General features: G+C 45.3%; 93 protein-coding genes (1 of these 93 running past the window's edge). 18 read left to right on the top strand and 75 right to left on the bottom strand.

Annotation, left to right across the window (positions count from 1 at the left end; genetic code table 11):
* The 5 genes from menC to WR49_RS13790 all read right to left on the bottom strand — a co-directional run.
* Nucleotides 1–23 carry the beginning of an o-succinylbenzoate synthase gene (gene menC, locus WR49_RS13810; RefSeq protein WP_017056953.1) on the bottom strand. 985 nt of this gene lie to the left of the window's left edge, so the window shows 23 of its 1008 coding nt (coding positions 1–23); its start codon is at nt 21–23; the stop codon falls past the left edge of the window.
* 75 nt (nt 24–98) lie between these two features.
* Complete coding sequence (gene menB / locus WR49_RS13805) at nt 99–965, bottom strand: 1,4-dihydroxy-2-naphthoyl-CoA synthase (RefSeq protein ID WP_017064079.1); 867 nt, start codon at nt 963–965, stop codon at nt 99–101.
* Between the two features lie 102 nt (nt 966–1067).
* Nucleotides 1068–1868: a 2-succinyl-6-hydroxy-2,4-cyclohexadiene-1-carboxylate synthase gene (gene menH, locus WR49_RS13800; protein ID WP_046224404.1), complete on the bottom strand. Its 801-nt coding sequence runs from the start codon at nt 1866–1868 to the stop codon at nt 1068–1070.
* Between the two features lie 9 nt (nt 1869–1877).
* Entirely contained in the window at nt 1878–3602 is a 1725-nt protein-coding gene (gene menD / locus WR49_RS13795; RefSeq protein ID WP_046224403.1) for a 2-succinyl-5-enolpyruvyl-6-hydroxy-3-cyclohexene-1-carboxylic-acid synthase, read from the bottom strand.
* A complete protein-coding gene (locus tag WR49_RS13790; protein WP_082082782.1) occupies nt 3599–4906 on the bottom strand; it encodes an isochorismate synthase in 1308 nt (435 codons plus the stop codon). The genes menD and WR49_RS13790 overlap by 4 nt, the downstream gene beginning before the upstream one ends.
* Nucleotides 4907–5201: 295 nt before the next feature.
* Here WR49_RS13790 and WR49_RS13785 point away from each other — a divergent pair, with 295 nt between their 5' ends.
* The 3 genes from WR49_RS13785 (at nt 5202) to WR49_RS13775 (ending at nt 8598) form a co-directional block, all read left to right on the top strand.
* A complete protein-coding gene (locus WR49_RS13785) occupies nt 5202–6419 on the top strand; it encodes a pyridoxal phosphate-dependent aminotransferase (RefSeq protein ID WP_017056948.1) in 1218 nt (405 codons plus the stop codon).
* A gap of 196 nt (nt 6420–6615) precedes the next feature.
* Complete coding sequence (gene yfbR, locus WR49_RS13780; RefSeq protein WP_017056947.1) at nt 6616–7200, top strand: 5'-deoxynucleotidase; 585 nt, start codon at nt 6616–6618, stop codon at nt 7198–7200.
* Between the two features lie 54 nt (nt 7201–7254).
* The gene (locus tag WR49_RS13775) at nt 7255–8598 is read left to right on the top strand and encodes an anti-phage deoxyguanosine triphosphatase (protein ID WP_046224401.1); all 1344 of its coding nucleotides are present in this window, start codon (nt 7255–7257) and stop codon (nt 8596–8598) included.
* A 31-nt stretch (nt 8599–8629) separates the two neighbouring features.
* On the opposite strand, the gene WR49_RS13770 is transcribed toward WR49_RS13775, so the two are convergent.
* Nucleotides 8630–9229, bottom strand: a complete 600-nt coding sequence (locus tag WR49_RS13770; protein ID WP_046224400.1) for a tRNA-uridine aminocarboxypropyltransferase — start codon at nt 9227–9229, stop codon at nt 8630–8632.
* Nucleotides 9230–9238: 9 nt separating this feature from the next.
* On the opposite strand from WR49_RS13770, the gene rrtA reads away from it, so the two are divergent.
* On the top strand, nt 9239–9787 hold the full coding sequence (gene rrtA, locus WR49_RS13765; RefSeq protein ID WP_046224399.1) for a rhombosortase: 549 nt from the start codon (nt 9239–9241) through the stop codon (nt 9785–9787).
* Here rrtA and WR49_RS13760 read toward each other — a convergent pair.
* The 7 genes from WR49_RS13760 to tig all read right to left on the bottom strand — a co-directional run bounded on the left by WR49_RS13760 (nt 9778) and on the right by tig (nt 18710).
* A complete protein-coding gene (locus WR49_RS13760) occupies nt 9778–10077 on the bottom strand; it encodes a ComEA family DNA-binding protein (protein ID WP_017056943.1) in 300 nt (99 codons plus the stop codon). The two genes, rrtA and WR49_RS13760, sit on opposite strands and share 10 nt — an antisense overlap.
* Nucleotides 10078–10285: 208 nt before the next feature.
* Nucleotides 10286–12151, bottom strand: a complete 1866-nt coding sequence (gene ppiD, locus WR49_RS13755) for a peptidylprolyl isomerase (RefSeq protein WP_046224398.1) — start codon at nt 12149–12151, stop codon at nt 10286–10288.
* A 218-nt stretch (nt 12152–12369) separates the two neighbouring features.
* Nucleotides 12370–12663 carry an HU family DNA-binding protein gene (locus WR49_RS13750; protein ID WP_012604504.1) on the bottom strand — a complete coding sequence of 98 codons (294 nt, stop codon included), beginning with the start codon at nt 12661–12663 and terminating at the stop codon, nt 12370–12372.
* A gap of 169 nt (nt 12664–12832) precedes the next feature.
* Nucleotides 12833–15184, bottom strand: coding sequence for an endopeptidase La (gene lon, locus WR49_RS13745; protein WP_046224397.1), 2352 nt, complete (start codon nt 15182–15184; stop codon nt 12833–12835).
* Nucleotides 15185–15317: 133 nt separating this feature from the next.
* Nucleotides 15318–16598 (bottom strand): ATP-dependent protease ATP-binding subunit ClpX, encoded by a 1281-nt coding sequence (clpX, locus tag WR49_RS13740; RefSeq protein ID WP_017056940.1) that lies wholly within the window; start codon nt 16596–16598, stop codon nt 15318–15320.
* Between the two features lie 81 nt (nt 16599–16679).
* Nucleotides 16680–17306 carry an ATP-dependent Clp endopeptidase proteolytic subunit ClpP gene (gene clpP, locus WR49_RS13735; RefSeq protein ID WP_017056939.1) on the bottom strand — a complete coding sequence of 209 codons (627 nt, stop codon included), beginning with the start codon at nt 17304–17306 and terminating at the stop codon, nt 16680–16682.
* Nucleotides 17307–17411: 105 nt separating this feature from the next.
* Nucleotides 17412–18710, bottom strand: coding sequence for a trigger factor (gene tig / locus WR49_RS13730; protein ID WP_017056938.1), 1299 nt, complete (start codon nt 18708–18710; stop codon nt 17412–17414).
* Between the two features lie 640 nt (nt 18711–19350).
* On the opposite strand from tig, the gene WR49_RS13725 reads away from it, so the two are divergent.
* From WR49_RS13725 to WR49_RS21500, 3 genes are all read left to right on the top strand, one after another.
* The gene (locus WR49_RS13725) at nt 19351–21177 is read left to right on the top strand and encodes a sensor histidine kinase (protein ID WP_046224396.1); all 1827 of its coding nucleotides are present in this window, start codon (nt 19351–19353) and stop codon (nt 21175–21177) included.
* 52 nt (nt 21178–21229) lie between these two features.
* On the top strand, nt 21230–22579 hold the full coding sequence (locus tag WR49_RS13720; protein ID WP_046224395.1) for a sigma-54-dependent transcriptional regulator: 1350 nt from the start codon (nt 21230–21232) through the stop codon (nt 22577–22579).
* Between the two features lie 78 nt (nt 22580–22657).
* The gene (locus WR49_RS21500) at nt 22658–22831 is read left to right on the top strand and encodes a hypothetical protein (RefSeq protein WP_019824791.1); all 174 of its coding nucleotides are present in this window, start codon (nt 22658–22660) and stop codon (nt 22829–22831) included.
* Nucleotides 22832–22876: 45 nt separating this feature from the next.
* Here WR49_RS21500 and WR49_RS13715 read toward each other — a convergent pair whose 3' ends face one another.
* From WR49_RS13715 to WR49_RS13705, 3 genes are all read right to left on the bottom strand, one after another.
* On the bottom strand, nt 22877–24238 hold the full coding sequence (locus WR49_RS13715; protein ID WP_017056934.1) for a TRAP transporter large permease: 1362 nt from the start codon (nt 24236–24238) through the stop codon (nt 22877–22879).
* Between the two features lie 2 nt (nt 24239–24240).
* The gene (locus tag WR49_RS13710; RefSeq protein ID WP_046224394.1) at nt 24241–24996 is read right to left on the bottom strand and encodes a TRAP transporter small permease; all 756 of its coding nucleotides are present in this window, start codon (nt 24994–24996) and stop codon (nt 24241–24243) included.
* Nucleotides 24997–25062: 66 nt separating this feature from the next.
* Nucleotides 25063–26058, bottom strand: coding sequence for a TRAP transporter substrate-binding protein (locus WR49_RS13705; protein ID WP_017056932.1), 996 nt, complete (start codon nt 26056–26058; stop codon nt 25063–25065).
* 337 nt (nt 26059–26395) lie between these two features.
* Between WR49_RS13705 and WR49_RS13700 the strand changes: the two genes are divergently transcribed.
* Nucleotides 26396–26803, top strand: a complete 408-nt coding sequence (locus WR49_RS13700; RefSeq protein ID WP_004736070.1) for a thioesterase family protein — start codon at nt 26396–26398, stop codon at nt 26801–26803.
* A gap of 91 nt (nt 26804–26894) precedes the next feature.
* On the opposite strand, the gene WR49_RS13695 is transcribed toward WR49_RS13700, so the two are convergent.
* Complete coding sequence (locus tag WR49_RS13695; RefSeq protein WP_046224393.1) at nt 26895–27713, bottom strand: 4'-phosphopantetheinyl transferase family protein; 819 nt, start codon at nt 27711–27713, stop codon at nt 26895–26897.
* A 721-nt stretch (nt 27714–28434) separates the two neighbouring features.
* On the opposite strand from WR49_RS13695, the gene WR49_RS13685 reads away from it, so the two are divergent.
* Genes WR49_RS13685 through pfaD form a run of 4 tightly spaced genes read left to right on the top strand, consistent with a single transcriptional unit; the run spans nt 28435 to nt 45690 of the window.
* Nucleotides 28435–35994 (top strand): type I polyketide synthase, encoded by a 7560-nt coding sequence (locus WR49_RS13685; protein WP_046224391.1) that lies wholly within the window; start codon nt 28435–28437, stop codon nt 35992–35994.
* Nucleotides 35994–38042, top strand: coding sequence for a PfaB family protein (locus WR49_RS13680; protein WP_046224390.1), 2049 nt, complete (start codon nt 35994–35996; stop codon nt 38040–38042). The genes WR49_RS13685 and WR49_RS13680 overlap by 1 nt, the downstream gene beginning before the upstream one ends.
* A complete protein-coding gene (locus WR49_RS13675; RefSeq protein WP_046224389.1) occupies nt 38039–44014 on the top strand; it encodes a hotdog fold thioesterase in 5976 nt (1991 codons plus the stop codon). The genes WR49_RS13680 and WR49_RS13675 overlap by 4 nt, the downstream gene beginning before the upstream one ends.
* 38 nt (nt 44015–44052) lie before the next feature.
* Nucleotides 44053–45690 (top strand): eicosapentaenoate synthase subunit PfaD, encoded by a 1638-nt coding sequence (pfaD, locus tag WR49_RS13670; protein ID WP_046224388.1) that lies wholly within the window; start codon nt 44053–44055, stop codon nt 45688–45690.
* Between the two features lie 96 nt (nt 45691–45786).
* Here pfaD and hflX read toward each other — a convergent pair whose 3' ends face one another.
* The 10 genes from hflX to prmB all read right to left on the bottom strand — a co-directional run bounded on the left by hflX (nt 45787) and on the right by prmB (nt 58022).
* A complete protein-coding gene (gene hflX / locus WR49_RS13665; protein WP_017056924.1) occupies nt 45787–47154 on the bottom strand; it encodes a GTPase HflX in 1368 nt (455 codons plus the stop codon).
* Between the two features lie 279 nt (nt 47155–47433).
* Nucleotides 47434–48546, bottom strand: coding sequence for an ABC transporter ATP-binding protein (locus WR49_RS13660; RefSeq protein WP_046224387.1), 1113 nt, complete (start codon nt 48544–48546; stop codon nt 47434–47436).
* 6 nt (nt 48547–48552) lie between these two features.
* The gene (locus WR49_RS13655) at nt 48553–49410 is read right to left on the bottom strand and encodes a carbohydrate ABC transporter permease (protein ID WP_046224386.1); all 858 of its coding nucleotides are present in this window, start codon (nt 49408–49410) and stop codon (nt 48553–48555) included.
* Complete coding sequence (locus tag WR49_RS13650) at nt 49407–50345, bottom strand: carbohydrate ABC transporter permease (protein WP_009848503.1); 939 nt, start codon at nt 50343–50345, stop codon at nt 49407–49409. Before WR49_RS13650 ends, WR49_RS13655 begins: the two co-directional genes overlap by 4 nt.
* 181 nt (nt 50346–50526) lie before the next feature.
* Nucleotides 50527–51774 (bottom strand): ABC transporter substrate-binding protein, encoded by a 1248-nt coding sequence (locus WR49_RS13645; RefSeq protein ID WP_046224385.1) that lies wholly within the window; start codon nt 51772–51774, stop codon nt 50527–50529.
* Between the two features lie 110 nt (nt 51775–51884).
* A complete protein-coding gene (locus WR49_RS13640) occupies nt 51885–53330 on the bottom strand; it encodes an ATP-binding protein (protein ID WP_046224384.1) in 1446 nt (481 codons plus the stop codon).
* A 45-nt stretch (nt 53331–53375) separates the two neighbouring features.
* Nucleotides 53376–54104, bottom strand: a complete 729-nt coding sequence (locus WR49_RS13635) for a response regulator (protein ID WP_046224383.1) — start codon at nt 54102–54104, stop codon at nt 53376–53378.
* A 159-nt stretch (nt 54105–54263) separates the two neighbouring features.
* The gene (locus WR49_RS13630; protein ID WP_046224382.1) at nt 54264–55721 is read right to left on the bottom strand and encodes a protein adenylyltransferase SelO; all 1458 of its coding nucleotides are present in this window, start codon (nt 55719–55721) and stop codon (nt 54264–54266) included.
* A 487-nt stretch (nt 55722–56208) separates the two neighbouring features.
* Nucleotides 56209–56850, bottom strand: coding sequence for a LysE family translocator (locus WR49_RS13625; RefSeq protein ID WP_046224381.1), 642 nt, complete (start codon nt 56848–56850; stop codon nt 56209–56211).
* A 239-nt stretch (nt 56851–57089) separates the two neighbouring features.
* Nucleotides 57090–58022 (bottom strand): 50S ribosomal protein L3 N(5)-glutamine methyltransferase, encoded by a 933-nt coding sequence (prmB, locus tag WR49_RS13620; RefSeq protein ID WP_017056915.1) that lies wholly within the window; start codon nt 58020–58022, stop codon nt 57090–57092.
* 62 nt (nt 58023–58084) lie between these two features.
* Here prmB and smrB point away from each other — a divergent pair, with 62 nt between their 5' ends.
* Nucleotides 58085–58615, top strand: coding sequence for an endonuclease SmrB (gene smrB, locus WR49_RS13615; RefSeq protein WP_017056914.1), 531 nt, complete (start codon nt 58085–58087; stop codon nt 58613–58615).
* A gap of 111 nt (nt 58616–58726) precedes the next feature.
* Here the strand turns inward: smrB and sixA are convergent, their stop codons facing one another.
* Entirely contained in the window at nt 58727–59191 is a 465-nt protein-coding gene (gene sixA, locus WR49_RS13610; RefSeq protein ID WP_046224380.1) for a phosphohistidine phosphatase SixA, read from the bottom strand.
* A 305-nt stretch (nt 59192–59496) separates the two neighbouring features.
* Here sixA and WR49_RS13605 point away from each other — a divergent pair, with 305 nt between their 5' ends.
* Entirely contained in the window at nt 59497–62274 is a 2778-nt protein-coding gene (locus WR49_RS13605) for an insulinase family protein (protein WP_046224379.1), read from the top strand.
* 100 nt (nt 62275–62374) lie between these two features.
* Here WR49_RS13605 and fadJ read toward each other — a convergent pair whose 3' ends face one another.
* Together fadJ and fadI are read right to left on the bottom strand one after the other, a co-directional pair.
* Nucleotides 62375–64591, bottom strand: coding sequence for a fatty acid oxidation complex subunit alpha FadJ (gene fadJ, locus WR49_RS13600; protein ID WP_046224378.1), 2217 nt, complete (start codon nt 64589–64591; stop codon nt 62375–62377).
* Nucleotides 64591–65898, bottom strand: coding sequence for an acetyl-CoA C-acyltransferase FadI (gene fadI, locus WR49_RS13595; protein ID WP_046224377.1), 1308 nt, complete (start codon nt 65896–65898; stop codon nt 64591–64593). Before fadI ends, fadJ begins: the two co-directional genes overlap by 1 nt.
* Before the next feature lie 559 nt (nt 65899–66457).
* Here fadI and WR49_RS13590 point away from each other — a divergent pair.
* The 4 genes from WR49_RS13590 (at nt 66458) to WR49_RS13575 (ending at nt 70894) form a co-directional block, all read left to right on the top strand.
* Complete coding sequence (locus WR49_RS13590) at nt 66458–67006, top strand: sigma-70 family RNA polymerase sigma factor (protein ID WP_046224376.1); 549 nt, start codon at nt 66458–66460, stop codon at nt 67004–67006.
* Nucleotides 66999–67727, top strand: coding sequence for a DUF3379 domain-containing protein (locus tag WR49_RS13585; RefSeq protein WP_046224375.1), 729 nt, complete (start codon nt 66999–67001; stop codon nt 67725–67727). Before WR49_RS13590 ends, WR49_RS13585 begins: the two co-directional genes overlap by 8 nt.
* A 296-nt stretch (nt 67728–68023) precedes the next feature.
* On the top strand, nt 68024–69292 hold the full coding sequence (locus WR49_RS13580; RefSeq protein ID WP_046224374.1) for an outer membrane protein transport protein: 1269 nt from the start codon (nt 68024–68026) through the stop codon (nt 69290–69292).
* 297 nt (nt 69293–69589) lie between these two features.
* On the top strand, nt 69590–70894 hold the full coding sequence (locus WR49_RS13575) for an outer membrane protein transport protein (RefSeq protein WP_046224412.1): 1305 nt from the start codon (nt 69590–69592) through the stop codon (nt 70892–70894).
* Nucleotides 70895–70989: 95 nt separating this feature from the next.
* Here the strand turns inward: WR49_RS13575 and WR49_RS13570 are convergent, their stop codons facing one another.
* From WR49_RS13570 to WR49_RS13350, 45 genes are all read right to left on the bottom strand, one after another.
* Nucleotides 70990–71775 carry an MlaA family lipoprotein gene (locus tag WR49_RS13570; RefSeq protein WP_046224373.1) on the bottom strand — a complete coding sequence of 262 codons (786 nt, stop codon included), beginning with the start codon at nt 71773–71775 and terminating at the stop codon, nt 70990–70992.
* A gap of 125 nt (nt 71776–71900) precedes the next feature.
* Nucleotides 71901–73121: a c-type cytochrome biogenesis protein CcmI gene (gene ccmI / locus WR49_RS13565; protein ID WP_046224372.1), complete on the bottom strand. Its 1221-nt coding sequence runs from the start codon at nt 73119–73121 to the stop codon at nt 71901–71903.
* On the bottom strand, nt 73121–73612 hold the full coding sequence (locus WR49_RS13560) for a cytochrome c-type biogenesis protein (protein ID WP_017056904.1): 492 nt from the start codon (nt 73610–73612) through the stop codon (nt 73121–73123). The genes ccmI and WR49_RS13560 overlap by 1 nt, the downstream gene beginning before the upstream one ends.
* Entirely contained in the window at nt 73609–74160 is a 552-nt protein-coding gene (locus WR49_RS13555) for a DsbE family thiol:disulfide interchange protein (RefSeq protein ID WP_046224371.1), read from the bottom strand. The genes WR49_RS13560 and WR49_RS13555 overlap by 4 nt, the downstream gene beginning before the upstream one ends.
* A gap of 5 nt (nt 74161–74165) precedes the next feature.
* Nucleotides 74166–76136, bottom strand: coding sequence for a heme lyase CcmF/NrfE family subunit (locus WR49_RS13550; protein WP_046224370.1), 1971 nt, complete (start codon nt 76134–76136; stop codon nt 74166–74168).
* Complete coding sequence (gene ccmE / locus WR49_RS13545; protein WP_046224369.1) at nt 76133–76615, bottom strand: cytochrome c maturation protein CcmE; 483 nt, start codon at nt 76613–76615, stop codon at nt 76133–76135. Before ccmE ends, WR49_RS13550 begins: the two co-directional genes overlap by 4 nt.
* Nucleotides 76612–76818, bottom strand: a complete 207-nt coding sequence (gene ccmD / locus WR49_RS13540; RefSeq protein WP_017056900.1) for a heme exporter protein CcmD — start codon at nt 76816–76818, stop codon at nt 76612–76614. Before ccmD ends, ccmE begins: the two co-directional genes overlap by 4 nt.
* Nucleotides 76819–76832: 14 nt before the next feature.
* Nucleotides 76833–77573 carry a heme ABC transporter permease gene (locus tag WR49_RS13535; protein WP_017056899.1) on the bottom strand — a complete coding sequence of 247 codons (741 nt, stop codon included), beginning with the start codon at nt 77571–77573 and terminating at the stop codon, nt 76833–76835.
* Between the two features lie 147 nt (nt 77574–77720).
* Nucleotides 77721–78389, bottom strand: coding sequence for a heme exporter protein CcmB (gene ccmB, locus WR49_RS13530; RefSeq protein ID WP_017056898.1), 669 nt, complete (start codon nt 78387–78389; stop codon nt 77721–77723).
* Between the two features lies 1 nt (nt 78390).
* A complete protein-coding gene (gene ccmA / locus WR49_RS13525) occupies nt 78391–79008 on the bottom strand; it encodes a cytochrome c biogenesis heme-transporting ATPase CcmA (protein WP_017056897.1) in 618 nt (205 codons plus the stop codon).
* Nucleotides 79009–79287: 279 nt separating this feature from the next.
* Nucleotides 79288–79800, bottom strand: a complete 513-nt coding sequence (locus WR49_RS13520) for a DUF2802 domain-containing protein (protein WP_046224368.1) — start codon at nt 79798–79800, stop codon at nt 79288–79290.
* Nucleotides 79800–80294, bottom strand: a complete 495-nt coding sequence (locus WR49_RS13515) for a chemotaxis protein CheW (protein WP_017056895.1) — start codon at nt 80292–80294, stop codon at nt 79800–79802. The genes WR49_RS13520 and WR49_RS13515 overlap by 1 nt, the downstream gene beginning before the upstream one ends.
* Before the next feature lie 70 nt (nt 80295–80364).
* A complete protein-coding gene (locus tag WR49_RS13510; RefSeq protein ID WP_029627054.1) occupies nt 80365–81462 on the bottom strand; it encodes a chemotaxis protein CheW in 1098 nt (365 codons plus the stop codon).
* The gene (locus WR49_RS13505; protein WP_017056893.1) at nt 81449–82231 is read right to left on the bottom strand and encodes a ParA family protein; all 783 of its coding nucleotides are present in this window, start codon (nt 82229–82231) and stop codon (nt 81449–81451) included. The genes WR49_RS13510 and WR49_RS13505 overlap by 14 nt, the downstream gene beginning before the upstream one ends.
* A gap of 10 nt (nt 82232–82241) precedes the next feature.
* Nucleotides 82242–83348, bottom strand: a complete 1107-nt coding sequence (locus WR49_RS13500; protein ID WP_046224367.1) for a protein-glutamate methylesterase/protein-glutamine glutaminase — start codon at nt 83346–83348, stop codon at nt 82242–82244.
* Between the two features lie 13 nt (nt 83349–83361).
* Nucleotides 83362–85563 carry a chemotaxis protein CheA gene (locus tag WR49_RS13495; RefSeq protein ID WP_046224366.1) on the bottom strand — a complete coding sequence of 734 codons (2202 nt, stop codon included), beginning with the start codon at nt 85561–85563 and terminating at the stop codon, nt 83362–83364.
* A gap of 9 nt (nt 85564–85572) precedes the next feature.
* Nucleotides 85573–86304, bottom strand: a complete 732-nt coding sequence (locus WR49_RS13490) for a protein phosphatase CheZ (protein WP_046224365.1) — start codon at nt 86302–86304, stop codon at nt 85573–85575.
* Nucleotides 86305–86409: 105 nt separating this feature from the next.
* Complete coding sequence (cheY, locus tag WR49_RS13485; RefSeq protein WP_016767062.1) at nt 86410–86778, bottom strand: chemotaxis response regulator CheY; 369 nt, start codon at nt 86776–86778, stop codon at nt 86410–86412.
* Nucleotides 86779–86820: 42 nt separating this feature from the next.
* On the bottom strand, nt 86821–87555 hold the full coding sequence (locus WR49_RS13480; RefSeq protein ID WP_017060667.1) for an RNA polymerase sigma factor FliA: 735 nt from the start codon (nt 87553–87555) through the stop codon (nt 86821–86823).
* Nucleotides 87548–88435: a MinD/ParA family protein gene (locus tag WR49_RS13475; protein WP_017056888.1), complete on the bottom strand. Its 888-nt coding sequence runs from the start codon at nt 88433–88435 to the stop codon at nt 87548–87550. Before WR49_RS13475 ends, WR49_RS13480 begins: the two co-directional genes overlap by 8 nt.
* 13 nt (nt 88436–88448) lie before the next feature.
* On the bottom strand, nt 88449–89996 hold the full coding sequence (gene flhF / locus WR49_RS13470) for a flagellar biosynthesis protein FlhF (protein WP_046224364.1): 1548 nt from the start codon (nt 89994–89996) through the stop codon (nt 88449–88451).
* Between the two features lie 27 nt (nt 89997–90023).
* Nucleotides 90024–92126 carry a flagellar biosynthesis protein FlhA gene (gene flhA / locus WR49_RS13465; RefSeq protein WP_046224363.1) on the bottom strand — a complete coding sequence of 701 codons (2103 nt, stop codon included), beginning with the start codon at nt 92124–92126 and terminating at the stop codon, nt 90024–90026.
* Nucleotides 92127–92336: 210 nt separating this feature from the next.
* Nucleotides 92337–93467, bottom strand: a complete 1131-nt coding sequence (flhB, locus tag WR49_RS13460) for a flagellar biosynthesis protein FlhB (protein WP_017060671.1) — start codon at nt 93465–93467, stop codon at nt 92337–92339.
* Between the two features lie 9 nt (nt 93468–93476).
* Nucleotides 93477–94259, bottom strand: a complete 783-nt coding sequence (fliR, locus tag WR49_RS13455) for a flagellar biosynthetic protein FliR (RefSeq protein ID WP_017056884.1) — start codon at nt 94257–94259, stop codon at nt 93477–93479.
* A 5-nt stretch (nt 94260–94264) separates the two neighbouring features.
* Nucleotides 94265–94534 (bottom strand): flagellar biosynthesis protein FliQ, encoded by a 270-nt coding sequence (fliQ, locus tag WR49_RS13450; protein WP_017056883.1) that lies wholly within the window; start codon nt 94532–94534, stop codon nt 94265–94267.
* A gap of 12 nt (nt 94535–94546) precedes the next feature.
* A complete protein-coding gene (fliP, locus tag WR49_RS13445) occupies nt 94547–95476 on the bottom strand; it encodes a flagellar type III secretion system pore protein FliP (protein ID WP_197078535.1) in 930 nt (309 codons plus the stop codon).
* Nucleotides 95463–95903 (bottom strand): flagellar biosynthetic protein FliO, encoded by a 441-nt coding sequence (gene fliO, locus WR49_RS13440; protein WP_017056881.1) that lies wholly within the window; start codon nt 95901–95903, stop codon nt 95463–95465. The genes fliP and fliO overlap by 14 nt, the downstream gene beginning before the upstream one ends.
* Entirely contained in the window at nt 95903–96313 is a 411-nt protein-coding gene (gene fliN / locus WR49_RS13435) for a flagellar motor switch protein FliN (RefSeq protein WP_017056880.1), read from the bottom strand. The genes fliO and fliN overlap by 1 nt, the downstream gene beginning before the upstream one ends.
* Nucleotides 96314–96342: 29 nt before the next feature.
* On the bottom strand, nt 96343–97386 hold the full coding sequence (gene fliM / locus WR49_RS13430) for a flagellar motor switch protein FliM (RefSeq protein WP_017056879.1): 1044 nt from the start codon (nt 97384–97386) through the stop codon (nt 96343–96345).
* A gap of 7 nt (nt 97387–97393) precedes the next feature.
* Entirely contained in the window at nt 97394–97882 is a 489-nt protein-coding gene (gene fliL / locus WR49_RS13425) for a flagellar basal body-associated protein FliL (RefSeq protein WP_017056878.1), read from the bottom strand.
* Between the two features lie 53 nt (nt 97883–97935).
* Nucleotides 97936–100047, bottom strand: coding sequence for a flagellar hook-length control protein FliK (locus tag WR49_RS13420; RefSeq protein ID WP_046224362.1), 2112 nt, complete (start codon nt 100045–100047; stop codon nt 97936–97938).
* Between the two features lie 182 nt (nt 100048–100229).
* Nucleotides 100230–100667, bottom strand: coding sequence for a flagellar export protein FliJ (fliJ, locus tag WR49_RS13415; RefSeq protein ID WP_017056876.1), 438 nt, complete (start codon nt 100665–100667; stop codon nt 100230–100232).
* 19 nt (nt 100668–100686) lie between these two features.
* Nucleotides 100687–102006, bottom strand: a complete 1320-nt coding sequence (gene fliI, locus WR49_RS13410) for a flagellar protein export ATPase FliI (protein ID WP_017056875.1) — start codon at nt 102004–102006, stop codon at nt 100687–100689.
* Complete coding sequence (gene fliH, locus WR49_RS13405) at nt 102006–102806, bottom strand: flagellar assembly protein FliH (RefSeq protein ID WP_046224361.1); 801 nt, start codon at nt 102804–102806, stop codon at nt 102006–102008. The genes fliI and fliH overlap by 1 nt, the downstream gene beginning before the upstream one ends.
* A gap of 123 nt (nt 102807–102929) precedes the next feature.
* On the bottom strand, nt 102930–103991 hold the full coding sequence (fliG, locus tag WR49_RS13400; RefSeq protein WP_046224360.1) for a flagellar motor switch protein FliG: 1062 nt from the start codon (nt 103989–103991) through the stop codon (nt 102930–102932).
* Nucleotides 103984–105726, bottom strand: coding sequence for a flagellar basal-body MS-ring/collar protein FliF (gene fliF, locus WR49_RS13395; protein WP_046224359.1), 1743 nt, complete (start codon nt 105724–105726; stop codon nt 103984–103986). Before fliF ends, fliG begins: the two co-directional genes overlap by 8 nt.
* A gap of 16 nt (nt 105727–105742) precedes the next feature.
* Complete coding sequence (gene fliE, locus WR49_RS13390; protein ID WP_017056871.1) at nt 105743–106054, bottom strand: flagellar hook-basal body complex protein FliE; 312 nt, start codon at nt 106052–106054, stop codon at nt 105743–105745.
* Between the two features lie 132 nt (nt 106055–106186).
* Nucleotides 106187–107596, bottom strand: a complete 1410-nt coding sequence (locus tag WR49_RS13385; RefSeq protein WP_046224358.1) for a sigma-54-dependent transcriptional regulator — start codon at nt 107594–107596, stop codon at nt 106187–106189.
* 32 nt (nt 107597–107628) lie between these two features.
* Complete coding sequence (locus WR49_RS13380; RefSeq protein ID WP_046224357.1) at nt 107629–108669, bottom strand: sensor histidine kinase; 1041 nt, start codon at nt 108667–108669, stop codon at nt 107629–107631.
* Nucleotides 108670–108853: 184 nt separating this feature from the next.
* Nucleotides 108854–110320: a sigma-54 dependent transcriptional regulator gene (locus WR49_RS13375; protein ID WP_046224356.1), complete on the bottom strand. Its 1467-nt coding sequence runs from the start codon at nt 110318–110320 to the stop codon at nt 108854–108856.
* A gap of 227 nt (nt 110321–110547) precedes the next feature.
* Nucleotides 110548–110958, bottom strand: coding sequence for a flagellar export chaperone FliS (gene fliS, locus WR49_RS13370; protein WP_017056867.1), 411 nt, complete (start codon nt 110956–110958; stop codon nt 110548–110550).
* Nucleotides 110959–110970: 12 nt separating this feature from the next.
* Entirely contained in the window at nt 110971–111276 is a 306-nt protein-coding gene (locus tag WR49_RS13365) for a flagellar protein FliT (protein ID WP_046224355.1), read from the bottom strand.
* A gap of 3 nt (nt 111277–111279) precedes the next feature.
* Nucleotides 111280–113289, bottom strand: coding sequence for a flagellar filament capping protein FliD (gene fliD / locus WR49_RS13360; RefSeq protein WP_046224354.1), 2010 nt, complete (start codon nt 113287–113289; stop codon nt 111280–111282).
* A gap of 22 nt (nt 113290–113311) precedes the next feature.
* The gene (gene flaG, locus WR49_RS13355; RefSeq protein WP_017056864.1) at nt 113312–113737 is read right to left on the bottom strand and encodes a flagellar protein FlaG; all 426 of its coding nucleotides are present in this window, start codon (nt 113735–113737) and stop codon (nt 113312–113314) included.
* An 80-nt stretch (nt 113738–113817) separates the two neighbouring features.
* The gene (locus WR49_RS13350) at nt 113818–114948 is read right to left on the bottom strand and encodes a flagellin (protein WP_017056863.1); all 1131 of its coding nucleotides are present in this window, start codon (nt 114946–114948) and stop codon (nt 113818–113820) included.
* Nucleotides 114949–115343 lie beyond the last annotated feature (395 nt).

Raw genomic sequence — 115343 nt, 5'->3', positions numbered from 1 at the left:
CGCTGAGAATTCGCTGAGTTCATAAAGTTTCCTAAAAAACGGGGAACATCAAAAGAAAATGAGCCGCAATTTAGCGACTCATTCTGAAGAGGATAAAGCTATGGATTACGCGGGAACTTGTCGAAGTCAGGTCGACGTTTCTCGTTGAATGCGTTGCGGCCTTCTTGGCCTTCCTCTGTCATGTAGAACATCATGGTTGCGTTACCAGCGAGCTCTTGCAGACCGGCTTGACCATCACAGTCAGCATTAAGGGCTGCTTTCAAGCAACGCAGAGCCATTGGGCTGTGCTGCAGCACTTCACGACACCAACGAACGGTTTCTTTTTCTAGGTCAGCGACAGGAACAACGGTGTTTACAAGGCCCATGTCCAGTGCTTCTTGTGCATCGTAGAAGCGGCACAGGAACCAGATTTCACGCGCTTTCTTTTGACCAACGATACGAGCCATGTAAGAAGCACCCCAACCGCCATCAAATGAACCCACTTTAGGACCCGTCTGACCGAACTGCGCGTTTTCAGCGGCAATGGTAAGGTCAGCCATCATGTGAAGTACATGACCGCCGCCTACTGCCCAACCCGATACCGCTGCGATAACTGGTTTTGGACAAGTACGAATTTGACGCTGGAAATCAAGTACGTTCAGGTGGTGTGTACCTGAATCATCTTGGTAGCCGCCGTAGTCGCCACGAATACTTTGGTCACCACCAGAACAGAACGCCTTCTCACCAAGACCCGTCAAAATGATCACGCCTACTTTCTCGTCGTAACGAGCGTCAGCCAGTGCATTGATCATCTCTTTTACGGTTTGTGGACGAAACGCATTGTGGACTTGAGGACGCGCAATCGTGATTTTTGCAATACCATCATCAGACTTGTGGTACTGAATATCTTCATATTGACTGCTTTCATCGCGCCAGTTAACGGCTGCGTAAAGTTCTTCTTCTGTGATGCCTACTGTTTTAGCCATGGTGATTCCCATTGTTCTATTAGATACCACGACTAACGAATAGTCGTGACGGTGTTGCTCTGCTTTTGATAGTGCTTGAGACTAGAGATCCGCTCAGTCAGATTAGCGACGACTGGCGATACATTGGATTATCAAGTTTGAAAACAACTCTGGTTGCTCAAAATGAACATTATGACCAGCGTAGTCGACCTGACTATATTCAAAGCCACTATTCTCAGCTAGCTCCATGAATTTACGATCTTTTTCTCCACACACATAATGCAATAAATGCTCATGAGATTTCAATGTGGCACGTAAATCCGGTTGCTTAGCTAACGAAGTAGATAACAACATATTTGCTACGGATACTCCAAGGTTACCACTACGCTTTATGACCAAAGTTTGTCTTTGCTCATGATTTAGTGAAGAAAAGACGCTTTGTTGATACCAATCGTCTAAAACATCTTCAATCGACTGCTGCGCAAAGCGAACCGCCCACTGCGTATCATGTACTAACCTTTGTGCTCGTTCTTCATCACACTCTAAGCCAAAGTTGCCGCCTTCAATAATCACTTTCTCTAGGTTAAGAGTCTCAAAACAAGGGCTTGTCACCCCATACATCGCAAGCCTTCCGCCCATCGAGTAACCAATAATCACGATAGGATAGTCTGCTGGCAGATTGTTGCGCGCCAATTGAGAAGTAATGCACTGGACAATTTTATTGCAGCAATGCTCAAACCCTACCGGATCGATAAAGCGACTTTGTCCGTGTCCGGGTAAATCGATGCAAAGAAGAGGAAAATTCTCGAGAAATGGATGACATGCACTCCAATCATCCCCGCTTCCGAGTAAACCATGTAAAAAAACAAGCAAAGGTTTGTCGGAAGGTTCTTGTACAGCTGGGTAATAATTGGAGTAAAGCATGTAAAGTCCTTAGGCTAATGCCTCGGTGAGCATTGAACTGAATTGTTTCAGTAAAGTAGACGCTTGTTCGGGAGGCGTCTTAACTTCAACGAGCAAGGTACCCTGACCCTGTTCGAAATGTTGTTCGATAATGTTTTGATAGCAATTCAAAGTTTCTGGCGCCGCATAACCAAGCTGGAATTGCGCAGCAGCGTGTTCAAAACTGAAACCATGAGGCATTTGATAAAGTGACTGTTTTTGCTGCTCTGGTACCGGCAACAAGTCAAAGATCGCACCACCGTCATTGTTGGTCACAACAATAACCATCGGCGTTAAATTATGAGTCAGCAGAGCCAGTGAATTGAGGTCGTACAACAAAGAGGTATCACCAATCAACATCAACAAAGGATTCTGGTTGGCTTGCACTACACCCGCAGCCGTCGCCACCAAGCCATCAATGCCCGATGCACCACGATTGCTGTAAACTCGATTCGCCGATATTGACGACAGCATATCCACCAGCCTTACCATCAAGCTGTTTCCCACAAACAACTCTCTGTCTTTAAGTCTAGACGACAAGTCAACCGCAACACTCAACTCGGTCAGTTGGTCATTATTGGATATTTGTGCGAGTGCCAGTTGCTGAACGGTATTAGCCACCTCGATTAAAGGCGCCGCCCAACCCGAGTGTTTGCCCAACAACGTTGGCAGGTGTTGATCGGTTATCCAAGACTCAATATTGGCAACAATATGAGTTTGAGGCAGATGGTCTTGATTTATACGGTGCGCATCAGGTGAAACCACGACATATTGCGTGCAATCGAACCAAGCCGCTTGTGACTTAACCCATTGGTTTAATCGCTTAGAAACAATGCGCTCACCAAACTGAAGAATGAAATCACACTGGTTGAGTTGCTCTTTGACTGAGTCACTCTGTAACCACAGATCATAATGCTTCCAATCACTGCTCACGCCCGATTGAGGATCACAGAAAATTGGCCAGCCCAAAGCCGAAGCAAACTGCTGCGCTTTTGTTGCCGCTTCTTTATCAATAGAACCAATAATCACCGCACCTTTACGCGCTAGGTAATCGCCCGGCGCTATCGGCTGTACAGTCAAATGGTTGGGTAAACAGGTATTAGAATACGGGGTTGTTGACGAGCTCCACCCAGCGATACTGTTAGTGTAGTCAGCATACATGTCAGCACTGTTCTTAGAATAGAGCGGCTCTGGGAACGGACAATTGATGTGAATCGCACCGCCCAGATTGCGTTGTTTCGCAAGCGCGCTATCAACCGATGTCAAAAGCCAATTCAAAGAAATCTGTGTGGTTGGGCTTGGCAGGTTTAGCGCCGTTTCAACATGGGACGAAAAGATACCCTGCTGCTGAATTGCTTGGTTAGCACCACAGTCGACTAAATAAATAGGTCGATCTGAGGTCAGTAAAATCAGTTTCTCTCGTGTCAGCCCAGATTCAGCCGTGGCAGGTAGAAGATTCGCAACAGCAGTTCCAGAGGTTACAATCACTGCAACGGGTTTGTCGCTCGCCTTCGCCAAACCTAAAGCAAGAAAGCCAAGACCACGCTCATCAAAATGCGTGTGTAAGGTTAACTTGGGGTTAGCTTCAGCTTCGAGCGTTAATGGCGTTGAGCGAGAGCCCGGAGCAACACAAACATGTTCAACACCGTTGCGTGTTAGCTCTTCAAGTAACGTTTGACACCAAACTCGATTTAATACGGCTTGGTCGTGGTTCATGACGCCACACCCAACGGCGGGTGATCCGAAATCAAGCTGAGTAAGGTCGACATTTTCTTGTTCAACTCTTGCCACTCATGTTCGGCAACCGATCCTGGCACGATCCCCGCCCCCGCAAACAGCTGCACTTGATCGTTTACAACTAAAGCACTGCGAATCGCTACACAGAGCTCAGCGCGTTGGTGGCTAATATAGCCAACAGAGCCTGCATACCAACCTCGAGCAAATGGTTCATGTTCAAGTATGAAATCCATCGCTTCTTTACGAGGTAATCCTGCAACTGCAGCAGTCGGCTGCAACGCGGCAAGTAACTGCACACCGTTAATGCCTGCATTAAGCTGAGCATGGATATTACGTTTCAAATGCTGCACTTTACGCAAACGTACAAGGCGCGCATCCTTTTCAACATGAACCATTTGTGAGTGAGGAGTGAGTCGCTCAATGATATCGTCGACCACATACTGGTTCTCATTGAGGTTTTTGCTGTCTTGAGAAAGCCAGTTTGCTAACTCCATATCCTCGGTTGCGTTCTCCCCGCGACCAATCGTTCCAGCAAGCGCTTCGGTATCAAGCTCTATACCATGTCGGCTATACAAGCGCTCTGGCGTCGAGCCAATAAAGCTGTGTTTAGAATCCAACACCAACATAAAGTGAAAGCTATGATGATTTTGTTGATAGCTTGCCTTAAGTAATTGTGCTGCACAGATAGGCGCATCGAGCTGTAGCGTGGTTTTACGAGCCAAAACCACTTTCTTATACTCTTCGTCACTGATTCCCTGAAGCACTTTATTCACCAAATTACCCCACTGCTCCTTTTCCGGCACGTGGGTTATTTGTTCAATATGAGCAGACAACGGCGCTAAAATCGCCGCTTCAACAGATAGCTTATTTAAGGCATTAATCGAAGCAACGCGATCAGGAGATAAATTAACCGCTAGCGACCAAGTATTATCAAAGCGAATCAATTCAACCTGAGGAAGGAAGAAAAACGATTCCATGCAACGACGGTTCTTAGCGGTGTGCCCGTCAAATGAACGTCCACCCCAAATTCGCTGGTCTTCCCCAAGAATTGCATATGCGGGTGCTGGGTCTGAAAAAGTATGTAACTGACCGAGTGCAACGACCTCTTCACGAGTGTCGCGTGACTGCCAGTAAAATTTGGGAAAGAGAGGTTGAGCATGAAGCCATTCTATAAATGCAAACGATGGTTTTTGCGTTAGAACTTCAACACAACGAACTTCGCATGCTTGGGCATTGTGTACTCTCTCAATCAAAGCGGAGAGAGTTTGCTGGAAATGTGACAAATCGACCTCGTCCACACCTAAATTATTATTATATTAGGTTGATACTTTATGGGTAGCACCCACTGAGATCAAGAATGTACTATATCTTTTCAACATTCCTGTGATTTTAAGCAATCTCGCCCCCTTTCTTCCCTTCGCTAAAATCAACAACGCTAAGAATTAAAACTCATAAAATAGTGATAGTAAAAAGACCAGACGTTACACGGAAATGCGACATTCAGCAGATTTTTATTCTATCAAACCCCATTTTGCGGTACTTTAATAAAGTATTTAAATTAATTCCAGGAAACCGGCAATGCAAAATATCGGGATGTCGTCAAAACTCAACAATGTATGCTACGAAATCAGGGGGCCTGTACTCAAACATGCTAAGCGCATGGAAGAAGAAGGGCATAAAATACTAAAGCTAAATATTGGTAACCCCGCCCCCTTTGGTTTTGACGCCCCTGATGAGATCCTCGTTGACGTAATCCGCAATCTACCAACATCTCAAGGGTACTGTGACTCAAAAGGTATTTATTCAGCCCGAAAAGCGGTTGTCCAGCACTATCAGAAAAAAGGTCTTCGCAACCTTGATGTAGAAGACGTTTACATTGGAAATGGTGCATCAGAGCTTATCGTGATGTCTATGCAGGCACTGTTGGATAATGGTGATGAAATCTTAGTGCCCGCACCAGACTACCCACTTTGGACAGCATCTGTAGCGCTTTCTGGAGGCACACCGGTTCACTACATGTGTGATGAAGACGCCGATTGGTATCCAGATCTCGATGACATACTCGCGAAGATTTCACCAAAGACTCGCGGGATCGTTTTGATTAATCCAAACAACCCAACGGGTGCTGTATATAGTCGTGATTTCCTGTTGAAAGTTGTGGACATTGCTCGTGAGCATGGTTTGATCATCTTCGCTGATGAAATATACGACAAAGTACTTTACGACGGCGCAGTGCACACTTCCGTATCAACCTTGGCTGAAGACGTTTTAATGGTAACCTTCAATGGCTTATCGAAAGCTTATCGTGTATGTGGCTTTCGTGGTGGTTGGATGTTCTTGACTGGTCCAAAACACTTAGCGAAAGGCTATGTGGAAGGCCTAGAAATGCTCGCTTCTATGCGCCTGTGTGCCAACGTGCCAATGCAGCACGCAATACAAACCGCACTCGGTGGCTATCAGAGTATTAATGAACTAATACTACCTGGTGGTAGACTGCTTGAACAACGTGACCGAGCATGGGAATTGATCAACAAGATCCCGGGAGTGTCTTGTGTGAAACCAAAAGGCGCGATGTACCTGTTCCCTAAAATCGATACTAAAATGTACAACATCAAAGATGATCAAAAATTTGTACTCGATTTCCTTAAACAAGAAAAAGTATTATTGGTTCAAGGTACTGGCTTTAATTGGCCAAAACCCGATCACTTCCGCATCGTAACTTTGCCACATATCGAAGATCTAGAAATAGCAATTGGTCGTCTTGAGCGCTTCTTGTCAACTTACAGCCAAGAGTAGTTCGCCAACAATCAACCTGCTAACAACTAGTCCACTAACGATGGCTATAATTTACTGTTTTAAAATACTTTAACTTGTATTCATTCACTTATATGCTTAAAAGGCTCCTGTTTAGGGGCCTTTTTTATATCTCCTATCTCGTACTACTTGTATTGTTTACAAGACACAAGTAGAGCATTGTTAAGCAAGGACACTTATGAAACAAAGCCATTTCTTTGCCCATCTAGCACGCATGAAACTGATCCAACGTTGGCCACTGATGCGCTCAGTCTCAAGCGAGAATATTTCAGAGCATAGTTTACAAGTTGCCTTCGTCGCGCACGCTTTGGCGCTTATCAAAAACAAGAAATTTGATGGTCAACTCAACCCTGAGCACATCGCATTGTTAGGTATGTACCATGACACTAGTGAGGTGCTTACCGGTGATTTACCAACTCCAGTCAAATACTACAACCCAGACATTGCACAAGAGTACAAAAAGATAGAAGCAGCAGCCGAGAAAAGGCTACTGTCCATGTTGCCGGAAGAGTTTCAAGAAGACTTCGCACCATTTTTAATTTCAGGGACAGCAAGTAAAGAAGAGCAAGGCATTGTTAAACAAGCAGACACTATCTGTGCTTATTTAAAATGTTTGGAAGAACTCAGCGCTGGAAATCATGAGTACGAGCAAGCAAAACGTAGACTTGAAGAAACACTCGAACAGCGTAAAAGTCCAGAAATGGATTACTTTCTCACTACCTTTGCACCGAGTTTTGAATTATCACTAGACGAGATAAGCTAACTGGGTATACCTTGAATATAATTAGTTAAATAAATCAATTTGATAGGCGCTATTTTGACAGTCCAACTCGAACCGACATTTGCACTCGAACAAGAATGGCAACATCGAAATGACGATGAACATAAAATAAGACGTGATGACCACCGTAGCCCGTATCAACGTGATCGTGCACGTGTACTTCACTCTGCGGCCTTCCGCCGCCTTCAAGCTAAAACTCAAGTGCATGGCACCACTGTTAACGATTTTCACCGAACCCGATTAACACACTCTCTAGAAGCCGCGCAGCTAGGTACAGGTATCGTCGCTCAATTGAAAAAGAAGCAGCCCGAATTCCGCGACCTATTGCCTTCAGACAGCTTGATAGATTCACTATGTTTGGCTCACGACATTGGTCACCCAGCTTATGGGCATGGCGGTGAAGTCGCCCTGAATTACATGATGCGCGATTATGGCGGCTTTGAAGGCAACGCTCAAACGTTTCGCATTGTCACACAGCTAGAACCTTACACTGAGCATCACGGGATGAACCTATCTCGACGCACTTTGTTAGGTCTGATTAAGTACCCTTCTCTGCTTAGTGAAGTTCAAGCTAAATTGCAGTCTGAGCCAGTTAAGCATCAACGACAACTCCGTGCCAAAGATTGGATGCCAGCAAAAGGCATCTACGATCACGATAAAGAGCTGTTTAACTGGGTACTGGAGCCGCTTTCAAGCAGCGACCAACAACGGCTAAAAAAGAAAAGAAAGTCGCACACCGAACCACTTGAACACAACAAGACCAAATACAAGTCACTTGACTGTTCTATTATGGAGCTGGCTGATGACATCGCGTATGGCGTACACGATTTGGAAGATGCGATTGTGCTGGGCTCCGTGACTAAGACACAATGGGTAGAATCGGCTTACCCGCAGCTACAAGAAATGGCGGACCCATGGATTTGTGAACACCTTGACTCAATAACTGAAATGCTGTTTTCCGGCGAGCAGTATCGCCGCAAGGACGCAATTGGCGGAATAGTCAACGCACTATTGACCAGTATTTCGATTAAGCGCGTTGATGAGAACTTTGAGAATGTGTTGCTCTCCTACAATGCCGTACTTGAGCCGAGCATGGATGGCACACTCGATAAGCTGAAGCACTTCGTGAGTGAGTCTGTTATCCAAGTCCCTCAAGTTCAGGTTATTGAATACAAAGGACAGCAAATAATCATGGATATGTTTGAGGCATTCAGTGCTGACCCTGAACGCTTATTGCCACTGCCAATCAAGAAGCAATGGCTACAACATCAAGACGATTCAAGAAAGATGCGAGTGATTGCAGATTACATTTCATCAATGACTGATGATCTTGCACAGAAAATGCATCAGCAATTGTTCTCAGCTCATACAGAGTTTTAAGCGCTCAATAGCTTAAATATCGTGTAACGGCTTAATCTAAATAGTTTTTCTCGAAGACACCTGGTGGCATTTGATTGATTTGAAACTGAATCATTTGGTCAAATGCCGTTAACAGTGGGCGAAAATCACCGTCAATCTCTAGTAAGCTCAATAAATGATAACCCGCTTCTACTGTGGATAGACTGTTGTCACTAGGTGCTTTGCGAATTCGATAGTTACCCTTGAGGTCTTTCGGCAAGTAAACCGTTTTTAACGCATGCAAGTTACTCGATACCTGCCACATTTTAAACGCCTTCTTCCACGTCCCATCCAATAAAATCACACGTAGCTTTTTATTTGAACAGGTTACCGACTCAACAGGAACAGAGTTTTCGCTTGGGTATAAAATCACATGTTGGTACTGTTCATCGGCCAGCAATGCGTTCAGTTGTTCATTGTCTGAAAAGTCTTCGCCGACAAGCGTCACGCTATTATTTAGAGATAACGAGAGGATGCGCGCCGTTCCCATTGGGCGATGCTCTTCTGATAGGTGCTGAAGAATGATAAGCTCAACATTCGATTCGAGTGGTGTAATCCACTGACAAATACAAGCTTTCAAAGCCTTGCTGCATTGGGGGCAATAACGAGACATGGATTTAATGTGTACCCTGTTTTAATTTTCACTTCACTTTTATGCGTCTTATTCCAATTTGAACCAATACAAGCTTGGGTCGTTTGGGATAGCAATGCGATTGCCGATGGGCAATGGTGGCGAATCCTAACAGGAAATTTTTCACATACCAACTACTCGCATCTTCTGATGAATCTAGCAGGCTTGTGGATCATCAGCTATCTGTTTCAACCGAGTAAAAAACAGCTTGTTCTTGCTTTGCTTGTGATTAGTTTAGTGACTGGGGTCGCTCTGTTATTTTCAAGTATTCAGATCTACGTTGGCCTATCGGGCACTTTGCATGGGTTGTTTGGTTTATGCGCGCTCAGAGAGACTATAAACGGCAGGAAATCTAGTTGGCTGTTAGTGTTTGGATTAATCGCTAAGATCGTTTGGGAGCAGCTTATTGGCCCTTCTAGTACGACTGGCGAACTAATTAACGCTCGTGTCGCAATTGAAGCCCACCTAGCAGGGTCAATAGCAGGAGGCTTCATGGCTGTAATATTTTTGCTAGCGGATAAAAAAGCGGATCAAAGCTGAATTCTTTCGCGGTTCTTTTCTACCGTCACTTCACCGATTCCTTTCACACTCACCAAATCATCAGCAGTCGCAAACGCACCATTTTGATCTCTGTAATCGACGATATCTTGGGCTTTCTTGTCCCCGACACCAACTAATAGCGCTGAGAGTTCTTCTGCTGTCGCTGTGTTGATGTTTACCGTTATCTCAATACCTTCGTAAAGCTCAGCCTTAGTTGGGCTGTCTGCAAACGCTGCGGAGCTAAGGGTAATAAGAAATGAAAGAAGTAGTGTTGAATATATTGTGCGCATAAACCGTTCCTTTGTATAAAAAACGTAACTTATGCATTTACCATTATAAATGACACAGTAACTAAATAAAAATAAAGCGGGCCACCTTAGTGACCCGCTTTGTTATACATCTCGTTTTCATCAGCTTGTTTGTTCGCTCACAAATTTGATTTATAGAGCAACAGTCATACTTTGATTAACAATACTAAATCATCGAGTGAATCAAAGTTTACTGATCTTGGCCAACTACGTAATATTCAACATCCGCGTTTTTGCGAAGTACGTTTAATACATTAGTCAGATCTTGCTGGTTGCCAACTCGTTCCAGTTGAGCGCCAATTTGAGTACTGTAAGCCGGGTTGATTTCAGCCGTTACTTTTGAAAGCTCAACAACAACAATATTACCGTCTTGGTCTTTAGACTGACCGAATACAGATTGACCGTCTTCTGGTTTCGCGAAAGCGAATACAGAAGATGCTAATGGAGAGTTACGGTCTATCGTTTCAAGTTCAGTGAACTCAAGATTATTATCCGCCAGTACTGCTTCATTGCCTTGCTTAAGTTCGTTCACTAGAGAAACACCTAGTTCAATCGCTTGTTGCTCAGCTTGAACAGCAGACAATGCAGCCACAACTTGCTCTTTCACTTCAGCTAGCGGAAGAACGGTTTCATCACGAGTTTCTTCTACACGAACAACAATCACATGCTCAGGTGCAACTTCGATAACTTCAGAGTTTAAACCATCTTCTTTCACTTCAGGACTCAAGATCGCTTGCATAACTGCAGGTGTCATGAGGAGTTCTGGAGCATCAACTTGCGAAATGAAACCCGTTGTTGTGATCTTAGCGTTAATAGCTTCAGCTGAATCGTCCAAAGAATCTGGGAATTCAAATGCCACTTTCTCTAGTTCAGTTTGCTTCTCGTAGAACTGGTCGACAGCATGCTGGTCTATAAGCTCTTGCTTAATCTCAGCCGCTACTTCTTGGTAAGACTGAGCTTGAGACGCTTTTAGCTCGTCTAACTTGATGATGTGGTAGCCAAAATCAGACTTAACTAAACCAGTTATGTCGCCAATAGTTTCAAGAGCAAAAGCTGCATCTTCAAACGCTGGGTCCATAACGTCGCGTTCAATCCAACCTAGGTCACCGCCAACGTCTGCACTACCGAAGTCGTCAGATTTCTCTTCCGCTAGCGTAGCAAAATCAGCGCCTGCACTTAGCTCGTCTAGGATTGACTGAGCTTTCGCTTCGTCATCGCCTTGAACTAGGATGTGGCTAACTTTACGTTGCTCTTCAGTTGAGTACTTGTCTAGGTGCTCTTGGTAGTATTTCTGTGCTTCTTCATCGCTTACTTCAAGCTGAGACTTAAGCGTTTCAGCAGAAAGCTCAATGTAAGTTACCTTAGCTTGCTCTGGACGGGTGTAAGCAGCTGGGTTCTCTTGGTAGTACTGTTCGATTTGCTCGTCAGTTAACTCGATGTCTTTTGCTAGGTCAGCAACAGACAGTGTCACTGTGCGAATATCACGAGTTTGTGCGATAAGCTTGCTCTGAGTATCGATTTCGCCTTGAAGAACGAATTCACTGCCTTGAAGTGCAGTCACAAGCTGGTTGCGCATTAGGTCACGACGCATGTATTCAGCGAAGCTTTCTGCGCTGAAACCTGCACGACGTAGTGCTGCTTGGTAAACTTCTTGGTCGAATTGACCCGCCGTTTGAAACTGAGGCATTTCTAGAATCATGGTACGGATTTGAGAATCACTGATTCGTAGGCCTAGAGACTCAGCTTGCTGCTCAAGCAGTACGTCATTGATCATGCGATCAAGTACTGATTTACGGAAAGATTCTACGTAAGCAGGGTCTGCAAGCATTTGAGAGAAGTAATCGCCAAGTTGAGACTGCATACGGTTACGTTCGTTTTGGTAAGCCTGTTCGAACTCACCACGAGCAATTTCTGTGCTTCCAACTTTAGCTGCTGCGTTGTTACCGCCACCGGTGATGTAGCTGCCGACACCTGCGAATACGAATGACAGGATAATCAACCCAAGGATAATTTTTACCGCGATGCTATTCACGCCTTCGCGTAATCGATCCATCATAATTTAAGTGCTCTCCGGATATGAAGCATTGGCTTCAAAATAAAAATCTATTCACGCGATATTATCAGAAAAAGAAATGCGCATCAGTAGGATGCGCATAATTTAAATAAGTTCAATGTTCTTTGTACACATACTGTTTAAGAATGAAACATCATTTTTCAAACAGTAAACGCATTTTACTGCCTTCCCCTCTTAAATGGAGGTTTCAGCAGTGAAAATTAGTTACATGCGTCTTTAAGTGCTTTACCCGCTTTGAAGCCAGGTACTTTAGCTTCTGCGATTTGGATCTCTTCACCAGTTTTTGGGTTACGACCTGTACGAGCAGCACGAGTACGAACACTGAAAGTACCAAAGCCAACAAGTGCAACTTGGTCGCCTGATTGTAGCGTTGTGCCAACTGCTTCGATGAATGCGTCTAGAGCGCGGCCAGCTGAAGCTTTAGAGATGTCTGCGTTTTCTGCGATTGATTCTACTAGTTGTGTTTTATTCACTGTTTTTCCCCTATGTGTCATCTGTGACTACTTCTTGATGACTGTACGTTCCATTTTGGTTTTAATTTAGCCGCAAGCCTTATTGCAAAAGGGCTGCCGCTTTGAGCAATAACTTAGCGTCCAAAAAAAACGCTGACAAGCCTTTTCGGGCCTATCAGCGTAATTCTTTACTTATTTTTGCTATGCATCACTATTTTTTCACGTCAAACTCGACCCCTGACGGATCTCGTTCTAGCGCTACTTTGAGTACTTCATCAATCCACTGAACCGGGATCACCTTCAAGTCAGCGATTACGTTGTCTGGAATCTCTTCCAAATCACGCTCGTTGTCTTTAGGAATCAGTACAGTTTTGATGCCGCCACGGTGTGCTGCAAGCAGTTTTTCTTTCAAGCCACCGATAGGTAAAACTTCACCACGAAGGGTAATTTCACCTGTCATACCGACCTCTGCTTTAACAGGGTTACCCGTCAAGCTAGATACTAATGCAGTACACATTGCGATACCCGCACTCGGGCCATCTTTCGGTGTAGCACCTTCCGGTACGTGAACGTGAATATCGCGCTTTTCGTAGAAATCTGAGTTAATACCAAGCTTTTCAGCACGAGAACGAACCACGGTCATTGCCGCTTGAATCGATTCTTTCATCACATCGCCAAGTGAACCCGTTTGCGTTAGCTTGCCTTTACCCGGCATTGCTTCAGTTTCGATAGTCAGTAGATCGCCACCAACTTGAGTCCAAGCTAGACCAGTTACCTGACCAATACGGTTACTTTCATCCGCTTTACCGAAGTCATGACGTTGAACGCCTAAGTACTCTTTCAGGTTATCAATATTAACCGTTACAGACTTAAGGTCGCTGTCTAGCAAGATGTTCTTCACTGCTTTACGACAGATCTTAGAGATTTCACGCTCTAGGCTACGTACACCCGCTTCACGTGTGTAGTAACGAATGATGCCGATGATTGCAGAGTCTTCAATCTCAATTTCATGAGGCTTAAGACCGTTGCGCTGAACTTGCTTGTCCAGTAAGTGACTCTTAGCAATGTTCAGCTTTTCGTCTTCTGTGTAACCAGATAGGCGAATCACTTCCATACGGTCTAGTAACGGGCCAGGAATATCCATCGAGTTAGACGTTGCAACAAACATTACATCTGACAGATCGTAATCTACTTCTAAGTAGTGATCGTTGAATGAAACGTTTTGTTCAGGGTCAAGAACTTCCAATAGCGCCGAGGATGGGTCTCCGCGCATATCAGATGACATCTTATCGATCTCATCTAATAAGAATAGAGGGTTTTTAACACCAACTTTAGACATCTTCTGGATTAGCTTACCTGGAAGAGAGCCAATATACGTACGACGGTGACCACGAATCTCAGCTTCATCACGGACGCCGCCTAGTGCCATACGAGTGTACTTACGGCCCGTTGCCGCTGCAATCGAACGGCCTAGCGAGGTTTTACCTACACCAGGAGGACCAACAAGACAAAGGATTGGACCTTTTAGCTTGTTAATTCGATTTTGTACTGCCAAGTATTCAAGGATACGTTCTTTAACACGCTCTAAGCCGTAGTGGTCTTCGTTTAAAACCTCTTCCGCTTTCGCTAAATTCTTTTTAACTTTTGAACGCTTGGTCCAAGGAACACCCACCATCCAATCAATGTAGCTACGTACTACTGTCGCTTCAGCCGACATTGGCGACATCATTTTCAATTTTTGCAGTTCTTGCTCGGTTTTCTCGCGAGCTTCTTTAGGCATTTTTGAATCTTCGATCTTCTTCTTCAGAGTTTCGAATTCATCAGGTGCGTCATCCATCTCGCCCAGTTCTTTCTGAATCGCTTTCATTTGCTCATTCAGATAATACTCGCGCTGAGATTTTTCCATCTGTTTCTTAACGCGGCCACGAATACGTTTTTCAACTTGCAGGATGTCAATCTCTGACTCCATTTGGCCCATCAAGAATTCCAAACGTTCAGTTACATCTGAAATTTCTAGAACGTGCTGCTTGTCTACCAATTTAAGGGGCATGTGTGCTGCAATGGTATCGGCTAGGCGTGCTGCCTCGTCAATACCATTTAGCGACGTTAGAACTTCTGGTGGAATCTTTTTGTTTAGCTTAATAAAGCCTTCGAATTGATTGATCGCACTACGAACAACCACTTCTTGTTCTTTTTCGTCAAGCTCGGAAGTTACAACGTATTCTGCATCTGCTAAGAAAAATTCACTTTCTTTAAATTGATTAATTTTTGCACGCTGCTGACCTTCAACAAGTACTTTTACAGTACCGTCGGGAAGCTTGAGCAATTGAAGAATGGTAGCAACGGTACCTACATCAAATAGGTCTTCTATTGAAGGTTCATCAGTGTCCGCTTCTTTCTGTGCTACAAGTAGTACTTGTTTGTTAGCTTCCATTGCCGATTCAAGGCAAGTAATCGATTTTTCACGACCAACAAACAATGGAATAACCATATGTGGGTAGACCACTACATCACGTAGAGGTAGCACGGGGATTTCGATACGCTCGGAACGTTCCAAGTTCATATATTTCTCTCTTCCGCTTTAAACTTATAAAGCAGTATATGGGGCTTAAACGACTGGATTCAATGGAAGAATAAAAAAAAGGAGGTAATTGCTTACCTCCTTTTTCAATTTGAGCGTGTAGTCTAAAAAAGACTTACTCTGCAACAGCTGCTTGGTTATCTGAGTTACTGTAAATTAATAGTGGTTCTGACTCACCATTAATTACCGACTCATCAATCACAACCTTGCTTACGTCTGTAGAAGATGGCAGTTCATACATAGTTTCTAGTAGAACCCCTTCCAAAATAGAGCGTAGACCACGAGCACCTGTTTTACGGTTCATTGCTTTCTTAGCAATAGCGCGTAAAGCGTCTTCGCGGAATTCTAGCTCTGTATCCTCAAGTTCAAATAATGCAGCATACTGTTTTGTCAGTGCATTCTTTGGCTCACAAAGGATTTGGATTAACGCTTCTTCATCAAGCTCTGTCAGTGTTGTTGTAACAGGTAGACGACCGATGAATTCTGGAATTAAACCATACTTCACTAGATCTTCAGGTTCTACTTGAGTGAACAATTCACCGATAGTTTTGGTTTCGTCTTTTGAACGCACTTCTGCGCCGAAGCCGATACTTGAACCTGTTTCTACACGTTGCTCAATCACTTTATCTAGGCCTGCAAACGCACCACCACAGATAAATAGGATCTTAGACGTGTCCACTTGCAAGAATTCTTGCTGTGGATGTTTACGACCACCTTGAGGTGGAACTGAAGCCACTGTACCTTCAACAAGTTTTAGTAGAGCTTGCTGTACACCTTCACCAGACACATCACGAGTGATTGATGGGTTTTCAGCTTTACGAGAAATCTTGTCGATTTCATCGATGTAAACAATGCCGCGTTCCGCTTTCGCTACGTCGTAATCGCATTTCTGAAGCAACTTCTGGATGATGTTTTCAACATCTTCGCCCACGTAACCCGCTTCGGTTAGTGTTGTTGCGTCTGCCATTGTGAATGGAACGTCTAGGAAACGAGCCAGTGTTTCAGCAAGTAGTGTTTTGCCACTACCAGTAGGACCGATAAGAAGAATGTTACTCTTACCTAACTCTACGCCTTCAGCCGTTGTATCACCATTACGTAAACGCTTGTAGTGGTTATATACCGCAACTGCTAGCACTTTTTTCGCGTATTCCTGACCGATTACATAGTCGTCAAGATGCTCACGAATCTCACGCGGCGTAGGCAGCGATTCAGATTCTTTCTTAGGAAGAACATCTTTAATTTCTTCACGAATAATGTCGTTACAAAGATCGACACATTCATCACAAATGTAAACAGAAGGACCTGCGATTAACTTGCGAACTTCGTGTTGGCTTTTGCCACAGAAAGAGCAGTAAAGCAGTTTACTGCTACCACCCTCTTTGCTTTTGTCTGTCATTCGCTAACCTCTTAGCCTGTACTCTCTATGTTTGAGTGTATATCAATTTGAATCACTTTGCGTTAAACAATTGCCTTGCAATTATTGGCCGCGATGATTAAGAACTGAATCCACCAAACCGTATTCTACTGATTGCTCAGCAGACATGAAATTGTCACGATCTGTATGTTGCTCAATAACTTCTAGAGGCTGACCGGTGTGCTCCGCCAATAGCTTATTTAGCTTTTGTTTGATCGTTAGGATCTCTTGCGCATGAATTTGAATATCAGACGCTTGACCTTGGAAGCCGCCAAGTGGCTGGTGAATCATCACACGTGAATTTGGAAGCGCGTGACGCTTACCAGGAGCACCACCGGCTAGTAAGAATGCTCCCATAGAGCACGCTTGACCCATACATACTGTACTCACGTTTGGCTTGATGAACTGCATTGTGTCGTAAATAGACATACCTGCAGTTACGCTACCGCCTGGTGAGTTGATGTAAAGATAGATATCTTTGTCTGGGTTTTCTGATTCCAAGAAAAGCATTTGAGCCACGACAAGGTTTGCCATGTGGTCTTCAACTTGACCGGTTAAGAAAATGATACGTTCTTTTAACAGACGAGAATAGATATCGTAAGAGCGTTCACCACGGGAAGTTTGTTCAACCACCATAGGAACTAACGCGTCCATAATCGATGGCATTGTATTTTTTTCTTGGTAGCTCATATTCTTATGTCCCTAAAATAAATGGCCCGAATGATTAAATCATACGGACCATTGTTAGCAGAATTGTTGACCGTACGTCAACCTTCTACATCAGATATTACTATATTATGCAGGTTGCTGATTCATTAGCTCGCTGAAGCTAACTTCTTTATCAGAAACTTGAGCTTTAGCGATGATTGCATCAACTGCTTGCTCTTCTAAAGCAACGTTACGCATGTTGTTCATCATTTGCTCGTTTTGCTCGTAGTAAGCAATAACTTCTGTTGGATCTTCGTATGCTGTAGCCATCTCTTCGATGATAGCTTTAACTTTCTCGTCGTCAGCTTCTAGCTCTTCAGTCTTGATTACTTCACCAAGAAGAAGACCTACAACTACGCGACGTTTCGCTTGCTCTTCGAACAGCTCACGTGGAAGTTGGTCAGCAGCTTCAGTGTTGCCACCGAAACGTTGAGCAGCTTGTTGACGTAGAACACCGATCTCTTGATCGATAAGAGCAGAAGGTACGTCGATGTTGTTTTCGTTAACTAGGCCATCGATAGCTTGCTCTTTGATGCGGTTCTTAACAGCTTGCTTAAGCTCACGCTCCATGTTCTTACGAACTTCAGCTTTAAGACCTTCAACGCCGTCAGCAGCGCCGAACTTAGAAACGAACTCTTCGTTTAGTTCTGGAAGTTCACGAGCTTCAACTTTGTTCAACTTGATAGAGAACTTAGCTGATTTACCTTTTAGGTTTTCAGCGTGGTAATCTTCTGGGAAGTTTACGTCAATTTCGAATTCCATGCCTGCTGTTTTACCAACGATACCGTCTTCAAAACCAGGGATCATGCGACCAGCACCCATCTCTAGTGGGAAGTTCTCAGCTTTACCGCCTTCGAACTCTTCACCGTCGATAGAACCAACGAAGTCGATAGTTGCACGAGAGCTAGCGTCAGCTGCAGTGTCAACTTCAGTCCAAGTTGCTTGTTGCTTACGTAGAGTTTCGATCATCTCTTCAACGTCAGCTTCTTTAACTTCTACTGCAGGTTTCTCAACAGTGATGTTTTCTAGACCTTTCAGTTCAACTTCTGGGTAAACTTCAAAAGTTGCGTTGAATACTAGGTCTGCGCCTTCGCTGTTTTCAACTGGTGCGAAAGTAGGTGCGCCAGCTGGGTTGATTTTCTCTTTCACGATCGCTTCGATGAAGTGACGTTGCATTACTTCGCCCATCACGTCTTGACGTACTGCTTTGCCGTACATTTTAGCAACCATCTTCATTGGCACTTTGCCTTTACGGAAACCATCGAAACGACGATTTTTCGCGATGTTGCGTAGTTCAGCTGTAACTGCATCTTCGATGTTAGCAGCAGGAACAGTAATATTAAGACGGCGCTCTAGGCCTTCTAGCGTTTCAACAGTAACTTGCATTATATAAACCTCAAAACTGGCTCAGTAATCTGAGCATATGAGCCGTAACTTAGCTTTAATTCAAAAGCCGACGTTGTTGGCTGCATCCTTGTGTAGTGCTCTATCCGAACACCTAATTTAAAATTGAGCATTGATGTTTGAATTGATTATTCAACTAAACACCAGACTAATCAGCGATATCTTCGTTCTTCACGCGCCGATTAAAACGCAACAAAGCTTGTTTTCAGAAACAAGAAAGGTATCTCCGATTAGCCTCAGGACAGAGATTTTAGACGCGACATTCTAGCGATCTGTTTAATCTCTGTCGAGCCGTTCACCTCTGCTTAATGATGAATGCTCTAAATTCGTTCAACTAAATGATACAAAAACGATCAAAACATCACTTAGCACAACAGAAATGGGGACAATAGCGACTTTTTCAAGGGAATCGAGGCCTTTTTTTGCTAAAAACCTTAAAAAGAGATCTTGCTCTTGTTTTACCCCTCAGAGTCGATAAGTTTTTCAACAATCTCCGTTACAAAGCCTTAACCTACAACCATCTGTTCACTCTCTGCTTCCAGCAAAAACTACCGCTATTTGCTACCATAAACGAGAGGAGACAGGCTTGATTGTTTACCAAAGAAATTAGCGGAGAGCCTTCATGTTTCAAGCTTTTAGAATCCCAATACTGTTAATGGTCACATACAGTTTACTGATGGTGTTTGGCGGTCATTGGGTGTGGAGCACAAGCCATGAAAGTTTGTTAAATGATCATCAATCTAAGCTGGACCGTTTTTCGGTTCACATTTCCAGTCAATTGGACAAGTTCGCGCACATTCCAGAGCTGCTTTCAAAGGATATAGAACTGGTCGATGCCTTACATTCACCAGATAACTCCGCACAAATTGAACTGACCAATCGCTATCTAGAACACGTCAACACTGTGATTCAAGCCTCTGACACCTACTTATTGGACAGCATTGGCACTACCATCGCGGCTAGTAACTGGAACCTTAAACACTCGTTTGTTGGACGTAATTTTGCGTTTCGTCCTTACTATCAACAAGCGATTCTCGGCAATGAAAATCAGTACTTTGCTTTAGGTTCTACTTCGGGGAAGCGGGGCTATTATTATTCCTTTCCTGTCTCCTACGCAGCCGAAATCATTGGCGTGATTGTCGTAAAAATGGATTTATCACTGATTGAAACAAGTTGGAAAGGTAAACAGAGTTATTTTGTTGCTGACGATAAAGACCTGATTGTTTTTATGTCAAGTAATCCAGAATGGTTACTCAAAAGCCTCCAACCACTCAGTAAGGCCCAACAGGCTCGAATTCAAGAAAGTAGACAGTATCTAGATACAAAAATCGAGAGTCTGCATTTTTCAGGTGATTTGGAGAGCTCTACCAGCAGTATTAAGTCAACGCATAAACTCGTTCAAGAGCACTTTTTCACTTCCTCACGTTTTTTGGATGACCCCAAATTAACCGTTCGGGTATTCTCTCCGACACACTTAGTTTGGTGGGATTTGATCGCCTATATGGTGGTGTTGAGCTTAGTATTTGCGATTATTTATCTCACCATACAACTCAACAACCATCGCCAACAAAGACGTGCCCAGATCGATAGGCTGCAATCTGAAGCCAAACAAAAGCTGGAATTTCAAGTTCTTGAGCGCACATCAGAACTGCACGTTGAGATCAAGCACCGTATCGAAACAGAACAGATACTCAGACAGACACAAGACGAGCTAATACAAGCAGCAAAGCTGGCAGTATTAGGTCAGATGTCAGCAAGCATCAGCCATGAACTGAATAACCCATTGGCGGCTATTCGCAGTTATGCAGACAATGGCCGACTCTTTCTTGAAAAAGAGAAGACAGACCGAGTCGATGACAACCTCTCTCGGATTTCAGCACTGACGGATCGTATGGCAAAAATAAGCCATCAACTCCGTTCCTTCGCTAAGAAATCCACGGCGGAAGAACTACAAACATTACAGATACTGCCTATTCTTCATTCCTCAAAAGAACTGATGAAACCGCAGTTAAAGACTGAGCGAGTCAAAGTAAATGAGTTCCCTGAAGTCTTCGACGCCTGCGTGCTCGCCAATGCGATTCAATTGGAACAGGTCATCATTAACCTACTGACCAATGCTGTTCAAGCTATGGAAAATCAAGAAGATAAACAATTGGCTATCCTGTTAGAGATTAGCGAATCAGATAACGCACAATCAAAAACTCTGTTGATTCATGTCGATGACAATGGCCCCGGTTTTGTCTCGCCTACGACGGGACACTTTTTTGAACCCTTTCATACCACTAAAAAAAATGGACTTGGACTCGGGCTGTCGATTTCTCAACAAATAATCAGCGGAATTAACGGCAAACTAGTGACAGGAGTCAGTCCGCAAAGCGGTGCTCGTTTTACTATTGAACTCCCGATAATGTCTGACGAACAACGTTCCAAAAAGAACAAAATGGACTGAAGCAAAACAAAAATTTCAGCGATATTCAGTATAAAAGAGTAAAGGAATAACTATGTGTGACGTCTATTTCATTGATGATGAATCCGATTTAAGGATGGCAATTGAGCAGAGCTTTGAGCTCGCTGACATTAATGCTGAATTCTTTCATGATGCAGAATCAGCACTACTTGCGATCAAAAAAAATGGTCTTCCCCATGTGATCATCACAGATATTTGTTTACCGGGTATTTCTGGACATGATCTACTCAACACTGCCATGCACAAAGATAAAGAGATTCCTGTCATCATGATCACCGGGCATGGTGATATATCAATGGCCGTGCAAGCTATCCATGATGGTGCCTATGATTTCATTGAAAAACCATTTGCCAATGAGCGTTTGATCGAAACCACCAAACGGGCGATCGAAAAACGCCGATTGACCCTCGAAAACCAAGAACTAAAGCGTTCGTTGAAAGCGAGTAAAGCACTGGGTCCAAGAATCATTGGTGACACGCCATCGATGACTGAGCTTCGTTCGATCATCACTCACGTCGCCGATACCAACGCCGATATTTTATTGTTTGGCGAAACGGGAACAGGTAAAGAACTAGTCGCACGTTCCCTACATGAACAAAGCAGCCGTCGAGAGCAAAATTTTGTCGCAGTCAATTGTGGTGCCGTTCCTGAGAACCTGATTGAAAGTGAGCTCTATGGCCATGAAAAAGGCGCTTTCACGGGTGCTGATAGCAAACGCGTAGGTAAGTTTGAGTTTGCACAAGGCGGCACCCTGTTCTTAGATGAAATAGAATCCATGCCAATGCAAGCGCAGATACGTCTGTTACGCGTATTACAAGAACGTGTCATTGAAAGGGTTGGCTCAAACGGTTTGGTTCCTCTCGATATTCGAGTGATTGCAGCAACTAAAGTAGACCTAAAGAAAGCCGCTGAAGAAGGCACTTTTCGCCAAGACCTTTATTACCGACTCAATGTCGTGACCTTAGATTTACCTCCACTAAGAAGTAGACAGGAAGACATCCCAGCACTCTTTCACCATTTCTTGCTCGTCGCAGCAGCGCGTTATGGTAAAACAGCCCCTGCACTGCCACAAACAGAACTGCACGCGCTTTTGGCTCATGATTGGCCAGGAAATGTTCGAGAATTACGTAATACTGCAGAGCGTTTTGTACTTTTAGGTAAGCTTTCTCACTTATCAGACAGCGCCACTGAAACTACTCAAGAACTGTCTTTGGCAGAATTGGTATCTGACTTTGAAAAAAACACGTTGAAGCAGGCACTTATTGAATGCAATGGCAGCATAAAAGAGACCATGGAGAGGCTGCAATTACCGAGGAAAACCCTCTACGATAAGATGCAAAAACACCAGCTCACGAAAGAATCTTATAAGGTAGAACCAAACTAAATTAGATTTGGGAGCAAGATCACCTATACTTATTTCACTAACAGGATGTTATGCAATAAATATAATAAGGAAGTCGTTATGGGTGAGAAAACAAAAGTGCCATCGATTACCGATACTTTCGAGATAGATGGTATTTTTTATACTGATAATCATGTCGATCTACACACGCCAGAATTAGAGGCAAAACGCGCTCTGTATGAGCAAATAAACCCTCATTCAAATCGTGGCAGAAATATAGATGAGGAGGTCTAGTGACCTCCTCATTTTTTATGGGTTAAATTCCGTGTCACCAAATAACTACTTGGTTATGATTTCCGGTCCCATCAATGTGGTTGGTAACCATGTAGAAACCCAAGGCACGTAAGTTACGATAATCAAGAACAGGAACATTACTCCTACCCAAGGCAGTGCCGCTTTCACTACGTTCATCATCGACATCTTCGCAACCCCTGCGGTCACAAACAAGTTGAGTCCAACAGGCGGCGTGATCATCCCTATCTCCATGTTCACTACCATCATGATACCGAGGTGAATCGGGTCGATACCCAAAGCTATTGCGATTGGGAATACCAACGGCGCAACGATGATCAGTAAGCCTGATGGCTCCATGAACTGCCCACCAATCAAGAGTAGAACGTTCACTACAATCAAGAAGGTAATAGGACCTAACCCAGCAGAAAGCATCGACTCAGTGATCATTTGAGGGATACGTTCTTCTGTCAGTACGTGCTTAAGAATCAGAGCATTAGCAATGATAAACAGCAACATAATCGTCAGCTTGCCTGCATCGTAAAGCGTGTCTTTAGTGTCTTTGTGAAATAAAGTTTGGAACGCTTTAACCAGAGCCGGTTTAGTGTTGTTCCTGTCAGCAAATGGACCCATATCTTTATAGATAAAGTTGGCAATAAAGAACGCATACACCGCTGCGACTGCCGCCGCTTCTGTCGGAGTGAAGATACCGCCGTAGATCCCCCCCAAAATGATGACAATCAATAGCAGGCCCCAACTCGCGTCTTTTGCTGCCGCGAACATTTCGCCCCAACCCACAAATGGCTGTGCTGGAATCTTTTTAATACGTGCAGCAATGTAGATAGCAATCATCAACATCACACCCGCTAGCAGGCCAGGAATAACGCCACCAAGGAACATACGACCTACCGACACATCGGTCGCCGCTGCGTAAACCACCATCACGATTGACGGTGGAATCAAGATACCCAAAGTGCCCGCATTACAGATAACCCCTGCTGCGAATTCTTTTGTGTAGCCGTTTTTGATCATACCTGCGATAACAATGCTACCGATTGCCACTACCGTTGCTGGAGACGATCCAGATAACGCTGCGAACATCATACATGCCACAACCGAAGCCATCGCTAACCCGCCACGGAACCAGCCGACCATTGCGATAGCAAAACGAATAATACGTTTCGCCACACCGCCTGTGGACATGAAACTAGAGGCCAAAATAAAGAAAGGTATCGCTAAGAGTGTGTAGTGGCCTGCAAAAGCATTAAACAACGTTTGTGCAACGGATGCCAAAGAAGCATCAGAGTGCATTAACAAGAATATGATGCTCGATAAACCTAGGGAAATCGCAATTGGTACACCGACCAACATGAAAGCAATTACCATTAAGAATAGAAATAACATTGCCATGATTAGTCTTCCTTTCCGTTAAATTTTGTACCCGACTCATTCGCCTTGTTCTGCTTAGTCGAATCCAATACCGCTGTCGCGTCTTCATCAGAACCCGCTAACACATCAGCTTTCAATGCATCCAGCTCTTCTTCGGCTTCATGACCTGCAATCATACGGTCAAGCTTGCCTGTGACTACTTGGTAAGCGACTTGGGCAAAACGGAACGTCAGCATTGCCATACCAATCGGCAGTGCCATGTAAGGAATAAAACGTGGCAGTTTCTCGTATCGCTCGCCTTCATTCATCCAATCAGAAAGAAACTGAAGCATCTCGGGCATTGGAATATCATCGGTTTCATACCATGCGCGCTCAGTCGCGAACGGGTACCAGTAATTCCAAGAACCGATAAGAAGTAAGATTGAGAATGCTAGGCAGCTTGTAACGGCTATTAACGCATACACTTTACGTAGCTTTTCTGGGGCAAGGTTGATGATCACATCAACGCCAATGTGGAAGTGTTTTTTAACGCCATAAGATGCGCCCACTAACACCATCCAAGCAAACATGAACACCGTCAGTTCTAGTGCCCACAAGATATTGCCATTGAATGCGTATCGAAATACCACATTGGCAAAAGTAAGTAGCGTCATTGCGCCAAGGAAAAATGCGATTAATGACTCTTCAATCGCATCCGTAACTCTTCCAACTTTGGAAAAAAGAGAGGGTTCCAGTGCTGATTCGCTAGAATTTGGTTGTTCCATTTGAGGCTTTTCCATAATTGACTCCGCTTATAATTGTTTTAATAAGAAGTGGCGAAAACGCTCGCCACTTCTCTAGCGGTGTTATTGGTTTGAAGCTAATGCTGCATCGATAAGATCTGAACCGATGTCTTTTTCAAACTTCTTCCATACTGGTTGAAGTGCAGTTACCCATGCTTGACGCTGTTCAGGCGTAAGTGTACGAACCTCACCACCGGCTTCGATGATGTTATTTTTGTTCGCTAGGTTAACTTTTGAAGATTCAGCATTACGCGTCTCAGACACTTCTTTAACGATAGTGCCAAGCTGTGTGCGTACATCTTCAGGTAGGTCCTTCCAGAAGTCGTTTGACGTTACCACTAGGTAATCCAAGATACCGTGATTGGTTTCAGTCACGCCGTCTTGTACTTCAAAGAACTTTTTACCGTAGATGTTTGACCATGTGTTCTCTTGGCCATCGATAACCTTAGTTTGCAAGCCACCGTACACTTCTTTGAAAGACATCTTCTGTGGGTTAGCGCCTAGTTGTTCAAACTGAGCCACCAATACATCCGATGCTTGAACACGGAATTTCAAACCTTTTGCATCTTCAGGGCTGATAAGAGGTTTGTTCGCCGACATCTGTTTCATGCCATTGTGCCAAAACGCAAGACCTTGCAGGCCACGACGCTTCATCGCGTTCTTCAGCTTTTCACCAGATTCTGAGTTTTGGAAACGGTCAACGGCTTCTACGTCTTCAAATAGGAAAGGAAGGTCAAAAATGCGGTATTTCTTAGTGAACTTCTCAAATTTAGACAGCGATGGCGCCGCCATTTGAACATCACCATTTAACAGGGCTTCCAGTACCTTATTATCATCATATAGCGTCGAGTTAGGGAAAACTTGCATACAAGCTTTGCCATTCATTTCCGTGTTTACTCGCTCTTCCAGTAAAGAAGCGGCAATGCCTTTCGGGTGCTTATCAGTATTGGTTACGTGACTGAATTTAATCACGATTTCACCTGGATCACAGTTTGCAGCAGCATTAAAACTGGTGAGCGCCAGAGCAGAGACAGACAGCAGGGTAAGAGGCTTAAACATTATTATTCTCCTTAGTAAACAAAGCAGCCCTTCAATGGGAACTGCGTGCATTAACTAAGGCAATTTGCGCGCCATATTGACACAATCCATTAACAACCCTTTAACCATAAGGCTTCGTCAGATCTGCCAGTAATCGTCGCCAACTCGCTGCATAAATTAATGGGTGGAAAATGACACATAGAATATTTGTAAATGGGTGGGAGTTGACCAACGTATTAGTAATGAATGAGGTCTGACCAAAAGCCACATTACCGATGATGCCTTGAAGTAATTTCGATCTATCCTGTAGAGTGCAGCACAACTTAGTCAGATTTACACTTAATAAGAGTTGCTACCCATGAGTCAGATCTACCATCACCCAGTACAGATTTACTATGAAGATACCGATCACTCTGGTGTGGTTTATCACCCTAACTTTCTTAAATACTTTGAGCGTGCTCGCGAGCATGTCTTGGGTAGCGATAAACTGGCGGAATTGTGGAATGAACACGGACTAGGTTTTGCGGTCTATAAAGCCAACATGACTTTTCAAGATGGGGTTGAGTTCGCTGAGATCTGCGACATCCGAACCTCTTTTGAACTCGATGGAAAATACAAAACCTTATGGCGACAAGAGGTATGGCGTAAAGATGCTACTAAGCCTGCTGTGATTGGTGATATTGAAATGGTCTGCCTTGATAAAGACAAGCAACTGCAGCCTGTACCCGCTGAAGTATTAAAAGCGATGCTTGGCGAGACGAGTTAACCAATATTACGAGTGGCTGAAAGTGCGAGTGGCTGAGAGTGTGCTTTTTTCAAGATTAGAGGTTTAAGTTTCTAGTATAACAAGCGCACACTCAGCCAAGTAGCTTAGCTACTGGGAAACATTTCATCTCTAAGTGCATCGGAAGCGTTGCACCGCCAAGCGTCACGGCAAATCGGAACTGGTCATCCAGCCGTCCTAAACGACATTGCCAGCTTGTAGAAGCATCGTCAATTTCAGCAGCGTCCAACTCCAACCCAATTCCACTGTACAACCGAATCTCTCCATTCAACACCGATTGGAAATCAGAAGAACTAAATGGCAGCGTTTGCTTAGTCAGATTGGAGAAATTGAACGAAAAACTTTTCAACGATGTGGCTAGCCCCTTGCCTGTCGCTTTTATATACGACTCTTTCAGCGCCCACAAATCGAAAAAACGTTCTCTTTGGGATGCGTCATCCAGCTCGAGAAAGTCGCTAATCTCGGATTCCGAAAAGTAATGCTTCATGATCGCAGCAATATTGGTCGAGATTCTTGCATGTTCAATATCCACCCCAAGCTGAAGTGGTTGCCCTTTCGTTTGGCATACCGCGATTAACAAATATTCTTTGCTATGACTGATATTAAAATTCAGGCCAGTTTCTATCTGTTGCTTCTCAACTAAACTTGGTTTGCCTTTTTCACCATATTCAAAGCGCCACTCTTCAGGCTGAAAACAAGAGTAACGAGATAAGATCGCTCTCAAACAGCTTCGCACATACAGAGCTTGAGTCTGAGATGAAGGCATTCGATAGCGCTCAACTTTGGCTACTTCATCGACAGTAAGTTTCTGTTTTAGGTGCGACACATGATCACTATCTTCATCCAAATCACTTAGAGAACAAAACCACAAATCAATGACTGACGTTTCCATCTTTCTAGCACTCATTTCTTAAAAATCAACCACCATAAAGCCATCAGTAAAACATCAAAACGAACAAATTTAACCCACCTATGTTTTGAGGTAAACATAGAGAGTTTGGCCAGGAAACTCCCTTCATATGCGGATTTAAAACTCATTTTTCAAATAATAACAAATTGAAACATAGATCACACTGAGCCTTACTGAACAATTACCTATTAAATATTACTTACAAAAACCTGACGTAGATCTCACCAACCCATAAAATAGAGTATAAACACTAAAAAACCACCTATACCCCTTAAATATCAACAGGTTAAATTTAATTAAAACACAAAAAACAAAAACACACTCAATTCATCTGGTCTGAACAGATCGTGGCGGCCTTTAGGAGCATTGTATCGGTTACGTACCTCGGGTAGCCTGCTCAACCATTAAACAAATTCACATGTTTTTATTGCGGATATCTGCTTTAACAAAAGCAGTACTTTGGACAGGATTTTAATGGACACTACCCTCACATTCGAATGCCTCTCCCGCGCATGAAACACGTTCTCAATTTCCGTAAGTCAACGCACTTTGAAGGCCTAACTTCTATCTGGTTGCTGCCACTCAGCAACCTGAATTTTCAGCTGCGCTTCCCTAAATCTGCTTCAGATTTTCTTCCTATAGCTTTAAAAGCGCAGCATCAAAACACGACATCACTTTCTGTGATTTCTAGTGGAGACTCATAATGAGCCAACCCGAAAAAAATACACCGGAATCAGTCGACGACACTCGACTTAATAAACGTCTTAAAGACATGCCTATTGCTATCGTTGGTATGGCAAGCATGTTTGCGAACTCTCGTTACTTAAACAAGTTCTGGGATTTGATCAGTGAAAAGATCGATGCCATTACCGAAGTACCTGATACGCACTGGCGTCCAGAAGATTACTACGATTCAGATCGTACTGCGCCAGACAAGTCTTACTGCAAGCGTGGTGGTTTCATCCCTGAAGTAGACTTCAATCCTATGGAGTTCGGCCTTCCGCCAAATATCCTAGAACTGACTGATACCTCACAGCTACTTTCTCTGATCGTGGCAAAGGAAGTACTCGAAGACGCCAAGCTGCCTGAAGGCTACGATCGCGACAAGATCGGTATTACGTTGGGTGTGGGTGGTGGTCAGAAGATTGCTCAAAGCCTGAATGCTCGTCTTCAATACCCTGTTTTGAAAAAAGTCTTCAAGAGCAGTGGCATCAACGACGAAGACAGCGAAATGCTGATCAAAAAGTTCCAAGACCAATACATCCACTGGGAAGAAAACTCATTCCCTGGTTCATTGGGTAACGTAATTTCAGGTCGTATTGCTAACCGCTTTGACCTTGGTGGCATCAACTGTGTGGTAGATGCTGCGTGTGCAGGTTCTCTAGCCGCAATGCGCATGGCACTGAGCGAGCTGGTTGAAGGCCGCAGCGAAATGATGATCACAGGTGGTGTGTGTACTGATAACTCGCCAACCATGTACATGAGTTTCTCTAAAACACCTGCATTTACCACCAATGAAACCATTCAACCTTTCGACATCGACTCAAAAGGCATGATGATTGGTGAAGGCATCGGTATGGTTGCTCTGAAGCGCTTAGAAGATGCAGAACGCGATGGCGACAGAATCTACTCAGTGATTAAAGGTGTCGGTTCTTCTTCGGATGGTAAATTCAAGAGTATTTACGCACCTCGCCCTGAAGGACAAGCAAAAGCACTGAAACGTGCTTACGACGATGCTGGTTTCGCACCGCACACGCTTGGCCTATTAGAAGCGCACGGTACAGGTACAGCAGCGGGTGATGTTGCTGAATTTGGAGGCTTAAACTCGGTATTCAGTGAGAACAATGAAGAGAAGCAACACATTGCGTTAGGCTCTGTGAAATCTCAAATTGGTCACACCAAATCAACCGCGGGTACTGCAGGTTTAATCAAAGCTGCATTAGCACTGCACCACAAAGTACTGCCGCCAACGATCAACGTATCGGCTCCGAATCCTAAACTGGATATCGAGAACTCGCCGTTCTACCTAAACACACAAACGCGTCCTTGGATGAAACGTGTCGACGGCACACCACGCCGTGCAGGTATCAGCTCATTCGGTTTTGGTGGCACTAACTTCCACGTTGTATTGGAAGAGTACACACCAGAGCACGCTCGCGGTGACAAATACCGTCAGCGCCAAGTGCCGCAAACGCTGTTATTCAGCGCAGAATCTCGTCAAGCACTGATCAATGAGCTCAAGCAGGTTTCAACTCAAGCTGCAGACGCTGCGTTCAAACTGGAAGCGCTTGCTGAACAACACGCTCTACGCGAAGTTGATGCTAAGCATGCTCGTATTGGTTTAGTTGTCACTGACCAAGCAGACCTTCAAGCGCAACTGACTCAAGCGGTTTCTATGCTTGAGAGCCAAACCAAAACACATTGGCAGATGCCAAACGGTACTAGCTACCGTGAATCAGCACTGATTGCTGAAAACGGTGCTGGTAAAGTGGCTGCATTATTTGCAGGTCAAGGTTCGCAATACCTAAACATGGGTCGCGAGCTTGCTTGTCATTACCCTGAGATGCGTCAACAGCTTGCTCAAGCGGATCAGGTATTTGGTCAACACAAGAAAACGGCTCTGTCGCAAATTCTGTTCCCAATTCCAACCTTCACACCAGAAGCAACCAAAGCTCAAGAAGCGGTGCTAACCAACACGGCCAATGCGCAAAGTGCGATTGGTACTGTGTCTATGGGTCAGTTCGACATCATGACTCAAGCTGGCTTCAAAGCCGACATGGTCGCAGGCCACAGCTTTGGTGAGCTAAGCGCACTATGTGCATCGGGTGTTATCTCGCAAGACGATTACTACCAGCTAGCTTTCGCTCGTGGCGATGCGATGGCGGCGACACCAGAACAAGGCGACAGCGGTACTATGTTTGCAGTCATCCTAGACGCAGACAAGCTTCCAGCCGTTGAAAGCTGCATCAGCCAATTCGAAGGTGTGAGCATTGCCAACTACAACGCTCCGACTCAATTGGTTATTGCAGGTCCAACGGCGACGGTTCAACAAGCAGCACAAGCGCTAACTGAACAAGGCTTCAAAGCGATTGCTCTGCCTGTGTCTGGTGCTTTCCACACACCGCTTGTTGCTCACGCTCAAAAACCATTTGCTGCTGCAATTGATAAAGCTTCATTCAGCGCTCCAACGCTACCGCTTTACTCAAACGCAACGGGCAAACTGCACAGCAAAGACGCGAAAGCGATCAAGAAAGCGTTCAAGCAACACATGCTGCAATCGGTTCGTTTCAGCGAGCAAATTGAAGCAATGTATGAAGCCGGTGCGCGTGTATTCGTTGAGTTCGGTCCTAAGAACATTCTTCAAAAGCTGGTTGAGAAAACATTGGCTGATAAGAACGAAGAGCTTTACGCAATCAGTATCAACCCAAGCCCTAAAGGCGACAGTGACCAACAGCTTCGTTTAGCTGCGGTTCAACTGTGCGTGGCAGGTGTTTCATTAGACAACATTGACCCTTACCAAGCTGACATTGCTGAACCTGCAAAGGCATCACCAATGAACATCAAGCTGAATGCAACCAACTACATCAGCCCTGCTACTCGTAAGAAAATGGATCAATCATTGGCTTCGGGCAACGTCACCGAAAAGACTGAGATTGTTGAAGTGAAAGTTGAAGTCGAGAAAATCGTGGAAAAAGAAGTGATTAAAACAGAAATTGTTGAAGTACCTGTGGCTGCTCCTCAAGCTTCAAATGTACAACAGTCAGTTGCTCCAGCACCAAGTGCACAAGTCGTAACAGCAGCTCAACAGCCACAAGTGGTTCAAACAGCCCCGGCGACTAGTCAACCAACAGCTCAAGTAGCGGTTGATGAATCTTCACTGCAGTCGTTCTTCAATGCTCAACAACAAGCAGCTGAAGTACATCAGCAATTCTTGGCAATTCCTCAGCAATACGGTGACACGTTCAACACCCTAATGTCTGAGCAAGCGAAAATGGCAACAGCAGGCGTAGCAATTCCTGGGAACCTACAGCGTTCTATGGAGATGTTCCACCAGCACCAAGCTGAAACGCTAAAAGCTCACGCTCGTTACCTAGAAATGCAAGCGCACAGCAACAACTCAGCACTTAATATGCTGACGCAAGGTTCAGTACAAACGGCACAACCAACCTTCGTTGCGCCAGCAAATGCTCAACCAACGATTCAAGATCCAGCTCCAGCTCCAGCTACTCCAACTACTACTCCAGCAGCTATCGTTCAACAGCCTCTAGCTCAAGTACAAGCGACTGCTGTACAAGCCGCGCCAGTTCAAGCTCAGTCTGTTCAAGTTACGCCAGTACAGAAAGCAGCTCCTGCACCACAAGTAGCGGCTCAAGCGGCAGCGCCTGTTGCTGCTCAACCTGTGCCAGTTAAAGCGCAACCGGCTCCTGTAGCTGCACCAGTAGCAGTACAATCAGCCGATGCTGAAAAAGTGATGCTAGAAGTGGTCGCTGAGAAAACGGGTTACCCAACGGAGATGCTTGATCTAGAAATGGACATGGAAGCAGACCTTGGTATCGACTCGATCAAGCGCGTAGAGATCCTTGGTACCGTTCAAGACGAAATGCCAAACCTACCTGAGCTGAACCCTGAAGATTTAGCTGAGTGTCGTACTCTTGGTGAAATCGTCGAGTACATGAACAGTAAAAGCATGAACAGCAAGATGCCAGCATCAGCGCCTGTGGCAGCACAGCCAAGCGCAACTGCTACTGTTCAAGCCGCTAACGGTCTTGATGCGAAAGTCGTTCAACAAACCATGCTAGAAGTGGTTGCTGAGAAGACAGGTTACCCAACGGAAATGCTTGATCTAGAAATGGATATGGAAGCAGACCTTGGTATCGACTCAATCAAACGTGTTGAGATTCTTGGTACGGTTCAAGATGAACTGCCTACTCTTCCAGAGCTAAATCCTGAAGACTTAGCAGAGTGTCGTACTCTTGGCGAAATCGTTGCTTACATGAACAGCAAGCTTCCAGCTTCTGCTCCCGTGTCTTCACAAGCAGCAGTAGTTGCTCCAGCAACAGCTAGCAATGGCCTAGATGCAGCTGTCGTTCAGAAAACCATGTTAGAAGTAGTCGCAGAGAAGACGGGCTACCCGACTGAAATGCTAGACCTTGCAATGGACATGGAAGCTGACCTTGGTATCGACTCAATCAAGCGTGTTGAAATTCTAGGTACGGTTCAAGACGAACTACCGACTCTTCCAGAGCTAAACCCTGAAGACTTGGCTGAATGTCGCACTCTAGGCGAAATCGTAGCCTACATGAACAGCAAGCTTCCGGCTTCTGCTCCAGCAGCAGCTCAAGTATCTGCACCAGCGCAAGCAGTCTCAAACGGTTTAAACGCCGAGCAAGTTCAAGGCACAATGCTGAGCGTAGTAGCGGATAAAACTGGCTACCCAACAGAAATGCTAGACCTAGCAATGGATATGGAAGCTGACCTTGGCATCGACTCAATCAAACGTGTTGAGATCCTAGGTACAGTTCAAGACCAGCTACCAACATTGCCAGAGCTAAACCCTGAAGATCTAGCTGAGTGTCGTACGCTTGGTGAAATCGTTACTTACATGCAAAGCAAGCTATCCGCTGCTGCACCTGTAGCGACTGCTAAAGCTGAATCAGTAACGCCTATCGCAGAAACAGCGACAGCGGAACTTCCTCCACACAATGAGGTGGCGCTAAAAAAGCTACCAGCGGCAGATAAACTCGTCGATTGTTTCTCAAAAGACGCTTGTGTCGTGATCACAGATGATGGTCACAACGCCGGTGTTCTAGCAGAAAAGTTGACCGCTAACGGCATTCAAGTTGCTGTAGTGCGTAGTGCTCTTTCTGCCGCGTCACCTTTAAACAGTGAAATCGCAAGCTACACACTCAACAGCGTCGATGATGCGGGTGTGACTGCGGTTATTAACGACATCGAAGCAGACCTTAAAACGTCGAACAAAGTGATTGCTGGCTTCATTCATTTACAAGCTATCGTTGATACGAAACAAAGCAACGAGCAAGCGGTTAACTTGAATGCAGACTCAAGAGCTTCACTAACCACAGCGTTCTTATTCGCCAAGCACCTAAATGGTCAGCTGAATGCCGTTTCTGGTCGTAGCGTGTTCTTCACACTGAGCCGTATTGATGGTGGCTTTGGTTACCTAGATACTAAGCAATTAGCGAATGCAGAACTTAACCAAGCGGCTCTATCTGGTCTAACTAAGACACTGAGCCATGAATGGTCAAACGTGTTCTGCCGCGCATTGGATGCTGACGCTTCGATTGATGCTCGTCACCTAGCTGAAGCAATCACAGGCGAACTATTCGATATCGATACCAACACGGTTGAAATCGGCCTTAGCCATGCGGAAAACAGTGAATCTGGTCGTGCAACATTAATTGCGGCAACACCAGGTACTGCACAAACCAAAAACACAGGCGCTCAACTCACCAAGAGCGACAAAGTTCTCGTAACTGGTGGCGCTAAAGGCGTGACGTTTGAATGTGCACTGACGCTTGCTAAACAATGTAAGTCTCACTTCATTCTTGCAGGTCGTAGTAAGCATATTACTTCAGCTGAGCTACCTCAGTGGGCACAAGGCAAGCAAGAGAAAGAGCTAAAACCAGCGGCTATCGCTCACCTACAAGCAACAGGTGACAAACCAACGCCGAAGAAAGTTGATTCCTTGCTAAAGCCTGTATTGAGCAGCCTTGAAATCAACGCAGCACTTGCCGCTTTCAACGAGATTGGCGCGAGCGCTGAATACCTAAGCTTAGATGTTTCGAACCATGAGTCAGTAGCGAAAACACTGGCAAATTTCGACGACATTACAGGTCTTATCCACGGCGCAGGTGTACTGGCTGACAAACACATTCAAGACAAAACGCTTGATGAACTAAACATGGTTTACGGCACGAAAGTAGGCGGATTAGAAGCCGTTCTTGGTGGTCTTGATAGCAGCAAGCTAAAACTGATTGCGATGTTCTCTTCGGCGGCGGGTTTCTACGGAAACACAGGCCAAAGCGACTACTCGATGTCTAACGAGATCCTAAACAAAGCGGCTCTACAACTATCTGCGCGCAACCCTCAAGCGAAAGTGATGAGCTTCAACTGGGGACCGTGGGACGGTGGCATGGTCAACGCAGCACTGAAACGTATGTTCACCGAGCGCGGCGTGTACGTTATTCCTCTTCAAGCAGGTGCAGAACTATTTAGTTCTCAACTGCTGAACGAAACTGGCATTCAACTGCTGGTTGGTACGAGCATGCAAGGTTCTGAGAACAAGGAAGCAGCTGTAAAAAAGCTTAATGCGGAGTCTGTGCATCTTGCAAAGAGTCCGCTGAATACAAGCATCACTGTGACACGTCATCTTGATCCAAAGGCATTGCCTTTCATTCAAGATCACTGCATTGCCGGTAACCCAGTGTTACCGACAGTGTGTGCCATCCAATGGATGCGTGAAGTGGCAGAGCAACTGTTAGGGGTGAACGTTAACGTTCACAACTACAAACTGCTGAAAGGTGTGATTTTTGATACTGATGAAGTGCAAGAGCTGAAACTGGTTCTTTCCTCTGATGCTAAATCAAAAGGTCAGCTAAAAGCAGCGATCAGTTGCCAAGGACGACCACAGTATCAAGCTCAGTTGCAAGTTGCCTCTGTGCAAGTGTCTGAAGATGTTCAACAAGCGTCGACAAAGCGCTTTGAAGCCAACACTTCAGCACCTGTAACAACGGCACAAGCTCTATACAGCGATGGCACTCTGTTTCACGGACCAAGACTGCAAGGTATTACCTCAGTTGAACGCTTTGACGACTTAGGCTTACTGGCTCAGTGCCAGTTGCCTCAGATTGAAAACAGCGACTGCGGATCATTTATTCCTAAGCAAGGTTTTGGCGATAGTCAGCCATTTGCTGAAGATTATCTGTTGCAAGCAATGCTGGTATGGGCTCGATTGAAATACGGCGCGGCAAGCCTACCGTCTGCAATCGGTGAGTTTATTTGTTACGCACCAATGCGCAATGGTGACCAAGGTTGGCTAGAGCTGAACGTGATAAAAAGCTCAGCTCGTTCTCTGCAAGCTGATATCTCGCTTTACCACCAAGATGGTCGTTTAAGTGCGGTAATGAAAGGTGCAAAAGTCACCATCAGCAAGAGCTTAAACGACGCATTTTTGCCGAAGTCTAGCTCTGCAGTATCAAAGAAAGAGGCGACTAAGAACGCAGAAAAGGAGCAATTGCCATAGTGACTGTTCCTAATAATAAAGCGATGCCATTGCGCATCGCTCTTTTAGCTCAGCCAGCAAACGCGGCTGAGCTTTCTGCCGACTTATTACCTTCGCTTCCAGAGATAGTAACGGTTGTGGTTGATGACAATTTTAATCAAGCACTTGCTCACGCCATCGAGACAGTCAATCAAGGTAATGTTGTTAAGCTTTGTTTGGATTCTCACTCACCATCATTGTTGATGCTGAGTGCGCTGAATGCTGCACAGAATAAGATTCATCCACACGCGAATTGGGCGGGCTTTGTAGATACAGCTACCGGAGATAGCATTCAGCTATCTCTGGATATGTCACGCCGCCCCGCGACAGATTTAAGCCATCAACAACAATATTCTGCACTCTCTGCTTCGCAGCAGTTTAATGAATTGTTGAATATGGTTAATGCGATATCGAGCCGTTCATTGCCGAGCTATTCATTACCTAACCATTACTGGTTCACTGAGCCGAACAAAGCACGTGTTGCTGCGTTAACTTTCAGTGACGATAGCCAAAAAGCCACCAGCCTGATATTGACTCAAGCGACCGGTTTGCAAGAACCAAAACCCTTGCTATCCAGCGAGCGTTTGATGTTTGTGGTTTCAGGCAACGAACAAGCTGAATTGGTTTCTCAGCTAGCTTCACTAAGAGCTGAGCTTAAATACGTTAGCGAATCGGCAGACCGTGAACTTGCTATCGCCAGCTTGATGCATTCAAACCTAAGCCATTTCCAAAACGTTCAACACAATGTTGATCTTGCCGCGAACATCGTGATTCAGGCAGCTTCAATTGATGCTGTATTGCAAGAGATCACAGCGGTAGAAAATGCGTTGCCAAAAGTAATGGCTGACAATAGCCAGTACAAAACGCCAGCAGGCAGTTGTTTCTCACCGATGCCTCAAAGCAAAGGTGGCGTTGCATTTGTTTACCCTGGTGTTGGCACGGTTTATCCCGGCATGTTGCGCGAGTTTCACCACCATTTCCCACAGTTATTTGCTCGTTTAGAACGCGAAGGTAACTTGAAAGAGATGCTGCAGGCTGACAAAACCTACGCTGAAGACGCGCAAGAAATGTCGCTCAGTGAGCTGGCAATTGCAGGTGTGGGCAGTAGTTATCTGTTAACACAACTGCTATGTGATGAATTCAAAGTGCAGCCAGATTTCGCTTTGGGTTACTCCAAGGGTGAAGCTTCCATGTGGGCCAGCTTAAATGTTTGGAAAAAACCACATGCGCTGATCGAGATGACTCAAACCAGTCCTATCTTCACCACGGCTATTTCTGGCGAACTCACCGCAGTGCGTCAAGATTGGCAGCTGAACGGCGACGGAAGCATCCAATGGAATAGCTTTGTGGTTCGCAGTGATGCGCAAGCGATTGAGGCTCTGTTACCAGAGTTCCCACGCGCTTATCTCGCTATCATACAAGGTGACACCTGCGTACTGGCCGGTTGTGAAAGCACCTGTCGTGCACTACTCAAAAAACTAGGTAAACGTGGCATTGCCGCGAATCGTGTTACCGCAATGCACACTACACCAGCATTGAGCCAACATAGCCAAGTGCGTGAGTTTTACACGCAACCACTGTTCGACGAATTGCCAAAGCATATCCGCTTTATCAGCGCAGCAGGTCTACCGACTGGCGCACCAATCAATATCGACAGCGACAGCATCGCCCTTTCGATTGCCGACACTTTTTGTTCGACGCTGGATTTCACCGCGTTGATCCAAAGTGCACGTCAACAAGGTGCGCGTCTGTTTGTCGAAGTAGGTGCCGATCGTCAAACCAGCACATTGATCGACAAGATCAATCGTAGCGACGACGTAGCCGACCAGTACTGCACAATCGCTTCCAATGCCAAGGGTGGTGACGATGTTGTTACGCTCATCAAGTGCATTGGTCAGCTCATTACTCATCAAATCCCACTGTCTGTCGAGCCACTTCTTCAAGGGCTAGAACAACAGATCACCGCCGCTAAGCAATTCAGTGGTGTGTCTCAAGGCAGCGCAGTGAATCATCAAGGAGAGCTAGTATGAGTTCTCAATCGAAGCCATCTCAATATCAAGCTCAAGATCAGAACAAACAGCAAGTGAAGTGCAATAAGATCGCGATTGTCGGTATTGCTAACCAATATCCTGAAGCTGATACGCCGAAAGATTTTTGGCAAAACTTGCTAAACAAAAAAGATTCTCGAACCACATTAAGCGCTGAAAAGTTAGGTGCAAAACCTGAAAGCTATCAGGGCGTGCAAGGCGAATCGGACCGCTTTTACTGTGATAAAGGCGGCTACATCGAAAATTTCAATTTCGATAGCAATGGCTACCGCTTAACAACCGAGTCATTCAACGGTGTTGACCAGAGTTTCCTTTGGGCTTTGGATACCAGTCGCAAGGCGTTAGTCGACGCCGGTATTGATCTGAATGCCGATATTTTAGAGCGTACAGGTGTGATCATGGGTGCCCTTTCGTTCCCAACTACACGTTCGAACGATCTGTTTCTGCCGATGTATCACTCGGTGGTCGAGAAAGCACTTAAAGATAAATTGGCTAATGATCAGTTTTCACTGCTACCAACTAATGAAACCGCGCAAAACCTCAACCCTATCAATGGTGCAGCTGCACACAACGCCTCTAAATTAGTGGCTGATGCATTGGGTTTAGGCAACGTACAACTGAGCCTAGACGCGGCATGTGCAAGTTCAGTATATTCATTGAAGTTAGCGTGTGATTACTTGAACACGGGCAAAGCCGACATGATGTTGGCAGGCGCGGTATCAGGTGCCGACCCATTCTTTATCAACATGGGGTTCTCCATATTCCATGCTTACCCAGATCATGGTGTCTCCGCTCCGTTTGATTGCAACAGTAAAGGTCTGTTTGCTGGCGAAGGCGCCGGTGTTTTAGTGCTAAAACGCTTAGCTGATGCAGAGCGTGATGGCGATAACATTTACGCAGTCGTCAGCGGTATTGGCTTGTCGAACGATGGCCGTGGCCAGTTCGTATTAAGCCCAAATAGCAAAGGACAAGTACAAGCCTTTGAACGCGCTTACGAGGCATCAAACCTAACACCAGACAGCATTGAAGTGATTGAGTGTCACGCAACCGGCACGCCATTAGGTGACAAGGTTGAGTTAACCTCAATGGAGCGTTTCTTTACTGACAAATTGAATGGTTCTAACCCGCCATTGATTGGCTCTGCGAAGTCCAACCTCGGTCACTTACTGACTGCTGCGGGTATGCCGGGGATCATGAAAATGATCTTTGCGATGAAAGAAGGAGTGCTTCCACCAAGTATTAACTTGGATAAGCCACTATCGTCGCCAGAAGGTTTATTTGGCTCACAGACTCTGCCAACGCAGGTACAACCTTGGCCAAGTAAAGCGGGTAACTCAGAGCACTGCGCGGGTGTTTCTGTATTTGGTTTCGGTGGTTGTAACGCTCACTTATTGCTTGAAGCGTATTCAGACACCAATCATGTAACCCAGACTTTAGAGTCGGCATCTCCAAGCCTACAACCGTCTAATTTAAGCATTACTGGTCTAGCGTCTCACTTCGGTTCTCTGCAAAGCATCAATGCGCTAAGCACTGCGATTGAGACCAACAACGATGCTTTCATTGCTTTGCCTAAGAAACGCTGGAAAGGCTTAGACCAACATCCAGAACTACTGAATCAGTTTGGTTTACGCGGCATTCCAAACGGCGCGTACATCGACCAATTCGATCTCGATTTCCTACGCTTCAAAGTGCCGCCAAATGAAGATGACCGTTTGATCTCTCAGCAGTTACTACTGATGAAAGTTGCAGACGAAGCGATCAAAGATGCCAAGCTTGTAGCAGGCCAAAAGGTTGCAGTACTCGTTGCGATGGAAACTGAGCTTGAGATGCACCAATTCCGTGGGCGCGTAAACCTGCATAGCCAACTGGCTGACAGCTTTGCCAACATGGGTATTGAGCTAACACAAGATGAATACCAATCGCTAGAAACCATCACGATGGACAGTGTGATGGACGCAGCCAAGCTGAACCAATACACCAGTTTCATCGGCAATATCATGGCTTCGCGTATCTCTTCATTGTGGGACTTTAACGGCCCTGCCTTTACGATTTCAGCCGCTGAACAGTCAGTTGCTCGTTGTATCGATGTCGCACAAAACCTCATGTCGCAAGAATCCATGGATGCTGTTGTGATTGCAGCCGTTGACCTTAGCGGCAGTGCAGAACATGTGATTCTGAAGAACAGCGTGAGCCCAGTGTCACTTGCACCAAAATTCGGACAACCGCAAGACGGCAGTTGGAATGTCGGCGAAGGCGCAGGTGCAATTGTTCTTGTGGAAGAAGGTCGAGTAGCGAGCAACCAAGAGACAGCTTACGGCAGTATCAACGTCTTAGCCTTTGGTTCAAGCGAGCGTAACAACGCCGTTACCGATGAATTACTGACTCAGGTAGGTATGAGCTCGAACGATGTTTCTCTGCTTGAGCTTAACCATGCACCTGAATCTTCATTACATCAGTCTTCGTCTCTAAGTTTCACGAACACAAAAACGACTCAAGCGAGTCAACGTGTGGGTCACTGCTCTGCAGCCTCTGGTATGGCAAGCCTGCTACACGGTCTACTCAACTTGAACCTTGAGTCTCTGAATCCAAATGTCCGCTCTAAGAACGCGATTGTTGCCAACATCAGCGAAGGCCAATGTTCGCAGCTGTTACTGAGCCAATCGAGTATTGAATCTCAATCACTTTCCGTTCGTTTAGGCAATGAACTGGCGAGCGATACTAAACGTCAATTAGTTAAGCAAGTGACTCTTGGTGGTCGCGATATCTATCAACATATTGCCGAAACCCCAGTAACCAACTTAGCAACGATTCAACAGAAAGCTTCTGGTAAACAAGCAGCAAGAGTGGCGTCGGTTCCAACGACAGCAAGCATTCAAGCAGCCCTTGCGCAAAAAGAGTTAGAGAAGAAAGCACTAGCGCAAAACGCGGCAGAGCCAGTAATCGAAGCTCCTACATCAGTATCCCCTACTCTGGCGCCAACTCGCCACAGTCAGCTAACAGGTAACCACAGCAATATGACTCATGTCTTATCCGCTAAAAATGGCGCGTCTCAAATCGACGCAGCTTCACAGCAGCTACAAAATCTAAACCAAGATCAGGTAAGCCAAAACCAAGCTTTTGCTCAAAACCAGCAAGCGGCGCAGCAAGTACACAAAGCATTCCTGCACACACGTGCCCAAGGTATGCAAATGGCTGATGCGCTATTAAAAGCACAGCTAAACGCAGTCACGTCTGGTTTAGATAGCAATGCCCTTTCTCAACAAACGAATGGTCAACAAACGCCAGCTCAGCCTGTTCAAGCTCAACCAACTCAGGTTCAGTCAACGCCAGTCAACGTACTTGCGACGCCAGCACCAGTAAAACCTATCCGTAAGCCATGTATCTGGGATTACGATGATCTGGTTGAATACGCGGAAGGTGATATTGCGAATGTATTTGGCCCTGACTACGCGATCATCGATAGCTACTCGCGCCGCGTTCGTTTACCAACCACTGACTACCTATTGGTATCTCGTGTGACTAAGCTCAACGCGACAGTCAACGAGTACAAGCCAAGCACCATGACCACCGAATACGACATCCCAGTTGATGCGCCGTATCTTGTTGATGGTCAGATCCCTTGGGCAGTGGCGGTAGAATCTGGTCAATGCGATCTAATGCTGATCAGCTACCTAGGCATTGATTTCGAAAACAAAGGCGAGCGTGTTTACCGCTTGCTTGACTGTACGCTGACCTTCCTTGGCGACTTGCCTCGTGGTGGCGATACGCTGCGTTACGATATCTCAATCAATAACTTTGCTCGCAATGGCGACACGCTGCTGTTCTTCTTCTCGTACGAGTGTTTCGTTGGCGACAAGATGATCCTGAAAATGGATAACGGCTGTGCGGGCTTCTTCACTGATGAAGAGCTAGCAGACGGCAAAGGTGTGATTCACACTGAAGATGAAATCAAGGCTCGTAAACTTGCAACTAAGCAACGCTTCGACCCTATGCTGCACTGCCCTAAAACGCAGTTTAACCACCAAGAATTACGTCATCTACTGACTGCTAACATTACAGAGTGTTTTGGCCCAACTCACCAATCCAATAGCCACCAGTCTTCTCTATGCTTCAGCTCAGAGAAGTTCATGATGATCGAAAAGGTTAGCCGTGTTGAACCGCAAGGCGGCACATGGGGACTTGGTCTGATTGAAGGTCACAAGCAGTTAGAGCCTGAGCACTGGTACTTCCCGTGTCACTTCAAAGATGACTCAGTAATGGCTGGCTCTTTGATGGCAGAAGGTTGTGGTCAACTGCTGCAATTCTTCATGATGCACCTTGGCATGCACACACTTGTTCAAAATGGTCGTTTCCAACCGCTTGAAAATGCCCCTCAACAAGTACGTTGTCGTGGCCAAGTTCTCCCGCAATCGGCAGAACTGACTTACCGCATGGAAGTGACCGAGATTGGTCTAAGCCCTCGCCCATACGCGAAAGCCAACATCGATATTTTGCTGGACGGTAAAGTGATTGTTGATTTCCAGAACTTAGGTGTGATGATCAAAGAAGATGACGAATGTACTCGTTACCTGCCTTCTTTAGAAACAGCTGTTGCGACCCCTGTTATCGAAAAATTGGGCCATACACCAGCCGTTAGTCAACAGGCTTCAGCAAATGCGCCGTTGATGGCACAAATTGAAGACCTAGAAACAGCTCCAAACAAAGGCGTGATTCCTCTTCAACACGTTGAAGCACCGGTGACTCCAGATTACCCGAACCGCACACCCGATACAGTTCCATTCACGCCATATCACATGTTCGAATTCGCAACCGGCGATATCGAGAAATGTTTCGGTCCTGATTTCTCTATCTACCGTGGCATGATTCCACCACGTACTCCGTGTGGCGACTTGCAGCTAACCACTCGTGTCGTTGAGATCGACGGTAAGCGTGGAGACTTCAAGAAGCCTTCATCGTGTATCGCAGAGTACGAAGTGCCAGAAAACGCATGGTACTTTGATGAAAACAGCCACCAGACCCTAATGCCTTACTCGGTATTGATGGAGATTTCACTGCAGCCAAACGGCTTTATCTCTGGCTACATGGGAACAACATTGGGCTTCCCAGGTGAAGAACTGTTTTTCCGTAACCTAGATGGCAGCGGCGAAATGCTACGTAACGTCGACTTGCGTGGCAAAACAATTACCAACGATTCTCGTCTACTTTCAACGGTAATGATGGGCACTAACATCGTACAGAGCTTCAGCTTCGAACTGAGTACTGACGGCGTGCCTTTCTACCAAGGTACGGCGGTATTTGGTTACTTCAAGGGCGCAGCACTGAAAGATCAACTTGGTTTGGACAACGGTAAAGTGACTCACCCTTGGCACGTTGATAACAACCGCACGCCGGATGTAAACATCAACCTACTAGACAAAACGACTCGTTACTTCAATGCACCTGTTTCTGTTACTGGTGAAGTGCAAGAGCACTACAAATTGGCTGGCGGTCGTTTGAACTTTATCGATACCGTGCAGATCACAAGCGATGGTGGTAAAGACGGCCTTGGTTACCTATACGCTGAGCGTACGATCGACCCTAGTGATTGGTTCTTCCAATTCCACTTCCATCAAGATCCAGTAATGCCAGGTTCTCTAGGTGTCGAAGCGATCATCGAACTGATGCAAACCTACGCGCTAAACAAAGATCTTGGCGCTGGCTTCCGCAATCCGAAATTTGGTCAAATCCAATCGGAAGTGAAATGGAAATACCGTGGTCAGATTAACCCTCTGAACAAACAGATGTCTCTGGATGTACACATCACTGCGATTAAAGACGAAGACGGCAAACGCATCATCGTTGGCGACGCAAACCTGAGCAAAGATGGTCTGCGTATTTACGAAGTGAAAGACATCGCGATTTGTATCGAAGAAGCCCCTGCTATCGATAAAGCTCCTGGTATCAAGAAAGCATAAGTCGCCATTAGAGACAGAGAATTAGGAAAGAATTTAGTATGACAACTCAAACTACAATCAATAACGAAAAACTATCTCCGTGGCCTTGGCAGATCGAAGAGAACACAACGCGTTTCGATAACACAGCAATGTCGACAATCTTGAAAGATTTAAGCCTTGCTTGTTACGTAGTGAACCACCCAGAAAAAGGCCTAGGCGTAAGCCAACAAGCTGAGATTGCATCAGGCGATTCAGCAAGCTCTGCGAACAGCCAACCTGTTAGCGCATTTGCTCCCGCTCTTGGTACACAAAGCCTAGGCGACGAAGATTTTCGTCGCTGCCACGGCGTAAAATACGCTTACTACGCAGGAGCAATGGCAAACGGCATTTCATCTGAAGAGTTAGTGATTGCGCTTGGTCAGGCTGGCATTCTTTGTTCATTTGGCGCGGCGGGTTTAATCCCGTCTCGTGTTGAGCAAGCGATTAACCGCATTCAAGCTGCACTGCCAAACGGTCCTTACGCGTTTAACCTGATTCACAGCCCAAGCGAACCCGCACTAGAGCGCGGCAGTGTTGAGCTGTTTTTGAAACATAAAGTAAAAACGGTTGAGGCTTCTGCCTTCTTAGGTCTAACACCGCAAATCGTTCACTACCGTGCAGCTGGCCTTAGCCGCGATGCACAAGGTGATATTCAGATTGGCAACAAGGTTATTGCTAAGGTAAGCCGTACTGAAGTCGCAAGTAAGTTCATGCAGCCTGCTCCTGTGAAAATGCTGCAAGCTTTGGTTGATGAAGGCCGAATCACAGCAGAACAGATGGAGCTAGCACAGCTTGTTCCTATGGCGGACGACATTACTGCAGAAGCCGATTCTGGTGGTCACACCGATAATCGTCCGCTAGTAACTCTACTACCAACGATTCTTGCCCTGAAAGAGCAAATCCAAGCTCAGTACCAATTCAAAACACCGCTACGTGTCGGTTGTGGTGGTGGCGTAGGTACGCCTGACGCTGCTCTAGCGACGTTTAACATGGGTGCGGCATACATTGTTACTGGTTCAATCAACCAAGCGTGTGTTGAGGCTGGCGCGAGCGAACACACTCGTAAGCTGCTTTCGACAACTGAAATGGCTGACGTGACTATGGCTCCGGCGGCAGACATGTTCGAAATGGGCGTGAAACTGCAAGTGGTTAAGCGTGGCACCTTGTTCCCAATGCGAGCCAACAAACTGTATGAGCTATACACACGTTATGACTCGATTGAAGCGATTCCAGTAGAAGAACGTCAAAAGCTAGAGAAGCAAGTATTCCGTTCAACACTGGATGATATTTGGGCAGGGACTGTGGCGCACTTTAACGAGCGTGACCCTAAACAGATCGAACGAGCGGAAGGCAACCCGAAGCGTAAGATGGCGTTGATTTTCCGTTGGTACTTGGGTCTTTCTAGCCGTTGGTCAAACACCGGCGAACAAGGTCGTGAAATGGATTACCAAGTATGGGCAGGTCCTGCACTTGGCGCATTCAACGCATGGGCAAAAGACAGCTACTTAGACGATTACCAACAGCGTAATGCGGTCGACCTTGCTAAGCACCTGATGCACGGTGCGGCTTACTTGGCTCGTGTTAACTTGCTTACCTCACAAGGTATCAAGCTTGATCCAGAGCTAGCACGTTGGAAACCGACTCAAAGAATGGCATAGTCATTTCAATACAGACTTAATTAACTCAACGAATAAAAAAAGCGACCTTATCAGGTCGCTTTTCTTTTGGTCATTCTTCTTAAGCTAGCTAAAAGATTAAGACTTCTGCATACGCTTTTTCAGTCGAGCTAAGTCAATTTCACTAGAGCGAACGGTCAACTTAATACACTCGTAATCGTATTCTTCTTTAACCACACTCATGTTTGAGCGAATCTCACCAATGATGCCTTGTCCAGAATAAGGAATCGTGATCTCTTCTTCGATCATGCCTTCTTCAGCAACACCAACGATGTACTTGTGCAGTTTCGTGATATCCAGAGGATCTCGAGTCGACGTTAGCATCGCATCTGGGAATTCTTCGATCAGCTCTAATTGCTGTTCTTCCGTCAATCTATCGCACTTATTCAGCACTAATAGTTTTTCGCTGCCTTCAACACCCACTTGTGCCAATACGTCGTGTACCACATCAAGTTGTGCGCGGAATGAAACGTCAGAAGCATCAACGACATAAAGCAGCAATGAAGCATCATGCGCTTCTGCTAGTGTTGAGTGGAACGAAGCAACCAGATCGTGTGGCAATTTCTTGATGAAACCAACGGTGTCTGAAACCAAGATACGTGGCTGAGTAATCGGCTGAAGTGCACGAACCGTAGTATCTAGCGTTGCGAACAGTTTATCTTCACCCACCACTTCGGTTGCGGTCATTGCACGCATCATCGAAGACTTACCGGCATTGGTGTAGCCAACTAAAGCAACAGTGAAAAGCTCCGCGCGCCTTGTGCGTCGGGTCTTCATTTCATCTTGTACGCTTACTAGCTCACGCTTAAGCGCAGCAATTTGGTCACGTACGTTACGACGGTCTAGCTCTAGTGAAGTTTCACCGGCGCCCTGACCCATTTGACGCTCTTTATCACCCTCAGCCGTTTCACGAAGTCGCGGCACTAAGTAGTTTAGACGAGCGATATCAACTTGCAGGCGAGCAGTACGAGTACGAGCGTGACGGCTGAAGATTTCGATGATGATGCCAGTACGGTCAAATACTTCCACACCCAAACTAGCCTCAACAGTACGCAGTTGAGATGGGCTTAAATCACAGTCAAAGACCACAACATCAGCGGCGCCGTATTGGAAATTGCCCGTTGGAAGATCATCAAAATCTAGCTCGTCGATTTCTGAATCAAATAGACCTGATTCATCAAGGAAGTCTTCATCTTCTGCTTCTTCAATCGAGCCTTGGTAACCGGTTAGATGAGCAATTTCCGCAAGCTTACCAGCACCCAACACGTTTTGTCGTTGAGCTGAACTGTGGTGCTGCGATTGAGTACCAACCACTTTAAACCCTAGGGTTGTTACTAAGCGAGCAAGTTCGGCAAGAGACTCTTTTGCTTCGTCACCTTTGAAGTCCGGTGTCGTAATAGAAATAAGTAAAGCGTTACTAGCTGAGGGTTTTGCTGTTAGTTTCATGTATTCTTCTGTTTATGCACCAAAGTGCAACCTAGTATTTGGTCTAAAGTTGAGTCGATCCTACGCTGTTCTACGTCAGCTTTATAGGGCTAAGAGATACTAAATCGCGATATTATTGCTGTTAAAGCATTTAACTTGGTTATCCCTCTGTTTTTGTGAGGAATAAAAAGCAGCTAAAACAACGAAAAAGGCAGCATCACCTTACTTATTACTCGTTGGTGATACTGCCTTTGGTTTTCACATGAACTTTGATTGTTAAACTAACTCAGCAACTAGAAGTTAGAAATCGATTCTCGCTTCGGTTTGAGCATCGAAGAATACGGCTTTGGATAGGTCAAAATGCAGTGGGGCCATTTGCCCCACCGACACCTCAAATTCCGGCGATAATCGACACGCGACTTCTTGGTCATTCACTTTGACCATCGCGATGGTATCTGGCCCTGTCGGTTCCAATACCTCCAGCTGTAAGTCTAGCTTTGTGGAGGAAGAAACATCATCGCCTTCCTGTTCAGTAATGTGTTCTGGACGCAGCCCAATCACCAACTCTTTGCCGTCTTGGTCACGCATACTTTGTGGCAAACGAATATGGTGTTCTTGATCTGCAGTACCGACCACTTTAATAATCGGATTCTGTTCCTCATCCAAGTCCACCATGGTTTTAATGAAGTTCATTGACGGTGAACCCATAAAGCCAGCCACAAACATATTGTTGGGTTTGGTGTAGATCTCTTGCGGTGTGCCGAGCTGCTGTAGCTCACCATCTTTCATTACTGCGATGCGATCAGCCAGTGTCATTGCCTCGATCTGATCATGGGTTACATAAACGATCGTGGTGTTGAGCTTCTGGTGCAAGCGCTTAATCTGATGACGCATCTCAACACGTAACTTGGCATCCAAGTTCGAAAGCGGCTCATCAAACAGATACAGCTTAGGGCGACGAGCTAGAGCACGGCCCATCGCGACACGTTGACGCTGACCACCAGAAAGCTGCGATGGCTTACGATCAAGCAACTGTTCTATTTGCAGCATTTCTGCCACTCGATTCACTTCAGCATCGATCTCGTCCTGAGGCATCTTGCGAATCTTCAGACCGAAAGCGATATTGCCACGTACCGTCATGTTTGGGTAAAGCGCGTAGGATTGGAATACCATCGCAATGTCGCGATCTTTAGGTTCAACCTGCGCAACGTCTATACCATCAATCACGATTTCACCCGAGCTAATGTTTTCTAACCCAGCAATGGTGTTCATTAAAGTGGATTTTCCACACCCCGAAGGGCCGACAAGTATCAAAAATTCCCCCGAATCGATACTAATGTCGATGCCCTTTAACGTTTCGTTGTCCGCGTTGCGATAGGTTTTACGGATCTGTTTTAAATCTAATGTTGCCATGGGTAATTATCCTTTTACTGATCCTGCCGTTAGGCCACGAACAAAATATTTTCCTGCGAAGACATACACCAACAGCGTTGGCAGTGCGGCGATGATCGCGGCAGCCATGTCGACGTTGTATTCTTTAACGCCTGTACTGGTGTTGACTAAGTTGTTTAATGCCACGGTGATCGGCTGAGTTTCTGAGCCGGAGTAAACCACCCCGAACAAGAAATCATTCCAGATGGCGGTGAACTGCCAGATCACCGTCACCATGATGATCGGCGTTGAGATCGGTAATAAGATCTTGAAGAAGATGGTAAAGAAGCCAGCACCATCGAGCTTTGCCGCCTTGATCAATTCATCGGGAATCGAAATGTAGAAATTACGGAAAAACAGTGTGGTAAACGCCATGCCGTAGATAACGTGGACAATCACCAAGCCAATCGTGGTGTTCGCTAAACCCATCTTGCCAAGCATGGTTGCCATTGGTAGTAGCACCACTTGGAATGGAATAAAGCAGCCAAAAAGCAACAAACTAAAGAACAGGTTTGAACCTCTAAATTGCCATTTCGTCACCACATAACCATTGAATGCACCGAGCAATGTTGAAATCGCAACCGCAGGAATCACCATTTGGAATGAGTTCCAGAAGTAGCCTTTGATTCCTTCACATTTCACGCCCGTACAAGCCGTATCCCACGCTTTATACCAAGCATCGTACACCCACTCTTTCGGCAAGCTCATCAAATTACCCGCCTTGATATCAGGCAGAGTTTTGAATGAGGTCAGCACCATCACGAACAATGGCATTAGATACACTAAACAGAAGAAAAGCAGTGCTGAATAGATAAAGATTCGAGCAAAGTTGACGTTATTCATCATGACTTTTTCTCCCTAAGTTCAGAGTAAAGATAAGGCACGAGAATCGCTAAAATACCAGCAAGCATCATCATGGCACTGGCAGCACCAAGGCCGATTTGACCACGAGTAAAAGAGTGGGCGTACATGAATAGTGCAGGTAGATCCGATGAATAGCCCGGGCCACCCGCCGTCATTGCGGTCACAAGGTCGAAGCTCTTAATCGCAATGTGTGACGTGATGATCACCGCGCTGAAAACCACAGGGCGCAAGCAAGGCAGAATGATTTTGAGATAGATAGTGGGTAAGCTTGCTCCATCAATTTGTGCCGCTTTGATGATTGATGAATCGATGCCACGCAGACCGGCTAAGAACATCGCCATCACAAACCCTGAAGACTGCCAAAGTGCCGCGATAACCAAGGTATACACCGACATTTCAGAGTCGACTAGCCAATCAAATTTGAAGTCAGTGAATCCCCAATCTTGCATCAGCTTTTCAATACCAAGACCTGGATTAAGAATCCATTTCCACGCCGTACCTGTCACAATGAATGACAACGCCATTGGGTAGAGATAGATAGTACGAATCGCCCCTTCTTGGCGGATGTTCTGGTCAAGCAATACCGCTAAACCAACACCAAGTAAGATGGCAATCGCCATAAATAGAAAACCAAACACACCGAGGTTGGTGATTGAGGTGATCCAGCGATCGTTATCCATCAGCTTTTCATATTGGGTTAAACCAACGAAGTTAAAACTTGGCAGAAATCGAGAGTTAGTGAACGACAGCGCTGCCGTCCAAAATATATAGCCGTAGATACACACCACGGTCACTAACGCGGTCGGCGCCAGTACTATTTTAGGTAACCAATGTTGCAACCTGTCAGCAAAACTCGGTTTCGGTGCAGGCTGGCTCCTTGTGGGTTTTGGAGTCGACTCAGTCAAAACATGCTCCATAACTTATCCTTGTTGCACAATCGAGCCGATGGCTTACCTTTCGGCACCACATCAGCATCACGCATATCAGAATTGGGAGTGAAGAGTAGATAGGCTCCCTACGAGCCTACCTACCCTGGGGGTTTGGTAAAGCAACACAACCCGTCACTGACGTGCGTTGTGTGTCGCTTATCAAGTTAGATTAGATAGCCGCCTTCACTGCTTTCGCTAACTTAGCCGCCGCTTCTTTTGGATCGGCATCTTTTTCGTTGAAGAAGTTGGTTACCACGTCATAGATAGCGCCTTGAGCGTAGCTTGTTGTCGCTAGGCCATGAGCCATACTTGGAACAAGGTCGCCAGATTCCGCACTCGCTTTGAAGGTAGCCATTGAATCCAACGCACATTGGTCGAACTTAGACATGTCCATATCTAGACGTACAGGGATAGAACCCTTGTTAAGGTTGAAGACTTCTTGGAAATCTTTAGTAAGAATGGTTTTCGCTAAATCTTGCTGCGCTTCTTGGTTCTCTTTGTCACTCAGCTCAAAGAACGCAAAGCTATCGATGTTGAAAGTGAATTGACCATCAGTACCTGGAGCCGGAGCACAGATGTAGTCTTTACCCGGTACTTTGCCTGCCGCAGTAAATTCGCCTTTCGCCCAGTCACCCATGATCTGCATCGCGGCTTCGCCATTGATAACCATTGAAGTTGCTACGTTCCAATCACGACCTGGAGAGTTGCTGTCGATGTAGTCACGCATCTTTTTGAACTTGGTGAACACTTCCACCATTTTGTCGCCAGATAACACGTCCATATCCAGATCAACGAACGCTTTGTTGTAATCTTCACTGCCTAGAACATCAAGAGCCACCGCTTCGAATACGGTCGCGTCTTGCCAAGGTTGACCACCGTGAGCCAATGGAATGAAGCCAGCCGCTTTAATCTTGTCCGCGGCAACAAAGAACTCATCTAATGTCGTTGGAACCGTCACACCTGATTTTTCTAAAACAACAGGGTTAGCCCAAAGCCAGTTAACACGGTGAACGTTGACAGGAACTGCAACATATTCGCCATCCCACTTCATCACTTTAGTGACAACTTCTGGCAGTAGCTCATCCCATTTTTCTTGTTTCGCCGTTGCATCGAGAGACGTTAGAAAACCTAAACCACCCCACTCTTGAATATCATGACCTTTGATCTGCGCGGCAGATGGAGGATTGCCCGACACTGCTCGAGTTTTCAAAACAGTCATCGCACTTTCACCGCCGCCACCAGCAACAGCGAAATCTTTCCAAGTATGACCTTGTTCTTCAATCATCTCTTTCAGTACCGCAGCGGATTTCGCTTCGCCACCGGCAGTCCACCAGTGAAGCACTTCCACTTCACCAGCTTGAGAAAATGTTGAGGCAGCAAGAAGAGATAGAGTAAGTAGGGTTTTATTGATTTTCATTATAATCTTCCATGTTTAGCGGACTCGACGTCCGGTTCAATAAAGAGTCTACTTATTTTGATTTTTAGGATTGAAACAAAAGGTAAGCCAAATGTAACACAATTGTTACATTACACTTCTAAGCCTCTTGGTATATAGACTTTGGCTTCTAGGCCACCTTGAGAGGAGTTGCGAATAATGAGATCTCCGCCATGTCCATGCAGAATGTTTCGACAGATCCCGAGCCCTAAACCGTGTCCTTGGTCGTCGGTTGCAAGCCTAAAGTAGGGTTCGAAAACCAACTCTAATTTGTCTTCAGGAATACCTTTGCCGTGATCCTGAATCGTCACAATGACCCACACCGAATCACTGCTGATATCGACCTCAGCTGATGTCCCATATTTGACTGCATTATCGATAAGATTGGTCAGCACACGTTTAATGGCTAATGGTTTGGCGACTAGCGGTTCAACCACAGTGGGCTCAAACTCAACCAAGGTTTGATGTTGGTTGTGCAATTCAATCACGGAGAGCAACATCTCGTTGAGATCAATAACGGCATTATTTTCGTGCAAGTCGGTGTCTCTTACCGCCTGCAAAGCGCCCTTCACCATCATCTCAAGCTCATCGAGATCTTTATTGAACTTATCTTTCTTTACTTCACTCTCCAATAACTCAGCACGTAACCTAAGACGGGTTATCGGAGTCTTTAAGTCATGGGAGATAGCTGAAAAAAGGTGTTCTCGGTCAGCAACATAGCGGCGAATACGTTGCTGCATACGATTAAAGGCCCGAGTCGCGGTGACCAGTTCCGTTGCCCCTTCTTCATTAAGTGGCGGCTGCTGAATATCCATACTCATCTCATTGGCCGCTCTTGCTAATTTTTTAAGAGGGCGCACTTGGCGACGAATCATCAAGTAAGTCAAAACCAAAAGAATGAGTGTCGAGGAAACTAAGAAGATCACCTGTTCACGACCGAGAATCGTATCGTCGAGCTTTACGTAAGGCGCAGGCAACAACGCGGCGATATACACCCATTCATGACTGGCTAGTTCTATCTGAACAACCAGAATAGGAGGATTAAGAGGCTCTAAGGTTAATGTGTGATGTGCCCACGATCGCGGGAGATCGCTCAAGTAAATGTCATTTTTAAGCAAACGAAGATGTTCAGGGCGAGAGAAATCAACACGAACTGATTCCACTTTATTGAGCTTGCTACTCAAAACACTTTCTATCGCTTCAATCGAAGCGGTTTTTAACCGGGTATCAGGGATCGGTTCGACAATCAACGCCTCTTTATTGAAAGAGACGAAAAAGCGCGTACCGCCCATATTGCGGATCTGATCTAATACGATATGACGATATTTGACGGGTAGAGACTGAAAGAAAGTCACCGTCGAGGCAAACATGTTCGCCATACTCGACGACGCCGAACGAATCCCTTCCAACTCTTTGTGTTTGGATTCGCTATACCAAATAGACGTTGCGATCCCCTGAGCAATCACCACGGCTAACAAGGTCAGTAGCAATGTTCTTGCGACCAAGGAGTTTGGTTTTAATCGACTCATCCAGTTCATAGGAAATACTTCATTGGCAAGGTGTTCATTAACAGCACTTGATTATCAGTGTTCATACTGAACAGGCACAGCGAGAATATAGCCATTGCCGCGCATAGTTTTGATGTAGTGAGGATATTTACCGCTGTCGCCCAATCGGCTTCTCAGGCGACTAAGCTGCACGTCGATGCCACGTTCAAAAGGCAACGCTTCGCGCCCTCTAGTCGCAAATGAGATGGTGTCTCGGTCTAGCACTTCGTTCGGGCGAGTTAGGAACAGCATTAACAGTGAGAAATCACTGCCCGACAAATCCATCTCTTCAGCGCTTTCGTTGTGTGAAATTCTATGAGCGAGTGTATCAAGCGTCCAATCACCAAAGGTGATCTGTTTAGGCAATGCATCACTCGGTTTGTCATCAACCACTTGAACACGGCGTAACAGGGCTTTGATGCGAGCCATTAATTGGCGCGGACTAAATGGTTTGGCAATGTAATCATCTGCACCAATTTCTAAGCCAATGATCTGATCGGTTTCGTCCGATACCGCAGTCAGCATTATGATAGGCACATTGGAATTTTTACGAACGCGCTGACACAAGGTAAAACCATCGTCACCGGGTAGCATCACATCCAGCAGAATTAGATCTGGATAACCTTGGTTTTGCAGATGAGCTTCTAGTTCAATACCATCTCCCACAGAAGATACATCGAAACCAGATTTTGTGAGGTACTCTTCCAGCAGCTCGCGGATTTCTTGATCATCATCCACCACGAGAATTCGAGTATTTGTTGGCATCGCCCAAACCTATTAAATTTACAACTTATTCACATAGTGTATAGGCTGGTCGATTGTTTGATTATTGACATGTTTGTAAAGTTAGAAGAACAAACAGATAAAGATCACAACTTAGTGACCTCTATCTGAATCTTAACGGCTTAATCCGCTATTGGTTGATTATGACGAGCAGCTGATCTCCATGGCTTTGCCCCACTCAGGAGGTAGAGCCGCTAGATGTTCATAGTCCGGATGTTCCGCATAAGGGTTTGCAAGCACCACCATCAAAGCGTCAATGTCGCTGCTATCACCGCGCTCTGCTTTGTCGATAGCTAGCTGAGCTAGGTAGTTTCTGAGGATGAATTTCGGGTTTACCTGCCTCATCTTTTCGCAGCGCTCGGCGACTGAGATCTCTTCCAGTTCACAGCGTTGTAAGTAGTTATCTACCCACAGCTTTGCTGCCTCTCGGTCAATAACTAAGTCAATCACTTCTTGCGGCTGCAAGGTATCCAAATTCGACAACGTTCTAAAAAATCTTGGGTAATCGACTTTGTTTTGCGACATCAGCTCGAACATAGATTCGAACAAACGACTGTCACCTTCTTGTTTCGAAAGCAGCCCCAATTTACGACGCATCATCTGACTGAAATAACCGTTCATTTGTGGTTCGTACTGCTCTAAAGCCGCCTCTAAGTCGGCCTTATCCACCAGCGGAGAAAGTGAGTGAGCCAGTGCCGACAGGTTCCATAAACCTATTCTTGGCTGTTGGTTAAAAGCATAACGACCTTGGTAATCCGAGTGATTACAGATCAAGCGAGGGTCGTATTCGTCAAGAAATGCGAACGGACCGTAATCGAAAGTTTGCCCGATGATCGACATGTTATCGGTGTTCATCACGCCATGAGCAAAACCATTCGCTTGCCACAACGCGACCATTTCCGCAGTGCGATCAACAATCTCATTAAACATGGCAGCGTAGGGCTTCTCTTCATCAAGGCATTCCGGGAAGTGCCATTCGATGACTTTATCAGCCAGTAATTTATGTTCTGCCAACTGATTGGTATAAAACAGATGTTCAAAGTGACCAAAACGAATGTGGGATTCAGCAGCACGCACCAACAATGCGCCCCACTCTTGCTTCTCACGATAAACTGGCGTGTCACTGGTCATCATGGCTAATGCACGTGTGGTTGGGATATTAAGCCCCGCCATTGCTTCGCTACATAAGTACTCGCGAACCGTTGATCGAATAACAGCGCGTCCATCCCCCATACGAGAATAAGGCGTTTTACCTGCACCTTTGAGGTGTAAATCGAACGTTTCGCCACTTTTAGCGACAACTTGAGCTAATAACAGCCCTCTTCCATCACCTAAGTCCGGGTTATAAGAACCAAACTGGTGACCTGCGTATTTCATTGCTACAGGCGAAAACTGCTCAGGTTCAACCTTGCCCGACAACGTCTCAAGCAATTCCTCTGAAGCACCATCAAATGACGGAAAGCCGAGTTCATCCGCAAGGTTATGGTTCCATGCGAGCCATTGGACATTGCTGAGCGGTGTAGGTTGAATTGGGGTATAGAACAGTCGAGGTAATGCAGTAAATCGATTGTTAAATGAAATAGAATCCCAGACAGACATGAGAGATACACTGTAGATAAAAGATAACTTAAGATTATCACAGTTTAATAACAACTTCAGATCAGGTTATGCAGTGAGTATTTTCAGGTAAGGGGTTAATCAGACAAAGAGATTATTCAGAGAAAAAGGTTAAGTGGCTAGCCTGATGAGAAGAGCCACATTTAAGAAAGGAAGAGTTCTAACTTTGAAGACTTTTTAACAAGTGTGTTCATAATAAAAACTAAAAATATAGAGCCATAAAGCTGACTACATTAGAGCAAGAATACCCACTAGAGACAGGGTAGAGAAAAGCCAAGTGCGGCTGATAACGCCAAAGTTACTGTGTTGAATCATTTCTTGATGCTGCATATGTCTCTCCTTGAGAACGTGATGGTGTAACTACAATATATCGGCTTTTCGATAAAATCAGCAAGCATATTAATATTAACCTTTTATGACAGCATTAAGAATTTTCTGTAACTATTCAGCCCTTTGATAAATCGAAAAGTTATGCTCGGCTTGTCGTCGAAAGTAGCGCTCCTGCACCAATAAACACGCCCCCTGTAACACGGTTAAATACCTTGGCTCGACCCTTGGCAAATAACCAAGTTGATGATTTTGCACCTAGGTAGGCGTAGACCAATAACCAAGACAATTCCATGACAACGAAGGTCAAAGCGAACACCACAAATTGAGGAAATAGCGCTATCGAAGGGTCAATAAACTGAGGGAAAAGTGCGGTAAAAAATAGGATAGCTTTGGGATTGCTCGCACCAACAATGAAACCACTTAAGTAATGCTGCGCAGCACTTTCTTTAACAGATTTAGAATCGGATTGTTGAGTCGACAGGTTGTCATAATCTTGCTGACTTGACCGTAGCGACTTCCAACCGAGATAAATAAGATAAGCCGCACCAGTCCATTTTATGACATTAAATACCATTTCAGACGAAGCAATAATCACCCCTAGCCCGGTAAACGATAAGGTTAGAATTCCAGTAATCGCAGTTAAGCTACCCAGCGCGGTAAATATCGATAATTTAAAGCCAGATTGCACACCTTTGGTCATGCATAATAAAGAGCTTGGCCCGGGCGAAGCCGTTAAGATCAGCACCGCTAATAAATAATAAATCCATGTATCAAAGCTCATCGCGAATTCTCCTTAACTCACTAAAACGACTAAACATTGACCGTTAATATGTGATAGTTATTCATATTAAGCAACTAAATAATATGCAACGAATCCTCAACGCTAAGCCCCGATATCCAAAATGTAGGCAATAAAAAACGCCATGCATTGCTGCATGGCGTTTAAATTAATACAGAGCGGGTTTCTCTAATAACGAAGGTAACCCGAATCTAATCAAAAAAGCTTTTTCGATACAAAGCTTAGTCTTTGTAGATAGAGAACTCATCTGCGCAAGCCACTAACTGCTCGCGAGTGATCATGAATACACCGTGACCACCGTTTGAGAATTCAATCCAAGTGAATGGAAGCTCTGGGTACTGATCCATCATATGAACCATTGAGTTGCCAACTTCACAGATCAGAATACCATCATCAGTTAGGTAGTCTGGTGCGTTTGCTAAGATGCGGCGAACCAATTTAAGTCCGTCTGTACCTGCAGCTAGGCCAAGTTCTGGTTCGTGTGTGAACTCATCTGGCAGGCTGTTCATATCTTCTTCGTCCACGTAAGGTGGATTCGATACGATCAGGTTGTATTTTTCTTTTGGCAAATCACGGAAAAGATCTGAACGGATTGGGAACACTTGTTGCTCCATGCCGTGATCTTGAACGTTCTGCTCTGCAACTTGAAGTGCGTCAGTAGAGATATCAATCGCATCCACTTCTGCATCAGGGAAAGCATGAGCACATGCAATCGCAATACAGCCACTACCCGTACACATATCCATGATACGAACAGGTTCTTCAGTTAACCAAGGTTGAAATTGAGCTTCGATCAGCTCACCAATTGGAGAACGAGGCACAAGAACACGCTCGTCAACAAAGAACTCAAGGCCACAGAACCAAGCTTTGTTGGTTAGGTAAGCCGTTGGTGTACGATCATTGATACGCTTGATCACGCGCTCAACAATACGCAGACGTTCGCTGCTTGTTAAACGAGAGTTCATCACATGCGAAGGAACATCAATCGGCAGATAAAGAGTAGGTAAAATAAGTTGTACCGCCTCATCCCACGCGTTATCAGTGCCGTGACCATAAAATAGGCCCGCTGCATTAAAGCGGCTAACAGTCCAACGAATCACATCTTGAAGCGTGTGTAGTTCTGATACCGCTTCTTCTACAAAAATCTTATCCAAAATTGTCTCCGAAAAGCGCTACAATACCGCTAATTACGTTTCTAATTAGAATTCATAACCTGATGAGCAAAAAAGACACCGACTTCGATGACGATTTCGCCCTATTCAATGATGCAGTAAAGGGCGTTAAAAAGTTGCGACAGGATACCATAGTCCAGCAGCCAAAAAGAAATGCCAAGCAAAAAGAAATTACGCGAACGGCAAGACAAGCCAGTGACAGCGAGTTTTATTTCTCGGATGAATTTATTCCGCACCTTAGCGAAGACGGCCCAACACGTTATGCGCGTGATGATGTCTCTAAATATGAGGTGAAGCGCCTGCGTCGTGGTGTCTACGTACCAGATGTGTATCTCGATATGCACGGTATGACTCAACAAGAAGCGAAACGCGAATTAGGTGCAATGATTGCCCACTGCGTAAAAGAGAGCGTGGCGTGTGCCTGCGTTCAACATGGTATTGGTAAACACATCCTTAAACAAAAGGTGCCTTTGTGGTTAGCGCAGCACCCGGACATAATGGCTTTTCATCAAGCGCCATTAGAGTTTGGTGGCCATGGTGCACTGTTGGTTTTAATTTCGATCCCTGAGAAATGATCTGTTGGCCTGTTAAGAATTCCAACGTCAAATACAGCAAAGGGTATCTCAAATAATTGGGATACCCTTTTCTTTGTTACCTTTCAGCATGCAGCTTCTCTAAAGCCTCGCCTATGGATTAATATTCCAAAGTAACTCGCCTCTTTGTGTCTCTAGCTCAAAGTCGATACAGGCCAAACCTGAAGTCGGAAACATAGGTGGCGCCATACCTGTTGCGAACTCCGCAGTTAAGTAGCCCACTAAAGGTAAATGAGACACAAATAAAACAGTCTCTAGCTTTTCCACTTCCGTCATCGCTAAGGTCAAATCAAACACGTCGTCAGACATTCCATAAGGAGTAATATCATCACAGGTTTCAACTTTCTTTGCAGAAAACACCTGAGAGATCTCTAACCACGTTTCTTGTGCTCTTAAGTAGGGGCTTACCAGTACTTTATCAAATTGACTTATGCCTTGCTCATTTGCCGCTTGCGCGACCGCAAGAGACGCCATTTTACCGCGCTGAGTTAACGCACGCTCTGCATCAGAGTTTGCAAAATTTTCTGCTTCACCGTGGCGCATTATGAATACTTTCATGCTCAATCCTGTCTACGTAACATTTCGAGAGTTGATATATCCCATATCAACGATACGCTACTTAGCGTTTGGCTCTCAGTCCAGAGAAAACGCAGTCTATATAAATAATTATATCAAGTCACTTGCTAAAGAGTTCGACTTTCTTAACAATCTTATTAAAAGAAAATAAATTACTGATAAAAATCGATAAAAGATGATTTTTAAGCCGCTAAAAATCTCTTCATATCCCAAAAAATGATCACAACGTTTGCACGCCGAATCATCGGGTACATAATTTAAAAACCACCTTCTCTGGAGATGCTCCTGTGCACTTAAGCCCCAATGATGAACATCAATACCGTTACATAACCTTAAATAACGGGTTACGCGTACTGTTAGTTCAGGACCCAAATGCTCAAAAAGCCGCAGCCGCACTCGCCGTTAATGTGGGGCACTTTGATGACCCTACAGACCGAGAGGGTTTAGCTCACTACTTAGAGCATATGCTATTTTTGGGAACTGAAAAGTACCCAAAGGTCGGAGAGTTCCAAAGCTTTATCAGCCAACATGGCGGTAGCAACAATGCATGGACGGGCACAGAGCACACCTGCTTCTTTTTTGATGTTGAATTGAATGCATTTGAAACCGCACTCGATCGCTTCAGCCAATTTTTTACTGCTCCCCTGTTCAATGAAGAAGCATTAGATAAAGAACGTCAAGCGGTTGATTCAGAATATAAAATGAAACTCAACGACGATTCACGACGCTTGTACCAAGTGACCAAAGAGCTGGTGAATCACAATCATCCATTCTCGAAGTTTTCTGTCGGTAATATCGATACGTTAGGAGACAGAGACGGTGAGACGATTCGCCAAGAGATCTTATCGTTCCACCAGCAACAATATTCTGCAGACCTAATGACGCTGACACTGTCTGGCGATCAATCATTAGATAAAATGCAAGGCTGGGTTGAGGAACGCTTTAGCTCAATTACCAATCACAACCTGCAAGGTAAAAAAGTTCAAGAACCAATTATTGGCGAGTTAAGCACAGGCGTTCAAGTACACGTCGAACCAATAAAAGAAGTACGCAAACTCATACTCACCTTTCCTATGCCAAGCATGGACGAACACTACGGCGTTAAGCCCTTGTCGTTCTTTGCTCACCTTTTAGGTTACGAAGGTGAAGGCAGTTTAATGATGCAGTTGAAAGAGAAAGGTTGGATCACTTCTCTCTCAGCCGGTGGTGGCGCAAGTGGCAGTAACTATCGTGATTTCACCGTCAGTTGCTCGTTGACCATCGAAGGTTTAACCAAAACCGATAACATCATCCAAGCAGTGTTTCAATACATCAAGTTGATTAAACAGCAGGGCATTGAAGAGTGGCGTTATCTAGAAAAACGCGCTGTGTTAGAATCAGCGTTCCGCTTTCAAGAGCCAGCAAGGCCACTTGATTTAGTCAGCCATCTGGTGCTCAACATGCAACACTATCAAAAACAAGATGTGGTGTATGGCGACTATAAAATGTCACATTTCGATGACGAATTACAGCGTTCTTTACTCCCCTACTTAACCGCCGACAACATGCGCGCGACCATTGTGGCTCAAGGCTTCGAGTATGATAGAAAAGCAAAATGGTACTACACGCCCTACTCAGTGACACCTTTTAGCCCAGAGCAAACTCAAAGCTTTATGTGCATTAATCCTGGTTGGCAGTTTGAGCTTCCAAGCAAAAACCCATTTATTTGCTACGACTTGGATCCGGCAGAGCTCGAAGGTGACGCTAAGTATCCTCTACTATTAGAAAAGTTGGATGGATTTAAACTGTGGCACCTGCAAGACCATCAATTTCGAGTACCAAAAGGTGTCGTTTATATCGCTATCGATAGCCCACATTCAGTAGCCAGTCCTAGAAACATCGTCAAAACACGCTTATGTGTAGAGATGTTTTTGGATTCTCTAGAGAAAGATACCTATCAAGCTGAAATCGCGGGTATGGGTTACAATATGTATACCCATCAAGGAGGGGTAACCCTGACTCTTTCTGGATTTAGCGAAAAGCAACCGCAATTGCTAAATATGATCCTTGAACGCTTTCAAGCTCGTGAATTTAGTCCAGCCCGCTTCCAAACCATTAAGCACCAACTGCTTAGGGGTTGGAGCAATGCGTCGCAAGATCGCCCTCTTTCACAACTGTTTAATGCCATGACTGGGATACTGCAACCAAATAACCCTCCTTATTCGGTTCTAATTGAAGCGCTAGATACTATTGAAGTCGATGAGTTGTCCTCATTTGTTCAATCGATATTAGCCGAACTTCATGTTGAGATGTTTGTGTATGGCGATTGGAGGCAAGCTGATGCTCTCAAGATGGCTGAAACGTTAAAAGATACATTACGTGTCCAAGATCAAGCTTATGAAGAGTCACTGCGACCGCTAATCATGCTGGGTGAAAATGGTAGCTTCCAGCGTGAAGTCATGTGTAATCAGGATGATTCTGCCATCGTGGTTTACTACCAATGTGCTGATATTTCACCTAAAAATATTGCGCTGTATTCATTGGCCAACCATTTGATGTCAGCCACCTTCTTCCATGAGATTCGTACCAAGCAGCAGCTAGGCTATATGGTCGGCACTGGCAATATGCCGCTCAACCGACATCCAGGTATTGTGTTGTACGTGCAATCACCAAATGCCGCTCCGGCAGACTTGTTAGCCTCAATAGATGAGTTCCTCAATGCCTTTTACATGGTGCTGTTGGAGCTGAATGACTACCAATGGCACAGCAGTAAACGCGGTCTCTGGAATCAAATTTCAACGCCTGATACGACTTTGCGCGGTCGTGCTCAGCGCTTATGGGTTGCTATAGGTAATAAAGATATTGAGTTCAACCAAAGAGAGCGTGTATTGGAAGAGCTTAAAGAGTTGACTCGCTCGGACATGATGCGTTTTGTGGTTAGCCAACTGAAGCCACGCACGGCCAATCGTCTAATTATGCACGCTCACGGTAATGCTCATCAGGACGAAGAGAAGCTGTCAGCGGGTGTGGAAATAGGTTCGATTGATGAGTTTCAGTTACGACCTAAAGACTGCCAGCTTGGTTAATAAGACTGGAATACAAACCAGAATAAACTAAAAAAGCCCGTATCAATTGCTTGATACGGGCTTGATAATCAATGTGCTTGAAAGTTACTTTTATAGAGAGTTACTTGTAGAAAGACTCATCCAAACCAGCGCGTGTCAGTAGGCCATCACATGGCGCAAAACGATCACCGTACTTCTTAGCGAAGTCATTCATCATCTCAACCAGTGACTTAATGCCGATTTGATCCATATAACGGAACGGACCACCTAGGAATGGAGGGAAACCGATACCGAAAATAGCGCCAATATCGCCATCACGAGGACTGCGGATAATGCCATCGTCCAAACAACGAACCGCTTCGTTAAGCATAGGTAACACACAACGCATCGCGATATCGTTATCGCTCAACTTAGGATCTGGTTGCAGCTTAAGCAGCTTGTAAACTGACTTATCGACTTCCTTCTTCTTCCCTTTGTAAGTGTAGAAACCTTTGCCGCTCTTACGGCCTTTACGGTTGTCATTCAAAAGAATGTCGAACACATCAGGGCCTTGGAAGCGATCGCCTAACTCATTCACTAAAATAGGAATGATCTTCGCGCCGATATCAACACCCACCTCATCTAGTAATGTGATAGGGCCAACTGGGAAACCGAAGTCCAATAACGTGCTGTCGAGCTTTTCAATCGGCTCGTTCGCTAGCAGTAAATGCGCAGCTTCATTCATGTACGGAGCAAGAATACGGTTCACATAGAAACCCGCTGTATCTTTAACAACAATCGGGGTTTTACCTTGCTTCTTCGCTAATGCAACCACCGTCGAAATCGTCTCTTCTGAGGTTGTATCATGAGGGATAACTTCAACTAGCGGCATTTTCTCTGCTGGGCTGAAGTAGTGAAGACCGACTACGTTTTCTGGTCGCTGCGCCTTCTCTGCAATCTTATGAATCGGCAATGAAGACGTATTCGTCGCGAAGATAGTCTCTGGCTTGGCATTAGCTTCGATGTCCGCAACCATTGATTGCTTAAGGTCGAGATCTTCAAATACCGCTTCAATCACCACATCTGTGTGGTTAAAGCTTGTAAAATCAATTCCACCAGACAGTTGAAGCATCTTACTTTCAAGGTCAGCTCGGCTCAGAATACGACGCTTACGCTGTTTATCGAACAACTTATAGTTGTAGTTTAGCGCGTTCAGCACACCTTCATTGGATACGTCTTTGATACGAACGGGGGTTTTCGCTTTAGCGACACTAACGTGGCTAATACCCGCCCCCATTAGGCCACCGCCTAGCACGCCAACACGCTTAACCGCTTTTGGTTCTGCGTCTGCACCATGTTCTTTTTTCATTTCAGTGGTGGCAAAGAAAATAGAACGAAGAGCTTTAGATTGTGTCGTCATCACCAGTTCAGAGAAGCGCTTGGCTTCGTACTGAAGACCTTTGTCAAAACCGTTCTCTAAGCCATAACGAATCACATCAAGAATCGCATCGGCTGCTGGGTAATTGCCGCGTGTTTTCTGATTGGTCTTCTTTGAAGCCTGTTCAAAAATCACCTTACGACCTAGGCCCGTGCGTGAAATCAGTTTTTCTTTAGTCGAAGCTTGGCTTTTAGACGCAAGACGCTTACCTTTTTTACTGCCCGTATTCTTTTCAACAAAACTTTTAGCGACTTCAAGCAGGATAGTTTCAGGCACACAAGCATCCACAACACCGAGCGATTTCGCTTTCTTAGCGCGCAGTTGCTTGCCCGTAAGGATTAGGTCGAGCGATGGTAACAAACCGATAAGGCGAGGAAGGCGTTGTGTGCCGCCAGATCCTGGTAACAGGCCTAGTTGAACTTCTGGCAGGCCAAGACGAGTCTTATCTGAATCGGTACATACACGGTAATCACACGCCAGTGCGAGCTCTAAACCACCACCTAAACATGGGCCATGAATCGCTGCGACCACTGGGTACGGTAGTTCAGACAGTGTTTGGAACATCTCCTGCCCTTGGCGAGCTAGAGACTGTGCTTCGTCAGCCGTTTTACACGCATCAAGCATTCTTACATCAGCGCCAGCGATAAAGTTATCTGGCTTAAGGGAATGAACGATTAGGCCCTTAACTCGGCTCTGCTTTTCTTTTAGCTGCTCGAAGATGGCTTTCATTTCTTCAGCAAAAGCCGCTTGCAGCGTGTTCATTTTCTCGTTTGGTACATCAATCGCTAACCAAGCAATATCTTGCTCATCGATATTAAGAGTAAATGCTGTCGCTTTCTTTTTGGTTGATTCAGTCGCAGACGTTGAATCTGGTTGAGCGACTGTTTCTTTTTCTGTTGTTGCATCAAGAGTCGTAGACATTATTCTACCTCCAAGATCATTGCTGCACCTAAACCACCAGCCGCGCAAGCTGTGTTCAGTGCCAAGCCGCCACCGCGACGTTTCAGTTCACGTAGTGTTTGAGTCATCATGCGCGCGCCAGTCGCCGCAAACGGGTGTCCGTAAGCAATCGAGCTACCCAGCACGTTGAACTTCTCCATATCAATCTCACCGATCGCTTTATCGCGGCCAAGATTCTTCTGTGCAAACTCATCGCTCGCAAACATTTTAACGTTAGCCAAAACTTGGGCAGCGAATGCTTCGTGCATCTCGATCAGTGTTAAGTCTGACAAATCTAAACCTGTATTCTTCAATACTTGTGAGGTCGCATACGTCGGGCCCATCAGCATATCTGTTTCAACACCAATCGCTGAGAACGCATAACCACGAATATAGCCAAGCACTTCTAGGCCTAGCTCCTTCGCTTTACCTTCGCGCATCAACATCACTGCAGCACCGCCATCAGTCAGCGGCGTTGCATTAGCAGCGGTTACACTGCCGTACTTTCTATCAAATGCGGGGCGCAGCTTGGCGTAACCTTCAACCGTTGAGTCGTGGCGAATGTTGTTGTCTTCCGCTAGATACTTTTTGTAAGGCGCCGGGAAGGCCGTCATCACTTCGCCTTTAATCTTGCCTTCTTTCCATGCCTGAGAAGCCAAAGAGTGAGAACGGTGAGCAAGGGCGTCTTGAGCTTCGCGAGTAATACCATGCGTCTTAGCCATTTGCTCAGCCGTTTGTCCCATGGATAAACCGGTCGAGTACTCTGCAACTGCAGGTGGTACTGGCATCAAATCTTTTACGGAAAGCGTTTTAAGAATTTTCAGCTTTTGACCCATAGTTTTCGTTTTACTGAGCGCTAATAGATTTGCCGCTAACTTTTTCGAAACACCGATAGGCAATACAGAAGAAGAGTCCGCACCGCCCGCAATACCGACATCAATTACGCCAGCCATAATGCTTTCGGTCACGTTGACTGCCGCTTGGAAGCTGGTCGCACATGCTCGTGTGACACTGTAGGCATCAGTATTGATGTCCATGCCGGTACCCAACACGATTTCACGCGCAATGTTCGGCGCTTCCGGCATCTGAACAACTTGGCCGAACACAACTTGTTCGATAAGCGCAGGATCGACATCAGTTCTTGCAAGCATTTCGCTCACAACCATTTTGCCTAAGTCGACCGCAGGCACTTGACTAAATTCTGTGCTCTGACGAGCGAATGGGGTTCGTAACCCAGCGACAACGGCAACACGTTCTCCAGAACGCGTTTTGACTTCCTGTTTGCCCATGGTTTCTCCTTAAAGTTAAGAGGTCTGACCTGAATCATTGTAAAGAAGTTGTTAATTAAATCAAACGAGCGTTTAAATAAACGTGATACGAGTATCTCACTGTTTGAAAATATGACAGCACATTCAGGGAATCTTTTTTGGAGGAAGGTTGTCGTTAGAGACTAAACTATTGTGAGCAAATACTGTTATCGCTTTGTAGGAAATAGTTTTCTTGAGGCAAAAAAAACCACACAAAGCTGTGTGGTTGGAATGTGTATAAAGCAATTAACTTGACGCCAATTGAAATAATCAGTTTCCTGATTAGGAGAAAGTAAAGTCAGCCTTCAAAAGGAAGTGTCGTCTTGCTCAACATGCTAGCCACGAATGACTAACTAGACGACAAGGTGTACTATAACTTGTTCGAGGCCTTAGATTTTGAAGTAGATCAATTTTAATGTGATTTTACGAATTCCTGCCGATCGTTCGCTCTGAAAACGAAACAGAATATAAAAACGAAGCACAACGTATAGAGACAGCTATACGCAGAGCAATTATGGAGGCTCGTGTGTCAATAATAAAAATGTTTGGAAAGAAAACAGCCAAGCGTCCGGTCAACTCTGATATGGACAAACAAAGAAAATACGAAGCACTCGTGCGTGCCTATCATCGTGACCTCTTTCGCTACGCCTATTGGTTATGTAAAGACAAAAGCATTGCCGAGGATTTAGTGCAAGAGACTTGCCTTCGTGCATGGAAGTCACTCGATAGCCTACAAGATGAAAAAGCTGCTAAATCTTGGCTGATTACTATCTTGAGACGCGAGAACGCTCGACGTTTTGAACGTAAACAATTTGATCTGGTTGATATCGATGATCATGGTAACGATGCTAATGTCAGTGATGACCCGCACCATCAACATCTGTGGTTGCAAGCTCAGATCATGAAACTTGAAATTGACTACCGTGAACCGCTCTTCTTACAAGTCATTGGTGGGTTTAGTGGTGATGAGATAGCGGACATTCTCGAACTCAACAAAAACACGGTAATGACACGTTTATTCAGAGCTCGAAATCAATTGAAAGAGATGCTGGATACAGAAGAGGCAGAAAGGGGGCAACATAATGGATGATTTGGAATTTCGTCGTCGTGTATTGTCGGAACCTAAACAGCGTACACAAGATATTGTTGATGCAGCAGCGAATAGCGAAGCCAATAGTAACTTCTTAGACGATGTACTATCGCTTGATAAACAGATCCACGCTGCAATGAACGTAGATGTGCCAGACGATCTTGCTGACCGTATTCTGTTCAATCAGACCTCAAGCGAAGAAAGTAAAGTAGTAAGGCCAACTTTTGCTCGACGAGCAATGGCGATGGCTGCTTCAGTGGCATTCATTGCTGGTTTATTAGTTGGCCAAGTTAACTGGGGCAATGCATTCATTTCACCCGCACAAGCAAGTTTGGCTGATACAGCAATGAAGCACGTTGTTGATGAAAAAAGTTTTGTTAGTAGCATCGATGAACAGGTCACATCGCAGCAGATCAACGCAAAAATGAACCCATTTTCTTTTCAGTTTGATGATGCTTTCCCTTACCACGTCTATTACCTAAACCACTGTGGCTTTGGTAAATCCAACGCGGTACATATGGTCTTCCAAGGCGCAAAAGGCAAAGTAACGTTGTTTTTAACCGGTATTCCGACAGACAAACCTATCGACTTTGATGAAAAAGGCATGTCCGGTTCGGTAACCCCCGTGGATGGCAGCAGTTTGATCCTTGTAGGTGAGAATGGTGAGGACATTTCTAAGATCGCCGAAAAGCTTACCAAAATGATCAAACCTATGAGCTAATTCGCTCTCAAAGCCCCGTAATAAAAGGCCCAGCAACTATACTCTTGATATTGCTGGGCTTTATTTATAACAAACCCTTAAACCATTCACAGAGGCAATACCACTAGAGTTAAAACTCTAAAAATAAGCATTTCTCACCATTTTCGTGCCAGATAAGCGTCATTTCCATAATTTTCCACTCAAATTTTTCAATGGTCGGATTTGTATATCGTATACTTGCGAATAGGATCAGCCACCATTGAGTAATTGCTCAAATTAATCGCCCTGTAGAGGCGGATATATAAAGGAATAAATAAATGACTACCAACAACACGCGTCTGTTTAAAAAGTCTCTTTTAGCAGTAACAATTACACTGGCGTCTTCGCAAGCGATGGCAGCAGGTTTCCAACTTAACGCACAATCAGCAACCGGCATCGGCCGTGCTTTCGCTGGTGATGCAGTAATCGCAGATAACGCGTCAGTAATGGCACGTAACCCTGCAGCAATGGCACTGTTTGATAAAACTGAGCTTTCTCTTGGTTTTGAAAGCATCACTTCAATGATTGAAGTTAAAGATGCAGAATACAATATTAACGGCAGCCCAATCCCAGTTGCCAATACTGATGATGTCGGTGACACTTCTATTGCACCCAATATCCACCTTATCGTCCCAGTAAATGATAAATTTGCTTGGGGTGTGAATGCATATTCAAATTTTGGTACAAAGACTGAATTTGATGACAGCTACACTGCAGCTGAATACGGCGGCCTAACTGATGTTAAGAGCATTAACTTTGGTCTTGCTGGGTCATATCGCCTAAGTGAACAATGGAGCTTCGGTGCAGGTTTAGACCTGATTTACGGCCAAGGCACGATGAAAAGAGAAACAAGTGCGGCTCTAGGAGTCGCGAGTGGTGGCTTCGTCCCAGCTGGAACAACGTTAGTTGATGTTGATGAAGCTGATGGTTGGGCAGTAGGCTTTAACGTGGGTACTGTGTATGAACTAGATGAAAACAACCGTTTTGGTCTATCGTACCGTTACAGCCCTGAAATTACAGCTAAAGATGACAAAGGGCAGGAAATTACTCTACCTCTACCCGACATTGCTGAATTCTCTGGTTACCACAAAATCGAAGATACTAAATTCGCAGTTCACTATTCTGTACAGTGGATTGGTTGGGGTGCATTCGATCAGATCGACTTTGACAACCTACAAGGTTCACCACTTGGTTCAACGTATGCAAAACAATACCAATGGCAAGACGGTTGGCACTACGCAATTGGTGGTACTTACTACCTAAACGATACTTGGACACTACGTACTGGTTATATGTATGACACGAGCGCACAAGACAAGCTAACTTCAATCTCTGTACCAGACTCTGATCGTCAGTGGTTCTCTGCAGGTTTCACATACCACATTGATACAGTTTCTAATGTTGACTTCGGTTTCACATACTTAATGGGTGATGATGTAAATGTATCAGAAAACACACCGTTAGGAGCAGGGCTTTCAACTGGTGTCAACACGACAACACACGCTGATGCAATCCTACTAGGTCTACAATACAGCCGCAGCTTCTAATATAAGCTTGGTTATAAATATCCAAAGGGTCGCATTACGCGACCCTTTTTTGTTACCTAAACCACTGACTGGCATCGATTTAGGCTTACAGGTGTAGGCTGCAGAGGCAAAATATGCCTACAGCTGTACGCTCAAATTTGGCAACACAGCCGAAACATTCAGGCTATTTACCTAATAATTCGGCATATTTGACAATTAAATCCCTAAAACACTGCTTTATTCGAATTTCATTTTTAAAGTAATAACTCTAAACGTAGAATCATGTCACTAAATACTTATGATTCAGCGAACATCACAATGAAAATGAATAAGACTCTTCTATCTGCTGCAGTGGCAGTTGGACTACTTTCGACTTCTACCGTCACTCACGCGGCTGGTTTTCAACTAGCAGAATACTCAGCAACAGGCCTTGGCCGCGCGTATGCTGGTGAAGCAGCAATGGCTGACGGTGCAGACGCACAATGGCGTAACCCTGCAATGCTGACTTATCTAGAAGGCACTCAAGTTTCTGTTGGTGGTATCTATGTTGACCCGAACATTGATATCGACGGTACTTCTACGTCTATGATGGGCAAAACAACTTCATCAAATTCTAGTGATTTTGCACACAGTGCAGTTATCCCAAACTTTTATGTTTCTCACAAGTACAACGAAAAATTTGCTTTAGGTTTTGCTGCTGGTACTAACTACGGTATGGAAACAGACCTAGGGAAAGACTTTGGTGGTGCTAACCACGGTAACGAAGCAAGTGTTACGACAATGGAGCTAAACTTAAACGCGGCTTACCAAGTACTTGAAAGCGTATCTATCGGTGGTGGTATTCGTTACATCATGGCTGAAGGTAGCTTTGGTGCAGTATCTACTGCTAACTCTCTAGTTCCTATGCCTCAAGGTACAGCTTTAAAATACATGGAAGGTGATGACACAGCATGGGGCTGGCAAGTGGGTACAGCTTGGCAGATCAATGAAAACAACCGCCTTGGTTTTACCTACAAGTCAGAAGTAGACCTAACGCTTGAAGGCCACGCAAATGGTGTCGCTTTTGATGCTGTTGCTGGCGCTTTAGGTACTCCTGTAAAGTCAAAATATAACGGCTCAATGCAACTTGCATTGCCAGCTACCGCCGAGCTAGCAAGCTTCCATCAACTATCAGATAAGGTCGCTGTACATGCGAGCGTTAACTGGACTAACTGGAGCAGCTTTAAAGAACTAGTAGCTGACATCCCTGAATTCGGTCCTGCTCGAACTCAAGATATCAAGCAAGAGAACTGGGAAGATAACTACCGCTTTGCTCTTGGTACTACTTACCAAATGACGCCTAAGTTAGCTCTACGCTCTGGTATCGCATACGATACTTCAGCTGTAAGTGAAGAACACCGTACGGCGACGATCCCAGAAACAGACCGTACTTGGTTGAGTATTGGTGCGGGCTACCAATGGTCTGAGCAACTAACTCTAGATGCAGGCTTCACTTACATTCTAGCTAAAGACGCAAAAATGGTTGAAGATGACGCAAGTTCTGCCCCATTTGGTGGTGACTTCGAAGGTGAAGTGACAGGTAGCATCTGGCTAGTGGGTATCCAAGCCAACTACCGCTTCTAATCTGTTTGACTTAATCTAAAGTCATAAGCATTAAAAAGGCTCGATGTTGTTGTCAACATCGAGCCTTTCTTTTATCGATTTTCTAAATCATGTTTCTAGTAATCTTCTAGATAACCATCGATGAAGTCTTCTTCTTCAAGATCGACTTCTTCCGGTTCGATTTCGGCTTTGAAGTCACGGCGTTGAATGTAGACGTCACGTGTTAATGCGTATGGATCCGGAGAGTCATCCAATTGGGCTTCTTGAGAAACTAATTGAGCCCGAGTCTCCATACCTTCAAATGCCCACTTGCCTAAGCTCGCCCAGAAGTTCAAGAAAGAGAGAGGAACATACAAACCATCGACAGTATCTGTTACTTCACGAGTCGTTAATGGGCCATAACCCGGCACCATAAAGTAAGGGCCATTTCCTACTCCATGATGACCAATCGCATCAGAGAATGATTTGTCATCAAACTTAGTGATCCCCGCTTCACTAGCGATATCAATTAAACCAAGTAGACCAAACGTAGAGTTAATCCAAAATCGGTTGAAATGGTCGAGAGCTTCACCGCCATTACCCATTATTAGATTATTCACCATGCTTGATGGTTCGTCTAAGTTGGCTAAAAAATTGGAGATTCCAGAGCGAATTGGCACAGGAGTATAATCAACATAGGCTAGAGAAACTGGACGAACCAAGTAAGGGTCGAGGTACTCGTAGTTGAGATCCCACATCGCTCTGTTGAACCCTTCAAAAGGATCATTGGGGTGGGATTCTACGACGTATTCAGAAGTTTCAAGGTTATTATCGTAAGTGCTTTCATCTGGCGCGCTAGAACAGCCCACCGTTAAGCTAGCGATAAAAAGTAAACTCGAGAGTCTTAAAACACTGCTAGACATATCACCTTTTCCATAAGGAATTCATATAATAATAAAAAGGCCAGCAATCGCTGGCCTCAATTGTTGCGTAAGTCTATACCGTTTATCAACAAATCGGAATAGCTAACACCTATGCAAAGTGATGATTAATATTGTTTGTTGATATCAATGGTCACTGGAGCACCCAGTTCAACCACTTCACTCTCACCGTACCAATCACCATCGCGAGTTGAAACATTACCATCGGTATCAAGCCTAGCTCTAACCATCAGAGTTTCAAGGCTAGACAATTTTTGGCCTTCCAACATGCTGTTACCATCATCAAGCACAACAGTACGAGGGAAAGTCCCCAGTGGGTAACGAGCCGCAGCAACCGGCATTGGCGAGCCATCCGCTCTGTGTATTGATACTACCAACACTGAATTAGGATCAGCATTCACTTCACCAGATATCTCAAGCGTTACCGCTACACTCTTACCTTGGTCAACGCCCATGGCATTGCCCATTTTCTTCTGAGCACTTTCAATACTGCGTGACAACATTTCGTAGCGACTGTCTTGAGGACCAATCATCTGCTGCATGATACTCCAGTACTTCACAGCACCTGGGTAATCTTGACGCTCAAATGCATCGAACGCTAGCAATGAGAACACACGAAGATCAACGTAATCGTTTTGAATCAAACGGCTCAAAATCAAGCGAGCTTGGTTCTGATCAGCTTCATCAGGCGAAAGCATCAGTGCTTGTGCGAAACCTAACTGAACATCTTCATTCTTAGGCTCAAGCTTATACGCTCGTTCCATAGAATCTTTTGCTGTTTCAGCATCGCGGTTAGCCAGTGCAATACGACCAAGAAGCAACCAACCCGTTGAGTCTTTAGGTTGATAGTGAAGACGAGTACGAAGCGCTAGCGTCAAATCTTCGAGTTCATCATCCGTTAACGCGCCACCTTCTGATGACATCAACTTTTTAGACAACTCAGGAAGGTTCGAACTCACTTCTTGCCAGTTTTGAACTTTGTCTAGCGCACCAAACTTAAAGTACATACCATACGTTACAACTACAACCAGAATTATCGACGGTACAACAACGCCAAGCGTAGAGATTTGAGTCTTCTTCATCTCTTCTTGTGCAGGAACATCATCAAGCAGAGACTGTTTCAAATCAGCGATCAATTCCTGCTGGTTATCAACAAGGCCTTCTTCTGCTTCTACCTCTAACTCAACGAGGCGGTCTTTATAGAATGCTTTGTTCAACTCGTCGCGAAGCATTTCGTCGTTGTTCGCCTTCTTGTTAATGGAGGGCAGAACAATTAAGAAAATTGCCGCTAGCGAAAGGATAATGGTAGAAATCCAAAATAGAGTCATTACTGTTTATCTCCGTCGTTCTCTTCGTCGAGTAACGCTTTTAAACGTGCTTCTTTGTCTGCATCCCAGTCTTTATCTGACTCTACTGCCGCTTTCGATTTTGACTTTCTGCTGCGTAAAATGATCAAACCAAATCCAACAACAACCACAGCAAACGGACCAACCCAAAGGATTGAAGTTGCTAGTGTCAGAGGTGGATTGTAAGTAACAAAGTTACCATAGCGAGCAATCATGTAATCAATGATGTCTTGCTTCGACTTACCGTCTTTTGTCATCTCGTACACTTTTTGGCGTAAATCGACCGCTAACTCAGCATTCGAATCACCAATGGTGTTGTTCTGACATTTAGGACAACGTAGCGTGTTACTCAACTCTTTGAATTGCTGCTCTTGGTCTACATTATCAAACTCATGAAATTCGATAGGTGCCGCAAAAGCCGTTGCCGAAATTGCAAACGTAGCGAATAGAGTAATCAATGTCTTTTTAATCATTTCGCTTCCTCCAACAAATCTTGATACATCGGCTCAAGCGTCGACGCCCAGTTAGTTGGATTCACATCACCAACATGGCGGTAACGAACGACGCCGTTAGCATCAATCAAGAAGGTCTCAGGCGCACCATACACACCTAGGTCAAGACCTAGCATACCGTTACCATCAAATAGACTGATCAAGTACGGGTTACCCAGCTCGTTTAACCAACCGACAGCCTTGTTACGGTCATCTTTGTAGTTAAGACCAATGATCTTAACGCCTTGACCCGCAAGCTTGTTCAGGTAAGAGTGCTCTGCATAACAGGTAGGACACCACGTTGCCCACACGTTAAGAAGTAATGGCTCGCCCTTAAAGATCACTTGGTCGTGAAGCTTGCCCGGTTGCTCTAAGTCTTCTAGACGAAACTCAGGAACCGTTTTGCCAATCAATACGGATTCCAGTTTAGTCGGATCATCGCCCGACTGGTTGCGCATCAATTGCGTTGCAAAGACTCCAGCTAGCACCATGAACGCAATCAATGGAATGAATAAAATCTTCTTGTTCATTCGAACTAAGCCTCCTGCTCTTTAGCCGACTTTTTCACTGGCTTACGAAAACGGTAACGACGGTCACTGATAGCGATAACACCACCAAGAGACATGATCAAAGAACCCGCCCAGATCCAACGTACAAACGGTTTGTAGTAGATACGAACAGCCCAAGATTTATTGTCGTCCAAACGCTCACCCATTGCGATGTATAAGTCACGTGTAACGCCACGGTCGATCGCAGCTTCTGTCATCATAGACTTAGCTGTGGTGTAGAAACGTTTTTCCGCATGAAGCGTGTTGATGTATTTGCCTTCTTTAGTGATTTCAAAGTCAGCAATATAACCATCGTAGTTTGGGCCATCTTTGTCACGAACGCCTGTGAACAAGAAGCTATACTCTTCAAGTTGATAGCTTTCGCCGGGTGCCAGACGAACGTCACGCTCGATACTGTAGTTTTGCACCATCGCGATACCAATCACTGTTACTGCTAAACCGATGTGACCAGACATCATCGCCCAGTGACTACGGGGTAGCTTAGTCAAACCTTTCATAAACGTATGACGGTGAGTCGCACGCTCATGCAGCTCAAAACCATGCATGAAGATGATCCAGAACGCCATGACCCAACCAGCAAACGCAGTACCACTGAAGCGGTCAGCCAATAGAGCAACCATTAGTACACTCAAACCAAGTGAGAATGCACCTGAAATCAGCATTGGTTTAACAAGCTTGGATAGATTGTCGCGTTTCCAGCGGATCAGAGGACCGATACCAAGCAAGAACGAGAACGGGATCATTAACCAGAAGAACAACATATCAAAGAATGGTGCACCGATAGATACCGAGCCCAAGCCTAACTGTTTGTGAACTAATGGCAGTAGCGTACCGACTAACACAACCACAAGCGCTGCAATCAATAAGATGTTGTTACCAAGCAGTGCGTTTTCACGAGAAACCAGATCGAAGTTGCCGCGAACACGAACCGATGCGCCTTTAACCGCGAATAACAGCAGTGAACCACCGATAACAAAGACTAGGAAACCTAGAATAAACATACCACGAGCAGGATCCGACGCGAATGCGTGAACCGATACCAAGATGCCCGAACGAACTAAGAATGTACCTAGTAAGCTTAGCGAGAATGCAGAGATAGCCAGCAATACTGTCCAAGCTTTGAATGTGCCACGCTTTTCGGTTACCGCTAGTGAGTGCATTAGAGCAGTACCAGCCAACCAAGGCATGAATGAAGCGTTTTCTACTGGATCCCAGAACCACCAGCCACCCCAGCCAAGTTCGTAGTAAGCCCACCATGAACCTAGTGCGATACCTACCGTTAGGAATAACCAAGCTGCGATTGTCCAAGGACGCGACCAACGAGCCCATGCCGTATCAAGACGACCACTCATTAGAGAAGCGATTGCGAAAGAGAACGCAACAGAGAAACCTACATAACCCATGTAAAGCATTGGCGGGTGAATAATCAAACCCGGGTCTTGCAGTAGTGGGTTCAAGTCACGGCCATCTACAGGGAAGAAAGGCAATGTACGTAGGAAAGGGTTAGACGTTACGATAATGAACAGCAAGAAGCCGACAGTAATCAAACCCATGATAGCCAGTACGCGAGCCACAGACTCTTGAGGCATACCACGGCTAAACGTCGCTACTGCAACTGTCCAGCCCGCTTGGATAAGAACCCAAAGCAGTAATGAACCTTCGTGAGCGCCCCAAACCGCCGTAATTCGGTAGTACCAAGGCAGCTGGCTGTTCGAGTTACTTGCGACGTATTGAATCGTAAAATCATTGGTGTAGAACGCGTAGCACAAAATAACGAATGAAATAGCTAGGAATCCGAACATGCCCCACGACAACGGTCGTGCACTATTCATCAATAACGTGTTATTTCGAGAGGCTCCGTACAATGGGAGCACACTCAATAGCAATGCCAGCCCCAAAGACAGGATCATGGCAAAATGGCCGATTTCGGCTATCATTGAACACTTCCTTCTTTTTGTTCAGTTGTGTATTGCAAAGGCTCATGGGTTTTCTTCATGGCTTCGGCAACCTCTGAAGGCATATACTCTTCATCGTGCTTTGCCAACACCTCGAACGCTTCAATAGTCGTAGCATCTTTTAGAACACCCTGAGCAACAATCCCTTGACCTTCTCTAAAAAGATCAGGGAGGATACCATCGTATATAATTGTTACTTTAGGGCCTACATCAGCTAAATCGAAGCTTACACGTAATGATTCATTATCACGGCTTACAGAGCCGACTACGACCATGCCTCCAATACGTAGACGTTGACCAACTTCAGGTTTTTTGCCGTCTTTGCCGTTGACCAACTCAGTTGGTGTGTAGAACAGATCCATGTTCTGGTTGAGTGCGTACACCATCAATCCAACAGTCGCACTGATACCAAAAAAGATCGCTAAAACAATGCCCAGTCTCTTTTTGCGTCTAGGGTTCATAGAGTGTTCTCCATATTTTTTGCTGCATCGATACGAGCTTGACGATCAATCTTAGCTTGTACTTCATTTAGTAATTGCTTACCACGACGAATACTTGTTACGAGTAAAATGGTCATCGCGAGGAATGTGATTCCAAATGCACTCCATACATACGAGGCGTAGCCCCCCATGGCAAGGAAATCACTCAAAGATTCAAAATACATAATTACCTACCCTACTACGCTTTTTCGGCCGCAAGCTTGCGAACCCATGGACGGTGACTTTCTTTGCTGATTATTTCGTTTCGGAAACGAATCATGGTCACAGCACCAAAGAAAAAGGCGAAGCCGAAAGTGTTAAGAAGAAGCGGCCATAGCATGTCACTTGAAATAGAAGGTTTGTCGAACTTGGTGATCGTGGCACCTTGGTGAAGTGTATTCCACCACTCAACAGAGAAGTGAATAATCGGTAGGTTAACCACACCTACGATAGCCAGAATACCCGCCGCTTTTGCCGCTGTTTTCTGATCATCAAAAGCGTGGTGCAATGCAATCACACCTAAATATAGGAACAGTAAAATAAGCTCCGAGGTTAAACGTGCGTCCCAAACCCACCAAGCACCCCACATTGGTTTCCCCCAAACCGCACCCGTCAAAAGAGCGATAAAAGTAAACACAGCACCAATAGGTGCCATTGCCAACGCCGCCATGTCAGATAACCTTACTTGCCATACCAAGCCAATAAAGGCCGCAATTGCCATAGACATATAAGCGCCCATAGACCAAATTGCTGACGGAACATGGATATAAATAATTCGGAAGCTATCACCTTGTTGGTAGTCGGAAGGCGCAAATGCTAGCCCCCATACCGTACCGGCGGATAGACACAATAACGCTAGGATAGAGAACCATGGCAGAAGTTTACCAGCAAGCTGATATGAGGTTTCTGCTTTGGCATAGGGATGGAGCCATTTCCACATGTTGTAATCTCACTCTTACTTCATATTGCTTACAGCTATCACAGCTATAATTATTATAATTTATTTGGTTTGGAGCTTCTTCCAGTCACTCTTTGAGTTTGAAAGTTTGAAATCGTTCACCTTGAATATACAAAGTGGTAGTGGTCTTTAGTTAACACTTACTCTCAGTGCGGCACTAATAGCAAAAGGAGTAAGCGTCATTGCCCCCATTAGCATTGCCCCTAGTACTGCTAATTGTCCGTTATACGCAATGCCCAGCGCTGCCGCATCAATCGCTGATGTAGCAAAGATTAGAATTGGGATATACAACGGCAAAATAAGCAAACTTAAAAGTACGCCCCCCTTTTGAAGCCCTACTGTTAAAGCGACCCCAATCGCACCAATAAAACTCAATACAGGAGTACCAACCAATAACGTTAAAACAACCGACAACCAAGTATCGAAATCCAAAGACAGCAGCACTGCCAATAACGGACTGATCAAAATTAATGGTAACCCGGTCAATAACCAGTGTGCTATGACCTTGGACAATACTACCAACTGCAACGGGATGGGCATCAGCATCATCTGCTCAAGGGCACCATCTTGAAAATCATCCCGAAAAAGGCGCTCTAAAGAGAGCAATGCAGAGAGTAAAGCAGCTACCCAAACAATCCCCGCCGCGATACGTGCAAGTAGGTTTGGCTCAGGACCAATACTCAAAGGGAAAAGAGTTATAACAATGATGAAGAACCACAGAGGGTTGAAGATATCCGCTTGACGTCGGAATGCGATAAGCAGTTCACGTCGGATAATCGTGGTCATTGAAGAGATCATATTATTCACCCAACTTTATTTTTCTTAGTTTCGGGCTATCAGCAAACATATCTTGGTGTGTGGTTAACAGCACAATGCCACCGTTGTCTGCATGCTGAGAAAATAGAGACTCCAGAACTTTTACGCCCTGCTTATCAATAGCAGTTAGAGGCTCATCGAGAATCCACAGCATTTGCTTACTCAGCCAAAGACGAGCCAATGCAACGCGGCGCTGTTGACCAGCCGACAGTTGCCCTGCTGGGACATCTTCCCTACCAGCAAGGCCAACTTGAGTCAGCGCATGGTAAAGCTCTTCCTTATTCATTCCACCGCTGTGAATCGTTTGATAAAAACTAAGGTTCTCATAGGCACTAAGCTCACGCTTCACGCCAGTTTGGTGTCCAAGAAAAAGCAAATTTTGGTGGTAAGCATCTCGACTCGTTTCGATAGACTCACCATCCCAAGAGATGGTGCCTTCATCACGATCACCTAAGCCAGTAATAATCCTAAGGAGCGTCGTTTTCCCGGTACCGTTACGACCTTCAACTTGAACCAGTTCACCTGGTTTCAATTGAAAAGACAACGATTCAAACAGAACCCTGTCGTCACGAATAGCAGTTAAATTTGAGACTTCTAGCATAGGTAAATTTAGTCGAGTAAAGAGAGGGCTATAGTAGCACACCAATATGGTGACAAAATAGGACTAGGCGTTTTCGATAGAACAAACTCCGTAAGAAACTGTTACCGCTGCATCACAATTTACACATTTTTATTTACCAGGCGGATACCCTCTTAGATACAAGTACTTATAAACATCGTTCTATAAATAAATACTAGGTATAAAAAAAGAAGCCGAAGCTTCTTTTTAAGAGGAGTGCGTGGTAAACATCAACAGTTAAATACACAATGAGCGCTCAATTTAACGACGTCGGGGGCTATCTCTACGATCGCGAGAGTCTGCTGGCTTTTCATCAAACAATGTAGGATCGCTTCTTAAAGAAGGAATTTTTTCTTTACCTGCAAGCTTATTTTGCAGAGACATCATCAGCTCAGCTTCAGCTTTTGGTAATTCGCACTCTTCAATAAGTTCGTTGATCCCAGCGCCAAGCTGAACCATTTTCGTTGCACGTGTGTACAAACGTCCATCGTTGTCCGCATGTTCCAACTCGACAATACGTTCATTCAAGTGCTTTATCAGGTCTTGCTGTTCTGTCACTTTCTGGCCCAAGCCAACCACAACAGAGCGAACTTCAAGTAACTGCTTACTCGACTTTTGAAGCTCCTTGTCCAATTTACGAACTTGCAGACGTGATTGCTCGAGTTGTTTTTGAATCGCACGTTTTACTTTGCTAATCAAAAGCACGACAAATAACGTAAAAACCCCAACTCCAGAGAGAAGAGCAACAGGGGTTAAAGAAAGCGCTTCAAACATTACAGGTGAGCCATCTCATCCCATTCGTCTTCGCTTAGTAGCTTATTAAGATCTACTAAGATAAGCAGCTTGCCATCACGGTTGCTTACACCTTGGATAAACTTAGCACTTTCATCGGTACCAACACTTGGTGTCGTATCGATCTCAGAAGAACGTAAGTAAACCACTTCAGCAACGCTATCCACTAGAATACCGATCACTTGACGCTCAGATTCAATAACGATAATACGAGTGTTATCTGTGATTTCACCTTGCATCAAACCAAAGCGAGAACGAGTGTCGATCACGGTAACAACATTGCCACGTAGGTTGATAATACCTAAAACATAGTCTGGAGCACCTGGTACTGGGGCAATTTCGCTATAGCGTAGTACTTCACGAACCTGCATTACATTAATGCCGTAAGTTTCTTCTTCCAGCTGGAATGTTACCCATTGAAGTACTTCATCATTGGTTGGATCTTTTCTTACTTCAACTTCACTCATATGAGACATAGATAATCCTCTTGTCGTCGTTACCGACCACTATTATTAACTTGATGCGTTTATTGTACCAATCGTAGTACTAGCTCAATGCTTTTACATCTAGCCCTGCGTTTAACATGGCGACTAATGCTTCGACATGGATCAAAGCACACATTTTTTCTTTAACCATACCGGCGAGCCATGGACGTTTTCCTGCCATTTCTCGCCAACGTACTTTATCTGCGTTCAACAGCTCTGTGCCTTTAAGCTCGGTACTCGCAAGTCCCCATAAGCTATCTCCAAGCATCACTATATATTGATAGTTTTCTTTATATTCGTCACCCGATAGTTTCTCAGGCATCACCCATTTTGCGGTATCGACCACATCTAGCTGATTTTCACGGTTGGTTTGCAACCCTAGATACCAGGCTGGCTTACCAATAATGTGACTTAACTCTTCAAGGCGATGGATACCACCTAGCTCATCAAGCGGCACAGCGAAGGTCACACCATTAACTTCAAAATACAAGGCTTGGAAATCTTCCGTTCGAGCCGTGCTTTCCCACGAAGTAAACTTGTCAATACCTCCAGCTTGAGTTTCGAGTTCAACAACCGTCTCAATTTTAGGAGATTCAAGCTCAGTCTCTTCAGGCTTAATTGCTGGTTGTTCAGCTTCAACTTGTTGCTGTTCAATTTGCTGTGATACAACTTGAGGTTCGACAGCAATGGATAATTCAGGTTCTGGAAGGTTCCAATCTTGAATTTCTGGTTCTTCAAACAATTGAGCAGATGCCACCGCGACGTCAAACACCTGCATGTCTTCTTGCTGGGCGATTTTCTGAGTATTTTGATCCATCAATTCATCTAGATTCAGATCTTCTACTACATTAGTTGCCTCTAAACGACTCAGGAGTTTTTGAACATCCTCAAGATTCGGAACCTCAAACTCAGCCGCGCGTATTTCTGCATAGCTTGAATGATGGCTCGAAAGTTGTGGCTCTGGCTCTGGCTCTGGCTCTGGCTCTGGCTCTGGCTCTGGCTCTGGCTCTTCAGATTGTGATTCGTCGCTAGATTCGTCAACAAAAAAATCATCAGATTCAAAACTCTCATCACCTAATAGCGCAGTAAAATAGTCGTCTAGCGCTTGTTCACTCGATAGACTTGGGGGCGCCATTGTTAATTCTTTATTCGCGCTCATTTATCGCCAACCTCTCGAGATAAATAAGCAGCTGTTTGTAAGCAAATACACCACGGCTACCCGATGCAAAGTGAGATGCTGGTAAGCGCTTTAGGCTTGCATCTCGAAATTTAGTATCAATCGGCACAGCTGACGTCCAAACTTGGTTCGGATAGTCATCTTTGAGTTGCGTTAATGTTTGCAATGAAGCCTTAGTTCGCTTGTCGTACATCGTCGGGACAATTGTCACCTTAAACGGGGTTTTGCGAGACTTTTGCATGATAGTCAAAGTACGGATCATGCGCTCTAAGCCCTTCATCGCCAAAAACTCAGTCTGCACCGGAATCAATATACGATCACTAGCAGCCAATGCATTCACCATCATCACACCAAGAATTGGCGGGCAATCGATCAACACATAGTCATAGTCGTCTTTCAAAGCGGCTAAAGCACGCTTCAAGATCAACCCCATGCCGCTTCTATTTCCCATTACACGGTCTAATGTAGCCAAAGACATGTGCGCAGGAATAATATCGATACCTTCAACTTCCGTTTGTAAAAGCAAAGGTCTTACCGTTTGTGCGTTAAACTCACGCAACTGGAACAGGTCAAACAGGCTCGATTCCACCGTATCTGAGTCGTAACCCAGATAGGTGGTCAGTGATGCATGTGGGTCAGTATCAACCAACAACACACGGTTCCCCTTTAAGGCAAGTAAGCCTGCTAGAGTCACGGTCGTGGTCGTTTTACCAACTCCACCTTTTTGGTTTGCAACACTCCAAACAATCATTTCGATTTACCTAAGCTAACCCAACTTCAACCAAGATCCTTTCCGCGATGCGGTCTAGAGGTAGGTCTTCAGTAGAAATGCCAGCTTTTGCTACAGCTTGAGGCATACCATATACAACACAACTATCTTCATCTTGCGCCCAAACCGTCGAGCCCGCTGTTTTTAACATACGCGAACCTTCTCGACCATCAGCTCCCATACCGGTCAGTATCATAGACAAGACTTTGTCACCATAAATCTTCGCAGCAGAGCCGAATGTGACATCGACACAAGGCTTGTAGTTCATTCGATCGCCGCCATCGATAATTCTCAAACGAGCAGACCCTGCACGACCATCAACCATCATCTGTTTACCGCCGGGAGCAAGGTAAGCCACTCCAGGTTTCAATACATCTCCATCTTGTGCTTCACGAACTTCAATCTTACACAAGGTATTCAGTCGGCTTGCAAATGCAGCGGTAAAGGTTGCTGGCATGTGCTGAACTAACACGATCGGATGTGGATAATGAGCAGGAATGCGAGTCAAAATCTTCTGTAGTGCAACAGGGCCGCCAGTCGAAGTACCAATTGCAGTTAACTGGTATTTCTTACCCGAAGCTCTAAATTTTGCTGTCGATACAACAGCAGGCTTGGCTGTTGAAGTTGTTTGACGCAGTGATGAAGGTGCCGACGCCGTCGCTGTTGCTCGAGGAGCAACAGGTACACGGCGCATGAATGCACGCTTAGCGGCAATTTGAATCACACGTTGCTGAAGCAAAGCTACAGCATCATCACGATTACGCGCAATATCTTCGAACTTCTTAGGTAGGAAGTCGAGAGCTCCGGCATCTAAAGCATCTAATGTGGCTCTTGCACCGTCATGCGTTAACGATGAGAACATTAAAATTGGCGTGGGTGAAGCTGCCATAATCTCACGAACGGCTGTAATACCATCCATAACAGGCATCTCAATGTCCATCGTAATCACGTCAGGCTTCAGTTGCTTGGTTTTCTCAACCGCTTCTTTACCATTTACCGCTACATCGATGACTTCGAGACGAGCCTCTGAGTTAATGATTTCGCTAACGCGACGACGAAAAAAGCTCGAATCATCAACGACTAATACTTTAATCGCCATATTTATCCTTAAATTAAATTCTTGATGCAGCTGCGTACTGCTTCAACAAGTCAGGCACATCTAAAATCAATGCAATGTGTCCGTCACTTGTAATTGTTGCGCCCGCCATTCCTGGCGTGCCCTGCAGTAGTTTATCAAGTGGCTTAATAACAACTTCTTCTTGACCGATAAGCGTATCGACAACAAAACCAACACGTTGACTACCAAGCTGCACAATCACAACATGGCCATGGCCATTACGCTGTTCAACAATTCCCGCTTTAGGTGTAAGCCAATTTTGTAAATAGAACAACGGAATAGACTTATCGCGAACGATAATAGTCAGTTGACCATCAACCACATTTGTACGGCTTAAATCTAAGTGGAAGATCTCGTTTACAGAAGCTAATGGCAATGCAAATGGGTGACTTGCTACACCGACCATCAAGGTTGGTAGAATCGCTAGCGTCAATGGAACCTTGATCGTGATCTTGGTGCCTTTGCCCATTTCTGAGTCGATGTCAATTGAGCCATTCAGTGTGTTGATCGCTGTTTTAACAACGTCCATACCCACGCCACGGCCAGATATATCCGAGATCTGCTCTTTGCTTGAGAAGCCAGGTGCAAAAATCAAATTGAAGCACTCTTTATTAGATAAACGAGATGCTGCATCTTCATCCATCAGGCCACGTTTAACCGCGATAGCACGAAGCTTATCAGGGTCCATACCGCCACCGTCATCAACGATAGCCAGCTCAATGTGATCACCTTCTTGAGAGGCAGACAGAATCACTTTACCCGTTCTAGATTTGCCTTCAGCAACACGGTCGTCCGGCATTTCAATACCATGGTCGACAGAGTTTCTCACCAAGTGAATCAGGGGATCAGCAAGTGCTTCTACTAAGTTTTTATCAAGGTCGGTTTCTTCGCCACGCATTTCAAGAACGATGTCTTTCTTCAAGCTACGAGCAAGGTCCCGGACAACTCGTGGGAAGCGACCAAATACTTTTTTGATCGGCTGCATACGAGTCTTCATTACCGCACCTTGTAGGTCTGCGGTAACAACATCTAAGTTAGAGACAGCTTTCGACATTTCTTCGTCGTTGCTGTTTAGCCCTAAACTGACAAGTCGGTTACGAACCAATACTAACTCACCCACCATATTCATAATGGTATCAAGTGTTGATGTATCGACACGAACTGTTGCTTCAGCTTGTTGCTTCTTCGCTGGCGCTTTAACTTCGGCTTTTACCGGTGTACTCGGTTTAGGCTCTTCTTTAACAACAACTGACGCTTCAGACTGCGGTTTAGGTGCAGCTTGTGGCTCAACTTGCTCTGGCTTCACTGCTGCCGGCTTAGTTGCCGCATCCAGCTCTTCAATAGTTGGTCCATTACCTGAACCGTGTAACTGATCCAGTAACTTCTCGAACTCTTCGTCGGTCATCAGATCATCGCCTTCAGACATCGCCGACGCTGGTGCTGTATGAGGTGTTGGCGGTGGCGCTGTTGAATTTGTTGCTGTTGGGCTCTTACCCGCGCCGTGCAGTTCATCTAACAACTTTTCAAATTCGTCATCAGTAATATCACCACTGTCAGCAACAGACTGAGGTGCAGCGGGTGCTGGCGGCGGTGTTGGTGCAGAAGGCGCTGTTGGTGAACCACCTTTACCGTGAAGTTCATCAAGCAAACGCTCGAATTCATCTTCAGAGATATCATCCACAGAAGAAGCACTAATGCTTGAACTTTCTGTGACAGGATCTACTGACACAGGTTCAGCAGGTGTTTCAACAACTGATTCAGCAATAACGGGGGCAGGGGCCTCTATTGGTGCAACTTCATCGGCAGACTCTGGTTTACAAAGGCGGTGAAGCTCATCCAATAAAGCTTGATCAGCTCGCACTAAAGGCTCCTGATCTTGCACGGCTCGAAACTGTACATTTATTGTATCTAGAGCTTGCAACATCGTATCCATCAAACCAGAGGTTACGCTGCGTTGGCCGTTTCTTAGAATGTCGAATACATTCTCAGCACCATGACAAGTATCCACCAGCTCAGTCAATGCTAGGAAACCAGCACCACCTTTTACTGTATGGAAACCACGGAAAATAGCATTTAATAGGTCTTTGTCTTCAGGATTATTCTCAAGCTCTACCAGTTGTTCTGATAGGAGTTCAAGGATCTCTCCTGCTTCGACTAAAAAGTCCTGAAGAATATCTTCGTCTAAATCGTAGCTCATACGTTACCTTTAAAATCCAAGACTGGATAACAAATCGTCGACTTCATCTTGAGATGCAACGGCGTCTTTTCGCTCTTCTGGGTTCATAATTGGACCTTCAGGCGCAATAGATACTTTCTTCTCTGACTCAGGAGTTGGCTCTATTTGATTAGCTCCGAATACGGTGAGAATCTCTACCAAACGTCCTTCAACCTCATTTACCAAGGTAATAACTTTGCTAATAATCTGCCCAGTTAAATCTTGGAAATCCTGAGCCATCAAGATTTCAGTCAGTTGTCCACGTAGTTCAGTACTGTCGCCTTCTACTTGGACAAGTAATCCATCAATGCGGTGACATAAAGCTTTAAATTGTGCTAGCTCAATGCGGCCATGCATCAGTTCATTCCATTGAGGCCTTACTTGAAGTAAACACTCGTGTAGGTTGTCTGCGATTGGCATACAGCGATCAACAGCGTCCATCGTCTTGTTTGCCGCAACTTCCGTTTTATCAATGACATACTGAAGGCGATCCCTTGCGTCAGGGATTTCGTCATTCGCGATAACGCTGATGCGTTCATCGAAATTGAATTGAGTCAAAGAGTCATGGAGGTCGCGTGTCAGACTTCCTATTTCTTGAAGCATTGGATTGTCTTGAAGACTAAAGTTATCTTCATAAATGCTTCTCACAAGAGAATCAGCATTTTGCTGCTCATCGTTCTCAAGCAGCTCTACTAATTTTTTTGCTTGTTCTAATGAAATCATCCTGAATTCGGCCTTACTCCGCATACTTTGTGCGCTTAGGCTATCGAGATAAACAGATAACTTATCAGCCAGTGTTTACCTAGAAGTGCCTAAATTTATTGATGCTTATAAGCGATCAAAAATCTTATCAAGTTTCTCTTTCAGCGTTGCAGCAGTGAAAGGCTTCACAATGTAACCATTAACACCCGCTTGCGCTGCTTCGATGATCTGCTCACGCTTCGCTTCAGCCGTGATCATAAGCACAGGAAGGTGCTTAAGTTCTGCGTCTGCGCGAATGTGTTTAAGCAGGTCAATCCCTTGCATGCCTGGCATGTTCCAGTCAGTTACCACGAAATCAAATTCGCCTTTTTTCAGCATAGGTAACGCGGTCAAGCCATCATCTGCTTCTTGAGTGTTGTTGAAACCTAAGTCGCGAAGTAGGTTTTTAACAATTCGGCGCATCGTTGAAAAATCATCAACAATGAGAATTTTCATGTTTTTGTTCAAATTAGCCTCCACTGAATAGGATCAGTGTTGTTAGTCGTTCTGTGTCCAAGCACTTAACTTAGTGCGTAAACGCTGCATAGATTGGCTCAGTATTTGGCTGACACGAGATTCGCTGACACCTAACACTTCCCCAATCTCTTTTAAATTGAGTTCTTCGTCGTAATAAAGCGAAAGCACAAGGCCTTCCCTTTCCGGAAGTTGTTTAATCGAATCGATCAAAGCTTGGCGGAATGACTCATCAGCAACCCCTTGAAAAGGCGTATTATCTTGAGAGTCTTCATTCGGAGATATTACATCATCTGAGACGCCTAAATCTTCGATTCCAACCAGTCTTGAGCAATTAATGTCAGTTAAAGCACTGTGATACTGCTCTAAACTGAGCCCCATGTGTTTTGCCACTTCGGCATCACTCGGGTCGCGGTTGAGGATACCCTCTAATTCCGCGATTGCACTGCTGATTTCTCGATTGTTTTTATGAACCGATCTCGGTACCCAATCCCCGCGGCGAATATCATCCAACATCGCCCCACGAATTCGAATACCTGCATACGTCTCAAAACTTGCGCCTTTGGTACCATCATAATTTTGTTGTGCTTCAATCAAACCAATCATGCCAGCTTGAATCAAGTCATCAACCAATACATTAGGCGGTAATCGCCCCAACAAATGATGAGCGATACGTTTTACCAACACAGAGTACTTCTCAAAAAAAGCCTGCTGGCTATTATGATTAGCATGTTGGTCGTAAGTAAGCGCTTTATTCACCAAATGGTTCCTCTATAAATTCAGTACGGTTCAGTAGCCTTTCAACAAAAAACTCCAAGTGTCCGCTTGGTGTTTTTGGTATTGGCCAGGTCAATGCTTTACTTGCCAATGAGCTGATAGCCAATGCCGCAGGAGAGCGAGGAAACGCATCAACTACGATTTTCTGTCTCTTAACTGATTGACGTACTTTATCATCTAAAGGAATACATGCTACGAGTTCGAGGCTCACATTCAAGAAGCGCTCTGTGACCAAAGTCAACTTTGCAAATAATTCTCGGCCTTCACGGTAGCTTCTGACCATATTTGCAACAACTTTGAATCGCTGAACTTGATGTTCTCTACTCAACAATTTGATTAAGGCATATGCATCAGTAATCGAGGTAGGTTCATCACAAACGACGACAACAACATCCTGCGCCGCTCTTGAGAAGCTGATCACCATGTCTGATATACCCGCAGCGGTGTCGACTAATAAGATATCCATCTCATCTTCAAGCGAACCAAAGGCGCGAATCAAACCTGCGTGCTGAGCATGTGAAAGTTCAGTCATGCTTTGTGTACCTGAAGTCGCTGGAATTATTTTAATTCCGTGCGGCCCTTCGACAATCGCATCTTTTAACTCACACTCACCAGCCAACACATGGCCAAGGTTTCGTTTAGAACGAATACCTAACATAATATCAACGTTAGCGAGTCCTAGGTCGGCGTCCAGCACCATGACTTTTTTGCCTTGGCGTGCCATGCAAATAGCCATACCTAACGTCACATTAGATTTACCGACCCCACCCTTACCACCCGTTACAGCGATAACTTTGGTAAGTGAAGGCTTAGTTAAGCGACGGAGGCCGCTAGCTTGATCATGTATCATATTTTCATTCATATTTATCCGCCGCCTAGAGCCCTTCAGAATCGCTATTCCAGTAATGAGGTTCATTCTCTGTAGATTTCTCTAATAGCTCATTGGCCTTAGCCATCATGTACTTTGGCTGAGCTATGACGATATCTTCAGGAACTCGTTGACCATTTGCTATGTAAGCAACTGGTAATGCATTTTGTATCACTACACTGATGAATTCACCTAGACTGAGGGACTCATCAAGCTTAGTCATGATGCATCCCGACAATGGGATTCTTCTAAAGTGTTCAATTGTTTCTTGTAGCACTTTACGTTGCGCGGTTGCGGGCAACACAAGGTAACTATTGATAACGGAACCACTCTCTTGCATCAATGTGTCTAACTGCTCAGATAGGCGGACATCTCGCTGCCCCATACCTGCAGTATCGACCAGAATTAGGCGACGATTACGTAACTGATATATTACATCGGCCAATTCGCTAGAATCTTTAGCAACTCTTACCGGGCAACCCATAATTCGACCATAAATAGATAACTGCTCGTGCGCACCTATACGATACGTGTCAGTTGTCACTAATGCGACGTTGTCGGCGCCATACTCCATGGCTGCGCGTGCCGCTAGCTTAGCAACGGTGGTGGTTTTGCCTACTCCTGTTGGGCCCAATAAGGCCACAATACCGCCACGTTTTAGAATATCTTTTTGTGTGACCGAGATTTGGTCTGCAACCAACGCAAGCAATGCCTTCCACGCTCGAGCCGGCTTGGTGTCTTCTGGGATATAGCACGCCATTTGATCAGCCAGTTCTGCTGAAACACCCATTCTTTCAAGGCGCTTGATCAACATGGCTCTTAAAGGCTCTCGGCGTTCAACCTCTTGCCACATCAGGCCAGATACTTGATGCTCAAGTAAACGACGAATTGAAGTCATCTCGTCACGCATCGTTTCCATTTCAGTATCAGAGCCTTTGGATGGAGCACTTTCACGGCCACGATCATAACGCGTAGGGTCGAGACGAGGAGCTGGGCGATCGACTCTGCGATCTTCAGCAATCAGTTTGGATAAACCCGTTTCACGAGCAAATGCTGAATCTACATTATTGCGCGGCGGCTGGTTACTATTAGAGCCTTGATGGCGATTAGAATCTTGATGACTATTAGCGTGATGGCTACTGCCTGATTGACGATTCAGCAACGCAGACAATGAATCTTCATTTTCTGCTCGGTGTTGTGGCTCATCATCGGCCCCATGACTGTATTGCTTAAGCATATTCGCAAAGCGCTTAGTCATTGAACGTCCACCTTCAGCATTCGATTGCAGGTTCACCTTATCTTCATCTAATTGACGAGAACCAGTTGACGCCGCGGTCGCTGCCATTTGCGTATACTGACTTTGCGCCGGTTGCTGAGGTTTATTGATTCTTGGGCTCGCTGTCGACTGGCTTGATTCACCATCGATAGCGGCAACAATTTCCACACCACCTGCGACCTTTTTGTTAGACATGATCACCGCTTCTGAGCCAAGTTCTTCTTTAACTTGGAGCAGAGCTGTTCGCATATCTTTTGCAAAAAATCGTTTAATTTTCAATTCGATCGTCCGTTCTAATTAGGCGGCTTAATTACCAACAGCTTGTACTATACGTATCTGCTTTTCGTCCGGTATCTCTTGGTAAGATAACACTCTCAAGCTTGGGATCGTGTTTTTCACGAACTTAGCGAGAGTCGAACGAAGCACCCCAGAGGTCAATAACACCGCAGGCTCCCCTTTCAACTCTTGCTCTTGTGTGGCATGGCTAAGGGAAGTCTGTAAGCGCTCCGCTAAACCAGGCTCAATACCTGCAGATTCTCCGCCAGATGCTTGCATGGTTTGATGCAAGATTTGTTCCAACTCTGGTATTAAGGTTATAACTGGCAATTCTGTCTCTATACCATTGATTTCTTGGACAATTAGTCTTTTCAGAGAGATACGGGCAGCAGCTGTAAGTATGTCAGGTTCTTGACTCTTACCGGAGTACTCCGACAAAGTTTGGACTATCGTTCGAATATCACGAATTGGAATGGCTTCATTTAGTAGGTTTTGAAGCACTTTCACAACCACACCAAGCGGCAGTTGATCCGGTACAAAACCTTCGACCAGCTTAGGCGTTGAACGACCAAGCATTTCCAATAGATTCTGAACTTCTTCATGGCCAATTAACTGCGAAGCATTATTGGTCAACAGTTGACTAAGATGTGTCGCCAGTACAGTTGAGGAGTCGACAACCGTGTAGCCCAAAGCTTGCGCGTGCTCGCGCTGCTCTTCACGAATCCACACGGCCTCGAGACCAAATGCAGGGTCAATGGTCGGCTCACCTTCGATCATTCCATAGACTTGGCCAGGGTTAATCGCCAATTCCATATCAGGTTTAATCTCGGCCTCGCCAACCGCGACTCCCATCAGAGTGATTCGGTAGCTGTTTGGCGTCAGTTCTAGATTATCGCGAATATGTACAGCGGGGATCAAAAAACCGAAGTCTTGGGACAGCTTCTTACGCACTCCTTTTACCCGTTCAAGCAGTTCACCACCTTGATCTCGATCAACTAACGGAATCAGGCGGTAACCCACTTCTAAGCCGATAATATCGACGGGTTGAACATCGTCCCATGAGAGCTCTTTTTGCGATGAAGGTGTGTCACCATTAGCATCGACGGTGGCTGGCAGGTTTGTATCTTCAGCCTTTGCCTTGTTCTTTTTATCGATAAAGTAGGCACCAGCACCCGCCACAGCAGCCAAGCTTAAGAAAGAAAAGTGCGGCATACCAGGAACAATACCCATCACCCCAAGGATACCGGCGGTGATCATCAAAGCCTTTGGGTTATCCAACATTTGGAAGACGAGCTGCTGCCCCATATCTTCATCGGTATTTTGACGCGTTACCATCATCGCTGCGGCGATAGACAGCAATAGAGACGGAATTTGTGCAACCAAACCATCACCGATGGTCAATAGCGTATAGATTTCGATAGCTTCACCAAAACCAAGGTCGAATTGAGCCATACCAATGCTCAAGCCACCTATGATGTTGATGAATAAGATTAGGATACCGGCGATAGCATCGCCTTTAACAAACTTAGACGCACCGTCCATCGAACCGTAGAAGTCGGCCTCTTTGGTCACTTCAAAACGTCGGGTTCGAGCCTGATCTTGGTCGATCAAACCCGCATTCAAGTCGGCATCAATTGCCATTTGTTTGCCAGGCAAAGCATCCAGCGTGAAACGTGCACTTACTTCCGAGATACGGCCCGCACCTTTGGTGACAACCATAAAGTTGATGATCATCAGAATCAAAAACACCACTAAACCAACCGCATAATTACCGCCTATAACGACGTTACCAAAGGCTTCAATAACGTTACCAGCGGAGTCACCACCTTCGTGACCATGGAGCAATACCACACGTGTCGAAGCAACGTTCAAGGCTAATCGAAGTAGAGTCGCAATCAGCAGGACGGTCGGGAATGCAGCAAAATCTAAAGGCCTGCGGGTATAAACCGATACCAATAGCACAACCATAGACAGTGCAATGTTGAAGGTGAAGAACATATCCAACAAGAAAGCCGGAATGGGCAACACCACCATAGCAAGCGTTGCAAGTACCATAACAGGTGCACCAATCGCAGGCATAGCACGGTTAGGGATTTTAGGTAGCTTGTCCGCAAAAGGCAGGGAGAATTTCATAAATCTAGACAGTTTCGCTATGTTGTAGCTCTCTGAACAAGTGGATTAGGTCTTAGTCAGGGCTGTTTGCTATGGGCTTATAATGTTCAGGCTACTATAGCAAACACTGTACCAACATCTCACGTCAAATTATCGCCATCACCTCTATAAAAGGAAGATTAGCTAGCTCGCTATTATCAGGGTTCATCACGCAGAGCTCAAGCAATTGATCTAATGACGTAAATCAGGTGGGATCGGCATATTAGAATCTTGCAGTTTTGGTCGCTCACCACCTCGTTTTCGATACTGTTTCAGTTGGAAAACATATGCAAGCACTTGTGCAACTGCCGTAAACAGACCGTCAGGAATTTGTTGTTCTAGCTCAGTGGTGTGATAAAGCGCCCTCGCCAATGGCGGCGCTGGAACGATATAGATGTCGTTTGCACGCGCAATCTCTCGGATCTTCATCGCCATGTGGTCGACACCTTTAGCAACCACAATTGGTGCTTTGTCTTGATTCTGCTTGTAGCGCAGAGCCACCGAAAAGTGCTCTGGGTTGGTGACAATCACATCTGCTTGAGGCACATCTGCCATCATTCGACGCTGAGCCGCTTCTCTTTGCAACATGCGAATTCGTCCCTTAACTTCCGGTTTACCCTCGGTGTCTTTGAACTCGTCTTTCACTTCTTGCTTAGTCATCTTCAACTGATCGGCGTGTTGCCAAATCTGAAATGGGATATCAATGGCGACCACGATCAGCAAGGAGCAACTGATTAGGAGAATAAAGTTAAGCAAGATATCCAAAGCGTGGAAGATATTCTGCGGGTACACGTCCATGCTCAACTGCATCAAGTCATGCTGAGAGGCTTGGATAAGATAGATGGCCATGCCCGACACAAGTGCCACCTTCAGAATAGACTTCAGCAGCTCAACCCAACTTTGTAGGCCAAACATACGCTTGATACCACTCAGTGGGTTTAACTTAGACGCTTTTGGCATCGCCGCTTGCATTGAGAAATTAATACCACCGACCCCCGCCGCACCAATGACTGCCGCTACGAACAAAGTTATCAGAATCAAGAATAACGGAAACAACAAGTTCACCAGTGCACCACCGGCGATTTCAAGGAGTTTATTGGTGTCAAATATCTCGTCGCGACTCAATGAGAACAAGCGTTGCATAGCCTCGAATAAAGCCTTCGCCATCGATTCGCCAAACCACATTAAGGCAATCGCACCAACTATCAGTACCGACGCCGATGCCAGTTCTTTTGACCTTGCAACCTGCCCTTTCTCTTTGGCCTGTTGCAAGCGTTTGGGCGTGGCGTCTTCTGTGCGTTCTTGACCGTCTGACTCTGCCATTTCAGTCTCCTAGCAATCTAACCGGATTAGACGACATATCTGTTGCTCACTTTGCAACCAGAATAGCTCATAATGGCTATACAAGCTGCCAAGGATATACCAACAAAGTAACAGACCTACGAGTAGCGCAAATGCAAAACCCAAAGAAAATATGTTTAGCTGAGGTGCCGCACGTGTCATCACACCAAATGAAAGGTTAATCGTCAGCAGCGCAATAATACCCGATAACGACATCGCTAATGCCGTTTTAAACATGATGCCCAACCACAATGCGAGCTCTCTAAAGTCCACAGCAGTCAAAGAGCCACTACCAATCGGCAAGGTTTTAAAACTGAACACGACCAACTGTAACATCTTCAAATGCCCATCCGTCGCCAAAAAAAACATGGTCGCTAACAGCATGAAAAGTTGACCAAGTACTGGCGTATTTTGACCGTTCGCTGGATCCACCATAGAAGCGAAACCCAAGCTTGATTGCATACCCAGAATTTGGCCGAGCATAACGAAGGTTTGGATCATGAATTGGGTAACAAACCCCATTGAAACGCCAATCACAATTTGCTCAAAGACCGTCAAGAACCCTTGAAACGACAGCAGTTCGATCTCTTTGGGGACCGCTGGAATCGCAGGCATCACAGCCAAAGTAATCGCCAAGCCTAAATACAGACGAATACGCGGCGACACAAAGCGTGCACCGGTTACCGTCATCACCATCAGCATGGCTGAGATGCGAGTGTATGGCCAAAAATAATTGGCTAACCACTCTAGTACAAGGCTCGTTGGGTATTCCATTTGGTCTAGTACAATACTTGAGGCAAGCGTTCGATGAGTTCAAAAAAGAACTCCATCATCATCTGAGTCATCCAGTGAGCAAACATCATCAATGCTAGTAAGGTCACGATTAAACGTGGTAGAAAACTCAAGGTTTGTTCGTTGATAGACGTCGCAGCTTGGAAAATGGCTACGACTAAACCGATTAACAGGCTAGGAATAATAATGGCACACACCATGATCAGAACCATCCAAAGTGCGTCTCGGAACAACTCTACGAATATTTCAGGATTCATTATTCCCCCCAGCTACAAGGCAAAACTGCCGGCGAGTGTGGAGAGTATCAAATTCCAACCATCAACCAAGACAAACAGCATCAACTTAAACGGCAACGATACAATCATCGGAGATAACATCATCATACCCATCGCCATCAACACCGAAGCCACCACCAAGTCGATGATCAAAAACGGTAAAAACAACATAAAACCGATCTGGAAAGCCGTTTTTAGCTCTGATGTGATAAATGCTGGAATCAGAACCGCCATAGAAACATCTTCAGGATTGGTTACTTCCGCTCCAGAGATCTCAACAAAAGTCTCGAGATCTTTAATTCGAGTCTGTTTCAGCATGAATGATTTAATTGGGCCTTGGGCAACATCAAACGCCTGTCGCGCCGATATCTGTTCATTCAAATAGGGCTGAACCGCTTGTTCGTTAACCTGATTGATCACTGGTGACATGATGAAGAAGGTCAAAAATATCGCGATACCAATGATCACTTGGTTTGAAGGCGTTTGCTGTAGACCCATCGCCTGACGCAAGATGGACATCACCACCACAATACGAGTGAACGAAGTCATCAAAATCACCATTGCCGGCAAGAAGCCAAGCATGGTCATTAACGCTAGGATTTGCAGGTTAATAGAGTAATCTTCACCGCCATTGGCGTTGGTTGTCATGGTGAAGGCTGGAATCCCTCCTACATTCCCCGTCAAACTACCTGTAGTCATGGTTTGCGATTTGGCTTGATCTTGTTCCATCGTGCTGATGGTGACCGACTCTGAGCCAGCGGTATTCGCAGGAATCACAGTGTCGTCTTCAGCTTGTGCAAATACCGACACACTGAACACGAGCGAGCAGAGTAAAATGAGCTGAACCAAGCACACTTTCACCAATCGGAAAGATCCGGTTTGGCAAAAGTAAGAAGATTCCAAAAATCCGTTACTTGTTTGCATCTTTTTTTATTAGCTGGGAAAGCTGACTTGAAAATGTACTTTTTTCCAGCATCTCCTGAGTAAGAGGTTTATCGAGCTTAGAGATCAGCTGAATTGACTGCGTGGTAATGCCCACTAAGAACTGCTCATCACCGGCTTGAACAATAGCAATACGCTCTTTGGTGCCGACAGGTATTTGCCTAACAATCGCCAAACCTTGTTGATTCGACATCGCCGGAACTTGCATTCGCTTCAGTAGCCAAGCAATAAATAAAATGAAGGCTATAACGAAAATTAGCGACCCAAAGGTGGTCGCTAAATCGAGAGAGGGAGGTGCCGCGGCAAAGGCTATGGAAGGAATAGAGAATAGCCCTACTCCTATCAGCCCACGAACGACACCTGTCAACCCGCGAGGTAAACCTGTCACCCTTTGAGGAAGAAGGCCCATCAACGCAGCTTCTTAATTCGTTCTGTTTGGCTAATAACGTCAGTCAAACGAATACCAAATTTATCGTTCACCACAACCACTTCACCGTGAGCAATCAAGGTTCCGTTAACCATCACATCTAGAGACTCGCCAGCAATTCTCTCTAGCTCCACCACTGACCCCTGATTCAATTGAAGTAAGTTACGGATGCTGATCTTAGAGCGTCCAACTTCCATTGAAATGGTGACAGGGATATCCATGATGGTATCCAGTTTACGGCGCTCATCTTCAGAAATCGGAGACGATGAATCGGTTAGCTCGTCGAGTGGTGCCGCTAGAACATCATCAACATCAATTGACGGTGCAGAAGGGTCTTCACCAAGTGCTGCAGCCCATTCATCTGCTAACTTTTGATCTTCACTAGGTTCCATTACCAATTCCTATACTTTTATCTATTTTACTATTCGTTATCATCGTCGTTTTCTAGCTCAGACATTAAATCCTTGCCTAAAAATGCGAGATCAGTTTTGACCACATGCGGTCTTTGAATTTTTTCAGAAATCTGTACCGCGAGCTTTTCACCCGAACGCCCCATTTTCACACGATACGTAGGCAAATCTTCAACAAACATAGTCGCATTTTCTGGCATATTTATGGGGATAACATCACCAGGACGTAACTCCATTAAGTCACGCAGAGAAATGTCTTGCTCTAATAGGTTTACACGAAAATTGACCGGTACATCCATAATTTCATCACGCAGGGCTGAACTCCAACGAACGTCGGTTTCCATTTTGTCTGATTGAACACCCGCATCCAGCAATTCACGAATCGGCTCAACCATCGAATAAGGCATCACCACGTGGAAGTCACCACCACCGCCATCCACTTCAATGTGAAATGAGCTCACAACAATTACTTCTGTCGGGCTCACAATGTTGGCCATACTTGGGTTCACTTCCGAATCCAAATATTCAAACTCAACCCCCATCACTGGAGACCAAGCTTCTTTGTAATCTTCAAACACAATTTTTAGTAATAGCTGAATAATTCGCCTTTCGGTAGGCGTAAATTCACGACCTTCAATCTTAGCGTGGAAACGACCATCACCACCAAAAAAGTTCTCTACTAAGATGAAAACAAGGCGCGCTTCCATCGTTATCAGTGCTGTACCTTTTAATGGGCGGAAACGAACCATATTCAAACTAGTGGGTACATACAATGTGTTCTGGTACTCACCAAACTTCATCATTTGTACGCCGTTAATCGACACTTCAGCCGTTTTTCGCAACATATTAAACAAGCTGATCCGCATATGACGTGCGAAACGCTCGTTAATAAGTTCAAGGGTCGGCATTCGACCACGAACGATTCGATCTTGAGATGAGAAGTCGAAATTGACCGCACTGTCATTCTCGGTTTCTAAGACATCTTCAACTTCTTCAACATCATCAACGCCATGCAATAGCGCATCAATTTCGTCTTGGCTTAATAAATCGGTCACAAATTACCTATTGAATTACGAAATCAGTGAATAACACTTTTTCAATCACAGGCTGGCCAACAGCTTGAGCCAGACTTGCTTTAATATCTTCAGTTGCCTTGTTTCGCAGTTCAACCCGCCCCGTTGGAGAGCGCAATTGATCGACCGTTGCCGAAGCGAACGTTGCTAATAGCGTACTTTCTACTAGCGGAGAATGATAACGAGCTAAATCTTCATTCTTACTGCCACGTACCATCAACTGTGCTTTTATCTGGACAAGACGATCTTTCTTATCACCCGAAACATTGAACAAGAAAGGCTGTGGAATATTAACATACATGACGGGTTCTACAGCGACCACTGCAGTCGCTGGTTGGGACTGAGACTCGGAACCAGCATCATCGGATCCTAAGAAAAAAAACAGCGCCGCGCCGACACCAAGCAATATTACGATTACGGCAATAATAATGATAAGGAGCTTACTTTTCTTTTTAGCTGGATCTTGTTCTTCAATCATACTGCTCTCTAGTTTCCTGTTGTTTCCACTAACTAACTGGGATAGGGCTGATATTAGGCATAATAGCTAATTCCATCACGCTTTGATGCGACATTCAATTCAAGATTGCTGCTGCTATCAAGATTTTCATCACCTTGACCATCATTTGTGCGGTTAGGACCTGATTGCTGTTCACCATTGTTGTAACTCTCTTGGCCCTGACCAGAACTCTGTTGTTGAACTGATGAATCAGCAAGCTGCATCCCTTGTTGAGCTAACATCTCTCTCAAGCGAGGTAATGTTTGTTCAATCACATCTCTCGCTTGCTGATTACTCACCGTAAAGTGCACGTTTGCCACGTCATTATTCATGGTCATGCGAATTTTCATCTGACCCAGCTCTGGTGGGTCGAGACGGATGTCCAAGTTCTTAAGGTTCTTAGACATCATCATTTGTACTTTTTCAGCCACCTGCTCATTGGCTAGCTCTTTGGTGAGCTGTAAGGGCGCTTGTTGAGCAGCTTGAATTTCAGCTCGCGTAGGTGCTGAACCCACCGTTGCCGTACCTTGTGCACCAGCCGCAGAAGCGATCTGCTGAGCAAAAGTCGAATCTTTAGAATCTTCTTTAGCACCCGCTTTACCCAAACCAGACAGTGCTGCTGCACCGGCGCCCGCTTTAAGAAGCGTATCAGTCGAGCCTGCTTTTGTAGCGGCTGGCATTGCATTCATCGCCATACCTTGGGCGGTTAAAGCTGGATCCAGCGTTGCTTGCTGCTGAGGTGAAGCAACATTAGCTTGTTGAGCTGCGGCCTGTTGGGCTGCATGTGCATTATTGGCGTGCAGCATTGCCGCCTTGTCCGTAAGAGCATTGTTTGCTGACTGAGAAGCGGTCTGCGCTGACACTTGTTGTGCCGCCGTCGCTACAGCTGCTGTTGATGCTGCCGCAGCTAAGGCTTTAGTTTCGCTTGAATCCGTATTATCCCAATCGATAGCAGCGGGTTCACCAGACGCACTGTTCGCAGCCGGAGCTTGACTTAGCAAAGCTGTTGCTTGTTGTTGAACGTTAGCGAGCTGTTGATTCAACAGGTCTAGGTTAGAGGTCACTTCAGCTAAGGCGGCTTGCTCGTCGACCGTCAACTTAGCGCCACTTTGTTGCTTCTGAAGCAAGCTATCGACAACAGACTGCTCTGATTCGATTTGTCCATTCAATTGGTTTAGCGCTTTGGTATGAGCATCCACCTGCTTTGCAAGTTCAATATCAGCGGCTGACAATCCTGGGCTCTGCTCGGCAGTAACCGCACTAGCCGCATTCTTTTGGCTCAGCTCTCGGCTCATACTGGCTTCAATTTGTTCTGGAGTGACGCCTTTCTCCATCAACTGTCGAATTTCAGCATCAGTCAGCTGAGAAACACCCTTACCTCCGGTAAGTACAGCGATTTCAGAATCGACTTCAAGGCTCTTCTCTTGATTTGCAGCCTTGGCTTGTGGTGTCGCCTTATCCGTAACGGAAGCTCCTGCAACAGATGCACCAGTGATATTACCTTGGGCTTGTTCTACCTGACCTTGCTGAGGCAAGCCTTTGCCGTTTGGTGCTTGATTTAGAGTTTTGTTTGCCTCATCCAATTGACCAAGCAATTTATTGCCTTCACTCATCGCTGCATTGGCTTGCGATGCCTGCGTAGCACCATCTACAGCTGATGAACCCTGAGTTTGGGATTGAGCAACCTGCTCTTTAGAATCGGTCTCAGCCTGCGCATCTTTACCGTCAGCCTTATCTGCGACAGTTTTATCAGTGCCCGAATTGGCTTTGAGCTGAGCCTCAGATCCAGACGCAGCCTCTGCAGATGTTTTATCAGCAGCTTTCTCGCCTTCTACTTCTGAGGCTGCTTGCTTGCTTTGCGCTTCGCTCACTTCGTCAGTAGCCTTTGATTCAGCTGAATCACCTTTGTTCGTTTCGGCTGACGCTTCACCTTCGGTAGATGCCTGTTTAGCATCAGATTTCGCTATGATTTCTGTGTCTTTTGCTGCGGCTTTACTGTCACTTTCTTCAAAGCCGAGCGCTTCTTTAAAGGACTCAAAGAAACCTTTAGAGTCGCCGGTTTCTTCTACCTTGGAAGAGGCAGAACCGGTGTCCAACAACGATGACGTTTTGTTGGTCGCTGAATTTGAGGAAAGACTAACATTCATATATACAAGCTCTATCTACTAGCTTTGCTGCCATGAATCAGGCAACAAAAAGAAAGTCGGATGCTTTTCATGCCTTTGGTGGGCATAACGCGCAATTTTATATAAAACGGAGCAAGAAACATGCCTATAAGTTCGGTTCTCACAATATCGAGAACAGCACCTACGTCATTCGTGGCTTAGGATCACATCTTCTTTCGGCTGTATAACAGAGTCGAGAACTCATCCATTTGCTTTTGTTCTCTTTGATCTTGCAGCTTTGCTTTCTCTTTCTGCTTTTTCTCCATCAACCACTCGTAGGATTTACGTTTTTTTCGTAACTCCATCCAGTAGCTTTGGCAGTTGTCGACTTGATTTTTAAAGTGGTGCTCGGCTTCTCTCTGTTTGGATAACGTCTCATCCAACTGAGTTAAGAAGCGGTTCAAGTGACCATATTGGCTCGCCGTTAAGCCTGCCTTACCGCGGTCAACGAGCTGCTGACAGTAATCCAGTCGATACTTTTCAATCTGCGCAACTTGTTCATAGTATCCTTGCAGCTCAGAGTTCGCTTTGTTGAGCGCGAGTACGGCTTGGTTCTCTTGATCTTTGGCTTGATCGAGCAAAAATTCTAATGCGTTATCCATGACTAACCTTATTCACTCGTTAGCCACCCAATACATGTTTCAACATGTTGACGCACATGTCGTATGGGACAGTTTCTTTCATCTTCTGCTGCAAGTACTCATCCAGTTTTGGTTTCAACGTGAAGGCACTATCGATTGCTGGATCCGTTCCTGGCTTGTATGCACCAATCGACACCAAATCTTGGTTTTTACGACAAATAGACAGCACTTGCCTTACCGCTTTCGACATCAAAACATGTTCTTCAGTGGTAATTTGCGGCATAACACGACTGACGGATTTCTCGACATCGATCGCCGGGTAATGACCCGCATCCGCCATCTCACGCGACAATACAACGTGACCATCAAGGATCGCTCGCGACGCATCCGCAATCGGATCTTGTAAGTCATCGCCTTCGGTTAAGACGGTAAAGAAAGCCGTGATAGAACCTTGTTCATCATTGCCGTTACCTGCTCGTTCCACCAGCGCAGGAAGCTTAGCGAAGACTGATGGCGGATAACCTTTGGTTGCTGGCGGCTCACCCACAGACAGAGCAATTTCACGCTGAGCCTGAGCAAAACGGGTCAATGAATCCATTAGTAACAGAACATCTAAACCTTGGTCGCGGAAGTACTCGGCGACAGCCAACGCGGTTTGACAGCCTTTTAAACGCATCAATGGCGATGAGTCGGCAGGAGCGGCAACAACAACCGAACGTTTACGGCCATCTTCACCAAGAATCTCTTCAATAAATTCTTTAACTTCTCGTCCACGCTCACCAATTAGCCCGACTACCACCACTTGTGCCGTTGTGCCTCGAGTCATCATGCCGAGCGTAACCGACTTACCCACACCAGAACCCGCAAATAGGCCGATACGCTGCCCTTTCCCCACCGTGAGCAAACCATTAATGGCTTTTAATCCTACATCAAGTGGTTCAGAAATCGGTTTACGAGCTAGAGGGTTGATTGGCTCAGCATTAAATGAAGCGCGTTGCTCAGTATAAATTGGACCTAGCCCGTCGAGTGGATTACCGACACCATCGATCACTCGACCAAGCAACTCCATCCCAACCGGAATACCGCTCTCTGAGGTCATTGGCGTGACACGAGCGCCAGGTAATATCCCAGTGATTTGCTCACTTGGCATCAAAAATAGATTATCGCCAGAGAAGCCGACCACTTCTGCTTCCATATGACCAGACATGGTTTCAACTAAACACAGGCTGCCGATGGGTGCTTTACAGCCCGTCGCTTCAAGCGTTAAGCCAATTACTCGTACTAACTTACCTGATGCAATTGGTCGCGATTTTAGCCCTTCGACTTTGTATTGGCTAAGACGGTTCGCTAACTCAAGCATTACTCATGGCCTTGGTGACGGTTTGCGCCGCAGAAACTATGAAGCACGTTCTTCACACGCTCTTCCATGCGGTAATTAACACTCGACTCACCCGCTTCGATTTGTACGTCACCACGATTGAGTGCAGGCTCTGCCACCAGCGTCCAATTACGGCAATCCAATTCAGTCTCGCCATACGCAGAGCGAATAATCGCGACGTCTTCAGGGTTAAGCTTCAATGTGATCGCGTGACCAGAGATCGGCAATGACTCTACCGATTCTTTGACGGTATCTAATATGATTTGTGGATTAGTTTGCACTTCAACATGAACCACTTCTTTGACCATGGTAAGTACCATGTCGACCAATTGTTTCTCCACCTGAGCGTTCATTAGCTCTAACGGTTGAGCGAACTGGTTTGCCAGCCCCATGAAGACGGCCACCTGCTGTTGAATGTACTCTTGACCCGCGGTTACGCCTTCAAGCTTACCGGCTTCGTTGCCTTCTTCGTGACCTGCAGCAAAACCTTCTTCTTTGCCTTTTTCATAACCTTGCTTAAAGCCCACCTCTTGGCCTTGATGCAGTCCTTCCTGATAAGCGCCTTGTTTAATCAGTTCGATTTGCTCTTCAGTCAGAACCAGTTCTTCATCTTCAATGGCTTCTTCAACGGTTGGCATCCAACTAGGGTCGTAGTTAAAGGCGGTTTCTTTGGCTTGTTTACTCACATCAGAGGTGTAATCTGGCAGCCCCCATTTTTGAGGTTGAGCTACCGTATTATCTTCTTCAGGGCGAAGGAAGCCGCGTTTTCTATCACCTGACATATCAGTACCTATCTATGAGTAAGTCAAACTGCATTGTAAATTCAAGCAGTTAAACTTAATTAATTTATGGTTCGAGATTGGATAAAAAAAGCCCCAGCAGTGTGGGGCTTTGAGGTTTCTGTATTAAAGGAACTCGTCGGCGCCACCAGACAGCATAATCTCGCCACTGTCTGCCATTTTCCTCGCAATCCCCAAAATCTCTTTCTGAGCCGCTTCAACGTCAGAAACTTTCACTGGCGGCATCGCCTCAATATCGTCTCTCATCATATCTGCTGCACGTTTCGACATGTTCTTGAAGATCTTCTCACGTAAACCTTCATCAGCGCCCTTAAGGGCTTTCTGTAGAACGTCTTGTGGAACATCACGCAGCAACCTCTGGACACCTTGATCATCAACTTCAATAAGGTTTTCAAAGACAAACATCAGATCTTGAATCTGCGTTGCCATGTCTTCGTCTTGGTCACGGATTTGATCCATCAAGACGCCTTCCACGTTGTTGTCCATGTAGTTCATGATCTCAGCCGCGGCTTTCAGGCCACCAATTTTGGCAGCTTGAGCACCCGCTTGACCCGCGAACTGTTTCTCCATGATTTCGTTCAGTTCAGCAAGCGCCGAAGGTTGTACTTCTTCAAGGTTGGCAATACGCATCATCAGATCCAGACGAACGCGTTCTGGGAACTGAGACAATATTTCTGCCGATTGGTCAGAATCGAGGTACGACAACACAATGGTTTGAATTTGAGGGTGCTCGTTGATGATAATGCTCGCCACCTGACGAGGATCCATCCACTTAAGCGAATCCAAACCTTTCGAACCTGTGCCGAGGAGGATTTGGTCAACAAGGTTATTCGCCTTATCTTCACCAAGGGCAGCCACCAGCGCATTACGCATGAAGTCTTCGCTGCCCATACCAATGTTGGTATACTTCTGAATATCATCCAAGAAAGCACGGTGCACTGCGCCTACTTTCTCTTGGGATAGGTCTGTAGCTCGCGCCATCGCACTACCCACACGCTGAACCTGCTTTGGCTCTAGGTGACGAATAATGCCAGCAGCATCTTCTTCATTTAAACTTAGCAATAAGATCGCAGCGCGTTCATCGCCTGAGATAGAGTCGATATCCACGCTAGAGACATCAAGCACTTCACCGCCTTCCGTTTGTTGTGGAGCTATTTCGTTAGCCATCTACCATCCAATTTTTAACTACTTGAGCTGCTAGCTCTGGTTCATTCGCTACGAGTGCACGCACTGCTTTCAGCACGTCTTCGTCTTTATGAAGGTTTGGTAAGTCAATACTTGAACCAAACTCAAACAGTTCGCCACCTTCGATATCTCCACCAATTAAGCTGGTTTCGCCATCAGCACCAATTGGCATACCGTCAGGACCATACATCTGTTCATCGTTATCCGCTGCAGGATTAAGCAGTTTTTTCATTGCTGGACGAACAAGCACCAACACCACCACAATGATGACCAACGCACTTGCGAACCAACGTACCCAATCATTAAAGTTTGGATGCTCCCAAATTGGGACATCTGGGACAATGTCAGTGACTTGTGGTGCAAACTGCATGCTTAATACGTTGAGCAAATCGCCACGGGTTTCATCAAAACCCACCGTGCCAATCAAAACCTGGCGAATCGCGTTGATCTCGCTCACAGGGATTGGCGTGTGGACCACTTCACCCGTATCTGGATTCAATGATTGACGGTCTTTTATCGCGACAGATACTGTCTGACGGTTAACCGTTCCACTCTGTTTACGTTCGTGGCTAATGGTTGTGTCTAACTCGAAGTTTCGGGTCGCTTCTTTATGAACCGAACCTTGGCCCGTCAAAGAACCATCTTTCATTTGGGCAACATCTTGTGGAATTGAGGCATCAGCAGGTGGCTGATTACTCAAAGCACCTGGAATTCCGGCAACCGTATTGCCATTATTGTAGTCTTCTAGCGTGTACTCACTTCGAGTCGCGGGGGTATTTGGATCAAAACGTTTTCTCGTTTGCTCCACCGCACTAAAATCGAGCTGAATATCCACCTGAGCGGTATAGTTACCAAACCCAAGAATAGGAATCAGAATAGAGTCAATTTTTTCACGCAGCGCTTGCTCTTGGTTACGCTCTAATTCATGTTCTTTACGACGCGCCGCTGACATAGGGTCTTGAGAGCCTGAGCTCAACAATCGACCATGCTGATCGGTTACGGTAATACGTGAGGTTTTCATTCCCGGAACGGCACTCGCCACCATATCCACAACAGAATCCACTTCTTGCTGCTTAAGGTTGGTGCCCGTTTTAAGGGTTAGGAATACAGAAGCAGAGGCTTCTTGATTGTGACGCACGAACACACTTTGCTTTGGCAAGGCCAATAAAACCTGTGCTTTACGAACCTGTTTCATCTGTTCAATGGCTTTCGCAAGCTGTCTTTCACGGCTTAACTTAAGGCGCTCTTGCTCCAAACGTTGTGACACACCAAAACCCATATCTTGCATGAGAATGTCATCACCCGCGTTTCGCTCTTGGTTCAAACCAGCTCGAACCATATTCAACTTCAGAGAGTTGTACTCGCTGGCAGGAACAGAGATAGTGTTGCCTTCAAGAGAGTACTCGATCTTTTGCAGATCTAAGTAATCCAGAACGGGGATCAACTCTTCTGTTTCGTAAGCCCCTAATGGACGCATTTCTGGCTCTTTTACCCAGAAAAACAGCATAACAATAAGCGCTACACAAATAGAGATGGAAAGAACTAATACAACCTGACGAAGTAAATCGAGATCGCCCACGGCCATATCGAATTTCGATGAACTGCGTTCCCCCAGATCGGGATTTTGCCCTTCTCCGTCAAGCTTAGAACCTGCAATAAGTGCGTGATCGTTACTATCGTTTACGGTTAAATCTGTTGTTTGACTATTATCTGCCACTATTTAACTACCTAAATTATACCGGCATATTCATCAGCTCTTTGTACGATTCGACCAATTTATTTCTAATTTGGATCGTCGCCTCAAAAGCCACACTAGATTTATTACGAGCAATCATCACATCGGATAGAGACACGCTTTGGTCACCACTATCAAAACGAGCTTGAAGATTACCTGAGGTCTTTTGTAATGAGTTCACATTATTGATGGCTTTCGTAAGCATGTTGCCAAAATCTGCACCGACCGCTTGCCCTGTTACTGTAGGACGCGCGCTAGCAGCTTCAACCATCATTGCCTGCATTTCGCCTTGTAAACCATCTATTTTCATCTACCACCTCAGGAGTCAAAATTATGACTATCTATTTCGCTGTATTATTGACTGAGCAATTAGCGTGCCACACATTATTTTGACTAGACATCGTACTACAACAATCAGAAAGCTGGCACTACTAATCTATCCTCAGTTTGGGATATCTATTCCAGCATCGCGCATTTTCGCCAACTTATAGCGCAATGTACGAGGACTAATGCCCAGTTTTTCGGCCATATCTTTGCGTCGACCATTGCACGCGATCAAGGTTTCAAGAATTATTGCATACTCTTGATCTCTAAGCTCATTACCAAGTCCTTCACTACTAGCTACTACTTTATTGATTGGGTTTGCTTCAGAAATAGGTTTAAGTTCTGGCGCCACAACATCACTGCCTTCAACAATTTGTTGGAGACCACTCGCATCTTGCCAATCAACACCTTCAAGAAGGATATGCTCACCAGATATATGCTCTTTCTCACTCAATATTAGAGCACGCTGTATTACATTATCCAATTCACGCACATTTCCTGGCCACGGATAATTGACGAGTTTGTTAGTGGCTTTGACTGACAGAGTCGGTACTGGCATACCAAGTTTGGTGCAATGGCGCTCGATCAGATGCTTAGCTAAAGGCTCAATATCCCCTTTACGTTCACAAAGTGGTGGCCAAGAAATAGGGAAAACATTCAGTCTGTAGTATAGATCTTCACGAAAATTCCCTTCAGAAACATACTGTTTAAGATCTCGGTTACTGGTCGCCAACACACGAACATCTAACTTGATGCTCTTACGACTACCTAGGCGTTCAACCTCACGTTCTTGCAATACACGTAGTAATTTCGCTTGAAGACTAAGATCCATTTCACTGATCTCATCCAACAAAATAGTACCACCTTGCGCCTGTTCGAATTTACCCGGACACGCCTGAATAGCGCCAGTAAAAGCGCCTTTTTCATAACCAAACAGGGTCGCTTCCAACATATTATCGGGGATCGCAGCGCAGTTAATCGCGACAAACGGTCCATCCTTACGACTGGAAGCATTGTGAATGTAACGAGACATCACCTCTTTACCAGAACCACTAGGCCCCAGCACCATGACATTAGCGTCAGTTTTCGCTACTTTATCAGCCAGCACCATTAACTTGATGCTTTTTTCATCGGCAACGATAGCATCACCATTGTCATCCGACTTAACGGGAGCATAGCGGCTCACCATGTTTAGCAATACTTCTGGCGCAAATGGCTTCGCCATGTAGTCGATCGCGCCCTCTTTCATTGCCGCCACGGCATCTTCGATGTTGGCATAGGCAGTCATCAACAGTACCGGTAAATTTGGCCAATGCTGCTTGATGTTTCGCAATAGTGCCAAACCACCCATGCCCGCCATTTGAACGTCAGACACAACAATATCAACAGAGTTGGATTTTAATTTTACCAGAGCATCTTCCGCACTATCCGCTTCCAGCCATTCATAGCCAGCAAGCGCGAGAGTATCGACAAGGGCTTCGCGTAGACCTTCATCATCTTCGACGATTAACACTTTGCTTTGAGCCATAGGATTCTCCAGTGTAAATTCAGTTCAACTTATTAGTCTTCAGTAGAAGCGCTTCTTTCAAGTGGCAAGCACATGGTAAAACATGCGCCATCACCTTCTTCTGAGATCAATTCCAGCCGGCCTTCATGGGCTCGACATACCATTTGTACAACCGCTAAGCCTAAACCTGTACCTTGAGAACGGGTGGTAAAGAAGGGTTCCATAATTTTACCTTGAAGCTCCTTGGGTACACCGGGGCCACTGTCTTGTACTGATATCTTAAGCTCGCCATTTACGGGCCTAAAAAACACATCGATCTGCGATTCCTTACCCGCAATTTGAACCGCGTTCAACACTAGGTTGCTTAACGCTGAGGCGATAGCATTGGCGTTGCCGAACATTTGAGTCTGTTCGCCCTCAACTTCCTGGCAATAATCAATCTGGTTGGTTTTCAATGCAGCTTCCACCATAGGGTGAAATTCTGTGATCAATTCAGCCACAGTAAATGGCTTAACCACTTTGTTGTCACCACCTTTGGCAAACAACAGCATGTCGTTCACTTGTTTCTCTAAGTCATGCAATCTATCCATAAGCTTAGATTGAAAACGCGTTTTTGTTGCCAGCGGCAGGTTTGGCGCGGCAAGATTTGATGCATACAGCATCGCACTTGAAAGCGGCGTTCGCACCTGATGGGCAAGCGAGGCCACCATTCTACCTAATGAAGACAAACGCTGAAGATCACTCACGCGAGACTGCAATAGTCGGGTCTCGGTCAGATCGGTAATCAAAATCAGCTGACCCGTGGTAGAGGCTGAAATCGCCAAGCGTACTTTTCGTCCGTTCTTCAATGAGATCTCATGACCGTCATCGTCTTTTGGGTCGAAGGCACTTTGAATCACTGAAAACCACTTCTCGCCAACCAACTCAACACCAAGAATACGGTGCGCTTCAGGGTTCGCTTCTCTCACTTCGCCGTGTGTATCTAACAAGATGACCCCTGCTGGCATCACGTCGAGTACTTGCTTATAGCGCTCAACCTGCTGTTCTACAGAATCTAGGTGTGATTGATTTTCTGGTTCGTTAGATACGTGCATGTCAAAAATTTGCCTCAAATACTAAAACAGCCTGAGACGTACAACACGAGTCAGGCTATTTGCTATATTTATCACATAGTTAAGCAAGCAACAACTCGACTATGGTTTATCTGTTCACTTAGCTAGAGTTACCAAATAGCTAAAAAGTGTGTGCTAGTTTTTCGTTTTCATCGAAAACTGAACACTATCGCTGCAAGTTATATTTACGCATTTTTTCAACCAGAGTGGTTCTACGCATTCCAAGCATGTCAGCAGCACGAGCAACAATACCGCCCTGCGCTTCCAACGCTTGATTGATCATATTCACTTCCATATCCGCGAGTAACTCTTTCAAGTTAACCCCTTCTGGCGGTAACTCTTGAGGCGCATTGGCATTGTCGGCAATATCATCCTGCTGATCAAAGCTGAAATCTTCTGAGAATAAGTCAGCAAGTGCATCACGCTCTTGCTCCTCTTCAGACCCAAAGCTATTAAACTCTGGCTGGAATTCAGGGATATCACTGTATCGATATTTAGTTGGCAGGTGATTCACATCAACCAAGCTGTTTGGATACAAGATAACCATCCGTTCAACCAGGTTCGCCAGTTCACGAACGTTACCTGGCCAGTAATGCTCCATCAAAGAGTTGATAGCACGAGCCGTGAAACAGATAGGCATGCTGCCTTCTGCTTCCATTCGAGTCATCAGTTCTTGAAGCAACAGTGGAATATCTTCTTTGCGATCTTGAAGCGCCGGCATTTCAATCGGGAATACATTCAAGCGGTAATAAAGGTCTTCACGGAACGCATCATCGTCGATCATATCTTCAAGGTTGCGGTGGGTTGCCGCAATCACTCGAACGTCAGCTTTGATGGTGCTGTTGCCACCTACGCGTTCGAAACAGCGCTCTTGCAGTACACGCAACAACTTTACTTGCATTGCCATCGGCATATCGCCAATTTCATCAAGAAACAGTGTGCCACCTTCTGCCAATTCAAAGCGGCCTTTTCGTGCGGTAATCGCACCAGTAAACGCACCCTTCTCATGGCCAAACAACTCACTTTCGAGTAAGTCTGGTGGAATAGCACCACAATTCACAGGCACGAAAGGCCCTGAACGACGTTTAGAGTGATAGTGAATGTTACGCGCTACCACTTCTTTACCCGTACCCGATTCGCCAAGAATCAATACGTTCGCTTCCGTAGAAGAGACTTGTTCAATTAAGTGACGTACTTCTTGAATGCCAGCACTTTGTCCGACTAGGCTGCGAAACAGCGTGTTCTTGCGTGCTGAAGACACAACTTGAACACCTTTGCGGCCTAAGAAGTCTTTACAGTGTCTTAATGCATCACTTAATTGCGGGTAGTTAAGAGGAAGTTCAAGCTCACCAACATAGTTAGTCAACTCGTCAACCGGGTGATTGTTTTTGCTAATCACAAGTAAAGGAATGTGATTGGCGTGAACAAGCTGTTCATTCAATAATATGTTGAAGCCTTTACCTTTAATGGTACCAATAATGCATCCGGCCCACTGTAGTGACCAGTCTACTTTACGTGCTTGTTCAGAGCTGATTACTTCGCAGCTCTCTCCTACAAACTCTAATATTGTGCTTAAATTGTGACGATCTTGAGCGTTATCGTCGACGACAAGCAGTTTTGCCAAACCTTGCATAAGTAGGAATTATTGCCTTTATTTTGGTGCGATGCGGAAAAACGGTGAGCAACGTAATCGATAAAAACAGAAAAAAATATCAATGATTATGTTTACGTGAACAAATTAAGGAAATCAGCAACGAAAAAAGCCATTAGGCTATCTAATGGCTTCTATTTTATTTGATTAAAAAAATAAGGCAACCAACCAATTAAAGGATATGAGATTGGTTTAAACTGCAATTTTCGTTAAATACCTACCTCAGTAGAGGTCAAGTTGTGATATTCATTCGGAATTTGGTCCCAAGCGCCCTTAATTTCGCGGATAATATCAACAACATCATCAATGGGTTGTGGATCATTTTTGTGATTTGCCGCAGAAATTTGCGTGATCATGAACTCATAAAGTTGATCTAGGTTTTTCGCTATATCGCCGCCGTCATCCATAGACAGGCAACTACGTAGGCTAATAATGATATCTAAAGCTTTACCAAGTCGCTCACCTTTCACTGGGATATTACCCGCCTGCATTGCCGCCTTGCCTTGGATCAAGCGCTCAATAGCACCTGCCATTAACATTTGCACAATTTTATGCGGTGAAGCAGCCGTTAGCTGACTATCCACTGATACCTTTTTATATGCCTGTAAAGAACCGCGCATAGTAAACCTCTTCTATAAAAACTTTTTGTATTGTTGAACTGATTTAGCACCGTGACGATATTTGTGTAGGTTTTTACCTATTTGATTCGTCTCAGACTGCATCAATTCGACCAATTTTCTGGTTCTGGTAATGGCTTCAAACCATTCAGAACTTTGCTTAACGTCAGGATGTGAGTCGATTAATTGAAACACGTTTTGCAATAACTGATCTCTGTTATCGACAAGCTGTGTTATTTCTTCAGCATTAATTTCACTTAATTCGAGCTTAGAGATAATTAGTTGATCTAGTTCACAAAGCTTTTGAAGTTGTCCATTCATCTACTAGCCCAACGCATTCATCATACTGCCCAACTGAGACTGCATCTTACTGGTCGCATCTTGCATCGCAGTAAACTTAGAGTGAGTGCGGTTCTCTAGGCTATCCATGCGGCGATCGAGCGCGCTTTGATCATCAGCTAAACGATAATTTTGCTCGACTAAGCTCTTTTCTCTCGTACGAATTGAGCCAGTGATACCAGTGATGCCTTGAATCGCATCTTCGACCTTTTTAGCGAAACCGTTGTTACCACCAAAGAACTCACCCAACTTGTCGAAGTTGTTGTTCAGTTGGCGGTCGAGCATGTCGTAGTTGATCTCTAACGAGCCTTGTCTTGTAGTCGTGATACCAAATTCAGTCAAAGACTTAAGGTTATCGGGTGCACCTTCAATACTTGATGAGAACACACCTTTAAGACGCGAATCGGCGTTACGGACCGTACTGTCTCCAGAAAGAGGACCTTTTTGTCCAGTCATTGGGTCAACGCCCGCTAAATTTTTGGAGACTTGATAAAACTGATTGTAAGAATTGACGAACGCTTCAATATCTTGGCGAACACTATTACGGTCATACTCCACACCGATTTCTGCTGGCGGCTTATCTTTTGGTGTTTTGCCTTTTACCGTAATATCAATCCCTTCCACGGCATCTTCAATCACATTGTTATTACTAGAGAGCTGAGCAACGCCATCCAAAACCACCATTGAGTCTTGTCCAGCTTGAACTTCAGCCATACCACTGTAGGCATCAAAAGCTTGTTGAGCCTGAACCAAGTCAGCTTGTGCTTTATCGACCTTCTCTAAATGCTCACGCTCTTCCGGTTCTAATTTGGCACGTTCAATCTTTTTAGCTTGTTCAGCCGTCAATTCGCCTTTTTGAACTTTCTCAGCCAGATCCGCTTTTTCTTGTGAAATTTTTTCTTCGATACGCGCTTGTTCAGCCTCAAGCTTTTGTTGGGCTTCTTTTGGTGTCACGTAGGAATCGGTCAGCGTACCTGATGCGGCATTGGACCACCCCGGCACATCGGGTGCCTTCTCTATCGCCTTTTCATCAAGCTCAAGTTCTGGAGTGTAATAAGAGTCCAATAACGTACCAGAGGCCGTTTCCGTCCAGCCTGGAATATTATCTTCAGGCATCACCGATTTTGCAGCCTGAGCAGCGTCTAGAGCTGCTCGACCATCGGCTGCAGCCTGCTCGCCGTAGCTAAGGCTATCACTCTGAGCAGAATTACCCTTTCCACCTTCTTGTGGCGGAATCTGATTGCCGTCAGCATCAAGTTGAGACTTATTAGCCTCACTAAAGGGTTCTAAGACTGCAACTTCTTGCCCTGGTGCAGGCTTAGAAAGGATCTCTTGAGCGGAAAGACGAGCTTTCTCCAACGTTTTAACACGCTCTTCAAGAGTCTTGTATTCGAGTTTTTTGAGAGGATTGGCAGTATCAGATTCAACATTGATACTGATCTGCTGATCGGAACCGGACTGGTTCGAGGCAACAATAAGTCGTGGGCCTTCAACATCATTGATAACCGATGCGCGAACGCCTGGGTTGCTATCTGCGCCGTTTATGCTGCGAACAATCTCGATAAGTTTCGATCTATCGCCAACTTGTACATCAAAGCTATTGTCGCCAAGCGAAATCTGCAGCTTACCTGGGCCAAACTTCATGTCCTCTGATAGTACATCAGAAGCCACTTTATGGCTCTGGGCAAGCTGCAACACATCGATGGCATATTTGCCAGCGATCGCTTCAGTAGTCGCGGTCGCAGAAACAAGACCTTCATCGGTACTTTCCACTGTTCGCACAGCAAAAGCTTTTTCCTGACGAAAATTTGTCATCAGGTTTTTCATCGAGTCAAGGGATTCTCTGAGTCTTCCATAGGCACTAATGCTGGTATCGATTCGCGTTCGTTCATTGTCGATTCGTTGCTGTTTAGGTACGCGCTCCGAATCAACAATTTTGCTGACCATGGAATTGATATCCATGCCAGACGAAATCCCCATTGGGCCAAAACTCATTAAATCACCTCAATAATACGACTTAAACCTTCACCTCAAATATTCGACTATTCGAGTTTTGGGCTGCTAGGCGTCTTAGAATTTCAAGCATTTCTTCATCGGGTATTTGGCGAATAATATCACCGGTTGTGGTCTCATAAATGGTCACCACATCCCGACCTGACTCTTCATCGACTTTAAAAGCAACACCCTTGTTAAGAGAGGAGATAAACTCGTTTACCTTCTCCACCATCTTGACTCGCTCTTCATCATTTAGCTCTTGTCTATCTTGAGCTAATTGAATCGCTGCTGCGGTAGCCTCTTCTTTTGATTTATCTACCTTGTCATAAGATGTTGCTTCTTTCAGTCGTGAAGTGCTCGACGCACTACTACCTTCATCGCTTGCAAATTTAATGCCATTGGGTGAGCCATAAGGCTGGATGTTCGATGCGTTGGATGGTATTTCCATAACACTCTCCCTCCCTCCTTTATGAGCCATACAGTAAAACTCTACAAGAGTAGAGTTTACTGCTACTTACCGAAGTAAGTTTAGCCCAATAAGCTTAGAGCTGCTGACGGTGACTGCTTCGCTTGCGCTAAGATAGAAGTACTCGCCTGTTGCAGAATTTGAGACTTCGTCATTGCCGTTGTTTCTTTCGCGTAATCGGTATCTTTGATACGGCTCTTAGATGCATTAACGTTTTCGTTGATGTTGTCTAAGTTGCTAATTGCGTGGTCAAAACGGTTTTGGAAAGCACCAAGAGAAGCACGGTTACTATCAACAGATTTTAGTGCGCCATCAATAATAGAGACTGCTTCGTTTGCACCCGCAACCGATGTTACGTCGATGTCGTTAACAGTAACGTCTTTACCAGCACCAATACCTAATTCACCAGCAAGGCTGCCACCAAATTCAACATCGCCTTCAACTTTTTGGCTTGAAGCGAAAAGTTGCAGTTTGCCACCTTCACCTACAGACGCTTTAACATCTTGGCTTTGACCATTGATGTAAGTTGCTAGCTCTTCGATGTCGTTGCCTTCCTTCGCAGAAATAGACAATTCTTGTGCTTCACCAAACTTATCGTTGTATTTGATCGTTAAGTCAGCACCAGCACCTACACGCCAAGAAGCATCTTTGCCTTCTTCTACGCTGTAGCTCTTACCACCCATATCTTGAGTGTCAGTACGCATGTTATTCATTGTGAGCATTACTGCTTCACCAGAATCTGCACCGATTTGGAAAGATTGACTGCCGTAAGTACCGTTAAGAAGCTTGTTACCACCAAAAGAGGTCGTTTCAGCGATACGGTTAAGTTCTGTATTTAGAGCAGAAACTTCTTCTTGGATCGCAACACGTTCAGATTTGCTGTTCGAACCGTTTGAAGATTGAAGAGAAAGGTCACGCATACGTTGCAGAATGTTGGTTGACTCATTCATTGCACCTTCAGCTGTTTGTGCAATAGAGATCCCGTCATTCGCATTTTTCACAGCCATATCTAGGCCACGGCTTTGCGACGTTAAGCGGTTAGAGATTTGTAGGCCCGCAGCATCATCTTTTGCGCTATTGATTTTATAGCCAGAAGACAAACGCTCCATTGATTTTTGAGTACCTTCAGCCGCGCTATTTAGGTAGCGCTGAGCCGTCATTGCAGACACGTTAGTGCTTACATTAATCGCCATAGTTGATCTCCTTTAGGCATTTTTTTTAATGCACCTATGTGACTCTCACCTCACACAAATACATATCAAATTGTTTTATGTACCATTGTCTCTCTCACCTTACATTGGTACATATCATTTCTCTCAATCCCTTTAACGGCCCCTTAGTTAGAAGCTTTAATAAAAAATGTGCTTTTTTTCGTATTCTTTTCAACAACAAAGAAAAGTGTGACCGAACTTCAACTAATAAAACATCATTTCCCGCTCCCGTGATTCTCTACGACGAGGAATGAAAGTGATGGGACTCGCTTTTACTCCTACTCCTCAGATCCGCAGTTTCCCAGCCCCTTCCGTTACCAAACAACAAGCAATAAAAAACCCAGCCGAAGCTGGGTCTGTTTAGCGCTCATCTCTCA

It is taken from the genome of Vibrio sp. ECSMB14106, assembly GCF_000972265.1.
Taxonomy (GTDB): Bacteria; Pseudomonadota; Gammaproteobacteria; order Enterobacterales; family Vibrionaceae; genus Vibrio; species Vibrio kanaloae.
The sequence above is the reverse complement of the archived record's forward strand: the minus strand, read 5'-3'. Positions and strand labels throughout refer to the sequence as shown.

What these genes read in the sequence shown, in the direction of transcription:
- WR49_RS13640 (WP_046224384.1), bottom strand. Translation starts at nt 53,330, where the DNA reads ATGAACTGGATGAGTCGATTAAAACCAAACTCCTTGGTCGCAAGAACA.
- WR49_RS13720 (WP_046224395.1), top strand. Translation starts at nt 21,230, where the DNA reads ATGTGTGACGTCTATTTCATTGATGATGAATCCGATTTAAGGATGGCA.
- WR49_RS13625 (WP_046224381.1), bottom strand. Translation starts at nt 56,850, where the DNA reads ATGAGCTTTGATACATGGATTTATTATTTATTAGCGGTGCTGATCTTA.
- fliI (WP_017056875.1), bottom strand. Translation starts at nt 102,006, where the DNA reads ATGCTTGAGTTAGCGAACCGTCTTAGCCAATACAAAGTCGAAGGGCTA.
- menB (WP_017064079.1), bottom strand. Translation starts at nt 965, where the DNA reads ATGGCTAAAACAGTAGGCATCACAGAAGAAGAACTTTACGCAGCCGTT.
- WR49_RS13375 (WP_046224356.1), bottom strand. Translation starts at nt 110,320, where the DNA reads ATGCAAGGTTTGGCAAAACTGCTTGTCGTCGACGATAACGCTCAAGAT.
- WR49_RS13760 (WP_017056943.1), bottom strand. Translation starts at nt 10,077, where the DNA reads ATGCGCACAATATATTCAACACTACTTCTTTCATTTCTTATTACCCTT.
- fliD (WP_046224354.1), bottom strand. Translation starts at nt 113,289, where the DNA reads ATGAGTTTTGGCCCAATGGGGATTTCGTCTGGCATGGATATCAATTCC.
- fliO (WP_017056881.1), bottom strand. Translation starts at nt 95,903, where the DNA reads ATGGGCCTTCTTCCTCAAAGGGTGACAGGTTTACCTCGCGGGTTGACA.
- WR49_RS13630 (WP_046224382.1), bottom strand. Translation starts at nt 55,721, where the DNA reads ATGTCTGTCTGGGATTCTATTTCATTTAACAATCGATTTACTGCATTA.
- WR49_RS13635 (WP_046224383.1), bottom strand. Translation starts at nt 54,104, where the DNA reads ATGCCAACAAATACTCGAATTCTCGTGGTGGATGATGATCAAGAAATC.
- ppiD (WP_046224398.1), bottom strand. Translation starts at nt 12,151, where the DNA reads ATGATGGATCGATTACGCGAAGGCGTGAATAGCATCGCGGTAAAAATT.
- WR49_RS13580 (WP_046224374.1), top strand. Translation starts at nt 68,024, where the DNA reads ATGACTACCAACAACACGCGTCTGTTTAAAAAGTCTCTTTTAGCAGTA.
- WR49_RS13590 (WP_046224376.1), top strand. Translation starts at nt 66,458, where the DNA reads ATGTTTGGAAAGAAAACAGCCAAGCGTCCGGTCAACTCTGATATGGAC.
- clpX (WP_017056940.1), bottom strand. Translation starts at nt 16,598, where the DNA reads ATGACAGACAAAAGCAAAGAGGGTGGTAGCAGTAAACTGCTTTACTGC.
- hflX (WP_017056924.1), bottom strand. Translation starts at nt 47,154, where the DNA reads ATGAAACTAACAGCAAAACCCTCAGCTAGTAACGCTTTACTTATTTCT.
- fliG (WP_046224360.1), bottom strand. Translation starts at nt 103,991, where the DNA reads ATGGCTAACGAAATAGCTCCACAACAAACGGAAGGCGGTGAAGTGCTT.
- yfbR (WP_017056947.1), top strand. Translation starts at nt 6,616, where the DNA reads ATGAAACAAAGCCATTTCTTTGCCCATCTAGCACGCATGAAACTGATC.
- WR49_RS13645 (WP_046224385.1), bottom strand. Translation starts at nt 51,774, where the DNA reads ATGAAAATCAATAAAACCCTACTTACTCTATCTCTTCTTGCTGCCTCA.
- WR49_RS13505 (WP_017056893.1), bottom strand. Translation starts at nt 82,231, where the DNA reads ATGATTGTTTGGAGTGTTGCAAACCAAAAAGGTGGAGTTGGTAAAACG.
- smrB (WP_017056914.1), top strand. Translation starts at nt 58,085, where the DNA reads ATGAGCAAAAAAGACACCGACTTCGATGACGATTTCGCCCTATTCAAT.
- ccmE (WP_046224369.1), bottom strand. Translation starts at nt 76,615, where the DNA reads ATGAACCCTAGACGCAAAAAGAGACTGGGCATTGTTTTAGCGATCTTT.
- fadJ (WP_046224378.1), bottom strand. Translation starts at nt 64,591, where the DNA reads ATGTCTACGACTCTTGATGCAACAACAGAAAAAGAAACAGTCGCTCAA.
- WR49_RS13785 (WP_017056948.1), top strand. Translation starts at nt 5,202, where the DNA reads ATGCAAAATATCGGGATGTCGTCAAAACTCAACAATGTATGCTACGAA.
- WR49_RS13585 (WP_046224375.1), top strand. Translation starts at nt 66,999, where the DNA reads ATGGATGATTTGGAATTTCGTCGTCGTGTATTGTCGGAACCTAAACAG.
- sixA (WP_046224380.1), bottom strand. Translation starts at nt 59,191, where the DNA reads ATGAAAGTATTCATAATGCGCCACGGTGAAGCAGAAAATTTTGCAAAC.
- WR49_RS13575 (WP_046224412.1), top strand. Translation starts at nt 69,590, where the DNA reads ATGAAAATGAATAAGACTCTTCTATCTGCTGCAGTGGCAGTTGGACTA.
- WR49_RS13750 (WP_012604504.1), bottom strand. Translation starts at nt 12,663, where the DNA reads ATGACACATAGGGGAAAAACAGTGAATAAAACACAACTAGTAGAATCA.
- WR49_RS13550 (WP_046224370.1), bottom strand. Translation starts at nt 76,136, where the DNA reads ATGATAGCCGAAATCGGCCATTTTGCCATGATCCTGTCTTTGGGGCTG.
- flhB (WP_017060671.1), bottom strand. Translation starts at nt 93,467, where the DNA reads ATGGCAGAGTCAGACGGTCAAGAACGCACAGAAGACGCCACGCCCAAA.
- flaG (WP_017056864.1), bottom strand. Translation starts at nt 113,737, where the DNA reads ATGGAAATACCATCCAACGCATCGAACATCCAGCCTTATGGCTCACCC.
- WR49_RS13495 (WP_046224366.1), bottom strand. Translation starts at nt 85,563, where the DNA reads ATGAGCTACGATTTAGACGAAGATATTCTTCAGGACTTTTTAGTCGAA.
- WR49_RS13705 (WP_017056932.1), bottom strand. Translation starts at nt 26,058, where the DNA reads ATGTTTAAGCCTCTTACCCTGCTGTCTGTCTCTGCTCTGGCGCTCACC.
- fliP (WP_197078535.1), bottom strand. Translation starts at nt 95,476, where the DNA reads ATGCAAACAAGTAACGGATTTTTGGAATCTTCTTACTTTTGCCAAACC.
- pfaD (WP_046224388.1), top strand. Translation starts at nt 44,053, where the DNA reads ATGACAACTCAAACTACAATCAATAACGAAAAACTATCTCCGTGGCCT.
- WR49_RS13695 (WP_046224393.1), bottom strand. Translation starts at nt 27,713, where the DNA reads ATGGAAACGTCAGTCATTGATTTGTGGTTTTGTTCTCTAAGTGATTTG.
- WR49_RS13350 (WP_017056863.1), bottom strand. Translation starts at nt 114,948, where the DNA reads ATGGCGATTAATGTAAGCACTAACGTGTCTGCAATGACGGCTCAGCGC.
- WR49_RS21500 (WP_019824791.1), top strand. Translation starts at nt 22,658, where the DNA reads ATGGGTGAGAAAACAAAAGTGCCATCGATTACCGATACTTTCGAGATA.
- fliE (WP_017056871.1), bottom strand. Translation starts at nt 106,054, where the DNA reads ATGAAAATAGATGGTTTACAAGGCGAAATGCAGGCAATGATGGTTGAA.
- fliH (WP_046224361.1), bottom strand. Translation starts at nt 102,806, where the DNA reads ATGTCAGGTGATAGAAAACGCGGCTTCCTTCGCCCTGAAGAAGATAAT.
- clpP (WP_017056939.1), bottom strand. Translation starts at nt 17,306, where the DNA reads ATGAGCTACCAAGAAAAAAATACAATGCCATCGATTATGGACGCGTTA.
- WR49_RS13515 (WP_017056895.1), bottom strand. Translation starts at nt 80,294, where the DNA reads ATGTCTCATATGAGTGAAGTTGAAGTAAGAAAAGATCCAACCAATGAT.
- WR49_RS13365 (WP_046224355.1), bottom strand. Translation starts at nt 111,276, where the DNA reads ATGAATGGACAACTTCAAAAGCTTTGTGAACTAGATCAACTAATTATC.
- WR49_RS13555 (WP_046224371.1), bottom strand. Translation starts at nt 74,160, where the DNA reads ATGAACAAGAAGATTTTATTCATTCCATTGATTGCGTTCATGGTGCTA.
- WR49_RS13675 (WP_046224389.1), top strand. Translation starts at nt 38,039, where the DNA reads ATGAGTTCTCAATCGAAGCCATCTCAATATCAAGCTCAAGATCAGAAC.
- WR49_RS13385 (WP_046224358.1), bottom strand. Translation starts at nt 107,596, where the DNA reads ATGGCTCAAAGCAAAGTGTTAATCGTCGAAGATGATGAAGGTCTACGC.
- fadI (WP_046224377.1), bottom strand. Translation starts at nt 65,898, where the DNA reads ATGGGCAAACAGGAAGTCAAAACGCGTTCTGGAGAACGTGTTGCCGTT.
- WR49_RS13380 (WP_046224357.1), bottom strand. Translation starts at nt 108,669, where the DNA reads ATGCACGTATCTAACGAACCAGAAAATCAATCACACCTAGATTCTGTA.
- ccmB (WP_017056898.1), bottom strand. Translation starts at nt 78,389, where the DNA reads ATGATCTCTTCAATGACCACGATTATCCGACGTGAACTGCTTATCGCA.
- WR49_RS13700 (WP_004736070.1), top strand. Translation starts at nt 26,396, where the DNA reads ATGAGTCAGATCTACCATCACCCAGTACAGATTTACTATGAAGATACC.
- fliR (WP_017056884.1), bottom strand. Translation starts at nt 94,259, where the DNA reads ATGGAATACCCAACGAGCCTTGTACTAGAGTGGTTAGCCAATTATTTT.
- ccmA (WP_017056897.1), bottom strand. Translation starts at nt 79,008, where the DNA reads ATGCTAGAAGTCTCAAATTTAACTGCTATTCGTGACGACAGGGTTCTG.
- WR49_RS13490 (WP_046224365.1), bottom strand. Translation starts at nt 86,304, where the DNA reads ATGATTTCATTAGAACAAGCAAAAAAATTAGTAGAGCTGCTTGAGAAC.
- ccmD (WP_017056900.1), bottom strand. Translation starts at nt 76,818, where the DNA reads ATGTATTTTGAATCTTTGAGTGATTTCCTTGCCATGGGGGGCTACGCC.
- fliL (WP_017056878.1), bottom strand. Translation starts at nt 97,882, where the DNA reads ATGATTGAAGAACAAGATCCAGCTAAAAAGAAAAGTAAGCTCCTTATC.
- fliJ (WP_017056876.1), bottom strand. Translation starts at nt 100,667, where the DNA reads ATGGATAACGCATTAGAATTTTTGCTCGATCAAGCCAAAGATCAAGAG.
- WR49_RS13420 (WP_046224362.1), bottom strand. Translation starts at nt 100,047, where the DNA reads ATGAATGTTAGTCTTTCCTCAAATTCAGCGACCAACAAAACGTCATCG.
- WR49_RS13570 (WP_046224373.1), bottom strand. Translation starts at nt 71,775, where the DNA reads ATGTCTAGCAGTGTTTTAAGACTCTCGAGTTTACTTTTTATCGCTAGC.
- WR49_RS13660 (WP_046224387.1), bottom strand. Translation starts at nt 48,546, where the DNA reads ATGGCAACATTAGATTTAAAACAGATCCGTAAAACCTATCGCAACGCG.
- WR49_RS13685 (WP_046224391.1), top strand. Translation starts at nt 28,435, where the DNA reads ATGAGCCAACCCGAAAAAAATACACCGGAATCAGTCGACGACACTCGA.
- WR49_RS13510 (WP_029627054.1), bottom strand. Translation starts at nt 81,462, where the DNA reads ATGAGCGCGAATAAAGAATTAACAATGGCGCCCCCAAGTCTATCGAGT.
- WR49_RS13725 (WP_046224396.1), top strand. Translation starts at nt 19,351, where the DNA reads ATGTTTCAAGCTTTTAGAATCCCAATACTGTTAATGGTCACATACAGT.
- fliS (WP_017056867.1), bottom strand. Translation starts at nt 110,958, where the DNA reads ATGCGCGGTTCTTTACAGGCATATAAAAAGGTATCAGTGGATAGTCAG.
- WR49_RS13500 (WP_046224367.1), bottom strand. Translation starts at nt 83,348, where the DNA reads ATGGCGATTAAAGTATTAGTCGTTGATGATTCGAGCTTTTTTCGTCGT.
- fliN (WP_017056880.1), bottom strand. Translation starts at nt 96,313, where the DNA reads ATGGAACCTAGTGAAGATCAAAAGTTAGCAGATGAATGGGCTGCAGCA.
- WR49_RS13475 (WP_017056888.1), bottom strand. Translation starts at nt 88,435, where the DNA reads ATGAATGAAAATATGATACATGATCAAGCTAGCGGCCTCCGTCGCTTA.
- menD (WP_046224403.1), bottom strand. Translation starts at nt 3,602, where the DNA reads ATGAACCACGACCAAGCCGTATTAAATCGAGTTTGGTGTCAAACGTTA.
- lon (WP_046224397.1), bottom strand. Translation starts at nt 15,184, where the DNA reads ATGAACTTGGAACGTTCCGAGCGTATCGAAATCCCCGTGCTACCTCTA.
- flhA (WP_046224363.1), bottom strand. Translation starts at nt 92,126, where the DNA reads ATGAAATTCTCCCTGCCTTTTGCGGACAAGCTACCTAAAATCCCTAAC.
- WR49_RS13650 (WP_009848503.1), bottom strand. Translation starts at nt 50,345, where the DNA reads ATGGAGCATGTTTTGACTGAGTCGACTCCAAAACCCACAAGGAGCCAG.
- WR49_RS13710 (WP_046224394.1), bottom strand. Translation starts at nt 24,996, where the DNA reads ATGGAAAAGCCTCAAATGGAACAACCAAATTCTAGCGAATCAGCACTG.
- WR49_RS13535 (WP_017056899.1), bottom strand. Translation starts at nt 77,573, where the DNA reads ATGTGGAAATGGCTCCATCCCTATGCCAAAGCAGAAACCTCATATCAG.
- fliQ (WP_017056883.1), bottom strand. Translation starts at nt 94,534, where the DNA reads ATGAATCCTGAAATATTCGTAGAGTTGTTCCGAGACGCACTTTGGATG.
- WR49_RS13715 (WP_017056934.1), bottom strand. Translation starts at nt 24,238, where the DNA reads ATGGCAATGTTATTTCTATTCTTAATGGTAATTGCTTTCATGTTGGTC.
- WR49_RS13655 (WP_046224386.1), bottom strand. Translation starts at nt 49,410, where the DNA reads ATGATGAATAACGTCAACTTTGCTCGAATCTTTATCTATTCAGCACTG.
- ccmI (WP_046224372.1), bottom strand. Translation starts at nt 73,121, where the DNA reads ATGACTCTATTTTGGATTTCTACCATTATCCTTTCGCTAGCGGCAATT.
- tig (WP_017056938.1), bottom strand. Translation starts at nt 18,710, where the DNA reads ATGCAAGTTACTGTTGAAACGCTAGAAGGCCTAGAGCGCCGTCTTAAT.
- WR49_RS13770 (WP_046224400.1), bottom strand. Translation starts at nt 9,229, where the DNA reads ATGTCTCGTTATTGCCCCCAATGCAGCAAGGCTTTGAAAGCTTGTATT.
- cheY (WP_016767062.1), bottom strand. Translation starts at nt 86,778, where the DNA reads ATGAAAATTCTCATTGTTGATGATTTTTCAACGATGCGCCGAATTGTT.
- menH (WP_046224404.1), bottom strand. Translation starts at nt 1,868, where the DNA reads ATGCTTTACTCCAATTATTACCCAGCTGTACAAGAACCTTCCGACAAA.
- WR49_RS13560 (WP_017056904.1), bottom strand. Translation starts at nt 73,612, where the DNA reads ATGATTAAAAAGACATTGATTACTCTATTCGCTACGTTTGCAATTTCG.
- WR49_RS13520 (WP_046224368.1), bottom strand. Translation starts at nt 79,800, where the DNA reads ATGTTTGAAGCGCTTTCTTTAACCCCTGTTGCTCTTCTCTCTGGAGTT.